103 protein-coding genes (1 of these 103 only partly in view) are annotated in these 102,418 nt (G+C 71.3%); 53 read left to right on the top strand and 50 right to left on the bottom strand.

Annotated elements, in window-relative coordinates; all coding sequences use genetic code 11:
* Both VA596_RS40355 and VA596_RS40360 read left to right on the top strand, forming a co-directional pair.
* Positions 1 to 2,137: the 3' portion of a glycosyltransferase gene (locus tag VA596_RS40355; RefSeq protein WP_323334635.1), read on the top strand. Its footprint begins 383 nt before the window's first position; the window shows 2,137 of its 2,520 coding nt (coding positions 384-2,520); its start codon lies off the left edge, out of view; its stop codon occupies positions 2,135 to 2,137.
* Positions 2,130 to 3,215 carry a glycosyltransferase family 4 protein gene (locus VA596_RS40360; protein WP_323334637.1) on the top strand — a complete coding sequence of 362 codons (1,086 nt, stop codon included), beginning with the start codon at positions 2,130 to 2,132 and terminating at the stop codon, positions 3,213 to 3,215. Before VA596_RS40355 ends, VA596_RS40360 begins: the two co-directional genes overlap by 8 nt.
* A 5-nt stretch (positions 3,216 to 3,220) precedes the next feature.
* Here VA596_RS40360 and rfbD read toward each other — a convergent pair whose 3' ends face one another.
* Together rfbD and rfbB are read right to left on the bottom strand one after the other, a co-directional pair.
* A complete protein-coding gene (gene rfbD, locus VA596_RS40365; RefSeq protein WP_323334639.1) occupies positions 3,221 to 4,114 on the bottom strand; it encodes a dTDP-4-dehydrorhamnose reductase in 894 nt (297 codons plus the stop codon).
* Positions 4,115 to 4,119: 5 nt separating this feature from the next.
* A complete protein-coding gene (gene rfbB, locus VA596_RS40370; RefSeq protein WP_323334640.1) occupies positions 4,120 to 5,109 on the bottom strand; it encodes a dTDP-glucose 4,6-dehydratase in 990 nt (329 codons plus the stop codon).
* 127 nt (positions 5,110 to 5,236) lie between these two features.
* Between rfbB and VA596_RS40375 the strand changes: the two genes are divergently transcribed.
* Positions 5,237 to 6,784: an LCP family protein gene (locus tag VA596_RS40375; RefSeq protein ID WP_323334641.1), complete on the top strand. Its 1,548-nt coding sequence runs from the start codon at positions 5,237 to 5,239 to the stop codon at positions 6,782 to 6,784.
* Between the two features lie 38 nt (positions 6,785 to 6,822).
* On the top strand, positions 6,823 to 8,106 hold the full coding sequence (locus VA596_RS40380) for an LCP family protein (protein ID WP_323334642.1): 1,284 nt from the start codon (positions 6,823 to 6,825) through the stop codon (positions 8,104 to 8,106).
* Between the two features lie 83 nt (positions 8,107 to 8,189).
* Here the strand turns inward: VA596_RS40380 and VA596_RS40385 are convergent, their stop codons facing one another.
* Positions 8,190 to 9,026 (bottom strand): NAD(P)H-binding protein, encoded by an 837-nt coding sequence (locus VA596_RS40385; protein ID WP_323334644.1) that lies wholly within the window; start codon positions 9,024 to 9,026, stop codon positions 8,190 to 8,192.
* Between the two features lie 108 nt (positions 9,027 to 9,134).
* On the opposite strand from VA596_RS40385, the gene VA596_RS40390 reads away from it, so the two are divergent.
* Positions 9,135 to 9,845 carry a TIGR03089 family protein gene (locus tag VA596_RS40390; RefSeq protein ID WP_323334646.1) on the top strand — a complete coding sequence of 237 codons (711 nt, stop codon included), beginning with the start codon at positions 9,135 to 9,137 and terminating at the stop codon, positions 9,843 to 9,845.
* Positions 9,846 to 9,909: 64 nt separating this feature from the next.
* Here the strand turns inward: VA596_RS40390 and VA596_RS40395 are convergent, their stop codons facing one another.
* Positions 9,910 to 10,350 carry a DoxX family protein gene (locus VA596_RS40395; protein WP_323334648.1) on the bottom strand — a complete coding sequence of 147 codons (441 nt, stop codon included), beginning with the start codon at positions 10,348 to 10,350 and terminating at the stop codon, positions 9,910 to 9,912.
* Positions 10,351 to 10,595: 245 nt separating this feature from the next.
* Between VA596_RS40395 and VA596_RS40400 the strand changes: the two genes are divergently transcribed.
* On the top strand, positions 10,596 to 12,416 hold the full coding sequence (locus VA596_RS40400) for a translation factor GTPase family protein (RefSeq protein WP_323334649.1): 1,821 nt from the start codon (positions 10,596 to 10,598) through the stop codon (positions 12,414 to 12,416).
* On the opposite strand, the gene VA596_RS40405 is transcribed toward VA596_RS40400, so the two are convergent.
* Positions 12,380 to 13,195: a DUF1206 domain-containing protein gene (locus VA596_RS40405; protein WP_323334651.1), complete on the bottom strand. Its 816-nt coding sequence runs from the start codon at positions 13,193 to 13,195 to the stop codon at positions 12,380 to 12,382. The two genes, VA596_RS40400 and VA596_RS40405, sit on opposite strands and share 37 nt — an antisense overlap.
* A 79-nt stretch (positions 13,196 to 13,274) precedes the next feature.
* Between VA596_RS40405 and VA596_RS40410 the strand changes: the two genes are divergently transcribed.
* Positions 13,275 to 13,676, top strand: coding sequence for a hypothetical protein (locus tag VA596_RS40410; protein WP_323334653.1), 402 nt, complete (start codon positions 13,275 to 13,277; stop codon positions 13,674 to 13,676).
* Here VA596_RS40410 and VA596_RS40415 read toward each other — a convergent pair.
* From VA596_RS40415 to VA596_RS40425, 3 genes are all read right to left on the bottom strand, one after another.
* Complete coding sequence (locus VA596_RS40415; RefSeq protein WP_323334655.1) at positions 13,673 to 14,098, bottom strand: hypothetical protein; 426 nt, start codon at positions 14,096 to 14,098, stop codon at positions 13,673 to 13,675. The two genes, VA596_RS40410 and VA596_RS40415, sit on opposite strands and share 4 nt — an antisense overlap.
* 68 nt (positions 14,099 to 14,166) lie before the next feature.
* Complete coding sequence (locus tag VA596_RS40420; protein WP_410171963.1) at positions 14,167 to 15,096, bottom strand: esterase/lipase family protein; 930 nt, start codon at positions 15,094 to 15,096, stop codon at positions 14,167 to 14,169.
* A gap of 382 nt (positions 15,097 to 15,478) precedes the next feature.
* Positions 15,479 to 16,630: an acyl-CoA dehydrogenase family protein gene (locus tag VA596_RS40425; RefSeq protein ID WP_323334835.1), complete on the bottom strand. Its 1,152-nt coding sequence runs from the start codon at positions 16,628 to 16,630 to the stop codon at positions 15,479 to 15,481.
* A 120-nt stretch (positions 16,631 to 16,750) separates the two neighbouring features.
* Between VA596_RS40425 and VA596_RS40430 the strand changes: the two genes are divergently transcribed.
* A complete protein-coding gene (locus VA596_RS40430) occupies positions 16,751 to 18,415 on the top strand; it encodes a class I adenylate-forming enzyme family protein (protein ID WP_323334658.1) in 1,665 nt (554 codons plus the stop codon).
* On the opposite strand, the gene VA596_RS40435 is transcribed toward VA596_RS40430, so the two are convergent.
* The gene (locus VA596_RS40435) at positions 18,407 to 19,417 is read right to left on the bottom strand and encodes an Lrp/AsnC family transcriptional regulator (RefSeq protein ID WP_323334660.1); all 1,011 of its coding nucleotides are present in this window, start codon (positions 19,415 to 19,417) and stop codon (positions 18,407 to 18,409) included. The genes VA596_RS40430 and VA596_RS40435 overlap by 9 nt on opposite strands.
* Before the next feature lie 100 nt (positions 19,418 to 19,517).
* On the opposite strand from VA596_RS40435, the gene VA596_RS40440 reads away from it, so the two are divergent.
* A complete protein-coding gene (locus tag VA596_RS40440; RefSeq protein ID WP_323334662.1) occupies positions 19,518 to 20,213 on the top strand; it encodes an SDR family oxidoreductase in 696 nt (231 codons plus the stop codon).
* A gap of 4 nt (positions 20,214 to 20,217) precedes the next feature.
* On the opposite strand, the gene purE is transcribed toward VA596_RS40440, so the two are convergent.
* From purE to VA596_RS40465, 5 genes are all read right to left on the bottom strand, one after another.
* The gene (gene purE, locus VA596_RS40445; protein ID WP_323334664.1) at positions 20,218 to 20,715 is read right to left on the bottom strand and encodes a 5-(carboxyamino)imidazole ribonucleotide mutase; all 498 of its coding nucleotides are present in this window, start codon (positions 20,713 to 20,715) and stop codon (positions 20,218 to 20,220) included.
* 10 nt (positions 20,716 to 20,725) lie between these two features.
* Entirely contained in the window at positions 20,726 to 21,910 is a 1,185-nt protein-coding gene (locus VA596_RS40450; RefSeq protein ID WP_323334666.1) for a 5-(carboxyamino)imidazole ribonucleotide synthase, read from the bottom strand.
* A gap of 194 nt (positions 21,911 to 22,104) precedes the next feature.
* Positions 22,105 to 23,313, bottom strand: a complete 1,209-nt coding sequence (locus VA596_RS40455; RefSeq protein ID WP_323334668.1) for a glycosyltransferase 87 family protein — start codon at positions 23,311 to 23,313, stop codon at positions 22,105 to 22,107.
* Positions 23,288 to 24,637 (bottom strand): glycosyltransferase 87 family protein, encoded by a 1,350-nt coding sequence (locus VA596_RS40460; RefSeq protein WP_323334670.1) that lies wholly within the window; start codon positions 24,635 to 24,637, stop codon positions 23,288 to 23,290. The genes VA596_RS40455 and VA596_RS40460 overlap by 26 nt, the downstream gene beginning before the upstream one ends.
* Positions 24,638 to 24,708: 71 nt before the next feature.
* Positions 24,709 to 25,557 (bottom strand): GGDEF domain-containing protein, encoded by an 849-nt coding sequence (locus tag VA596_RS40465; RefSeq protein WP_323334672.1) that lies wholly within the window; start codon positions 25,555 to 25,557, stop codon positions 24,709 to 24,711.
* A gap of 265 nt (positions 25,558 to 25,822) precedes the next feature.
* Between VA596_RS40465 and VA596_RS40470 the strand changes: the two genes are divergently transcribed.
* The 8 genes from VA596_RS40470 (at position 25,823) to VA596_RS40505 (ending at position 33,312) form a co-directional block, all read left to right on the top strand.
* On the top strand, positions 25,823 to 28,060 hold the full coding sequence (locus tag VA596_RS40470; RefSeq protein WP_323334674.1) for a sigma-70 family RNA polymerase sigma factor: 2,238 nt from the start codon (positions 25,823 to 25,825) through the stop codon (positions 28,058 to 28,060).
* Between the two features lie 10 nt (positions 28,061 to 28,070).
* A complete protein-coding gene (locus tag VA596_RS40475) occupies positions 28,071 to 28,580 on the top strand; it encodes a GtrA family protein (RefSeq protein WP_323334676.1) in 510 nt (169 codons plus the stop codon).
* A gap of 38 nt (positions 28,581 to 28,618) precedes the next feature.
* Positions 28,619 to 29,146, top strand: coding sequence for a GtrA family protein (locus VA596_RS40480; protein WP_323334678.1), 528 nt, complete (start codon positions 28,619 to 28,621; stop codon positions 29,144 to 29,146).
* Positions 29,147 to 29,386: 240 nt separating this feature from the next.
* Entirely contained in the window at positions 29,387 to 30,682 is a 1,296-nt protein-coding gene (locus tag VA596_RS40485; RefSeq protein WP_410171964.1) for an MFS transporter, read from the top strand.
* A 10-nt stretch (positions 30,683 to 30,692) separates the two neighbouring features.
* Complete coding sequence (locus VA596_RS40490) at positions 30,693 to 31,541, top strand: NAD(P)H-binding protein (RefSeq protein WP_323334680.1); 849 nt, start codon at positions 30,693 to 30,695, stop codon at positions 31,539 to 31,541.
* 18 nt (positions 31,542 to 31,559) lie between these two features.
* A complete protein-coding gene (locus VA596_RS40495; protein ID WP_323334682.1) occupies positions 31,560 to 32,210 on the top strand; it encodes a response regulator transcription factor in 651 nt (216 codons plus the stop codon).
* A 91-nt stretch (positions 32,211 to 32,301) separates the two neighbouring features.
* On the top strand, positions 32,302 to 32,934 hold the full coding sequence (locus VA596_RS40500; protein WP_323334838.1) for a helix-turn-helix transcriptional regulator: 633 nt from the start codon (positions 32,302 to 32,304) through the stop codon (positions 32,932 to 32,934).
* Between the two features lie 3 nt (positions 32,935 to 32,937).
* Entirely contained in the window at positions 32,938 to 33,312 is a 375-nt protein-coding gene (locus VA596_RS40505; protein ID WP_323334684.1) for a hypothetical protein, read from the top strand.
* Here the strand turns inward: VA596_RS40505 and VA596_RS40510 are convergent.
* Both VA596_RS40510 and VA596_RS40515 read right to left on the bottom strand, forming a co-directional pair.
* Positions 33,309 to 34,592, bottom strand: coding sequence for an ATP-binding protein (locus VA596_RS40510; RefSeq protein WP_323334686.1), 1,284 nt, complete (start codon positions 34,590 to 34,592; stop codon positions 33,309 to 33,311). The genes VA596_RS40505 and VA596_RS40510 overlap by 4 nt on opposite strands.
* A 3-nt stretch (positions 34,593 to 34,595) precedes the next feature.
* A complete protein-coding gene (locus VA596_RS40515; protein ID WP_323334840.1) occupies positions 34,596 to 35,291 on the bottom strand; it encodes a response regulator transcription factor in 696 nt (231 codons plus the stop codon).
* A gap of 42 nt (positions 35,292 to 35,333) precedes the next feature.
* On the opposite strand from VA596_RS40515, the gene hisN reads away from it, so the two are divergent.
* On the top strand, positions 35,334 to 36,119 hold the full coding sequence (gene hisN / locus VA596_RS40520) for a histidinol-phosphatase (protein WP_323334841.1): 786 nt from the start codon (positions 35,334 to 35,336) through the stop codon (positions 36,117 to 36,119).
* Between the two features lie 135 nt (positions 36,120 to 36,254).
* Positions 36,255 to 39,497 carry a GH92 family glycosyl hydrolase gene (locus VA596_RS40525; protein ID WP_323334688.1) on the top strand — a complete coding sequence of 1,081 codons (3,243 nt, stop codon included), beginning with the start codon at positions 36,255 to 36,257 and terminating at the stop codon, positions 39,495 to 39,497.
* 62 nt (positions 39,498 to 39,559) lie between these two features.
* Here the strand turns inward: VA596_RS40525 and VA596_RS40530 are convergent, their stop codons facing one another.
* The 5 genes from VA596_RS40530 to VA596_RS40550 form a co-directional block, all read right to left on the bottom strand.
* Positions 39,560 to 39,820, bottom strand: a complete 261-nt coding sequence (locus tag VA596_RS40530) for a hypothetical protein (protein WP_103353123.1) — start codon at positions 39,818 to 39,820, stop codon at positions 39,560 to 39,562.
* Positions 39,817 to 40,773 carry a TNT domain-containing protein gene (locus VA596_RS40535; protein ID WP_323334690.1) on the bottom strand — a complete coding sequence of 319 codons (957 nt, stop codon included), beginning with the start codon at positions 40,771 to 40,773 and terminating at the stop codon, positions 39,817 to 39,819. Before VA596_RS40535 ends, VA596_RS40530 begins: the two co-directional genes overlap by 4 nt.
* A gap of 110 nt (positions 40,774 to 40,883) precedes the next feature.
* Positions 40,884 to 41,813, bottom strand: a complete 930-nt coding sequence (locus VA596_RS40540; protein WP_323334692.1) for a hydroxymethylglutaryl-CoA lyase — start codon at positions 41,811 to 41,813, stop codon at positions 40,884 to 40,886.
* Entirely contained in the window at positions 41,813 to 42,379 is a 567-nt protein-coding gene (locus tag VA596_RS40545) for a PH domain-containing protein (RefSeq protein ID WP_323334693.1), read from the bottom strand. The genes VA596_RS40540 and VA596_RS40545 overlap by 1 nt, the downstream gene beginning before the upstream one ends.
* An 85-nt stretch (positions 42,380 to 42,464) precedes the next feature.
* Positions 42,465 to 43,265: a biotin--[acetyl-CoA-carboxylase] ligase gene (locus VA596_RS40550; protein ID WP_323334695.1), complete on the bottom strand. Its 801-nt coding sequence runs from the start codon at positions 43,263 to 43,265 to the stop codon at positions 42,465 to 42,467.
* Positions 43,266 to 43,346: 81 nt separating this feature from the next.
* Between VA596_RS40550 and VA596_RS40555 the strand changes: the two genes are divergently transcribed.
* The gene (locus VA596_RS40555; RefSeq protein WP_323334697.1) at positions 43,347 to 44,384 is read left to right on the top strand and encodes a C40 family peptidase; all 1,038 of its coding nucleotides are present in this window, start codon (positions 43,347 to 43,349) and stop codon (positions 44,382 to 44,384) included.
* Position 44,385: 1 nt separating this feature from the next.
* On the opposite strand, the gene VA596_RS40560 is transcribed toward VA596_RS40555, so the two are convergent.
* On the bottom strand, positions 44,386 to 44,817 hold the full coding sequence (locus tag VA596_RS40560) for a hypothetical protein (RefSeq protein WP_323334698.1): 432 nt from the start codon (positions 44,815 to 44,817) through the stop codon (positions 44,386 to 44,388).
* A 117-nt stretch (positions 44,818 to 44,934) separates the two neighbouring features.
* Here VA596_RS40560 and VA596_RS40565 point away from each other — a divergent pair, with 117 nt between their 5' ends.
* Complete coding sequence (locus VA596_RS40565) at positions 44,935 to 45,273, top strand: VOC family protein (protein WP_323334699.1); 339 nt, start codon at positions 44,935 to 44,937, stop codon at positions 45,271 to 45,273.
* Here the strand turns inward: VA596_RS40565 and VA596_RS40570 are convergent, their stop codons facing one another.
* Positions 45,274 to 46,290, bottom strand: coding sequence for an alkene reductase (locus VA596_RS40570; protein ID WP_323334701.1), 1,017 nt, complete (start codon positions 46,288 to 46,290; stop codon positions 45,274 to 45,276).
* A gap of 64 nt (positions 46,291 to 46,354) precedes the next feature.
* Between VA596_RS40570 and VA596_RS40575 the strand changes: the two genes are divergently transcribed.
* The 3 genes from VA596_RS40575 (at position 46,355) to VA596_RS40585 (ending at position 49,413) form a co-directional block, all read left to right on the top strand.
* Positions 46,355 to 47,209: a sigma-70 family RNA polymerase sigma factor gene (locus VA596_RS40575; RefSeq protein WP_323334703.1), complete on the top strand. Its 855-nt coding sequence runs from the start codon at positions 46,355 to 46,357 to the stop codon at positions 47,207 to 47,209.
* Positions 47,210 to 47,279: 70 nt separating this feature from the next.
* Entirely contained in the window at positions 47,280 to 48,104 is an 825-nt protein-coding gene (locus VA596_RS40580) for a class I SAM-dependent methyltransferase (RefSeq protein ID WP_323334704.1), read from the top strand.
* A 706-nt stretch (positions 48,105 to 48,810) separates the two neighbouring features.
* Entirely contained in the window at positions 48,811 to 49,413 is a 603-nt protein-coding gene (locus VA596_RS40585) for a TetR/AcrR family transcriptional regulator (RefSeq protein ID WP_323334705.1), read from the top strand.
* On the opposite strand, the gene VA596_RS40590 is transcribed toward VA596_RS40585, so the two are convergent.
* Both VA596_RS40590 and VA596_RS40595 read right to left on the bottom strand, forming a co-directional pair.
* Positions 49,414 to 50,298 carry a transglutaminase domain-containing protein gene (locus VA596_RS40590; protein WP_323334707.1) on the bottom strand — a complete coding sequence of 295 codons (885 nt, stop codon included), beginning with the start codon at positions 50,296 to 50,298 and terminating at the stop codon, positions 49,414 to 49,416.
* 20 nt (positions 50,299 to 50,318) lie between these two features.
* Positions 50,319 to 51,317, bottom strand: a complete 999-nt coding sequence (locus VA596_RS40595) for a GlxA family transcriptional regulator (protein ID WP_323334709.1) — start codon at positions 51,315 to 51,317, stop codon at positions 50,319 to 50,321.
* 71 nt (positions 51,318 to 51,388) lie between these two features.
* On the opposite strand from VA596_RS40595, the gene VA596_RS40600 reads away from it, so the two are divergent.
* Entirely contained in the window at positions 51,389 to 52,138 is a 750-nt protein-coding gene (locus VA596_RS40600; protein ID WP_323334711.1) for an NAD(P)H-dependent oxidoreductase, read from the top strand.
* A gap of 133 nt (positions 52,139 to 52,271) precedes the next feature.
* On the opposite strand, the gene VA596_RS40605 is transcribed toward VA596_RS40600, so the two are convergent.
* Together VA596_RS40605 and VA596_RS40610 are read right to left on the bottom strand one after the other, a co-directional pair.
* Positions 52,272 to 53,021 (bottom strand): SDR family oxidoreductase, encoded by a 750-nt coding sequence (locus VA596_RS40605; protein ID WP_323334713.1) that lies wholly within the window; start codon positions 53,019 to 53,021, stop codon positions 52,272 to 52,274.
* On the bottom strand, positions 53,018 to 53,866 hold the full coding sequence (locus tag VA596_RS40610) for an NAD(P)-dependent oxidoreductase (RefSeq protein ID WP_323334715.1): 849 nt from the start codon (positions 53,864 to 53,866) through the stop codon (positions 53,018 to 53,020). Before VA596_RS40610 ends, VA596_RS40605 begins: the two co-directional genes overlap by 4 nt.
* A gap of 82 nt (positions 53,867 to 53,948) precedes the next feature.
* Between VA596_RS40610 and VA596_RS40615 the strand changes: the two genes are divergently transcribed.
* Entirely contained in the window at positions 53,949 to 54,308 is a 360-nt protein-coding gene (locus VA596_RS40615; protein WP_323334717.1) for a winged helix-turn-helix transcriptional regulator, read from the top strand.
* Here VA596_RS40615 and VA596_RS40620 read toward each other — a convergent pair.
* Positions 54,280 to 55,470, bottom strand: a complete 1,191-nt coding sequence (locus VA596_RS40620; protein ID WP_323334719.1) for an FAD-dependent monooxygenase — start codon at positions 55,468 to 55,470, stop codon at positions 54,280 to 54,282. The two genes, VA596_RS40615 and VA596_RS40620, sit on opposite strands and share 29 nt — an antisense overlap.
* Before the next feature lie 86 nt (positions 55,471 to 55,556).
* Between VA596_RS40620 and VA596_RS40625 the strand changes: the two genes are divergently transcribed.
* On the top strand, positions 55,557 to 56,129 hold the full coding sequence (locus tag VA596_RS40625) for a TetR/AcrR family transcriptional regulator (protein ID WP_323334720.1): 573 nt from the start codon (positions 55,557 to 55,559) through the stop codon (positions 56,127 to 56,129).
* Here VA596_RS40625 and VA596_RS40630 read toward each other — a convergent pair.
* Entirely contained in the window at positions 56,126 to 56,689 is a 564-nt protein-coding gene (locus tag VA596_RS40630) for a flavodoxin family protein (protein WP_323334722.1), read from the bottom strand. The genes VA596_RS40625 and VA596_RS40630 overlap by 4 nt on opposite strands.
* Before the next feature lie 80 nt (positions 56,690 to 56,769).
* On the opposite strand from VA596_RS40630, the gene VA596_RS40635 reads away from it, so the two are divergent.
* Genes VA596_RS40635 through VA596_RS40655 form a run of 5 tightly spaced genes read left to right on the top strand, consistent with a single transcriptional unit; the run spans position 56,770 to position 61,051 of the window.
* Entirely contained in the window at positions 56,770 to 57,186 is a 417-nt protein-coding gene (locus VA596_RS40635; protein ID WP_323334724.1) for a MarR family winged helix-turn-helix transcriptional regulator, read from the top strand.
* Between the two features lie 55 nt (positions 57,187 to 57,241).
* Positions 57,242 to 58,039, top strand: a complete 798-nt coding sequence (locus tag VA596_RS40640; RefSeq protein ID WP_323334726.1) for an SRPBCC family protein — start codon at positions 57,242 to 57,244, stop codon at positions 58,037 to 58,039.
* Between the two features lie 34 nt (positions 58,040 to 58,073).
* Positions 58,074 to 59,174, top strand: a complete 1,101-nt coding sequence (locus tag VA596_RS40645; protein ID WP_323334728.1) for a sensor histidine kinase — start codon at positions 58,074 to 58,076, stop codon at positions 59,172 to 59,174.
* Positions 59,174 to 59,815, top strand: coding sequence for a response regulator transcription factor (locus VA596_RS40650; protein WP_323334730.1), 642 nt, complete (start codon positions 59,174 to 59,176; stop codon positions 59,813 to 59,815). Before VA596_RS40645 ends, VA596_RS40650 begins: the two co-directional genes overlap by 1 nt.
* Positions 59,816 to 59,845: 30 nt before the next feature.
* On the top strand, positions 59,846 to 61,051 hold the full coding sequence (locus VA596_RS40655; protein WP_323334732.1) for an FAD-dependent monooxygenase: 1,206 nt from the start codon (positions 59,846 to 59,848) through the stop codon (positions 61,049 to 61,051).
* A 1-nt stretch (position 61,052) separates the two neighbouring features.
* Here the strand turns inward: VA596_RS40655 and VA596_RS40660 are convergent, their stop codons facing one another.
* Positions 61,053 to 61,847 (bottom strand): GNAT family N-acetyltransferase, encoded by a 795-nt coding sequence (locus VA596_RS40660; protein ID WP_323334734.1) that lies wholly within the window; start codon positions 61,845 to 61,847, stop codon positions 61,053 to 61,055.
* 55 nt (positions 61,848 to 61,902) lie between these two features.
* On the opposite strand from VA596_RS40660, the gene VA596_RS40665 reads away from it, so the two are divergent.
* Together VA596_RS40665 and VA596_RS40670 are read left to right on the top strand one after the other, a co-directional pair.
* Positions 61,903 to 63,540, top strand: a complete 1,638-nt coding sequence (locus tag VA596_RS40665; protein ID WP_323334736.1) for an acyl-CoA carboxylase subunit beta — start codon at positions 61,903 to 61,905, stop codon at positions 63,538 to 63,540.
* On the top strand, positions 63,537 to 63,755 hold the full coding sequence (locus VA596_RS40670; protein WP_323334738.1) for an acyl-CoA carboxylase subunit epsilon: 219 nt from the start codon (positions 63,537 to 63,539) through the stop codon (positions 63,753 to 63,755). Before VA596_RS40665 ends, VA596_RS40670 begins: the two co-directional genes overlap by 4 nt.
* On the opposite strand, the gene VA596_RS40675 is transcribed toward VA596_RS40670, so the two are convergent.
* The 4 genes from VA596_RS40675 to VA596_RS40690 form a co-directional block, all read right to left on the bottom strand.
* Complete coding sequence (locus VA596_RS40675) at positions 63,748 to 64,749, bottom strand: hypothetical protein (RefSeq protein ID WP_323334739.1); 1,002 nt, start codon at positions 64,747 to 64,749, stop codon at positions 63,748 to 63,750. The two genes, VA596_RS40670 and VA596_RS40675, sit on opposite strands and share 8 nt — an antisense overlap.
* Positions 64,746 to 65,132 carry a hypothetical protein gene (locus VA596_RS40680; protein WP_323334741.1) on the bottom strand — a complete coding sequence of 129 codons (387 nt, stop codon included), beginning with the start codon at positions 65,130 to 65,132 and terminating at the stop codon, positions 64,746 to 64,748. Before VA596_RS40680 ends, VA596_RS40675 begins: the two co-directional genes overlap by 4 nt.
* 133 nt (positions 65,133 to 65,265) lie before the next feature.
* Positions 65,266 to 65,706 carry a MarR family winged helix-turn-helix transcriptional regulator gene (locus tag VA596_RS40685; RefSeq protein WP_323334742.1) on the bottom strand — a complete coding sequence of 147 codons (441 nt, stop codon included), beginning with the start codon at positions 65,704 to 65,706 and terminating at the stop codon, positions 65,266 to 65,268.
* Positions 65,707 to 65,715: 9 nt separating this feature from the next.
* A complete protein-coding gene (locus VA596_RS40690) occupies positions 65,716 to 66,609 on the bottom strand; it encodes an LLM class flavin-dependent oxidoreductase (RefSeq protein ID WP_323334744.1) in 894 nt (297 codons plus the stop codon).
* A gap of 507 nt (positions 66,610 to 67,116) precedes the next feature.
* Between VA596_RS40690 and VA596_RS40695 the strand changes: the two genes are divergently transcribed.
* From VA596_RS40695 to VA596_RS40705, 3 genes are all read left to right on the top strand, one after another.
* Complete coding sequence (locus VA596_RS40695; protein WP_323334746.1) at positions 67,117 to 68,700, top strand: TROVE domain-containing protein; 1,584 nt, start codon at positions 67,117 to 67,119, stop codon at positions 68,698 to 68,700.
* A 151-nt stretch (positions 68,701 to 68,851) separates the two neighbouring features.
* Positions 68,852 to 69,478, top strand: coding sequence for a PadR family transcriptional regulator (locus VA596_RS40700; RefSeq protein ID WP_323334748.1), 627 nt, complete (start codon positions 68,852 to 68,854; stop codon positions 69,476 to 69,478).
* Positions 69,459 to 71,075 carry a DHA2 family efflux MFS transporter permease subunit gene (locus VA596_RS40705; RefSeq protein WP_323334750.1) on the top strand — a complete coding sequence of 539 codons (1,617 nt, stop codon included), beginning with the start codon at positions 69,459 to 69,461 and terminating at the stop codon, positions 71,073 to 71,075. The genes VA596_RS40700 and VA596_RS40705 overlap by 20 nt, the downstream gene beginning before the upstream one ends.
* Positions 71,076 to 71,148: 73 nt before the next feature.
* On the opposite strand, the gene VA596_RS40710 is transcribed toward VA596_RS40705, so the two are convergent.
* Positions 71,149 to 71,286, bottom strand: a complete 138-nt coding sequence (locus VA596_RS40710; RefSeq protein WP_323334751.1) for a hypothetical protein — start codon at positions 71,284 to 71,286, stop codon at positions 71,149 to 71,151.
* Between the two features lie 108 nt (positions 71,287 to 71,394).
* Here VA596_RS40710 and VA596_RS40715 point away from each other — a divergent pair, with 108 nt between their 5' ends.
* Entirely contained in the window at positions 71,395 to 72,024 is a 630-nt protein-coding gene (locus VA596_RS40715) for a Maf family protein (RefSeq protein WP_323334753.1), read from the top strand.
* Positions 72,025 to 72,123: 99 nt separating this feature from the next.
* The gene (locus tag VA596_RS40720) at positions 72,124 to 73,476 is read left to right on the top strand and encodes a dicarboxylate/amino acid:cation symporter (protein WP_323334755.1); all 1,353 of its coding nucleotides are present in this window, start codon (positions 72,124 to 72,126) and stop codon (positions 73,474 to 73,476) included.
* 3 nt (positions 73,477 to 73,479) lie between these two features.
* On the opposite strand, the gene VA596_RS40725 is transcribed toward VA596_RS40720, so the two are convergent.
* A complete protein-coding gene (locus tag VA596_RS40725; protein WP_323334757.1) occupies positions 73,480 to 74,202 on the bottom strand; it encodes a hypothetical protein in 723 nt (240 codons plus the stop codon).
* A gap of 92 nt (positions 74,203 to 74,294) precedes the next feature.
* Here VA596_RS40725 and VA596_RS40730 point away from each other — a divergent pair, with 92 nt between their 5' ends.
* From VA596_RS40730 to VA596_RS40760, 7 genes are all read left to right on the top strand, one after another.
* Positions 74,295 to 74,600: an SAV_915 family protein gene (locus tag VA596_RS40730; protein WP_323334759.1), complete on the top strand. Its 306-nt coding sequence runs from the start codon at positions 74,295 to 74,297 to the stop codon at positions 74,598 to 74,600.
* A gap of 106 nt (positions 74,601 to 74,706) precedes the next feature.
* Complete coding sequence (locus VA596_RS40735; RefSeq protein ID WP_323334761.1) at positions 74,707 to 76,500, top strand: acetyl/propionyl/methylcrotonyl-CoA carboxylase subunit alpha; 1,794 nt, start codon at positions 74,707 to 74,709, stop codon at positions 76,498 to 76,500.
* Between the two features lie 58 nt (positions 76,501 to 76,558).
* The gene (locus tag VA596_RS40740; RefSeq protein ID WP_323334763.1) at positions 76,559 to 77,101 is read left to right on the top strand and encodes a DUF1707 SHOCT-like domain-containing protein; all 543 of its coding nucleotides are present in this window, start codon (positions 76,559 to 76,561) and stop codon (positions 77,099 to 77,101) included.
* Between the two features lie 7 nt (positions 77,102 to 77,108).
* On the top strand, positions 77,109 to 77,498 hold the full coding sequence (locus tag VA596_RS40745) for a DUF1707 SHOCT-like domain-containing protein (protein ID WP_323334765.1): 390 nt from the start codon (positions 77,109 to 77,111) through the stop codon (positions 77,496 to 77,498).
* Positions 77,499 to 77,516: 18 nt separating this feature from the next.
* A complete protein-coding gene (locus tag VA596_RS40750) occupies positions 77,517 to 78,695 on the top strand; it encodes a sensor histidine kinase (protein WP_323334767.1) in 1,179 nt (392 codons plus the stop codon).
* Positions 78,692 to 79,303, top strand: coding sequence for a response regulator transcription factor (locus VA596_RS40755; protein WP_323334769.1), 612 nt, complete (start codon positions 78,692 to 78,694; stop codon positions 79,301 to 79,303). Before VA596_RS40750 ends, VA596_RS40755 begins: the two co-directional genes overlap by 4 nt.
* Positions 79,304 to 79,400: 97 nt before the next feature.
* Positions 79,401 to 79,931, top strand: coding sequence for a GNAT family N-acetyltransferase (locus tag VA596_RS40760; RefSeq protein WP_323334770.1), 531 nt, complete (start codon positions 79,401 to 79,403; stop codon positions 79,929 to 79,931).
* Between the two features lie 226 nt (positions 79,932 to 80,157).
* On the opposite strand, the gene VA596_RS40765 is transcribed toward VA596_RS40760, so the two are convergent.
* Positions 80,158 to 81,897, bottom strand: a complete 1,740-nt coding sequence (locus VA596_RS40765) for a glycerol-3-phosphate dehydrogenase/oxidase (protein WP_323334771.1) — start codon at positions 81,895 to 81,897, stop codon at positions 80,158 to 80,160.
* 235 nt (positions 81,898 to 82,132) lie between these two features.
* Here VA596_RS40765 and VA596_RS40770 point away from each other — a divergent pair, with 235 nt between their 5' ends.
* Both VA596_RS40770 and glpK read left to right on the top strand, forming a co-directional pair.
* Positions 82,133 to 82,882 carry an MIP/aquaporin family protein gene (locus tag VA596_RS40770; protein WP_323334773.1) on the top strand — a complete coding sequence of 250 codons (750 nt, stop codon included), beginning with the start codon at positions 82,133 to 82,135 and terminating at the stop codon, positions 82,880 to 82,882.
* A gap of 31 nt (positions 82,883 to 82,913) precedes the next feature.
* Positions 82,914 to 84,428 carry a glycerol kinase GlpK gene (gene glpK / locus VA596_RS40775; RefSeq protein WP_323334774.1) on the top strand — a complete coding sequence of 505 codons (1,515 nt, stop codon included), beginning with the start codon at positions 82,914 to 82,916 and terminating at the stop codon, positions 84,426 to 84,428.
* Positions 84,429 to 84,472: 44 nt separating this feature from the next.
* On the opposite strand, the gene VA596_RS40780 is transcribed toward glpK, so the two are convergent.
* The 5 genes from VA596_RS40780 to VA596_RS40800 all read right to left on the bottom strand — a co-directional run bounded on the left by VA596_RS40780 (position 84,473) and on the right by VA596_RS40800 (position 88,808).
* Positions 84,473 to 85,264: a VOC family protein gene (locus VA596_RS40780; protein WP_323334776.1), complete on the bottom strand. Its 792-nt coding sequence runs from the start codon at positions 85,262 to 85,264 to the stop codon at positions 84,473 to 84,475.
* A 79-nt stretch (positions 85,265 to 85,343) separates the two neighbouring features.
* The gene (locus VA596_RS40785; protein WP_323334777.1) at positions 85,344 to 85,991 is read right to left on the bottom strand and encodes a class F sortase; all 648 of its coding nucleotides are present in this window, start codon (positions 85,989 to 85,991) and stop codon (positions 85,344 to 85,346) included.
* Between the two features lie 120 nt (positions 85,992 to 86,111).
* Positions 86,112 to 86,666 (bottom strand): hypothetical protein, encoded by a 555-nt coding sequence (locus VA596_RS40790; protein ID WP_323334779.1) that lies wholly within the window; start codon positions 86,664 to 86,666, stop codon positions 86,112 to 86,114.
* 210 nt (positions 86,667 to 86,876) lie between these two features.
* A complete protein-coding gene (locus VA596_RS40795; protein WP_323334781.1) occupies positions 86,877 to 87,332 on the bottom strand; it encodes a hypothetical protein in 456 nt (151 codons plus the stop codon).
* 72 nt (positions 87,333 to 87,404) lie between these two features.
* The gene (locus VA596_RS40800; protein WP_323334783.1) at positions 87,405 to 88,808 is read right to left on the bottom strand and encodes an NAD(P)H-quinone dehydrogenase; all 1,404 of its coding nucleotides are present in this window, start codon (positions 88,806 to 88,808) and stop codon (positions 87,405 to 87,407) included.
* A 128-nt stretch (positions 88,809 to 88,936) separates the two neighbouring features.
* Here VA596_RS40800 and VA596_RS40805 point away from each other — a divergent pair, with 128 nt between their 5' ends.
* Complete coding sequence (locus VA596_RS40805; protein ID WP_247060826.1) at positions 88,937 to 89,389, top strand: gamma-glutamylcyclotransferase; 453 nt, start codon at positions 88,937 to 88,939, stop codon at positions 89,387 to 89,389.
* 54 nt (positions 89,390 to 89,443) lie between these two features.
* Here the strand turns inward: VA596_RS40805 and VA596_RS40810 are convergent, their stop codons facing one another.
* From VA596_RS40810 to VA596_RS40835, 6 genes are all read right to left on the bottom strand, one after another.
* Complete coding sequence (locus VA596_RS40810; protein ID WP_323334843.1) at positions 89,444 to 90,286, bottom strand: DUF559 domain-containing protein; 843 nt, start codon at positions 90,284 to 90,286, stop codon at positions 89,444 to 89,446.
* A 202-nt stretch (positions 90,287 to 90,488) separates the two neighbouring features.
* Positions 90,489 to 91,790, bottom strand: coding sequence for an amidohydrolase (locus VA596_RS40815; protein ID WP_323334786.1), 1,302 nt, complete (start codon positions 91,788 to 91,790; stop codon positions 90,489 to 90,491).
* A gap of 226 nt (positions 91,791 to 92,016) precedes the next feature.
* A complete protein-coding gene (locus tag VA596_RS40820) occupies positions 92,017 to 92,319 on the bottom strand; it encodes a hypothetical protein (protein ID WP_323334788.1) in 303 nt (100 codons plus the stop codon).
* 59 nt (positions 92,320 to 92,378) lie between these two features.
* The gene (gene meaB / locus VA596_RS40825) at positions 92,379 to 93,362 is read right to left on the bottom strand and encodes a methylmalonyl Co-A mutase-associated GTPase MeaB (protein ID WP_323334790.1); all 984 of its coding nucleotides are present in this window, start codon (positions 93,360 to 93,362) and stop codon (positions 92,379 to 92,381) included.
* A gap of 3 nt (positions 93,363 to 93,365) precedes the next feature.
* Complete coding sequence (scpA, locus tag VA596_RS40830) at positions 93,366 to 95,534, bottom strand: methylmalonyl-CoA mutase (RefSeq protein WP_323334792.1); 2,169 nt, start codon at positions 95,532 to 95,534, stop codon at positions 93,366 to 93,368.
* A complete protein-coding gene (locus tag VA596_RS40835) occupies positions 95,531 to 97,366 on the bottom strand; it encodes a methylmalonyl-CoA mutase family protein (RefSeq protein ID WP_323334794.1) in 1,836 nt (611 codons plus the stop codon). Before VA596_RS40835 ends, scpA begins: the two co-directional genes overlap by 4 nt.
* Before the next feature lie 124 nt (positions 97,367 to 97,490).
* Between VA596_RS40835 and VA596_RS40840 the strand changes: the two genes are divergently transcribed.
* Complete coding sequence (locus VA596_RS40840) at positions 97,491 to 99,200, top strand: serine/threonine-protein kinase (protein ID WP_410171966.1); 1,710 nt, start codon at positions 97,491 to 97,493, stop codon at positions 99,198 to 99,200.
* 8 nt (positions 99,201 to 99,208) lie between these two features.
* Here the strand turns inward: VA596_RS40840 and VA596_RS40845 are convergent, their stop codons facing one another.
* Positions 99,209 to 99,838, bottom strand: coding sequence for a MerR family transcriptional regulator (locus tag VA596_RS40845; RefSeq protein WP_323334798.1), 630 nt, complete (start codon positions 99,836 to 99,838; stop codon positions 99,209 to 99,211).
* A 131-nt stretch (positions 99,839 to 99,969) separates the two neighbouring features.
* Between VA596_RS40845 and VA596_RS40850 the strand changes: the two genes are divergently transcribed.
* From VA596_RS40850 to VA596_RS40860, 3 genes are read left to right on the top strand one after another with little or no spacing between them, the layout of a single operon-like run.
* Positions 99,970 to 100,926 (top strand): hypothetical protein, encoded by a 957-nt coding sequence (locus VA596_RS40850; protein WP_323334800.1) that lies wholly within the window; start codon positions 99,970 to 99,972, stop codon positions 100,924 to 100,926.
* Positions 100,926 to 101,345 (top strand): ABA4-like family protein, encoded by a 420-nt coding sequence (locus VA596_RS40855; RefSeq protein WP_323334802.1) that lies wholly within the window; start codon positions 100,926 to 100,928, stop codon positions 101,343 to 101,345. Before VA596_RS40850 ends, VA596_RS40855 begins: the two co-directional genes overlap by 1 nt.
* Positions 101,342 to 102,121, top strand: a complete 780-nt coding sequence (locus VA596_RS40860) for a purine-nucleoside phosphorylase (RefSeq protein ID WP_323334804.1) — start codon at positions 101,342 to 101,344, stop codon at positions 102,119 to 102,121. Before VA596_RS40855 ends, VA596_RS40860 begins: the two co-directional genes overlap by 4 nt.
* A gap of 63 nt (positions 102,122 to 102,184) precedes the next feature.
* Here VA596_RS40860 and VA596_RS40865 read toward each other — a convergent pair whose 3' ends face one another.
* Positions 102,185 to 102,412, bottom strand: a complete 228-nt coding sequence (locus VA596_RS40865; RefSeq protein ID WP_410171967.1) for a nucleotide disphospho-sugar-binding domain-containing protein — start codon at positions 102,410 to 102,412, stop codon at positions 102,185 to 102,187.
* Between the last annotated feature and the right edge of the window lie 6 nt (positions 102,413 to 102,418).

Genomic DNA, 102,418 nt, shown 5'->3' on the forward strand with positions numbered 1-102,418 from the left:
CACCGGCACCGACTTCGTCGACGGCGGCCTGACCTGGTTCGGCATGGGCTACAAGCGCCACGCGGGCAGCCCGCTGGCCGACGTCCCGGCCGCCGAGCACGAGGTCGCGAAGGACGTCCTGTTCGGCACCGGCTCGGCGCTGTTCGTCCGCGCGGGCGTGTTCGCCGAGCTCGGCGGCTTCGACGAGCGGTTCTTCATGTTCTACGAGGACGTCGACCTCGGCTGGCGGCTCAACCTGCGCGGCTGGCGCGTCCGGTACGTGCCGGAGTCGCTGACCTACCACCGCCACCACGGCACGATGGGCGCGGTCGACGCGCCGGAGACCGGCCGCGAGACCTTCCTGCTGGAGCGCAACGCCCTGGCCTCGCTGTACAAGAACCTCTCCGACGAGACGCTCGCCCGCGCGCTGCCCGCGGCGCTCGCGCTGGCCGTCCGCCGGGCCACCGCCCGCGGTGAGCTGGACGCGACCCAGCTGGACCTGGAACAGGGCGGTGACCCTTCAGGCCCGATCGAATCCGGCGACGTCGCGATCCCGCGGACCACGCTCGCCGGGCTCCTCGCGATCGACCAGTTCGTGGAGCAGCTGCCGTCGCTGGCCGAGTCCCGCGCGGTCGAACAGGCCGCGCGCGTGCGTACCGACGCCGACCTGCTTCCCTTGCTGCGCAAGGCGTTGGAGCCCGCGTACCCGCTGCCGCGCTACCTCGCCGCGCACGACATCCTCGTCGAGGCGTTCGGCATAGAAAAGGCTTTCGGGCAGCGCCGCAAGATCCTGGTGATCACCGGCGACGCGCTCACCGAGCGGATGGCCGGCCCGGCGATCCGCGCCTGGAACATCGCGCTGGCGCTGTCCGCCGAGCACGACGTCCAGCTCGTCACGACGAACCCGCTGGCCACGCCGCCGCCCGCGCCGTTCCGGGTCGGCGCCGGGAAGCGCCACGAGCTGGAAGCGCCGATCGCCTGGGCCGACATCGTCGTCCTGCAGGGACACGTGCTCGAACTGGCGCCGTCGCTCAAGAAGGAGCACAGCGGCAAGATCGTCGTCGCCGACCTGTACGACCCGATGCACCTCGAACTGCTGGAGCAGGGCAAGGGCGTCGCCGACGACAAGCGCGCGGCGGACCTGGCCGGCGTCACGAAGGTCCTCGACGCGCAGCTCGAACGCGGTGACTTCTTCCTCTGCGCGTCCGAGCGGCAGCGGCACTTCTGGCTCGGCCACCTGGCCGCGCTCGGCCGGCTCTCGCCGCGGCTCTACGACGCCGACCCGACCACGCAGTCGCTGCTCGCGGTCGTCCCCTTCGGACTGTCGCCGCAGCCGCCCACCCGGACCGGGCCCGGCCTGCGGTCGTCGCTGGGCATCGGCGGCACCGACCACGTCGTGCTCTGGGCCGGCGGGGTGTACAGCTGGTTCGACCCGCTGACGCTGGTCCGCGCGATCGACGAGCTGCGCCGCCGCCGCGGCGACGTCCGCCTGGTGTTCCTCGGCATGAAGCACCCGAACCCCGAGGTCGCCGAGATGGACATCGGCGCCCGGACGATCCGGCTGGCGGACGCACTGGGCCTGACGGACAAGCACGTCTACTTCAACGAGCAGTGGGTGCCCTACGGCGAGCGGCAGAACTGGCTGCTCGACGCGAACTGCGGGGTCACCACGCACTACGAGCACGTCGAGACGACGTTCGCGTTCCGCACCCGGGTGCTCGACTACCTCTGGGCCGGGCTGCCGATCGTCACGACGGACGGCGACGCGTTCGCCGACCTGGTGCGGACCGAGAAGCTCGGTGTCGTCGTCCCGGCCGAAGACGCCGGCGCGCTGGCCGACGCGCTCGAGAAGTCCTTGTACGACGAGGAGTTCGCCGCGGGCTGCGTCGAGCGGATCGCCGTCGTCGCGCAGCGGTTCGCCTGGCCGGAGGCGCTGAAGCCGCTGGTGGAGTTCTGCCGCGACCCGCGCCCGGCGGCCGACCGCCTGCCGGGTTCGGCGGACCTGGTGACCACGCCCCCGGTGCGCGGCCGGGCGATGCTGCGCCGGGACACCGACCTGATCCGCGAATACCTGGCCGACGGCGGGCCGTCCGAGCTGGCGCGGCGCGTCGGTGGCCGGGTCGTCAAGGTCGCGAAGCAGCGGTTGCGCCGTGGCTAAACCGCTTCGCGTCCTCCTCGACGGCACGCCGTTGCTCGGCGCCCGCACCGGAATCGGCCGGTACACCGCCGCGCTGAGCGAGGAACTGGCGTCGAACCCCGAGGTGGACACCCGCGCGGTGGCGTTCACGCTGCGCGGCTGGCGGAGGCTGCGGCACGTGCTGCCGCACGGTGTGCGGGCCCGCGGGATGCCGGTGGCGGCGCGGCTGCTGCGGATGACGTGGCTGCGTTCGGACTTCCCGCCGGTGGAGCTGTTCGCCGGCTCGACCGACGTCGTGCACGGCACGAACTTCGTGCTGCCGGGCCGGTTCCGCGCGGCCGGTGTCGTCACGATCCACGATCTGGCCTTTTTGGACAATCCCGCGGAGCTCGCCCCGAGCGACCGCGACCTGCCGGAACTGGTCCGCCGCGGCGCCCGCCGGGCGGACGTGATCTGCACCCCGACCGCCGCGGTGGCCGACTCGGTGGCGACCCGGCTGGACGTCGACCGGGCGAAGATCGTCGTGACCCCGCTGGGCGTCAACCCGGCGTGGTTCACCGCGCGTCCGCCGGACGACGAGCGCCGCGCGCGCCTGGACCTGCCTTCGCGCTACCTGCTCTTCGCCGGGGCCGCGGGTCCCCGCAAGGGTCTCGACTGGCTGATTCGCGCGCACGACGCCGCCCCGGACCTGCCGGACCTGGTGTTCGCCGGCCCGGGCCCGTTCCCCCGGACGTCCCGGACGCGCCAGACCGGCTATCTGTCCGATGTGGACCTGCGCACGGTGGTCGCGGGCGCGTCGGCGCTGGTGTTGCCCTCGCGCGACGAGGGTTTCGGCCTGCCGGTGCTGGAGGCGATGGCGTCGGACGTCCCGGTGGTGTGCACGGACATCCCGGCCCTGCGCGAGGTCACGGGCGACTGCGCGAGCCTGGTCCCGTACGGCGACGTGGACGGCCTGGCGGAAGCCCTGCGCACCGCGGTGACCGACCCGCACGCGGTAGCGACGTCCTCGGCGCGGCGCGCCCACGCGGCGAATTTCACGTGGCACACGTGCGCGGAACTGACGGTGGGCGCGTACCGCCTCGCCTCAGGCCGCCACTGACCGCGTCACTCGGCCGCGAAGTAGGCGTCCAGGGCTTCTTCCCACGGACGCAGCGGCGTCAGCCAGGCTTCCTTCCACGAAGCCGGTGACAGCACCGAATAAGCCGGCCGCGGGGCGGGGCGCGGGAACTCCTCCGTCGTGCACGGCTTGACCCGCGCCGGATCCGCGCCCAGGTGGGTGAAGACCGCGCGCGCGAAGCCGCACCAGCTCACCGAACCCGCGTTCGTGCAGTGCAGGATCCGCTGCTCCGGGCCGTCGCCGGTCGCCGCGCGGGAGGCCAGCTCCAGCAGGCCCGCCGCCAGGTCCGCCGTCCACGTGGGACCGCCGACCTGGTCGTCCACAACGGACAGTTCCGGATTCGAGGCTTCCAGGCGCGCCATGGTCTTCACGAAGTTCGTGCCCGACCTGCCGTACAGCCAGCCGGTGCGCACCACCCAGGACGACGCGCCCGAGCCCAGCACCGCGTCCTCGCCCGCCGCCTTCGTGCGGCCGTACGCGCTTCGCGGGCCCAGCTCGTCCGAAGGCTCGTACGGCGCGGACGCGTCACCCGGGAACACGTAGTCCGTGGACACGTGGATCAGCGGCACCCGGCGGGCCGCGCAGGCCGCGGCGAGCACACGCGGGCCGTCGGCGTTGACCGCGAACGCGCGCTCCTCGTCCGTCTCCGCCGCGTCGACCGCGGTGTAGGCGGCCGCGTTGATCACCACCGGTGCCGAGCCCGACTCGCGCGCGCGGTCGGCCAGCGCGCCGACGGCGGCCAGCACCTGGCCCGTCTGCGTCACGTCCAGCTCCGCCGACCCCGGCGCGACGACGTCCACGTCGTCCGAAGCGAGCGCGGCGAGATCCCGGCCGAGCTGTCCGGAACCACCGGGCACGAGCACCGTCAACCGCACGAGCACATCCTCTACTTCTTGAGCGCGGCCCGCTCCGCCAGGGGCTCCCACCACGCGCGATTGTCCGTGTACCAGGCCACTGTCGCGGCCAGACCGTCCTCGAAGGACACGCGCGGAGCGTACCCCAGCTCCTCGCCGATCTTCGTGATGTCCACCGAGTACCGGCGGTCGTGGCCCTTGCGGTCCTCGACCGGCTCGACGCTGTCCCAGCCCGCGCCGAGCGCCGCGAGCAGCCGCTCGGTCAGCTGGCGGTTCGTCAGCTCGATGCCGCCGCCGATGTTGTAGATCTCGCCCGGCCGGCCGCCGTCGGCGACCAGCTGGATGCCGTGGCAGTGGTCGTCCACGTGCAGCCAGTCACGGACGTTGAGCCCGTCGCCGTACAGCGGCACCTTCCGCCCGTCGAGCAGGTTCGTCACGAACAGCGGGACGACCTTCTCGGGGAACTGGTACGGACCGTAGTTGTTGGAACACCGGGTGATGCACACCGGCAGCCCGTGGGTGCGGAAGAACGAGCGCGCCACCAGGTCGGAGGACGCCTTGGACGCCGAGTACGGCGAGTTCGGCTCCAGCAGCCGGTCCTCGGTCCAGGAGCCGGTCTCGATCGAGCCGTACACCTCGTCGGTGGACACGTGGACGAACCTGCCGACCCCGGCCTCCAGCGCCGCCTGCAGCAGGTTCTGCGTGCCCAGCACGTTCGTCAGCACGAAGTCGGCGGCGCCGAGGATCGAGCGGTCCACATGCGACTCCGCGGCGAAGTGCACCACGAGGTCCACACCACTCATGACCTCGGTGACCAGGGCGGTGTCACAGATGTCGCCGCGGACGAACCGCAGCCGCGGGTCGGCGGCGACCGGGGCCAGGTTGGCTTCGTTGCCGGCGTAGGTGAGTTTGTCCAGCACGACAACCTCGGCGTCACGCAGCGCCGGGTACGCGCCGCCCAGCGCCTGCCGGACGTAGTGCGACCCGATGAAGCCCGCACCACCGGTGACCAGGACCCGCATCTTCCCGCCTTTCCTCGGCCCCCGTCCGGGGGCAACCGGCCCCCAGCCTACGGAGGTCCCACAACACCCTCAGTAGAGTCTGGGGTGGAGGCACGGGGGGTGCCCTGGGTTCACAGGAGGAAAGCGCGTGACCGATTGGCCTGCGCCGCCCGTCCCGGGCCGCCGTCGCCACGGTGTCGCCATCTTCGCCCGCCGCGGCGGCAAGGTGGTCGTCTCGTTGCTTTCCGTCGCGATCCTGGCGCTGACCTGGTACGGCTGGCACTTCATCGGCGACCCGAACACCGGCCTGACCACCACGAACGTCTTCGCCGACACCGAGGCGCACGCCAAGCCGCTCGACGGCGCGATCGACATCCTCCTGGTCGGCCAGGACAGCCGCACCGACGCGCAGGGCAACCCGCTGCCCCGCGAGGTGCTGGACATGCTGCACGCCGGCGTCTCCGACGGCGAACTGAACACCGACACGATGATCCTGGTGCACATCCCCCAGAACGGGAAGCACGCCATCGCGATCTCGTTCCCCCGCGACTCCTGGGTGGAGCTGGCCGGCGGGTACGGCAAGCACAAGCTCAACAGCGCGTTCGTCTACGCGTACACGGACACGTACAAAACGTTGCAGCGGCAGGGCATGACCGACCTGAAGCAGGCCGACGCGCAGGCGAAGGTCGCCGGGCGCAAGAACCTCATCGCCACGCTCGAGAAGTTCATCGGCAAGCCGGGCATGATCGACCGCTACGCCGAGGTCAACCTGGCGAGCTTCTACGAGATCACCAAGTCGATCGGCGGCGTCGAGGTCTGCCTCAAGGGCCCGGTCAAGGAGAAGAAGTCCGGGGTGGACCTGCCGGGCGGGCGCCAGACCATCGAAGGCGTGCAGGCGCTCGCCTTCGTCCGCCAGCGGTACGACCTGCCCAACGCCGACCTCGACCGGATCGCCCGCCAGCAGGCGTTCCTCTCCGGGCTCGCCCGCAAGGTCATCTCGACCGACGTGCTGACCAGCCCGTCGAAGATCGCCGACCTGGTGAGCGCGGTGAAGAAGTCCGTCGTCGTCTCGCAGGGCTGGGACCTGACCGAGTTCGCCGAGCAGATGCGCGGCCTGACCGGCGGCAACATCGAGTTCCACACCATCCCGACCCAGGGCAACGCCGTGATCGGCGGCGCCGACGTGCTGCGCGTCGACCCGGCCGCGGTGCAGGCGGAGGTGGCGCGCCTGACCTTCGACGGCGACGCCCCGGCGACCACGGCCCCGGCGCAGGCGCAGCTGCCCGGCGCGAACGCCGTCACGGTGGACCTGTTCGACGGCACGGGCACGCCGGCGCTGGCGACCCAGACCCACACGTTGCTGCAGGGCAAGGGCTTCACGCTGCCCGCGGACCAGAAGCTGAGCACCCGCGCCACCACGGTCGTCCGGTACAACCCGGCCGACGAGACCGCGCTGGGCCTGGTCAAGCAGGTGCTGGGCACCTCGCTCCAGGCCGAACCGGACAAGGACGTCGCCGCCGGGCACGTGCGCGTCCTGCTGGGCAAGGACTTCAAGGCCCCGGCCGACGGGCCGTCGACGCCGCAGTCGACGTCGCTGTCGACGCCGTCGAAGCCGCCGGTCCAGACCTCCACCCCACCGAGCTCCGCCCCCGCCGCGCCGCCGATCACGGCGGGCGACGTCCCCTGCGTCAACTAGACTGAGTACGCAGTGTGGTCGGGGGAGGGGAACAAGGGGTGGATGACGCGCAGGAACAGTCCGGTCCGGCCGCCAAGGCGGTGACGCAGAGCGACACCGCGGAGTGGAAGCCATCGCCGTTCCCGCGGCAGCCGACGCCCGAGTTGTCCGAAGAGCCCGCTCCCCGACCGTCCCGCGCACGCCGTGCCGGGCGGGTGACGCGCCGGGTCGCCGTCGGCCTCGTGTCCCTGATCGCTCTGGGCGCGAGCGGCTACGCCTACGTCACGAAGGACCAGCTGCAGAGCAACGTCCCGACGACCGACGCGCTCACCCCGCGGGCGGGCGAGCCCGCGCCGCCGCCCGCCGACGACGGCGCGGACGACATCCTGCTCGTCGGCAGCGACGCGCGGACGGACGCGCAGGGCAACGTGCTGCCGGCGCGGGTCCTGCGCGAGCTGCGCACCGAGGCCAACAACGGCGCGGTCAACACCGACACCGTGATCCTGCTGCGGGTGCCGAAGAACGGCGCGAAGCCGTCCGCCGTCTCGGTCCCGCGCGACACCTGGACCGAGATCCCGGGCCGGGGCAAGGCCAAGATCAACTCGGCGTACGGCATCGCGAAGGCGCACTACGCCCAGACGTTGCGCGCGCAGGGCGAGCGCGACCAGGCGAAGATCGAGCGCGACTCCGACACCGAAGGCCGCCGCGTCCTGGTGCAGGCCGTGCAGGACCTCACGCAGGTGCGCGTCGACCACTACGCCGAGGTCAACCTGCTGGGCTTCTACCTGCTCACCGAGGCCCTCGGCGGCGTCAAGGTGTGCCTGAACCACGCGACCGAGGACAAGGACTCGGGCGCGGACTTCCGCCGCGGCGAGCAGACCGTCTCGGGCGGCAAAGCGCTTTCCTTCGTCCGGCAGCGCAAGAACCTCCCCCGCGGCGACCTCGACCGGATCGTGCGGCAGCAGGCGTTCCTGTCCTCCGCGCTGCACCAGGTGCTCTCGGCCGGGACGCTGACCAGCCCAGGCACGCTGAACAACCTCGTGGACGTCGTCCACCGGTCCCTCACCCTCGACCCGGGGCTCGACCTGCTGCAGTTCGCGCAGCAGGCGAAGGGCCTCGCGTCCGGCGACCTGGAGTTCGCGACGATCCCGGTGATCACCGCGAACGGCCGCAGCGAGGACGGTCAGAGCATCGTCGAGGTCGACCCGGCCGCGGTCCGGGAGTTCGTGGCCGGCCTGGCCGGGCGCGCGACGACCCCCGCGGGCGGCGGCTCGGGCAGCGGCGCCGCCCCCGTCGCGGCGCCGCTGCTCCAAGCCTCCCCAGGCGTCACCTGCGTCAACTGAGCCCCAAAACCCGCCACTTTCCCTAAGAAAGATGCGTCGCCGGCCCCCTCGGGCGCATCTTTCACGGCGAAAGTGCGGCTTGGTCACGCGAAGTCGGCGCGGTGCTCTTCGGCCCATTGGCGGAAGGTGCGCGGCGCGGCCCCGGTCACGTCGCGGACGACGTTGGTGACCAGCGACGGCTCCCGGGTCGTGCGCGCCCAGGCGCGCAGGATCTCCGGCGGCACCTCGGGCGGGAAGCCCAGCGCGACCATCCGCTCGGCCGCCTGCTCCGGCGTCAGCTCCTCGACGGCGAGCGGCCGGCCGAGGACGTCGGCGAGGATCGCCGCCTGCTCGCGGAACGAGATCGGCTCCGGGCCGGTGAGCGCGAGCGCTTCGCCGACGTGCGAGCCGTCGATCAGGATCCGCGTGGCGACGTCGGCGATGTCGCGCTCGTGGATGGCGCCGATCCGCGAATCCGGGTGGGCCGAGCGCACCACGCCCTCGGCGATGTCCTGGCGCCAGCCCAGGGTGTTCGTCGCGAACGCGCCGGGGTTGAGCACGGTCTCGGCGAACGGCGCCGCGGCAAGCGCTTCCTCGACCGCGCGGTGCAGCCGGGCGATGCGGCTCTGCGCGGACTGCGGTTCCAGCGTGGCCGCTGACGACAGCAGCACGACGTGCCGCACCCCGGCCGCCTCGGCCGCCTTCACGAAACCGTCGATCCCCTGGCGTTGCGTGTAGAGGAACACCGAGCCGACGCCGTCGAGCGCGGCGTCGAGCGTTTCCGGGCTTTCCAGGTCGGCGCTCACCTTCGCGACGCCGTCCGGGACGTCGAGCGCAGTGGCGTCGCGGCTCGACGCGCGTACGTCCTGACCTGCGGCGACGAGCGCGTCGAGGACGGCGCGGCCGACGTTGCCGCGGGCGCCGGTGACGAGGATGGTCATGAGGGTTCCCCAGTTCGTGTATTGCATTTGCTTGCAAAGCAAAGCTACTCAGGACGGCGAAGCGGTGTCAACCGGCGAGGCCCGTGGTCCGCGCTTTAGCCTTGGCGCATGAGCCTCACCGACGAGCTGCTGCGGCCGCTGCAGGCCTCGCCCGCCAAGCCGTTGATCACCCACTACGACGACCAGCTCGGCAGCCGCGTCGAGCTGTCCGTGGCGACGACCGTGAACTGGGCCGCGAAGACGGCCAACTGGCTGACCGAGGAGTTCGACATCGAGCCGGGCGACGCGGTGGCCGTGCAGCTCCCCGCGCACTGGCAGACCGTCGGCGTGCTGCTCGGCGCGTGGTGGTGCGGCGCCCGAGTGGTGACCGAGGGCAGCGGCGCGCGCGTGGCGTTCGTCGGGCCGGACGACCCGGAACCGACCGGGGCGGCCGCGACCGCCGTCGTCACGCTGGACCCGATGGGCCGCGGCCTCGACGAGCCGCCGGGCGGCGGCGCGTTCGACTACCTGACCGAGTCCCGGATGGCGGGCGACCAGTACCGGCCGCTCTTCCCGATCCCCGGCGACACGGCGGCGCTGTTCGATTCCACTGTGGACGAGATCCTCGCGGAAGCCCGCGGCCGGGCGTCGAAACTGGGCCTGAGCGCGGACGACCGCGTACTGTCCACACGCGACTGGAGCGGCCCCGAGGGCATCCTCGACGGCCTGCTCGTCCCCCTCGCGGCCGGCGCCCACCTGGTGCACGTCAGCAACGCGGACCCGGCCAAGCTCTCCGCCCGCCGCGACGCCGAGCGCACGACCGCCGACCTCTCCGCCTGAAGTCCGTGAAGGCCACCTTGAGGGACTCAGAGTCCCTCAAGGTGGCCTTCACGGCTTTGCGGGGTCAGGCGTTCTGGAGTTCCCCGACCTCGGTGTCGCGGCGGGCGCGTTTGCGGCCCCACAGCAGGTGGTCCAGCGTGAGGCGGCCGCCGTTGAAGCCCAGTGCCAAGCCGGCGAGGGCGAGCACCAGAACCAGCTCGTAGCCGCCCTGGCCGGTGAGGCCGTTGTCGATGTGCACCGAAAGCAGCGCACCGACCGAAATCACGACGTAGCCGATCCCGACCAGCGGCATCAGGAACCCGGCGATGAACGCGATCGAGCCGAGGATCTCGACGGTCATGGCGAAGATCGCGGCGGCCGTGGGCAGCGGGATGCCCGTCATCGCGAAGAACTTCGCGGTGCCGTCGACGCCGTTGTTCCACTTCTGGATCCCGTGCGCGAGGAAGACGACCGCGACGCCGATCCTCCCCAGCAACAGGGCCACGTCCTTGAATCGTCCGAACATCCGGTCCCACTCCCGATCGGTGAAATTTCAACTGACCCGACCCAAAGTAGGGCACCCGGCACCCGTGATCGAAGCTCCGGAGGGTGATCGACAGGGAACCGACAGGGACCGAATTCGGTTTCGCGCGGGCCCCGGCGGAGCTATCGTCGCCCTGATCCGCGTCCACGACCGTGAGGAGACCCCGATGCGCCGACAGACCGTCCGACCCGGCCTGTCCACCGCATCCCAAAGGATCTCCCGCACCCGTGAAAACCCTGAACATCGGCATTCTCGCGCACGTCGACGCCGGTAAGACCAGCCTGACCGAGCGCCTGCTCTTCGAGGCGGGCGCCATCGACCACCTCGGCAGCGTCGACGGCGGCGACACCCAGACCGACTCCCTCGACCTCGAACGCCGTCGCGGCATCACCATCCGCTCCGCGGTGGTCTCGTTCGTGACCGGCGACACCCGGATCACGCTGATCGACACCCCGGGCCACTCCGACTTCATCGCCGAGGTCGAGCGCGCGCTGCGGGTGCTCGACGGCGCCGTCCTGGTGGTGTCGGCCGTCGAAGGCGTCCAGGCCCAGACCCGCGTGCTGATGCGGACCTTGCGCCGCCTCGGCATCCCGACGCTGATCTTCGTCAACAAGATCGACCGAATGGGCGCCCGGGACCTGCTCGACGACGTCCGCGCGAAGCTGGCGCCCCGCGCGTTCGCCCTGGGCGCGCCCGAAGGCCTGGCCGAGTTCCTCGCCGACGGCGACGACGCGTTCCTACAGTCCTATGTGGACAACCGGGTCGACGCGGCGGTCTGCCGCGTCGAGCTGGCCCGGCAGGTCGCCCGCGCCGCGGCGCACCCCGTGCTGTCCGGCTCGGCGATCACCGGCGCCAGCGTCGGGGACCTCGTCACGGCGATGGCCGAGCTGCTGCCGGCCACCGAGCGGACCGGCGACGGGCCGCTGTCCGCGACGGTGTTCAAGATCGACCGCGGCCGCGCGGGCGAGAAGATCGCCTACGCGCGGCTGCACTCGGGCTCGCTGGCCGTGCGGCAGCGGATCTTGTTCTACCGCGGCGAAACCGAGCTCACCGGGCGCGTCTCGGCGGTCGAGGTCGCCGGGGACGACGTGGCGCTCGCCGGGGACGTCGCCCGGGTGCGCGGCCTGCGCGACGTCCGGATCGGCGATCGGCTCGGCTCCCCCGGCGGCGCCCGCGACGGCGTGTTCGCGCCGCCGAGCCTGGAGAGCGTGGTGCGGCCGGTCCGGCCCGAGCAGGCGGCGGCGCTGTTCACGGCGCTGACGCGACTGTCCGAAGAGGACCCGTTGATCGACGTCCGGCGCCGCGGCCACGACGTCTCGGTGCGGCTCTACGGCGAAGTGCAGAAGGAGGTACTGCGCTCGATGCTGGCCGAAGGCGCCGGGATCGACGTCGAGTTCGAGCCGACGCGCACGCTGTACGTCGAGAAGCCGGTCGGCCGCGGCGAGGCCGTCAAGGAGCTGGACCCGGAGCAGCGGCTGTACTTCTTCGCGACGGTCGGCCTGCGGGTCGAGCCGGGATCGGGCGTCACGTTCGGCCGGTCGGTCGAGCTGGGCTCATTGCCGTTGGCGTTCCACAAGGCGATCGAGGAGACCGTCCACGGCACCCTCGAGCAGGGCCTGTACGGCTGGGAGGTGCTCGACTGCGCGGTGACGTTGACGCACACGGCGTATTTCAGCCCGATCAGCGCCGCGGGCGACTTCCGCAAGATGACCCCGCTCGTGCTGAGGGCGGCGCTGCGCGAGGCCGGGACGCGGGTGTACGAACCGGTGCACCGCTTCGAGCTGGAGATCCCGGTGAACGCCGTCAGCGCGGTGCTGCTCAAGCTGGCGGAGCTGCGGGCGGTGCCCGGGGAACCCGTGCCGGGCCCGGCGTCGTGCACGTTGCACGGGACCATCCCGGCGGGCCACGTCGACGAGTTCACCCAGGCGCTGCCCGCCCTCTCCCAGGGCGAGGGCGTCTTCCTGAGCGAGTTCGGTGATTACCGGCCGTACCCCGGGAAACCGCCGCGGCGTCAGCGCTTGTGGGCCCAGGCCGCGCCGAAGCAGTAGGCGCCGAACGCGGCGAAGCCAAGGGCCACCACACTCAGCAGCACGGTGCCGAAGGGCTGGGCGGCGAGCGTCTTGAGGGCGGCGTCCAGCCCGCCGGCCTTGTTCGGGTCGGCGTTGAACCCCGCGTAGGCGAGGAGGATCGCGACGATCGCCAGTACGACGCCCTTGGCGATGTACCCGGCCTGGCCGAGCCAGGTGACCCAGCGCTTGGTCTTGCCCGGCAGGTCCGTCATGTCGAGGTCTTCGAGGAACTTCTTCTTGAAGCCCTTGACCCCGGACGCGATCGCGACGCCGAGCACGGCCGCGGCGGCGATGATCACCAGCACCCGCCCGAACGGCAGCTGGAGCAGCTTGGCCGTGAACTCCTGCTGGGTCTGGTTGCTCGAACCCCCGCTGCCGCTGCCGATGGCGATCTTGAAGGCGGAGAAGCCCAGCGCGATCACGACGACGCCGCGCGCGCCGGCGCCGATCCGCTTGCGCGTCCGCTTGCCGCCGCTGACCCACGTGTAGCCGACCGCGGCCATCATGAACTGCCACAGGCCGAAGAGCACCAGCCCGAGGGCGAGCACCCAGAGCAGGACCTGCCCGAACGCCGTCGAGCCGATCTCCTGCAGCGCGCCCTTCTGGTCGGCCTGCTCGCCGCTGCCGAACGCGACCTGCAGGGCGAGGTAGGCGAGGACCAGGTGGACCAGGCCGTAGCAGGCCATCCCGACCCGGCCGAGCAGTTGGGCGGTATCGGTCTTTTCGCCTCGTTGGGCCGTGGCCGCTGTCCGGTTCATGCCTGGTGGGTACCCATTGCGAAGCCCGACCGGCTGCGCCATGCGGCCTAATCGCCCGCTGTGATGGGACGATGCCAGCATGGAAGCACGGCTGGTCGGTTATTGGTCGGAGTCGCCGCTGGATCCCGGCTCGCCCGAGTACACCGAACTGGGTTTCCGCGCGGACGGCACCGGCTGGCAGTACTGGACGAGCTGGAGCAGCGCGTTCGCCGTCCACCGGTTCGACTGGCACTCCCCCGGGCCCGGCCGGCTCACCGCCCGCCTGCGGATGGCGATCGACGGCGCGTGGTCGCTGCACGGCTCCGACGTCCGCCACCGCGTCGAACGCCGGGAGCACGTCGACACCCTCGTCGAGCTCGCGTGGGAGCTCGGGCCGGACCGGCAGCTGACGCTGGACCGCGCCCTGGTCGACGTCCTGGGCGGCACGCAGTTCCTGCCCGTCGCCGCCGGCGGCGACGACCCGACGCTCACCGGGCCTTAGGCGGGACGGCGGCGCACCTCGTCGAGGCGGGTCCAGCCGCCGTGGACGGCGAGCAGCGTCAGCACCTGCTCCGCTTGCTCGGCGAACCGCGCGAGGTCGTCGTGCAGCAACGCGGCGCGTTCGCCGTCGAGCTGGTCGAAGTCGTCCCACCAGAGGCCGATCGCCGAGCCGGCGGTGACGACGAGCCCCTGCACGAGCCGCAGGAACCCGGCCGACGGCACGTCGGTCGTGTCGCGGTAGGACATCTCGATCTCGTCGCAGGCCGCGAGGAGGTCACGCAGCTGGCGGACGGCGCCGGCCGGGGTGCCGTCCCAGGCCGCCGTGGGCCAGGCGCGGTCGGCCAGCTCGAGCCACAGCCGCCAGCCGGCGACCAGCTCGGCGTCGTCACGGGGTGTCCAGGACGCGGGGACCGGCCAGTACATGCTTCGAGCGTGACACCGCCGGGGCGGAAATCCGCCCCGGCGGTGGGTTATGTCTCATGTGGCGAAGCTCAGCTGATCACCGGCGGCACCGGCACGCAGGGCGGCGTCTTGGCGTGCGCCGGGTCGAGCGCGTTGAGCACCAGCCCCTGGGCGACCGGGTCGTAGGTGATGCCGAGGTGGTCGGTGAAGTCGAGCCCGCAGACGTTCTGCAGCAGGATGTTCTTCACGTTGGGTTTCGCCGGCAGGAACGCGCTGGTGTACGGCGTCACGACGTCGTCGTAGCGGGTTTGGATGACGGTGTACTGGATGCCGTCGACGGTTTCCCCGCCGGCGTTGAGGTCGGTCAGGAAGGCCGACCCGACGGCCTGTTCGTTGCACGACTGGCACACGGTGCCGAGCGCGGCGGGCACCCCCGGGATCATTTCGAGCGTGCTCAGCAGGCCGAAGAGGTCGGTGCCGTGGTTGGACGGCGAGAGCCCGACGAGCCGGCTGATCTTGTCGGCGCCGCCGAGGTACTTGATCCAGTACCGGATGTTCATCCCGCCCTGCGAGTGCCCGACGACGTCGAGCTTCGACGCCCCGGTCGCGTTGAGGATCTTGTCCCCGAAGGCAGCAAGCGCTTTCGCGGTGTCGGCGATCGGCCCGACGGTCTGCAGGAAGCTGCCGGGCGCCCCGCCGAAGTTCCCGGCGAAGACGCAGTACCCGGCGTTGGCGAGCTTCTGCGACAGGTTCGCCCAGTTCTCGTAGGCGTTGGCGGTGGTCCCGTTGGAGAGCAGCACGGGATTGGGATGCCTGCTGGACGGCTTGCAGTTCCAGTCGTTCGTCCCCGGCGGCGCGATGGTCGGCGCCCCGAGCGAGTAGACGGCGGCGGTGAGGATGTTGGGCTGCACGGGCCCGGTGGGTTCTCTGACCGCTGCTTGGGCCGAAGTGGCCCCCAGTACGAGCGCGGCTGTCACGGCCATCCCGGCTACCAGCCACCTGCGCGTCCTCAAGCCCATCCAATTCACCTCTCTGTGAATCGACAGTGACCTGCATCACCACCTTCATTAACGCGCGAGTAACTTGTTCGGACACTCCCCCTGGTGAGTGATTTTCCTCCGGCCGTTGACCTGCTATGAGTGACACAAGACGGGGTGAGTGGCACTCACGGATGTGACAAAACCGCGTTGACGACCCGCGCAGCTGTGGCCCCGACGACCTCCTGGCCGAACTCAACGGCGCGAAGAACCCGTCGAAGATGACGGCCCTCATGAAGCGGCACCGAGCCCAGCGCCGATGAAAGCTCCGGCGTGCGCAGTCCCGGCCACCGCGGCGCCCGCCGACGCAAAACGCCCCCGGCACGAGTGCGTGCCGGGGGCGTTCGGGTTCGTCGCTGCGGGGTCAGCCCTTGAGCAGGGCCCGGGCCATGACGACCTTCTGGATCTGGTTCGTGCCTTCGTAGATCTGGGTGATCTTCGCGTCGCGCATCATGCGCTCCACCGGGAAGTCGCGGGTGTAGCCGGCGCCGCCGAAGAGCTGGACCGCGTCCGTCGTGACCTCCATCGCGATGTCCGACGCGTACGTCTTCGCCGCCGAGGCCATGAAGCCCGCCCGCTTGTCGCCTCGCTCGCTCGCTGCCGCCGAGGCGTAGACCAGGTGGCGGGCCGCCTCGATCTTGGTGCCCATGTCCGCCAGCATGAACTGGACGCCCTGGAACTCCGCGATCGCCTTGCCGAACTGCTTGCGCTCCTTGACGTACGCGATCGCCGCGTCGAGCGCGCCCTGGGCGATGCCCAGTGCCTGCGCGCCGATCGTCGGGCGGGTGTGGTCGAGCGTGCGCAGGGCCGTCTTCAGGCCGGTGCCGGGCTCGCCGATGATGCGGTCCGCCGGGATCGTGCAGTTCTCGAAGTAGATCTCGCGCGTCGGGGAGCCCTTGATGCCGAGCTTCTTCTCCTTCGGGCCCACCGAGAAGCCCGGGTCGTCCTTGTGGACGACGAACGCCGAGATGCCGTTGGCCTTCTTCTCCGCGTCCGGGTCGGTCACGACCATCACGGTGTACCAGGTCGATTCACCCGCGTTGGTGATCCAGCACTTGGTGCCGTTGAGGACCCAGTGGTCACCGTCGAGCCGCGCGCGGGCGCGCATCGACGCGGTGTCCGAGCCCGCCTCGCGCTCCGAAAGCGCGTACGAAGCCGAAGCCTCGCCGGACGCGATCGAGGGCAGGACCTGCTTCTTCAGCTCTTCCGACGCCGACAGGATGATCGGCTGGGTGCCCAGCTTGTTGACCGCCGGGATCAGCGACGCCGAGGCATCGACCCGGGCGACCTCTTCGATCACGATGCAGGCGCCGACGGCGTCCGCACCCTGGCCGTCGTACTCCTCGCCGATGTGGACGGCGTTGAAACCCGACTTGACCAGCGCGTTGTACGCCTCGATCGGGTAGCGCTCGTTCTCGTCGACCTCGGCCGCGTACGGCGCGATCTCCTTCTCGGCCAGAGCCCGGACCGCGGCCCGCAGCTCCTCGTGCTCCTCGGCAAGCTGGTACAGGCTCATCGTCACTCCGGTCACCTTCTCTACGACGTCGGGAGGGTTCCGTCGATGTTAGCGCTCGTTCACTGACTGCGTCGGCCGTCGTCCTTGTGTCCTTGACCGCAGAATTCGTATGGTCGAGTGATGCCGCTCACCGCGCCGACGACGCCGCCCGGTTTGCCCACCTCCCTCGACTACCCCGAAGTCCCGGTCGGCTCGATCCTCGCCGCGGGTGCCGCGCGCTGGGGCGACCGGACCGCCTTCGCCCAAGACGGCCGCAGTCTCACCTTCACCGAGACCTACCGGGCCGCCTGCCGGTTCGCGAACGCGCTGATCGAACGCGGCATCGGCCGCGGCGACGTCGTGGCCCTGCACCTGCCCAACTGCCTGGCCTTCCCGATCGCCTACTACGGCACGCTCATGGCCGGGGCGACCTTCAGCCCGACGAACCCGCTGCTCCCGCCGGACGACCTCGCGTTCCAGCTCGCCGACTGCGAGGCCGCGGCCGTCGTGACGTTCGGGCCGGTCGCGGGCGCGCTGGCGAGCGTCGCCGACCGGATCCCGGCGAAGTTCGCCGTCGTCGTCGCCCCGGCGGGCGACCTGCTCGACGACCAGGTCGAGTTCGAGGCGTTCCACGCCGGACAGCCGGAGACGCGGCCCGAGGTCGCCATCGACGTCCACGACGACCTCGCGCACCTCGCCTACACCGGCGGCACCACAGGCCGGTCGAAGGGCGTGCGGCTGACCCACCGGAACGTCCTGGTCAACACCCTCCAGCACTCGTGCTGGGGCTCCGGCTCGGTGCCGGCCCTGGACGCGGACGGCGAGATCACGATCGACCAGATCGGCAGCGAGGAGGAGTGGCCGTCGCGGCTCGGCACCGGCGTCGCGATCAACCTGACCCCGTGGTTCCACGCGATGGGCATCATCGGCGGGATGAACGCGGCGGTGATCGGCGGCACGACGACCGTGCTCCACGCGCGCTTCGACCCGGCCGCCTACATCGCCGACGCCGAACGGCTGCGCGTCACCGGCCTCGGCGGCGCGCCCGCGCTGTTCGCCGCGCTGCTCGCGACGCCGTCGTTCCACACCGCCGACCTGTCTTCGGTGCGGTCGATCGGCTCCGGCGCGGCGCCGATGAACCACGCGATGATCAACGCGCTGCGCGAACGCTTCCCGGGCGTGGTCGTCGCCGAGGGCTACGGCCTGACCGAAGCGACGATGGGCGCGGTCATCTCCCCGACGTACCGCTCGGGCACGCGCAAGGTCGGCTCGGTGGGCGTCCCGATCTTCGACACGGAGGTCAAGGTCGTCCCGGCCGAGGGCGGCGAGGACCCGGTCCCGGCGGGCGAGCGCGGCGAGGTCTGCCTGCGCGGCCCGCAGATCATGCAGGGCTACCGCAACCGCCCCGAGGAGACGGCGGCCGCCCTGGTCGACGGCTGGCTGCACACGGGCGACATCGGCATCCTCGACGAGGACGGTTATCTGTCCATCGTGGACCGCAAGAAGGACATGCTGCTATACAAGGGGTACAACGTTTTTCCCCGCGAGCTGGAGGAACTGCTGATCACGATGCCGGGCGTCGCGGCGGCCGCGGTGGTGGGCCGTCCGGACACCGAGGTCGGCGAGCTGCCGGTGGCGTTCGTGGTGCCGCGCGGCGACCTGGACGCGGACGAGCTGATGGCCGCGATCAACGAGAAGGTCGTGCCCTACAAGCGGTTGCGGGAGATCCACGTCGTCGAGCAGATCCCGGTGTCGGCGGCCGGAAAGGTGCTCAAGCGGCAGTTGCGCGACCAGCTTTCAAGCTAGGCGGTCGCCGGAGAGGAGGGTCCCCGCCTGCTTCACGTGCCGGAGCAGCGGGGAGACCTCCATGCTCTGCAGGCCCGGCAGCGAGCCGACCTGGTCGGAGGTGAACTCGAACAGTTCGTCGAGGTCCCGGAAGGCCGCGACCGCGTGGAGGTTGTGCGGGCCGGACAGCGCCGCGGCGAAGGCGACTTCGGGCAGCTGGGCCAGCGCGCGCCCGACGCTCTTGATCGCCGACGGGTGCACGCGCAGCCACAGGTTCGCCCGGGCGTGGTAGCCCAGCGCCGTCGCGGCGATCTCGACGTCGATGTGCACGACGCGCCGCTCCAGCAACGTCTGCAGGCGCCGCGACGCTCGCCCGGGCGTGAGGTCCGCCGCCGCGGCGAGATCGACCAGGCTCGCGCGGCCGTCCTCGGCGAGCACCGCGAGCAGCTGCTCGTCTTCGGGTGTGAGGTGCACCGGCTCGCGGGCCACCACCGGGGCTTCCGTGAACGGCGCGCCGTCGCTGCCCAGCGCGGCCTCCTGCTCCGGCGTCAGCGTGCCGCGCAGGGCGGCCCAGTAGTGGCCGCGGCCGCCGATGAACTGGCGCAGCATCGCGGCCGCGTTGATGTCCAGCACGGCCGCCGTGCGCGGGAGCTGCCGGCCGAGCAGGTCGTCGCGCTCGTCCTGGGTCCGCGACCGGACCGCGCAGGTGACCTCCGAGCCCGCCGCGCTCAGCGCCACCCAGCTGACGTCTTCCCGCTTCGCCAGCGCGTCGGCGATCGCCGCGCCGCTGCCGGGACGGCAGCGCAGCCGCACCAGCCACTTGCTCTGCCCCAGCGCCCCCGGGTCGACGATGCCGGCGACCCGCACGACGCCGTCGGCCCGCAGCCGCCGGTAGCGCCGCCCGACCGCGGCTTCGGTGACCCCGAGCACGCCCGCGATCGAGGCAAACGACGCCCGCGGCGCGACCTGGAGCGCCCGCAGGAGACGCACGTCGTCGGGTGACGCAGCGACGGATTCGGCCATCAACGCTCCTCAGGTCGAGGCAATCCTACAAATCACCCCGCCGAACGCGCCTCAACGACGTCGTCGCGGTGAGACTGGAAGCCGAACCGAAGGAGACGAAATGACCAACCCCACCGCCCTCATCGTCGGGGCGTCGCGCGGCCTCGGCCACGCGATAGCCGCCGAACTCGCCGACCGGGGGTGGCACGTCATCGGCACCGTCCGGGACACCACCGCCCGCACGCCCCTGCACGACCTGGCGGACCGCTCGGACGGGCGCGTCGAGATCGAGCACCTCGACATCACCGAACCCGATCAACTGCCGCCCCTGCACGAACGGCTCGCGGACCGGCAGCTCGACGTGCTCTTCGTCAACGCCGGGACCACCAACAACCCGCAGACGCCGATCGGCGAGGTCTCGACCGACGACTTCGTCGACGTGATGGTCACCAACGCGCTCAGCCCGATGCGGGTCATCGAGGCGCTCGGGGACCTCGTGCCACCAGACGGGCTCATCGGCGCGATGTCGTCCGGCCAGGGCAGCATCACGAACAACACGGCCGGCTCGCGCGAGGTCTACCGGGCCAGCAAGGCCGCGCTGAACATGCTCATGCGCAGCTTCGCGGCCCGGCCGTCGGAGACCGATCGCGCCCTCGCCGTCGTGGCCCCCGGCTGGATCCGCACGGCCCTCGGCGGGCCGGACGCGCCGTTCACCATGGAGGAGAGCGTCCCGCTGATCGTCGACGTGCTCCTGGCCAAGCGGGGCAAGCCCGGCCTCGAGTACCTGGACCGCAACGGCGAGACCGTGCCGTGGTGACCCGCTAGTGGCCGGTCTTCTCGCGCAGGGCCGCGTCCTTGTCCAGGACCAGCTTCTCCAGATCACGCTGGAACGTCGCCATCTTCGACCGCAGTCCCTCGTCGGACGCGGCGAGGATGCGGACCGCCAGCAGGCCCGCGTTGCGCGCGCCGCCGACCGAGACCGTGGCCACCGGGACGCCCGCCGGCATCTGGACGATCGACAGCAGGGAGTCCAGGCCGTCCAGGTACTTCAGCGGGACCGGGACGCCGATCACCGGCAGGACGGTCGCCGAGGCGACCATGCCCGGGAGGTGGGCCGCGCCGCCCGCGCCCGCGATGATCACCCGGATGCCGCGAGCCACCGCCGACGTCGCGTAGTCCAGCATGCGCTGCGGGGTGCGGTGCGCCGAGTAGACGCCGACCTCGTACTCGACGCCGAACTCGTCCAGCGCCGCGCAGGCCGCCTCCAGGGTCGGCCAGTCCGAGTCGCTGCCCATGATCACGCCCACCTGCGGCGCCATAGCTGATCTCCTAGTGAATCTCGTGGCCGTCGAGCCAGACGGCGTGGGACAGCCAGTGCGCCGACAGCAGGGCCCGGTTGCGCAGGTCCTCCATGCGGTCGCCGGTGAAGTTCACGTGCCCGAGCTTGCGGCCCGGCCGCTCCTGCTTGCCGTACAGGTGCACCCGCGCCTCCGGGTACCGCGCGAACAGGTGGTGCAGCCGCTCGTCCGGCCCCATCTCGGGCAGCTCCGACGCGCCCAGCACGTTCGCCATGACGCACGCGGGCGCGACCATGTCCGTGCGGCCCAGCGGGTAGTCGAGCACCGCGCGCAGGTGCTGCTCGAACTGGGACGTGCGCGAGCCGTCCATCGTCCAGTGGCCGGAGTTGTGCGGCCGCATCGCGAGCTCGTTCACCAGCAGCCCGGTGTCGGTCTCGAACAGCTCCACCGCCAGCAGGCCGGTGACGTCCAGCGTCGACGCCACGCGCAGCGCGAGGTCCTGCGCCTCGTGGACCCGCGCGTCCGAAAGCCCCGGCGCCGGGGCGAGCACCTCGGTGTTGATGCCGCCGGACTGCACGGTCTCGACCACCGGGTACGCCGCGCCCTGGCCGAAGGGCGAGCGGGCGACGAGCGCGGCCAGCTCCCGCCGCATCACCACCTTCTCCTCGACCAGCAGCGGGGTGCCCGCTTCCAGCAACGCCGGCACGGTCTCCCGCGCCTGCTGGGCGGTGTCCAGCATCCAGACGCCGCGGCCGTCGTAACCGCCGCTGGACGCCTTGAGCACCACCGGCCAGCCGTGCTCGCCACCGAACTTCACCACGTCGTCCACAGAGGACACTTCGGCGAAGGCGGGGCCCGGCACGCCCATGCCGGCCATCATCTCGCGCATCACCAGCTTGTTCTGCGCGAAGCCCAGCGCGGACGGCGCCGGGCGGATGGCGTAGCCCTCCATCGCCAGCGTCAGCAGGTGCTCGCCGGGCACGTGCTCGTGGTCGAACGTGAGCACGTCGACCGACGCCGCGAACGCGCGCAGCGCCTCGAGATCGGCGTGGTGGCCCAGCACCACGTCACCCGCGACGAGCCCCGCCGCTTCGTTCTCACCCGCGGCGAGCACGCGCAGGGACTGACCGAGGGAGATCGCCGCCTGGTGGGTCATCCGGGCGAGCTGCCCGCCGCCCACCATGCCCACGACGGGCAGACCGGTGTGTTTGTCCATAGCGCGCTCAGCCTACTGTGTCGACATTTGCCGATCCGGCTGGCAGTCACGGCGGAAAGGGTGCCGGTTCCCCCTGCTTTCAGCCGGCTTGGCAAGCGGCGACGACCTTCACCAACCCGGCCAGCAGCCACAGTGGAAAGCGGGCCCGCGAGCAGGCAGGTGCCGAATCGTGCCCGCCTGCCTTCAGCCGGATGCTAAACGGTGACGACCTGCGGTGACCGCCGGACCAGGCGAACCTCACGCGCCGCGAGGCCCACGATCCCGGCCGCCGCGGCGAGGACGTAGACATTGCCGAGGACCGACCAGCCCAGGCCCCAGCCGAACTCCGTGTCACCGCCGTTGGGCACCAGCATCACCACCTGCGAGGCGAACAGCACCGCGACCGCCGCCGCGGCCCAGCGCTTGCCCTTCACCAGCAGCAGCGTGATCAACGGCACGGCCCAGACCCAGTGGTGCGACCACGACACCGGCGAGAGCAGCAGACCGTAGAACGCCGTCACGAGCAACGCGGCCGCGTCCTCACCGCGCCGGTGCAGCCGCACCACCAGCCACACCGCGGGCACGGCCAGCACCGCCGCCACGCCGACCGCCACCGCCAGCGACCAGGGCGCGAGGTGGGAAGCGCGGTTGACCAGCCCGTTGAGCGACTGGTTGAAGATCCAGTGCACCGACCCGACCCGGCTCGGGTCGGTCGCCGAATCCCGCCAGAACCGCAGCGCGTCGACCGGGATGACCGCGAACATCGCCGCTTCCAGGACGACGAACGTGCCCAGCGCGCGCAGCCCGTCCTTCCACCGGCCCGTGAAGAACAGGTGCGGCACGAAGATCAGCGGGGTGAGCTTGATCGCCGCCGCCACACCGATCAGCACGCCCGCCCAGCGCGACCCGCGCGCGGACAGCACCAGGACGTCCAGCACCACGAACGCCATCAGTATCAAGTTGATCTGGCCCAGGAACAGCGTCTTCCACACCGGTTCCAGCGCCAGAGCGGCGGCCGTTCCCGCCGGCAGCGCCCACCAGCTTCTTCCCAGAAGCGACGAGTGCCCCGGCGACGACGAAACCACCGTGATCACGACCATAAGGGCGACCACCGACAAAAACGCGATCACGCCCCAGACCAGGCCCGACGGCACCAGAGCGAGCGGCAGGAACAGCGGCGCGGCGGCCGGGGTGTAGGTGAACGGCAGCCGCACCCAGTCCGGCAGCGCCGTAAGCACGTCACGCGTGTAGAGGGGGTCGCCGTGGACCAGGGTCAGCGCGCCGGCCCGGTAGACGGCGCTGTCCGCACCCAGGTGCCAGCCCGCCAGCCAGGCAACCACCCCGAAGGCCAGGACGACGAGCGGGAGAACCCCGGCGAGAACCCGGCCGGTGCGGGCCTCAGACGCCGGTGGGGACGTCGACATGCTCGTCAGCCGCCGCCTTCTTCCGGGCCCGCCTCTGCAGCCCCCAGCGCAGCGCCAGGGCGAGGGCGAGGACGACCGGCATCAGGATGTACGCGTCGCCCAGGACGTTCTGCCACACCGTCCAGTGCAGCTCGACGTTGCGCCCGTTGGGCAAGATCAGCAGCACGCAGCTCACGAACACGAACGCCGCGAGGAACGTCCCGACCCAGCGCTTCCACGCCGTCGCCGGGGTCGTCTTCGGCAGGCGCGAGACCAGCAGCACGATCAGCGGGACCACCCACACCCAGTGGTGGGTCCAGGAGATCGGCGAGATCAGCAGCGTCCAGAACGCGGTGACCAGCAGCGCGGCCAGCGCCTGGCCCTTGCGGTGGAACCGCATGAGCAGCCACAGCGCCGGGATGGCGAGCAGGAAGCCGATGCCCATCGCCGCCTTCGACGCCCACGGCGCGAGGTCGGTGGCCCGGTTCATCAGGGCGTTCAGCGACTGGTTGCCCGCCCAGTGCACCGGCCCGATCCGGCCGGTGTCGGGCAGCGTGACGGTCCAGTACTTGGCCGCGTCGTGCGAGTTGATCAGGAACATCAGGCCCTGGAGCAGCACGAACGTCGCCAGCCCGCGCAGCGCGTCCTTGCGGCGGCCGGTGATGAACAGGTGGCCGAGGAACACCAGTGGCGTCAGCTTGATCGCCGCCGCGACACCGACCAGGACCCCGCCCCATCGGCTCCCGCGGGCGCCGATGACCAGCATGTCCAGCAGGATCATGGCCATCAGGATCAGGTTGATCTGGCCGAGGAAGATCGTCCGCCACACCGGTTCGAGACCGAGGAAGACCAGGAAGAACACGATGGTCGAGCGGGCGGGCGAGGCCCACCAGCGCGGGCCGTCGTCGGCCGGGCGCGGCAGGGCGCCGATCGCGATCCGGATCGACAGCGCCATCGCCATCAGCGAGATCGCGGTGATCAGGCCCCAGGAGATCTGCGTCGGGAACGCCGCGAGCGGCACGAAGATCAGCGCCGCCGTCGGCGGGTAGGTGAACGGCAGCAGCGCCCACCACGGCTCGTTGGCCAGGGTGTTCGCGTCGTAGAGGGAATCGCCGTGCAGCAGCGTGAGCGCACCCGCCCGGTAGACCGCGCTGTCGACGCCGAGCACCCAGTCGTGCTGCCAGCCCCAGATGCCGTACCCGATCGCGACCAGCGGGATCACCGACAGGATCAAGATCGACCGCGGGCGCACGGACAGGCGGGCGATCGACTTGCGCAGGGCCAAACGGTGCGTGGATCTGGCCGCTACTTCGCCGTCGACGTCGGTGGATACGGTCCTGGTCACCTCACCAGGAAATCATGGCGGCCCGGGTCCAGGTCAGAAGGGTCCGGGCGGAACCGGACTTTCCGGGCGTTCTACACCCGGGCGAGGCGAGCCAGCAGGTCGCAGGCCAATTCGTGGGTGGCGGGCAACCGCACCGCCGAGACGCGTGGCTGACCGGCGTCGGCGAGCTGCGCGTCGACCGACAACCGCTCGTGCAAGGCCCTTCGCAGCGCGACGCCGTGGGACGCGACCTTGTCGTCCCGCTGGACGAGCGCGGCGACCACGGACGGCCCGAGCGTGGCGACGCTCTGGCCGCTGTCGAACACCGCCCGCAGCGCGTCCGCGACCAGGATCATCCCGGTCAGCCGCAGGAAACCGGCGACCGTGCTGAGGTCCAGCGAGACGACCAGCAGCATGTGTTCCTCGGCCGCCGGCCGCTCGCACGCCGCCGCGGCCTGGTAGACCTCGACCAGCCGCGTCCGCAGGTAGGCGGCCGAGGGCAGGCCGGTCAGCGGGTCGGTGACCTCGGTGTGCACGAGCTGGTCGGTGGCGACGTCCGCCCAGGCCAGCGCCGTCATCCGGAGGAGACGGGACGGCGTCGCGTCGACGTCGGGCGAGACGAACCCGTCACCGCCGTGGTCGAGCACCGCGTGCAGCGCCGCGAGGTCGGCGAGGGTTTCGGCGAGCCCCGCCCCGGCCGCCGCGCGCGCCCGGGCCAGCCCGGCCAACGCGATTTCGGCGGCTTCGACGCGGCCCTTGCTCATCACCGCCGCGCAGACGGCGTCGACCTCGGGCAGCGCCCAGTCGCTCGGGAAGCGCCAGCCGGCGGCGAGACTCGCGGTGCGCCAGCGGCCCCGCAGCGCGCGGAGGGAACGGTCACGCTCGGCGGTGGACGGAACGTCACCGGGGCCGGATCGCACGCCGGTTGCCGGAACATCCACTGGCCATCCGCCCCTTTCGAACTTGTCGATCTTGCTCGGTGCCTCACGGTGAGGACGCAGACCGGAGTACCCCGTGACGGCGTACTCACCAGTTTTGTTAAGAAGCTTTTCCACGGCGCTCGCCGAGGGTGGGTGATTTTGCTGCGCCGTCGGTGGCTTCACCCCCACCACGACGTGACCGTTCCGACCGGGTCAGTCACACTTGCCTCGTGACCCGGACCCGCCTGTAATGGCAGGTCCTGGCCTTAGCCGACCGAGGAGTGCCGTGTCCACCATTCCCGCCGATCTCAGCGGAAAGAGTGACGCCGAGCTGATCGCGGAGGTTCGCGCCGGGAAGATCGCTTCGTACGGCGGTCTGTACGAACGCCACACCGGCGCGGCGCACAACCTCGCTCGTCAGCTGGCCCGCTCGAGCTCCGAGGCCGACGACCTGGTGTCCGAGGCCTTCGCGAAAGTGCTGGACACGCTCCGTGGTGGCAAGGGCCCGGATACGGCCTTCCGGGCGTACCTTCTTACCGCCCTTCGCCACACTGCGTACGACCGGACGCGCAAGGAGCGCCGGGTCGACCTCAACGAGGACATGACCGACGTCTCCGCCGAGGCGCTCACCGTCCCGTTCTCCGACACCGCCGTCGCCGGGCTCGAGCGGACGATGGCCGCGAAGGCGTTCGCACGGCTGCCCGAACGCTGGCAGGCCGTGCTCTGGCACACCGAGATCGAGCAGCAGAGCCCGGCCGAGGTCGCGCCGCTGCTGGGACTGACCGCGAACGGCGTCTCCGCGCTCGCCTACCGCGCCCGCGAAGGGCTGCGGCAGGCGTACCTGCAGGTCCACCTGCAGGAGAACGCCGAGGAACGCTGCCGCGCCTGCGCCGAGCGGCTCGGCGCGTGGACCCGCGACGGGCTGTCCAAGCGGGAACGCGCCCAGGTCGAGAGCCACCTCGACGAGTGCGACAACTGCCGGGCGCTGGCCGCGGAGCTGGCCGACGTCAACGGCGGCCTGCGCGCGATCATCGCCCCGATCGTCCTGGGCGGCGCCGCGCTGGGTTACCTCGCGACCATCGGCGCGGCCAAGGCGAGCGCGGCCACCGCGGCGGCGGCCGGTGCGGCCGCCGCCGGGGCCGCGGCCGCCGGTGGCAAAGCGGGCGCGGCGGCCGGTGCCGCCGCCGCGGGACCCCGCCAGTTCGCCGGGGTCGCCGCCTCCGGGACGGCGGTCGTCGCGGCCGTCGTCATCGCGCTGACGGCCGGCGGCGGGGCGCAGGAGGTCCCCGTCGCGGCCCAGGTGCCGCCTCCGATCGTCCAGCCGGTCCAGCCACCGCCGCCGAAGCCGCCGGCCCCGCAGCCGCCGGCGCCGCCTGCTCCCCCGGCACCGCCCGCTCCGCCGGCCCCGCCGGCCCCGCCCGCCGCGCCGCCGGTCGTGCCCGCGCCGCCGCCGGTGGTCCCGCCCGCGGAGCAGCCGCCCGCGCCCACGCCGACCCCCACGACGGCGCCGCCCGCGCCGTCGGTGTCCGCGACGACCCCGCCCGACGGCGTCGAGCTGCAGCCCGGCGCCGGGCCCGTCAGCCTGCCGATCACCGTGCGCAACGACGGCGGGAGCGTGTCCGAGCCGGTGGCCGCGGCCCTGAAGCTGCCGCCGGGCGTCCGCGCGGTCGAAACAGGCGGTGGCGGCGCGCCGATGGCGTTCGCACAGGACGCGCCCGCCCCGATCTCGGTGAACTGCCCGGGCGGCGAAGGCACGGTGACGTGCAAGACGGGCGTCGGCCTGCAGCCCGGCCAGAGCGCGACGCTGAATTTCCGGCTCGAGGCCGACGAGGACGCGACCGGCGGCACGGTGACGGGCTCGGTCACGGCCGGCGTGCAGATCAGCGTCGAGGTCACCGTCAAGGTCACCGTGAAGCAGCCGCCGGACGCCGTGGTCCTGGAAGCGGAGGGCGACGGGCTCTCGGCGTTCCCCTGGACCCGCAACCCGCTGGTCTACGTGCGCGTCCGCAACACCGGCGAGACGACCCGGCCGGTCACGGTCACCTTCGACCACGCCCTCTGGCAGTGGTGGAGCCTGCGCGGCTTCCCGTGCACGCCGACCGCGGCGGGCGCGAGCTGCACGACGACCGGTGCGGTGGCGCCCGGCCAGCACGTCAACCTGTGGGTGCGGCTGAAGGGCCGTCCCGACGACGGGCAGGTGACGATCGGCGCGCAGCTGGGCAAGGCGTCGGCGGGGCCGGTGACCGTCGACTTCGGCTGCTGGCACCACTGGTGCGGCAAGGACCCGCTGCCCGGACCGTCCACGCCGCCGACCACTCCCTCGACGTCGGCCACGACGACGCCGTCGAAGCACAAGCCGTCGCCGACGAAGCAGACCACTCCGCCGGCGACGAGCGAGCCGGAACCGACAAAAACCCCATCCACGTCGACGACGACTTCAAGTGCCCCGCCGGTTCCCGGCAAACCGGGCGCGAAGCAGCCGACGGTCACCCCCGAAAGGGGTTTCGGCTGGCTGACCGGGTAGCGTCCGCGCGGTGCGCGAGCTGCTGAAAAAGCATCGCGAGCTCCTCCGCTTCGCCGTTGTCGGCGGGATCAGCTTCGTGATCACGATGTCCGTCAACTACGGCCTGAAGTTCACCGTGCTGCGGACCCACCCGGTCACGGCGCTGATGATCGGCGTCCTGGTCGCGACGATCTTTTCCTACGTCGCCAACCGCGAGTGGTCCTTCCGCACCCGCGGCGGCCGCGAGCGCCACCACGAGGCCGCGCTGTTCTTCGTCTTCAGCGGGATCGCGCTGGGCCTGAACGCGCTGCCGCAGTGGTTCTCGCGGTACGTGCTGGACCTGCAGGCCCCGCGGCTGTCACCGTTCGGCGTCGAGGTGGCCGACTTCGTCAGTGGCATCATCATCGGCACCCTGCTCGGCACGGTGTTCCGCTGGTGGGCGTTCAAGAAGTGGGTGTTCCCGGACGAGGACGCCCGATCGCTGGCCGAAACCGCCGAGGTCGCGGACGATCCGGACATTCACGGCAGCAAGGCCGCCTGAACCACAGGTCACGGCGGTGTGCTCCTAGACTGGCCGTTGTGACCGTTGTGGAAACCGTGCTCAAGCGCACGCCGGAGCCACTGCGTTCGGTGCTGATCAAGCACCGGGAGCTGCTGAAGTTCGCGATCGTGGGCGGCACGACGTTCGTGGTCGACAACGGCGTCTGGTACTTCCTGAAGCTGAGCGTGCTGGAGTCCAAACCGACCACGGCGAAGGCGATCGCGATCATCGTCGCGACGATCGTGTCGTACATCCTCAACCGCGAGTGGTCGTTCCGCACCCGCGGCGGGCGGGAACGCCACCACGAAGCCGCACTGTTCTTCGTGATCAGCGGCATCGCGGTCGTGGTGAACCTGATCCCGCTGTACGTCTCGCGGTACGTGCTGGACCTCGAGGTCCCGCACGTGACGCGGCTGGTGCAGGAGGTCGCGGACTTCGCGAGCGGGTCGATCATCGGCATGCTGCTGGCGATGTTCTTCCGCTTCTGGGGCTTCAAGAAGTGGGTCTTCCCGGACGAGCTGGGTGAGCGGCGCCGGGACGGCGACTCGGTGACCCGCCTGCGCTGACCGCGCCCGCAAAAGTACTTGTCTCCTGACATGTAGTTGTCTACAGTCAACTTCGTCAGTGTTCCTTCGTGAAGACGCCGTCCGGGTTCGCACCGGGCGAGCGGGACGATTCGAGGTGGTTTCCGAGCGCGAAGAGGTCGCATCCGTTCGCGGATGACGATGGAGCCTTTTCCCGACTCGACGGGACGCGTTTTCCGCGCGTCCGGACATCTCTCGTCCCTTCCTTCACAAAGACATCTCTTGATCACAACCGCGCCTTCGCGCGCTCAAAAAGCTGCCCTCATCGGGCTGTTCCTGTCCGTTTTCCTCGCGATGCTCGACGCCCAGGTCGTCGCCACCGCGCTCCCCCGGGTCGCCGCCGAGTTCGGCGGGACCGGGGCGTACGCCTGGGTCACCACCGCCTACCTGCTCGCCGGGAGCGTCACCGCGCCGGTCCACGGCAAGCTCGGTGACGTCTTCGGGCGCAAACGTGTGCTCCTGGGCGCGCTCGCCCTCTTCCTGCTCGGTTCGGTCGCTTGCGGCCTGGCGCCGTCGGCCGGGCTGCTCGTCGCCGGGCGCGTCCTGCAGGGCGCCGGTTCCGGCGGCCTCTTCGTCTCCGTCGGCGCTTCGCTCGGCGAAATGTTCACGCCTCGCGAAGGCGCGAAGTACTTCGGGTGGTTCTCGATCTGCTTCGCCGTCGCCTCGCTCGCCGGTCCCGTCGTCGGCGGACTGCTCACCGGGGTGGCCGGGTGGCGGTCGATCTTCCTGGTCAACCTGCCGCTCGGCCTGCTCGCCGTCGTGCTGCTCAAGAGCCTCGACCTGCCGCGGCGGCGCAAGGACGCGCCGTTCGACTTCGCCGGTGTTGTCCTGCTCGGCGCGACGATCACCGGGTTCACGCTGCTGACGCCGTGGTCGATCGCCCTCGGCGCCGCGGCCGCCGTCGCCTTCGTCCTCGTCGAACGACGGGCGAAAGCGCCCGTGCTCCCGCTGCGGCTGTTCCGCGACCGGACGTTCACCGTGTCCGCCGTGCTCAGCGTGCTCGCCGGGTTCGCCTTCCTCGGCTCGATCAACTACATCGCGGTCTTCCTGCAGGCCGACGCCGGCCCGGCGGAAGGCGGCCTCCGGCTCGTGCCGATGACGATCGCCGTGGCGGTCTCGTCGGCCGTCGCGAGCCGGATCATCGCCCGCACCGGCCACTATCGCTGGGCGCCGCAGCTCAGCATGGCGCTCGGGCTCCTGGCGATGCTCGGTCTCACCACGGTGCACGGGCTGCCGCTCGTCCTGTCCTGCCTCGTCGTCTTCGGGCTCGCGGCCGGGCTGAACCTGCAGGTCCTCGCGATGGCCACGCAGAACACGGCGCCGGCCGCGGACCGCGGTGCGGTCGCCGCCGGCGTCAACCTCGCCCGCGCGCTCGGCTCGGCCCTCGGCCCGGTCGCGCTCGGCTTCGCCTACCGCGCCGGGACCCACGGCGTCTTCCTCGCCCTGCTGCCCGTGCTCGCGCTCGCCCTCGTCACGGCGTTCGCGCTCCCGCACGTCCCGCTGCGCAACCACCATTAGGAGAAACCCCATGATCTTCGTCCTCGGCGCCACCGGCAAGGTCGGCCGCGCCCTCGTCCCCGCTCTGCTCGACGCCGGCGCCGCGGTCCGCGCGCTGACGCGTGACCCGGCCAAGGCCCGGATCGACCCGCGGGCCGACGTCGTCGGAGCCGACCTCGAAACCGCCGACCTGCCCGCGCTGTTCGACGGCGCGGACCGCGTTTTCCTGCTCACGCAAGGGTTCCGGCACGAAGGAGCCATCGCACGGGCCGCGGCCCGCGCCGGTGTCACCCACCTCGTCAAGCTGTCCACCTCCGGCGTCCACTTCGGACAGACGGATCCGATCACCCGCGCCCACGCCGAAGCCGAGCAGGCCGTCCGCGAAGCCGGTCCGGCGTGGACGATCCTGCGGCCCGGCGCGTTCATGGACAACCGCTTCGCCTGGCTGCGCACGATTCGCGAGGAGAACACCGTGTACGTGCCCGAAGGCGACCCGGCGTCCGCGCTGGTGCACGTCCGGGACATCGCCGCGGTCGCCACCCTCGCGCTCACGACGTCCGGCCACGAGGGCGCGACCTACGAGCTGACCGGAGGCGAAGCTCTCACCACCGAACAGCAGGTCGCCGTCCTTTCCGACGCGATCGGCCGCCCGATCGAGTACGTAGAAGAGCCCGAAACCGCCGCTCGCGAACGCATGACACGGATGTACGGCTGGCCCGTCGAAGCCGTCGACGGCTTCTTCGCGCTCAAGCGGGAGTCCGCCGCGCACGAGCACGTCGTCTTCGACACCGTCGCGCGGTTGCTCGGCAAGCCGCCGCGAACGTTCCCGGATTGGGCGCGTGAGAATGCGGCCGCGTTCACCTACCATTACCGGGGGTGACGACGGGGAGGTGGGCGGTTGTCCGAGCACCTGCGCGTCCTGGTCGTGGACGACCACCCGCTGTTCCGCTTCGGCGTGTGCACGCTGCTGGACGTCGAACCCGGGATCGAGGTCGTCGGCGAGGCCGCCAGCGGGGCGAACGCGATCAGCGCCGCCGCCGCGCTGCGTCCGGACGTCGTGGTGATGGACCTGCACCTGCCGGACCTGTCCGGGATCCAGGCGACCCGGCACATCGTGGCCGAGTGCCCGGGCGCCGGCGTGCTGATGCTGACGATGGCCGACGAGAGCGAGTCGGTCTTCGCGGCGATGCGCGCCGGCGCCCGCGGCTACCTGCTCAAGGACGCCGAGCCGGACGAGATCATCCGCGCGGTGCGGGCCGTCGCGCGGGGCGAGGCGATCTTCGGTCCCGACGTCGCCAACCGCGTCCTCGGCTTCTTCAACCAGCCGCCGCCGGTGAACGACCCGGTGTTCCCGGAGCTGACCGGGCGGGAGCGCGAGGTGCTTGCGCTGATCGCGGCCGGGCACAGCAACGGCGTCATCGCGAACACCCTGTGCCTGAGCCCGAAAACGGTGCGCAACCACATCTCGAACGTCTTCGCGAAGCTGCACGTCGCGGACCGGGCCGAGGCGATCGTCCGCGCCCGTGAGGCCGGGCTCGGGCGCGGCTGAACCGAGCAACATCGGGACACCGGTCCCATGCGCCCGGGACACCCCGGCGGGCAGGCTGGGAGCTCGCACCGTTCGAGGGGACTGGGTGACGATGTTCGAATCCGACAGGACACCGGTGGTGGTCCGCGCCACCGATCCGATCCTGCACAACGGCGTCTGCATGGCGCTGCGTTCGCGGGACGACGTCCGGGTGGTGGACGGCGGGGCGGCCGACCCCGCCGTGGTCGCGCTGCTGGTCGCCGACCGGCTCGACGAAACGATGAGCAAGGTGCTGTCCGCACTGCGCCACCAGGGCTTCACCCGCATCGTGCTGGTCGCGGGCGAGGTCGACGACAACGAGATCCTGGGCGCCGTCGAGCACGGTGTCTGCGCGGTCGCCCGCCGCGCCGACGCCGGGCCGGAGGTGCTCGTCCGGCTGGTCAAGGCCGCCGCGGCCGGGGAGGGCGCGCTGCCGCCCGACCTGCTCGGCCGGCTGCTGAACCGGGTTTCCCGCCTGCAGCGCCAGGTGCTCGAACCGCGCGGCATGACCATGGGCGGCATGAGCAACCGGGAGACCGAGGTGCTCCGCCTGGTCGCGTCGGGGTTTTCGACGCAGGAGATCGCCGATCAGCTGTGCTATTCGCAGCGCACGGTGAAGAGCATCCTGCACGACGTGACCAACCGGTTCCAGCTGCGCAACCGGTCGCACGCGGTCGCCTACGCCCTCCGCGAAGGGCTGATCTGACCGATGATCGCCCAGGTCGACGAGGCGCTGTGCCGGCTGCTGCGCCCCTGCCTGCCGGCGGGGACGCAGATCCGGCTCGACCCGCCGAAGCCGACCTGGCAGACGGAGTCCCAGGTGCGGAGCGTGGAGCTGTTCCTCTTCGCCCTGCGAGGGGAGCGTGCGGCGCACCGCTGCACGCTCTCCTACCTGGTCACCGCGCGAGCCCGCGAAGTCGCCGAGGAGCACGCGCTGCTCGACGCCACGCTGAACGCCGTCTTCGGCGCCGATCCGTCCCTGCGGCTGAGCCTGGCCGAGACCGATCCGGCCCAGCTGTGGACGAGCCTGGGCATGCCCGCGCGAGCCGGGTTCGTCCTGCTCGTCACGGCCGACGCCGACTAACGCGGGACGCGCTCGGCGGGCCAGCGCACCTCGGGCACGTCGCTGGGCTTGGGGACCTTGAGGAACAGGCTGAACACGGCCGGACGGCGGTTCGACAGCTCCAGCCGCCCGCCGTCGGCCTCGACCAGGGCCCGCGCGAGCGCCAGCCCGACGCCCGTGGAGCCACCGCCGGAGAAGCCGCGTTCGAAGATGTGCGGGGCGAGCTCGTCGGGGACGCCGGAGCCGGTGTCGCTGACCTCGATCACCACCGTGCCCTCGGCGTCGCCGCGGCGGGCGGCCACGCTGACCGTGCCCGAGCCGTGGCGCAGCGCGTTGTCCAGCAGGACGCCGATGACCTCGCGAAGACGGCCGGGCGTGGCCCGCGCCATGAGCCCGTCGGCCACGCGCATCCGCAGGTTGCGGCCTTCCGAGCGGAGCAGCTCGCGCCACTCCTGGGACATCTGGGGCAGCTGGTGGGGCAGGTCGACGGGTTCGGCGCCGACCTCGCGCGCCGCGCGTGCGGCCGCCAGCAGCCCTTCGAGCGCCTCGGCGAGCCTGTCCGCCTGCTCCTGGGCGGCCTTCGACTCGTCGGCCACCTCGCCGTCCGGGTGCATGGTCAGCGGCTCCAACCGCAGCTGCAGCGCGGTCAGCCGGCTGCGCAGCTGGTGCGAGACGTCGCCGACCAGCTGACGCTCCCGCTGGACGAGCTGGGCGAGCGCCGAACCGGACGCGTCCAGGGCCTCGGCGACCATGTCGAGCTCACCGACGCCGTAGCGGCTGGTGTCGGGCCGGAAGTCGCCGCCGCCGAGGCGGGACGCGCGTTCGGCGACGTGCCGCAGCGGTTTCGCCAGCCGCCGCGCCGTCACCAGCGCCACCACCGCGCCGGTGCCGATCGACAGCAGCACCAGCAGGATGACGACGAGGGTCACGGTCGTCTGCCGCTCGTGCATCGGGCCGGCCGGGACGGCGATCTCGACCTTGCCGTCGCGGGCCAGGTCGGCCGTCTCGGTGACGGTGTCCTCGCCCGGGGAGCTGCCGTAGCGCTTCTCGTTCTGGCCGCTGGCGCGGACGGTCAGCAGGCCGTTGGCCGGGACCGCGGCCCGCACCTGGTCGAGGTCGATGTCCTGACCGTTCGCGATCTCCGTGTCGAGGATCGCCGCCGCGGCGCGAGCGTTCTCGGCGAGCGTCTCGCGGTAGCTCGACTCGATCTGCCAGCTCGCGACGATGCCCAGCGGGATGCCGAGCACCGCCGCCGTCACCGCGACGGCGAGCAGGATGGCCAGCAGGATGCGGCGGCGCACGGCTTATTCGGCGTTGAAGCGGAAGCCGACGCCGCGGACCGTGGCGATCCGGCGTTCGCCGTCGTGGGTCTTGCTGCTGCGGCCGGCGGCCTCGTCGGCGGCGATGGAGAGCTTCCGCCGCAGCCACGACATGTGCATGTCGAGCGTCTTGGACGTCTTCGACTCGAGGTCGTTCCAGACCTCGGCGAGGATCTCGTCGCGGCTGACGACCTGCCCGGCGCGGCTCATGAGCACGCGCAGCAGCTCGAACTCCTTGTTCGCCAGCTGCACCTCGTGCAGGTCGACGGTGACGAGCCGAGCCCCGAGGTCCATCCGCACCCCGCCGGCCTCGAGCACCTCGGGCACCCGGCGGCGCAGCAGCGCGCGGATCCGGGCGAGCAGCTCGGCCAGCCGGAACGGCTTGGCGACGTAGTCGTCGGCGCCCGCGTCCAGGCCGACGACGAAGTCGACCTCGTCGGTGCGGGCGGTGAGCATCAGGACGGGCAGCTCGGTGCCGTTGGCCCGGAGGCGGCGGCAGACCTCCAGCCCGTCCATCCCGGGCAACCCCAGATCCAGGACGAGCAGGTCGACGCGCTGGGCGGCGGTGGCGTCGAGCACCGAAGGGCCGTCGGTGACGACGTGGATCTCGTATCCCTCACGTTCGAGGGCGCGGGAGAGCGGTTCGGCGATGGCCGGATCGTCTTCGGCAAGTAGGACCATGCTCACCTGGTCAACTCTACGGCGGTGAGGCGTGAAACCATCGTGACCGTGCCTGGCTACGGAGATGATCTGGCCCTCGCCACCCGGCTGGCTGACGCCGCCGACGCGATCACGACGGCGCGCTTCCGCGCCCTGGACCTGAGGATCGAGCGCAAGCCCGACCGCACGCCGGTGACCGACGCGGACACCGCGGTCGAAGACGCGATCCGCTCGTTGCTGGCCGCCGAGCGCCCGGACGACGCGGTGCTGGGCGAGGAGCGCGGCGGCTCGGCCGCGACCGGCCGGGCGTGGGTGCTCGACCCGATCGACGGGACCAAGAACTTCCTGCGGGGTGTACCCGTTTGGGCGACCCTGATCGCGCTGGTCGTCGACGGCGACCCGGTGGTCGGCTTGATCAGCGCCCCGCTGCTGGGCCGCCGCTGGTGGGCGGCGACGGGCGACGGCGCGTTCTCCTCCGATTCGGCCGGGACGCGTCAGCTGTCGGTTTCCGGTGTTTCGTCGGTTTCGGACGCCTATCTGTCCACAACGGACGTGAACTCGTGGCGCGAGCACCACTCGCGCGAGAAGTACCTGGACCTGGTCGACGCCTGCTGGGAGTCCCGCGCGTTCGGCGACTTCTGGCACCACGTCCTGGTCGCGGAGGGCGCGCTGGACGTCGCGGCCGAGTGCATCGTGAACCCGTGGGACGTCGCGGCGGCGCAGGTGATCGTCACCGAGGCCGGCGGCCGGTTCAGCGACCTGGACGGCAAGCCGCGCTACGACAACGGGAGCGCGTTGTCCACGAACGGCCTCCTGCACGACGACGTCCTGGGGATCCTCAAGCGTTAACCGGATGGGCCGCTTGGCGGGCACTTCTTGACCGGTCTGAACCACCGGTGGTTCACTCCCAGTGCTCGCCGGGTCACCGCGTCTTCTGACAACGTTGTCAGCCCGCGGTGACCCGCTCACCCCGGGAGGAAGAGCATGCGCAGAGTCGTCACCGCGGCTTTGGTCATTCCCCTGTTCACGGCCATCGCGGCCACTCCGGCGGCCGCCGCCCACCAGACCGATCCCGCCGCCTACGTCAACCCGTTCGTCGGCGCGAAGGCCGGCGACACCCCCGAGACCAACACCTACGCCGGCGACACGTTCCCCGGTGCCGACGTCCCCTTCGGCATGGTGCAGTGGAGCCCCGACACGCCCCTGCAACCGAAGCCGCCCGCCGGGCAGGGCCGCTACTACGCCCGCGACCGCGACGGCGGTTACGCCTGGGAGGAGAACCAGCTCCGCGGCTTCAGCCTCACCCACTTCAACGGCGCGGGCTGCGGCGGCGCGGCCGGCGACGTCCCGTTCCTGCCGTTCGCCGGGCAGATCAGCACCTCGCCTGCGGTCGACTCGACCAAGTACTTTCCCACCTTCAGCCACGCCAACGAATCCGCGTCACCCGGCTACTACAAGGTGACCACCGACTCCGGCATCACCACCGAGCTGACCGCGACCCAGCACTCCGGCCTCGGCCGCTTCACCTTCCCGAAGAACTCCCCCGCGACGCTCCTGATCGACGTCGCGCAGTCCGCGATGGGCAGCGACGACGCGGCCGTGACCGTCGACCCGGCCAAGCGGACCGTCGAGGGCTGGGTCTCCAGCGGGCACTTCTGCCGCGGCCCCAACACCTACAAGGTCTACTTCACCGCATCCTTCGACCAGCCGTTCACGGCGTCCGGCACCTGGCAGAACGCCACCGTGACGCCGGGCGCGACCAGCGCCCGCGGCGGCGACCTGAGCAAGACGACCTGGGACAAGCAGGTCGTCACCGCCGACGGCGGCTCGGGCGCCTACCTGAGTTTCGACCCGGCCAAGCCGGTGCAGGTCCGCGTCGGCCTGTCCTATGTGGACGCCGACGGCGCGCGGCTGAACGTCGCCGCGGAGCAACGTCACGACTCCTTCGAGACGGTCAAAACCCAGGCGCGGCAGACGTGGAACGCGCGTCTCGGCCAGATCGCCGTCGAAGGCGGCACGGACGCGGCCACGCGCACCTTCTACACCGCGCTCTACCACACCCTGTTGCAGCCGAACGTCTTCTCCGATGTGGACGGTCGCTATCCGGGCTTCGACAAGGCGATCCACCGCGCGAAGCCGGGCCACGCGCAGTACGCGAACTTCTCCGGCTGGGACACCTACCGCGACGAGGTCCAGCTGCTCTCGATGCTCGCGCCGCACGAGGCCGCCGACATGGCGCAGTCCATGCTCAACCAGGCGAACCAGGCCGGCGGCGTCTGGGACCGCTGGTCGCAGAACAACGACTTCATGGGCGTGATGGGCGGCGACCCGTACCACTCGATCATCGCCAGCACGTACGCCTTCGGCGCCACGGACTTCGACGCGGCGCAGGCGTTGAAGTCCATGGTCACCGGCGCCACGCGCGTCCAGCAGGCGGGTGAACGCGCCCTCGAGCGCCCGGGTCTGTCCGACTACCAGACGCTGGGCTACCACCCCAACAACGTCTCGGACATGCTCGAGGACACCACCGCCGACTTCGGCATCGCCCAGCTGGCCCAGCGGCTCGGTCAGAAGAACACCTACCAGCAGTTCATGACCCGCGCGCAGTACTGGGAGAACGTCTACAACCCGGCCACCGGCTACCTGCAGACGCGGATGCGCGACGGGCAGTTCCTCTCGCCGTTCGATCCCGCGGAGTACCAGGAAATGCGCTACCAGGAAGGGAACGCGGCGCAGTACACGTGGATGGTGCCGTACAACGTCCGCGGCCTCTTCGACGCGATGGGCGGCGACGACGCCGTCAAGAAGCGTCTCGACTTCTTCTTCACGAAGCTCAACAGCGACGCCAGTTCGCCCTACGCGTTCATGTCGAACGAGCCGTCGTTCGAGGTGCCGTGGGAGTACGCCTACGCGGGCGCGCCGTCGAAGACGCAGGACATCGTGCGCCGCTCGGCGGAGCTGCTGTTCAAGCCGACCGAGGACGGCCTGCCCGGCAACGACGACCTCGGTGCGACGTCGGCGTGGTACGTCTTCGCCGCCCTCGGCATGTACCCGGAAGCGCCGGGACGCGCCGAGATGGTGCTGGCCAGCCCGCTGTTCCCGAAGATCACGCTCACCCGGGCGACCGGGCAGCGGATCACGATCACCGCGCCCGGCGCGTCCAGCTCGGCGAAGTACGTCCGCGCGCTGACGGTGAACGGGAAGGCGAGCACCAAGCCGTGGCTGCCGGAGTCGTTCGCGGTGAACGGCGGACGCCTCGACTTCACCCTCGGCACGTCGCCGACGTCGTGGGGCTCCGGCGCTTCGGACGCCCCGCCGTCCTTCCGCGACGGCGAGGTGCCAGTGCGCGGCCGCGTCGGCCCGGGCCGCGTCGTCGTGGCGCCGGGCGGCTCCACGACCGCGACCGTCATCGCCGAAGGCATCACCGGCCAGGGCAAGGTGACCTGGCACGCGAAGCCGACGGCCGGGATCACCGTGACGCCGTCGAGCGGGACGCTCACGGTGGGGCCCAACGGCAAGGCGTCACAGCAGGTGAAGGTGACGGCCGCCGCCGGGACGCCGGACGCGTACACGAGCGTGCCGGTGGAGTTCAGCGGGCAGCTGCCGTCGTACCTGCCGGTGACCGTCGGGACGCCGGGAACGCTGCAGGCGGCGAGCACGAACGTCGGCGTCACGGACGACCGGTTCGTCCAGTACGGCGACTTCGGCGGGACGGACCTCTACCCGGGCCAGTTCGCCTACTCCGCGCAGGGCCTGGCCACGAGCGGCGTCAAGCCGGGCGCGAAGGTGCGGGAGTTCACCTGGCCGTCGAGCCCGGCGGGATCACCGGACAACGTGATCGCCGCGGGGCAAACGCTTGCGGTCGACGCGCCGGCGGGCGCGACGAAGCTGTCGTTCCTCGGCTCGGCGACCGGCGGTGACGCGCAGGGCAACGTGACCGTCACCTACACCGACGGCTCGACGCAGCAGGGCGCGCTGGGCCTGTCGGAGTGGCTGCTGCAGGGCGGCGCGGAGACCCCGCAGTTCGGGAACACCGTCGTCGCGCAGGTGCCGTACGTGAACTCGGCCTTCCCGCGGTACATGTTCCGGCTGTCGCGGCCGTACACGTCCTACCTGTTCGCGACGGCGCCGATCACCCTGAACCCGGCCAAACAGGTGCGCAGCATCACCCTGCCCACCTCCACGGGCTCAGCCGCGGCGCACATCTTCACCTACGCCGTGTCATAGCCCAAGTCCGTGAAGGCCACATCGAGGGACTCTGAGTCCCTCGATGTGGCCTTCACGGAAGATCACTTGCCGGGCAGCAGGCCGACGGCGCCGCGGGCGACCTGCGCCCAGGCCAGCCGGCCGAAGAGGTAGTGGCACGCGACCTGTTCGCTGGTGAACCGCGCCCAGTCGTAGCGGTTGCCCTGCTCGCGCCAGAACACCTCCCACGCCTCGTCCTCGCCCTGCATCAGGCACCAGGCGTTGTCGACCTCGGCGCCGAGCGAGACGACTTCCGGCGGCACTCCCAGTACCCCGAGCCAGCGCTGGATCGACTGCGTGTTCATGCGTCCTCTCCCTTGGCCTCGGCCAGGTAGCCGAGGGTGACGAGCTCGTCCGCCCCCAGCAGGGCACGGTACCGGGTGCCGCCGCCGACCTGGCCGAACCAGTGCGCGGACTCCGAGCGCCACATCGGCACCCGCCGCACCACGACGTAGCGCCGGTATTCGGCGTCGCGCATCGCGGGCGGCAGGGAGCGTTCCGCGAACGGGGTCCCGTCCGCGGCGAAAACGCGCCCGTACGCCGGCCCGAAGCGGTCGAGCACGGTGTTGGCCGGCACCATCACCGGCTCGGCGAAGTACAGCCCGCCCTCGGGGTACTGCTCCCCCGGCGGCCAGGCGTACTCGGGCCCGAGCGGGCCGTCGCCGACGACGAACCGGCGGATCCACACCGCCTGCGTCGCGTGCGCGTACGGGACGTAGTTCGCCGTGACGTACCGCGGCACCGGCAGCGGCGCCGCGGTCGGCGACCGGCGGAAGCCCGCGGTGACGTTGGTGAGGGCCTGGTCGTCGAAGATCAGCCGGGCGTCCGGGTGGTCGTTCGGCGGGAAGCCGTCCGGGTCGTCGGGCAACGGCAGCTGCAGCGCGGGCCGGTCCATCGCGATCGGCAGGTGCCCGATCGGGAACATGTGCACCAGGAACAGCGCGACAACGCTTTCCCGCTCCTTGCGCGGCGAGCCCAGCGGGGGCAACGGCGCGGGCGAACCCGGGTTCGGCGGCGGACCGGCCACCGGCGGCGGCGGTCCGGCCGGCGCCGGCGGAGGCGGCGGGGCCGGGGGCAGCGGGAACGGCGGCAGCAGCGGCGACACCGCGTGCGGCCACGGCGCGGGGTTGCCCGAGGGCGGGGTCGGCGCCTCTTCGAACGCGCCGGAATCCGTCAGGCCGTACCCGGGCAGCTGGATCGGCCCGGTGTCGAGGTCGGCCTCGACCGGCTCTGAGCCCGCCTCGGAAGGCTCGGTCACACCCATCCTCCGGCTCGGTCGGTGCCCGCGGGCACAAAACTCTTCGACGCGGCCGCGGCGCTGCCGGTCACCCTTGATACCGCACCCGCCCCGACCGGGCGGCACCGAGGTCAGCTCAGCGCGGCGACCACGCGGGACGGGCTCGGGCGGCCGAGCTGTCCCGCCATCCACGTGCTGGTCGCCACCAGTGCGTCCAGATCGACGCCGTGGGCGACGCCCAGCCCGTCCAGCATCCACACCAGGTCTTCGGTCGCCAGGTTCCCGGTGGCCGACTCGGCGTACGGGCAGCCACCCAGCCCGCCCGCCGAAGAGTCCACAGTCGACACTCCACATCGGAGCGCCGCCAGCGTGTTGGCGAGAGCCTGACCGTAGGTGTCGTGGAAGTGCACGGCCAAAGTACCGACATCGCCGAACAGCCCGATCAGGTTCTCGACCTGGCCCGCGGTCGCGACGCCGATGGTGTCGCCGAGCGAGAGCTGCGTGCAGCCCAGCTCCAGCAGCCGTCGGCCCGCGTCGGCGACCTGCTTCGCCGGCACGACGCCTTCCCACGGGTCACCGAAGCACATCGAGAGGTAACCACGGACGTCCAAGCCGGCCTGGCGGGCGCGCGTGACCACCGGCTCGAACATCGCGAACTGCTCGTCCAGCGACGAGTTGAGGTTCTTGCGCGCGAAGGTCTCCGTCGCGCTCGCGAAGATCGCGATGTGCTCGACGCCGGCTTCGAGGGCCCGGTCCAGGCCCTTCTCGTTCGGCACCAGCACCGGGTAACGGACGCCGTCACGGCGGTCCAGCCCGGCCAGGACCTCCTCGGCGTCGGCCAGCTGGGGCACCCACTTCGGGTGCACGAAGCTGGTCGCCTCCAGCGTGGTGAGGCCCGCGCCGGCGAGCCGGTCGAGGAACTCCAGCTTGACCCCGGCCGGGACGATCGTCTTCTCGTTCTGCAGCCCGTCCCGCGGGCCGACCTCCCAGATCGTGACCCGCTCCGGCAGCTCACCCGCCGAGGGGACCCGTTCCGGCAGGCCCAGTGCGCGCGTGCCCATCAGCGTCGGCGGTCGCCGCGCGGCTGCGGCGGCAACGGCTCGGTCTGCTGGGGGCCGGGCGCCCGGTAGTCGTCGTGCGGGTTGTCGTTGACCTCGCGGTAGATCACCGTGTGCACCCGCTCGACGTGCGGGATGTCCTCGAACCGCAGCGGCTCGTCGGACGCCGACTCGATGATCAGCGTGCCGCAGCCGAAGACCCGGTCGAGCAGCCCGTGCTCGAACTGGACGCTGTTGATGCGGCTCATCGGGATGTCGATGCCGGTGCGCTTCAGCACACCCTCGCGGGCGATGAGGCGGTCGGTGGTCACGATGAAGTGGGTGGTGCGCCAGCGCACGAACGGCGTCAGGAACAGCCACACCACCAGCACGAGGGCCACGACCCCGATGGCGATCAGCCCGACCGTGTTCCACGGCGAGCCGGCGTCCTTCGCGAGGATCGCGAGCCAGGTGCCCGCGCCCAGGGTGACCAGCAGCGCGAGCGTCGGGAAGATCAGCATCTTGAAGTGCGGGTGACTGTGCACCACGACGTGCTCTTGCTCACTGAGCAAATCGTCCGGATAGGCCACGGCGGACGCTCCCAAGGTCGGTGTGGCGGTGTCGCCTCACCGTACCGGCGAGACGCCCGGCCGGTGAGTGCAACGCCCCAAACTTTCAGGCCGGGCGGACGTGCACCACGTCACCCGCGAAGACGGTGTGCCGCTGGCCGCCCGCCATGTCGACCTGCAGCTGCCCGGCGGCGTCGATGTCGGCCGCCCGGCCGACCAGCGACGTGCCGTCCGGCAGCTGCACCTCGACGTCCTGGCCGAGGGTCGCGCAGTGGGCGCGGTAGTCGCCGAGCAGCCCGGCTTCGGTGAGGTCGCCGGCCGCGAAGCGCCAGCGCCGTTCGAGGTCGTCGAGCTCGGTGAGCAGCGCGATGGCGACGTCGGTGCGGTCGGTGGTGGTGGCGCCGTGCTCGGCGAGCGACGTCGCGGGCAGCCCGCCGGGCCCCGGCTGGACGTCGCCGAGCGGCAGGACGTTGAGCCCGATCCCGAGCACGATCGACGGGTCGGCGCCCGCGACCGCCTCGGCGAGGATCCCGGCGCACTTGGCGCGGCCGATGAGGACGTCGTTCGGCCACTTGAGCACGGCCTCGACGCCGAGACCGGCCGCGGCGGCCCGGACGGCGAGCCCGGCGACGACGGACAGTGACCCGAGCGCCGCGAACGACACGCCGGACGGCCGCAGCGCGACGCTCAGGTACAGCCCCGCGCCCTTCGGCGAACTCCAGGACCGCGCGCGCCTGCCGACCCCCGCGGTCTGCGTCTCGGCGAGCAGAACGGTACGGTCCGCGGCGCCTTCGTCGACGGCTTTCCGCAGGTCGGCGTTGGTGGACCCGGTCGAATCGACGACGTCGACCCGCGCGTAGCGGTCCTTGAGCGCCGCGGTCAGCCGGGCAGCGTCGATCTCAGGCATGTGCCCACCATATGGGAGTCCCCCTAACGTGCAAGCCGCTCGCTCGTTCACACAGAGGTGCGCTCTTCTAAGTTGGACCCCGTGACGACGAAGCCGACTTCCTGGGCTCGTGGGGCGGCCCTGCGCGGCCTCGTCGCGCTGCCGCTCGTCGCCGGGCTGGTCACCGCCGGCTGGCTGCTGGCGGACCGGGCGCCCGAACCTGCGCCGGCCCCCGCGCCCCTGCCGGCGGCCACCGGGGCGGCGTCGGGCCCCTCGGTCCTCGAAGTGAGCGCACCCGTCAAGGCCCAGGAGCCGGGTCAGGGCGCGTCCGGTGCCGGCGGCAAGTCGCCGCTGCAGCAGTGGGCCGACCAGCTGGCCGGGCCCCTCGACATCCCCGCGACCGCGCTCATCGGCTACGCGAACGGCGAGCTGACCCTGCGCAGCGAAGACCCGTCGTGCCACCTCTCGTGGGTCACGCTCGCCGGCGTCGGCTCGGCGGCGTCGAACCACGGCCGTGGCGGCGACAACCCGCTCGGGCTGACGGCGGCGCAGGCCAAGAAGTACGGCGCGACCCCGGATTCGCCGCCGGTCGCGGCCGGCCGGGCCCTCTGCGCGGGCGGCACCGACCTCGGCGCCGGCGCGGGCTGGTGGAAGGCCGTCGCGGCCTACCACCCGGGCAGCGAAAGCGAGCTTTTCCGCCAGCGCGTGCTCGGCATGGCGCAGCTGTACGCGACGCTCTCGCTCGACCCGTCCCGCGCGGGCACGCCGTCTGTCCAGGCGGCTCGCTTCGCCCTCGGCCAGCTCGGCCTCCCGTACGTCTGGGGCGGCAACGGCCCGGACGCGGGCGCGGCCGGCTTCGACTGCTCGGGCCTGACGAAGGCGTCGTACGACAGCGCGGGCGTCGGGCTGCCGCGGACGGCCGACAGCCAGTTCCGCTCGGTCCCGGCGGTCCCGCCGTCGCAGGAGCCGCGGCTGGGCGACCTGGTGTTCTACGGCAGCCCCGCGACCCGCATCCACCACGTCGGGCTGTACCTGGGCAACGGCCTGATGATCAACGCGCCGACCGAGGGACAGGCGATCCAGATCCACACGTACCACTCGAAGGGCGACGACTACGCGGGCGCGGGCCGCCCCGCCTGAGTCACGGCTTCTGCGCGATCGTCTCCGGCTTGTACGCGAACACCGCGCCGTCCGCGGCGAAGACGTGCCAGTCCTGGTCGCAGATCCGGTCGGTCCGGCCCTCCGCGCCGCGCGGCCACCAGTCGGCGGTCAGCGTCGCCGCCGTCTTCGCGGGGGCGCCGAGCACGCAGCTCGGCGGCGGGTTCGCGGTCGTGAACCGCAGGATCCGCTCGGAACCGGTGGTCCGGATGACCTCCGTGACGGCCTGCGCCTGGTCCGGCACCCAACCCGGCAGCTTCGTGTCCCGGTCAGCCTTGCCCGCCGCGCCACTCGCGAAGTCGACGGTCTTGACGTGCCCGTTGGCGTTCTCGTCGATGCCCTCCTTTAGCCCGCACCCGGTCAGGGTGATCACCAAGGCCGCGCCGACGCCGATCATCTTCGTGCTCGTGTTCATGCGACGAGCTTCGCGGGCCGCCCGCCTCGTCACATCGGTCGTCCGGTCGCGGCGGACTGGCCATCCGGCCGATTTCGCCGACCGGTTTTGTCGGTGGTCTCCGCTAGCGTCCGCGGCATGTACGAAGTCGACTTCGTCGAGTTCCCGTCCACGTCGTCCGCGGCGTCGGGCCGGTTCTTCGAGCGCGCGTTCGGCTGGGCGACCACGCCGTACGGACCGGAGTACGCGGACGTCCGCGCCGCCGGGATCACGTTCGGTTTCCAGGCGAACGCGGCCGAACAGGCCCGCGCGCCGCTGGTCACGATCCGCACGGACGACCTGGCGGCAGCCCGCGAAGCGGTGGAAGAGGCCGGTGGGGTGGTGACGGTCGAGCCGTTCGACTTCCCGGGCGGGCGCCGGTTCCACTTCCGCGAGCCGGGAGGGAGTGAGCTGGCCGTTTGGTGCGCTGCGGAGTGATCACAGGTACCCCGTGAGCCCGCCGCCGTAGTACGTCGCCGGGTCACCGGCGGTGAGCTCGCGGCCGAGCGCGAACCGCGTCACCAGATCGGGGTTCGCGACGAAGTGGCGTGCGTACGAAACGGCGTCGGCGATCCCGGCCTCGACCACGGCGTTTCCCGAGGCCAGGTCGAAGCCGTTGTTGACGATCAGCGGCCCGTCGAACAGGCGTCGATAGCGTGCGAAAGCGGCGAAGTCCGGTCCGGTGTCGGGTCCTCGCAGGTGCAGGTACGCGACCTGGTCCAGTGCACGGACCAGGTCGTCGTGATCGCGCCGCAGGGATTCGTCCACAGTGAACAGTCCCCCGGTCCAGTACGGCGAAAGCCGCACGCCCACGGCGATCCCGGTCCCGGCCACGGCGTCGACGACGTCGAGCACCAGCTTCCGCCGCGCCCGCGCCGAACCGCCGTAGGCGTCGCGGCGCCGGTTCAGCCGTGGCTGCAGGAACTGCGCGAGCAGGTAGACGCCGTGCGCGGCGACCTCGACACCGTCGAACCCGGCGCGCCGGGCGTTCACCGCGGCCGTCCGGTAGTCCTCGACGATCCGCCGGATCTCCTCGACGGTCAGCTCCCTCGGGGTTTCGGTCCGCTGCCGTCCACCGGCCAGGTACACCGTCTCCTCCGGGTCGACCGCGGACGGCCCCGCGGGCCGCGCACCGAGGAGCTCCGCGTGCGACACCGCGCCGGTGTGCCACAGCTGCAGCACGATCCGCCCGCCGAGCGCGTGCACGAGGTCGGTGACCCGCCGCCACCCCGCGACCTGCTCGCCGGTGTACACCCCGGGGACGTTCCGGAACCCGACCGCCCGTTCGCTCACCCAGGTCCCTTCGGTGACGACGAGCCCGGCGCCCGCCCGCCGCGCGTAGTACTCGGCCTGCAGATCGGTGGGCACGCTGCCGCGGGCGCGGGTCGTCGGCGCCAGCACGACGCGGTTCGGCAGGCGCCATCCGCCCAGGTCGGCAGGGGTCAGCAAGCTCATCGGTCACCTCGGGTCGCGGAGAATCGTCATGAGGTCGACGGCCCGGGCGAGCGGAAGGTGACCGATGGACGAGCTGGCGGAGCGGTTCGAGGCCGAGCGCGGCAGGCTGCGCGGGCTGGCCTGCCGCATGCTGGGCTCGGCGGCCGAAGCGGACGACGCCGTCCAGGAGGCGTGGCTGCGGCTAAGCCGCACGGACGGCGTCGACAACGTCGCGGCCTGGCTGACCACGGTCGTCGCCCGCGTCTGCCTCGACGCGTTGCGGTCGCGGAAGGCGCGCCGGGAGGACCCGGTCGAGCTGCTGCCGGAGGCGTCCGCGGACGCCGATCCGGCGGGTGAGGTGGAGCTGGCCGACGCGGTGGGCCGCGCGCTGCTCGTCGTGCTGGACGCGCTGGGCCCGGCCGAACGGGTCGCGTTCGTGCTGCACGACCTGTTCGCGGTGCCGTTCGACCGGATCGCGCCGGTGCTGGACCGGACGCCGGTGGCGGCGAAGAAGCTCGCGAGCCGCGCGCGGGCGCGGGTCCGGGGCACCTCCACCCTGCCCGCCGCCGACCTCACGCGGCACCGCCGGGTCGTCGACGCGTTCCTGGCGGCGGCCCGCGGCGGTGATCTGGACGAGCTGCTGGCCGTGCTCGCCCCGGACGTCGTCCGGCGCGCCGACGCGGCCGCGCTGCCGGCGGGAGCACCCCTCGAGGTTCGCGGGGCGCGAGCGGTGGCGCAGGAGACGCAGGTGTTCGGGAAGCGGGCCCACTTCGCGGAAACGGCCCTGGTGGACGGCGCGGTCGGCGTCGTCGTGGCCCCGCGCGGCCGGCTGGTGCTGGCCCTCGCGGTGACGATCGAGGGCGAGCGGGTGACCGGTTACGACGTGATCGCCGACCCCGTCCGGCTGGCTTCGCTGCGGATCACCTGTCCGTGGTCTTGACGTGGTCTCTCCCTCGGCGGGAGTATGAACACGTGTTCATGAACGTGTGTTCATAACGAAGGAGCAGAGGATGACTGGGGTGCGGGTCGTCAACACAGCGCAGGCCGAGGCGTGGAACGGCTACGAGGGAGAGCATTGGGCGTCGCACGCCGACCGCTACGACGGCGTGAACGGCGGGTTCAACCCCTTCGTCCTGGATCTGGTGAGCCCATCGGACCGGGTACTCGACATCGGCTGCGGCAACGGCCAGCTGACCCGGGCGGCAGCCGCACGGGCCGCGTCCGCGACGGGCGTAGACCTGTCCGGCCCGATGCTGACGACGGCGCGTGCGCGCTCGGCGGAAATCCCGAACGTGACGTTCGAACAGGGTGACGCCCAGGTCCACCCGTTCCCGGCAAGTACGTTCGACCTGGCGATCAGCCGCTTCGGCGTGATGTTCTTCGCCGACCCGGTGGCGGCGTTCGCAAACGTCCACCGGGCCCTGAGCCCCGGCGGCCGGCTCGCCTTCCTGTGCATGACGGCCTTGGCGGACACGGACCTGGGCCGGGTCTTCGGCGCGATGGCGCCGTACCTACCCCAGCCGACCGGCCCGGACGGCACCGGCCCAACCTCCTTCGCCGACCCGTCCCGCACCCGCGCGGTACTGATCGAAGCAGGCTTCGAGAGCGTGGAGTGCACCCACGTAGAGGCCGCCCAAACCTGGGGCCGCAACATCCCGGACGCAACAGCATTCATCACGAACTGGGGCCCGGTCCGCCACCACCTGGCCCAGGTGGACACCGAAACCGCAAGCCGGGCAAGGGAAGCGCTCACAGAGGCACTGAAACCGTTCGAGACCCCAGAAGCAGTAAACCTACGCGGCACGGCGTGGCTCGTGACAGGAAGGAGACCCTGACCCGGGCCACCTCCCACCGAGGCCCCCTCCTGCGCTGTCCGCCACCACCGCCCCCTCCCCGCCTCGACGCGACTCGTCACGGAAGGAAGTCCCGCCCACAGCCACCGTCGCACCACAACCAAACCCACCACGGCGACACATCGGAAGCCCGGCGCTCCCTCGCCCTCACCAGACCGCACACCACACATCCCCGCGCGACCCGCCACGAAAGGGAAGCCCGCCCACCACCAAACCCACACCACAAACTCACCAACCGCCACAGTTCCCGCGAAGTCCTCCACCCCGCCGCACCACCAGCGCGGCGCTCTCTCTCGCAGCCTCCCCGAACGCCTCACCACCCGCCTCCCGCGGACCATCACGAAAGGAATCCCACCCACAGCCACTTGCCACCACAGTCAGAACTCACGCCACGGCGACTCACCAAGCACCACGCCTCCCGCGCAGTCCTCGACCACACCGCACCAGCAGTCTGGCGCTCTCCCGACCTAGCCAAACCGCCTCACCGCCAGCCCCGCGCGGCCCGGCACGAAAGGAAGCCCCGCCCCACAGCCACCACCGCCAGAACTCACGCCACCGCGACTCACCTCTCACGCTGCCCACCACACCGGCAGCCCGGCGCTCCTTCGCCCTCACGAATCCGCCCACCCCCTCCCAGCTCGGCTCGCCACGGAAAGGAAACCCTGCCCATGCCCCTACGATGGCGGTGATGTCACCGAGGAAAGCCGCGGCTCAGCGCGACGGGCAGTCGCTTCACGACCTGCTGGTCGAGACCGCCGAGAAGATGATCGCCACGCACGGCACGACCGGCCTCACCGTGCGCGCGATCGCCCGCGCGGCCGGCGTCGCCGACGGAGTGCTCTACAACCACTTCTCCGACAAGGAGGAGCTGCTGGCCCGGGCCCTGCTGGAGTACGTCCGCACGACGGAAGCGGAGCTGGGCGAGCTGCCGGTGGCGGGTGAAGGCACCCTCGACGGGAACCTCCGCCGTCACCTCGAGTTCGGCCTCGCCCTGCACCGGGTGATCGTCCCGGCGTTCGGTGGTCTGGTCGGCCGTCCGGCGGTGCTGGCGCGGTTCGCGGAGATCAGCGAGCGGTCCGGTTACTGGCGTGACCGGCTGGTGGCCTACCTGCGGGAGGAGCGCGCCCTCGGCAGGCTGGCGCCGGAGTCCGAAGTGGACGCCGCGGCGGCCGTCCTGGTCGGCTTCTGCCACGAGTCGGTCATGGGCGCGGTCTTCCCGCACACCGGCCCGCTCGACCCGCCTTCGCCGGAGTCGGTGGTCAGGACCGTCCTGCACGGCATCGCGCCGTAGTCACCGCAGCACGACCTCGACCGGAACCTGCCCCGGCGGAGTGACCGAGCGGATCACCGGCGGCACCCGCACGTCCTCGGCTTCGAAGACCACGCGGAGCTGCTCGATGTCCGGGTCGGGCATCAGCTCGGCCAGCTCGTCCGCGCGGGCCAGGTCGGCCGGGGCCACCTCGGCGTCGTCGCCGAGGCTGCCCCAGAGGTCCCACAGGATCATCTCGTGCTTGTTCAGCGCGGCGAGGTCGAGCACGAGGTTGTGCCACGCGTAGGGCAGGCCGCGCAGGAACGGCACGTCCAGGTCCGGTGAGACGACCAGCCGGGCCGGGTCGAGGTCGCCGGCCCGCGCGGCGGTCCACGCGTCCGCGCCGACCAGGAAGCGGTCGCGGGGGACGTCGAGGAGGTCGAGAGCCGAGCCGTCGACCGGGTCGTGGAAGCCGGCGGGCAGCTGCGGCTCGACCAGCCGCCACGCGCCGTCGAACCAGACCTCGGCGACCACGTGGTCGAGGTACCAGCCGGGCACCAGGTAACTCGCGAACCCGACCCGGGTGCGGGCCGGGATGCCGTGATGGCGGGCCATCGAGACGAACAGGAGGGTGAAGTCACGGCAGCAGCCGACGATCCGATGCAGCGGCTCGCGCGGGCCGCCGGGCGGTGCAGGGTCGAGTTCGCGAAGGCGGGCGAACATGTCCTCGGCGTAGCGGAGGTTGATCTCTTCGCCGCGCGAGGCGGGGAAGCCGTGCTGCGTGATGTCGCCCTGGGCCCAGTAGTGGAAGACCAGTTGAGAGGAGGCTTCACGCAAAGCCGCGACGTCGCCCGGGGTTCCGTCGAGCCAGTCCGCCTGGGCACCCGGGTCGGTGAACCGGCTGTGGCTGACGTGGAAGTCGTCCATGGTGGCGACGCTAGCGGGATTCAGCCGGCCTGGGCAGCCAGTTCGCCGCGGAACGTCGAGCGGTACGCGCTCGGTGACACCCCGAGTGCGGCCTGGAAGTGCTGGCGCAGCGACGCCGACGTGCCGAAGCCGGCCTCGGTGGCGACGCGGTCGACCGGGAGGTCCGACTCCTCCAGGAGCTGCCGGGCGCGCTCGACGCGTTGCTGCGTGAGCCACTGCAGGGCTGAGATGCCGACTTCCTCGCGGAAGCGCCGGGTGAACGTGCGGGTGCTCATGGCTTCGCGGGCGGCTAGTTCGCGCAGCGTCAGCGGGCGGTGGAGGTTCTCCAGCGCCCACGCGCGGGCGGCCTTGGTCGACGACGTCCGGGGCTCCGGCACCGGCCGCCGGACGAACTGGGCCTGGCCGCCTTCGCGGTGCGGGGACACCACCGTGCCGCGGGCGACCTCGTTGGCGACGGCCGCGCCGTGGTCGCGGCGGATCATGTGCAGCACCAGGTCGATCCCGGCCGCGACGCCGGCGGACGTCAGCACGGTGCCGTCGTCGGTGTAGAGCACGCAGGGGTCGACGTCGACCTCGGGGAAGCGCTCTTGGAGCTCCTCGGCGGAGCGCCAGTGGGTGGTGGCCGGGCGGCCGTCGAGCAGGCCCGCCGCGGCGAGCACGAACGCGCCCGTGCAGATCGACGCGATCCGCGCGCCCGCCGGGATCAGCTCCAGCGCGGCCTTGAGCGGCGGGGTCAGCACCCGCGCCATGGGCTCGTACTCGGCGCTGGACGCCGGGACGATCACCGTGTCGGCCTTGGCGATGGCCTCCGGGCCGTGGTCGACGGGGATGGTCAAGTCGGCGTCGGTACGGATCGGTCCCGGCTCGAGTGCGCAGGTCACGACCTCGTACAGCGGCTCGCCCGACGCCGAGCGGGCCTGCCCGAACAGGCGGTGGACGATGCCGAGCTCCATCACGAGCATGCCGTGCCTGACCAGCACGGCGACGTGGTGTCGGTCCGGGTGCACGAATGCGGCCATGGCCCGATTCTTGCACAGGTTGGCTATCAGGCCACTCGATCGCGACGGCGAACGGCGCGACCATCGAGGTCATGAACGTGTTGTGGGTATTCGCGCATCCCGAGCCCCGCTCGCTGGGCGGGGCCCTCCGTGACGACGGGCTCCGGACGCTCCGGGAGCTCGGACACGACGTCCGGGAATCGGACCTGTACGCGATGAAGTGGAACCCGGTGGTCGACGCCGGCGACTTCGGCGCGGAAGCCGGGGACGAGCGGCTGGTCGTCGGGGCGACGTCGGCCCGCGCGTACGCCGGCGGCGAGCTGAGCCCGGACATCGTGGCCGAGCACGAGAAGCTGGCGTGGGCGGACGCGGTCGTCGTCCAGTTCCCGCTGTGGTGGTACGGCATGCCGGCGATCCTCAAAGGCTGGTTCGACCGCGTGTTCGTGAAGGGGTTCGGCTACGGCCGCACCCTCCGCTACGGCGACGGCGTGCTCGCGGGCAAACGCGCGATGGTGGTCCTGAGCGCGGGCGCCCGCAAGCCGGCCCTCGGGCCACGCGGGATCAACGGCCCGCTGAACGACATCCTGTTCCCCCTGCACCACGGAACGCTGTTCTACGCCGGAATGTCGGTCCTGCCACCGGTCGCGATCTACGGCGCCGACCGGGTCTCACCGAAGCAGTTCGCCGAGTCGCGAGACCTGCTGCGCACGCGGCTGCACACGCTGGACACCGCGAAGCCGATCCCGTTCCGCACCCAGAACGGCGGCGACTACGACGACGACCTCGTTCTCCACCCCGCCCATGCACCGGGCGCCACCGGCCTCGCCATCCACCTCGGCTAACGGTCCGTGAAGGCCACCTTGAGGGACTCTATGTCCCTCAAGGTGGCCTTCACGGATTCGAGCGAGCTGCAGCCAAGCGGGCTCGGCGCACCCGGCGAAGCCCGGCGAAGCCCCGCGAAGTCTGGCGGAGCGGCTACGCGGGCAACGTCAGGCGCTGCCCAAGACCACCGTCCACCGGGAGGTCGGCGCCCGTGGTGAAGGTCGCGTCGAAGGCCAGGAACAGGACCGCCGTCGCTACCTCCTCCGGGGCTGCGTGGCGCTTCAGCGGGGTCACCTCGTCGCCGGTTGCCTTGAAGGCCGCCAGAACCGAGGAAGGCACGCCCGTCACGCCCATTGTCGGGGTGTCCGTGTAGCCCGGGCTGACCACGTTCACCCGGATTCCGCGCGGGGCCAGTTCGGCCGCGTACGTCCGGGCGAACGAGCGGACCGCCGCCTTCGCCGCGGAATACGGGCCCATGCCCGCGATTCCCGCTTCGGCCGCGACCGATGTCGTGAACACGAACGAACCTCCGGGGCGCACCAAACCCGCCAAGCGCTGGGCCGTGAAGTACGCGCCCTTCGTGTTGACGTCGAACGTGCGGTCGTAGACCTCCGGTGTCGCCACCTCATACGGTGTGAGCGTTGCGAAACCGACGTTGACGAACACCAGGTCCAGCTCGCCGAGCGTCTCAGCGGCGGCTGCGCCCAGTGCATCTATGTCGGACAGGCTGGCCGCGTCTGACGACAGCAGGTGTGCTTTGCCGGGCAGTTTTCCTTGCAGCGGCGTGACGTCGCGGCCGGTCAGCAGGACTTCCGCGCCACCTTCGAGTAGAGCGCGGACCACTGCCAGGCCCATGCCGTGCGTGCCGCCCGTGACGACGACTTTCTTTCCCACGTACTTCACCGGATCTCCTCGATGACGCTGGCGATCGCGTGCGCGCCGTGGCCCGCCGCTGCCGCTCGGCCGAACAACTCCGCCAGCGGCGCCGGGACCGCCGTGCTGATCCCCCGCTCGCGGCTCGTCTCGACCAGCAATTTCAGGCCCGCCGCGTTGATGTCGAGGGCCGAGACGTCCGTCGTGTACTCGCCGCTCGCCACCTGCGCGCCGATGCCCGGCAGGAACCCGCCGACCGCCGAAAGCCACGACAACGCCATCGGCGTGAACCGTTCCGGCGCCACGCCCTCGGTGCCGACCAGGGCCAGCGCGTGCAGGTAACCGCTCATCGTCGACCACATGATGCCGAGCAACGCCAGGTCGTACAGCGCCGCGAGCCCGGCGTCCTCGCCGAGGAACACCGGCTCTCCCAGCACTTCCAGCACGTCGCGCTGCGCGGCGAACGCCGTGGGCGAGCCGCCGTAGAGGATCCGGGCCCCTGGTGTGCCGATGCCCTGCGGGACGGCCATGATCACGCCGTCCACGTAGTCGATTCCCCTTGAGGACGCCCACTTCGCGACGCCGCGGGCCTGCTCCGGCGTGCCGGACGTGAGGTTCACCAGCACGGACGGCGTCAGCTCGTCCAGTACCGGTTGTTGAGTGTCGTATGTGGACAGACAGCTGAGCACGACATCTGCTTCAGCCGCCTCCGCGGGCATAGCCGCGAGACGCGCGCCGCGGTCGAGCAGCGGGCCGGCCTTGAGCGGCGACCGGTTCCACACCACGACGTCGTGGCCCGCCCCCAGGAGCGCCCCGGCGAGGGCGGCACCCATCCGCCCCAGGCCGAGTACGCCCACCTTCTTGTTGTTTCCCATGGGCGTCATGCTGCTGAACCGCTTTACACTGGACAAGTACCTACTAAATCGTCAGGTACCCACCAAAACGTAAGGATCCTGCATGCTGACCCGAACCTACCGATGCGGGCTGGACGCCGCGATCGACGTCGTCGGCGGCCGCTGGAAGGCGCTGATCCTGTGGGCGCTGCACGCCGAGCCACTGCGGTTCGGCGAACTGCGGCGCAAGGTGACGGGGATCAGCGAGAAGATGCTGATCCAGGCGCTGCGGGAGCTGGAGGCGGACGAAGTCGTGCACCGCGAGGTGTTCCACGAGGTCCCGCCGAAGGTCGAGTACTCGCTGACCGACCTGGGTCAGCGGCTGAACACCGCGCTGCTGCCGCTGGGCGACTGGGGCGAGGCGAACATGGCCGGCATCGCGCAACGCCGGGGCGTCACGCCGGCACCTTCGCATACTCCTTGAGCGTGATCGCGTTGCCGGCCTTGAGCGGCAGCTGCTCGATCACCTTGCGCCACGGCAGGTGTGGCAGCAGCCGCAGGTTGAGGTTGCGCATGCGGATCCACGCGCGGGTCTGCGGCACGAACCACTTCCCGTTGCCCTCCCCCAGTTTCTGGCACACGGCGACGAACTCGCGCATCTCGTCGTGGTAGGTGGTGAACGCCGTCGTGTGGTCGCCGCCGGCCGCCGCGAGCTCGCCCGCCAGCACGTACGCGCCGACGATCGCCAGGCTCGTCCCCATGCCGGAGAGCGGCGCGGCGCAGTACGCGGCGTCGCCGACCAGCGCGACACGGCCGTTCGAGTACGTGTCCATCTTGATCTGGCTGGCCGAGTCGAAGTAGAAGTCCGGCGCCTCGTGCATCCGCCGGAGCAGCGCCGGCGTCTCCCAGCCCGTGTCCGCGAAGGCCTCCTCGACGATCCCGCGCTGCTGTTCGACGTCGCGGTGGTCGTACGCGAGCGGCTCGGAACCGAACCAGAACAAGGCTTTCGCTTCCGCGTTGTCGCGGGCGCTGTAGACGCCGATCGTGCGGTTCGGCTCGTTGTAGAACCGGCCGACGTGGTCGAGGCCGAGGTGGTTCGGCACGGTGAAGATCGAGACGTAGTAACCGAGGTCGCGGCGGTACCAGGACTCGTCGCCGAAGACCAGGGAGCGCACGTTCGAGTGCAGCCCGTCGGCCCCCACGACCAGGTCGAACTCGCGCGGCTCGCCGCGTTCGAAGGTGACCGTGACGCCCGCGCCGTGCTCGGTGACGCCGGTGATCGAGTCGCCGAAGACGTACTCGACGTCGTCCTTCGTGGCGTCGTACAGGATGCGCGAGAGGTCGCCGCGCAGGATCTCGAGCTCGCCGCTCTGGAACGTCGGCGGCGTGACCACCAGCGTCCGGTCGTCGGCGTCCACATAGGACACCTCACCCATGTTGGTCGCCGCGGCCTCGACCTGGCCGAGCAGGCCCATCCGGTCGAGGACGCGCAGGGACGCGCCGCGGAAGTCGACCGCGTAGCCGCCCTCCCGCAGTGAAGGCGCGCGCTCGATCACGGTCGGCGTGAAGCCGTGGCGGCGAAGCCAGAAGGCCAGGGCGGGGCCGGCGACGCTGGCGCCGGAGATGAGGACTCGTCTGTTCTGCATGCCGAGAACGGTAACCCCGATTTGGGCGATCGCGCAAGACGTTCGCCTCAATCGATCGCCTAAGACGTTCGTGCTAATCTCGGGACATGGGCAACAAGGAAGCACTGCTGGCGGGCGCGAAGCGCTGTCTCAACGAAAAGGGCTACGCCCGCACGAGCGTGCGGGACCTGGCCTCGGCGGCGAACGTCAGCATGGCCGCGATCGGCTACCACTTCGGCTCGCGGGAGGCGCTGCTCAACACCGCGCTGATCGAGGCGAACGAGGAGTGGGGCGAGACCCTGGCGAAGACGCTGCAGGTCGAGACGCCGCCGGACGCGACGCCGGCCGAGCGCTTCGCGCTGATCTGGCAGCGGGTGATCGAGTCGATCCCCGAGCACCAGCGGATGTGGGCGATGACGTTCGAGGCCTACACCCAGCCGGACCTCGACCCGGCCGTCCGCGAGCAGCTGGCGAAGGCGCTGGAGCTGGCCCGTTTCGGGCTGGCGAACCTCTTCCAGGGCCTCGACGACGGCAGCGCCGAGGCCCGGGCCGTCGGCACCGTGCACCAGGCCCTGCTTTCGGGCGTGGTGCTGCAGTGGCTCGCCGACCCGGACCACGCGCCGTCGGGCACCGACCTGATCCACGGCCTGCGCCTGCTCGCGAAGGACGTCCTGGCTTAGGCGCGCACCAGGTCCGCGCCGGTGAAGAACGTCGACGCGGCCGCCATGGCCGGGGCGTCGAGCAGGACGTCACCCGGGCGGCTGCCGTTGCCCAGCAGGACGCCACCCCAGTTCATGCTCAGGTACTCCGCGCACAGCTCCAACGTGCCGATCAGCGGCTGGGCTTCGCGCGCCGTCTCGCTCAGAACGCTCACGCCCCACAGCGTCTTGCCCGCCATCCGCGGCTTGAACTCCACCGGCAGGCGCATCCAGCCGGACCAGTAGTCCAGGTACAGCTTCACGCTCGCCGCGACCGAGTACCAGTACACCGGCGACGCGATCACGATGTCCGTCGCGGCGAAGGTCGCGTCCATCAGCAGCTGCTCGTTCTCCCCCGGCGCGGGGTGCTCGCCGGCGCCGTGACGGCGGTCTTCGAACGGCGCCAGCGGCACCTCGGGCAGCCGGATCCAGCGCTGGTCCACGTCCTGCGGCAGCTCCTTCGCGGCCCGCCGGGCCAGCATCTCCGTGTTACCCCCGGCCCGCGCGGCGCCGACCAGGAACAGGAAGCTGCGGTCGCTCATGGTCAATCCCCTCCAGTTACTTGCATGTACATATAAAGACTGCTCCTGCAGGTATCCTGAAGTCAAGAGGAGGTCGCGAGATGACCGTCGACGAACAGGCCTGGGGCCGCGTGCTCGTGCTGCACGCCCGCATCGAGCAGGAGCTGGGCAAGGCGCTGCACCGCCGCCACGGGCTCGGCCTGTCGGAGTACCGCGCGCTCGGCAAGCTGGCCGCGCACCCGAAGGGCGAGCTGCGGATGCAGGAGCTCGCCGAGGCGATCGGGCTCAACCAGAGCTCGGTCAGCCGGATGTGCGCGCGCCTCGAAGACGCCGGGTTGACCGTCCGCGACCTGTGCGAAGACGACCGCCGCGGCGTCTACTCGGTGATCACCGACGCCGGCCGCGAGCGCTACACCGAGACCGAGCCCACCTACCGCGACGTCCTGAGCACCGCGCTCGACAAGGCCGCGAGCGACCCGGAGCTGGCCCCCGCCGTCGCCGTCGTCCGTGGCCCTTGACCCTCATATTCCACGGTGGTTATATACCGGCACAGGCAACCACCAGGAGGACGCCGTGTCCGGACGCGCGAAGCTGCAGACCGCCGACGAACGCCCCGTGCTCAGGCACGAACGCCGCCTGAAGCACGCGCCGGAGAAGGTCTGGCACGCCATCACCGACCCGGCCGAGCTCGCGCACTGGTTCCCGGCCGCGGTCGAGGTCGACCTGCGCGACGGGGGCGAGATCCGCTTCACCTTCCCCGGCGCGGACGACTCCACCACCGGCCGGGTGCTCACCGTCGACCCGCCGCGCGAGTTCACCTTCGTCTGGAACGACGACACGCTGCGCTGGCTGATCTCCCCGGACGGCGACGGCAGCCTGCTGGAGTTCACGCACACCTTCGGCCGCGGCGACCCGGCGATCGCGAAGCTCGCCGCGGGCCGCACCGCGACCGGCTGGGACGTCTGCCTCGACACCCTCGACGCCCGCCTCTCCGGCGAGACGCACGAGCCGCCGGAGAACTGGCACGCCGGGATGGCGTCCTACGTCGAGGAATTCGGCCTCGACGACGGTGAGGTCCTCGAAGACGGCACCGTCCGCTTCCGCCGCGACCTCGTCTGGAAGCCCGTCGACGAGGTCCGCGCGCTGCTGCCCGACGAGCCCGGCTGGCACGTGCTCCAAGACCCGCTCGAAGGCACGCGCGTCGAGTTTACCGAGGCCCCCGAAGACGACGTCGCCGCGCAGCTGACCCGCCGGCACGAGCAACTCGACAAGTTGTTCGCGGCCACCCACGGCGTCGACCTGCCGGACTGGACGGCCGACCGCGTCGAAGCCGTGCGCAAGCACTACGCGCAGCGTCCGACCCAGGTCTGACGCGCGGTGCGGTCGGCCGCATTACGTTCGGGGCATGCGAATCCGCGTGGTGCTCGACGTGCTGGCGGCCGTCGTGCTGGGTTTCGGAGCGGGCGGGAACCTGGCCGCCGGCGCGTGGGCGCTGCCGTCGTGGCTGCCCGGCTGGCTCGGCTGGACGATCCTCCTGGCCAGTGTGCTGCCGATCGTGCTCCGGCGGTGGTGGCCGCTGGGCAGCTACGTGCTCAGCCTGGTGCTCGCCGCGGCCGCCGTCCCGATCGGCGGGCCGGTGTTCGGCGTCGCCGTGGTGGGCGCGGGGTGCGCGCTCTACGTCGTCGTGATCCGGCAGGACAGCCGGATCGTGCGGCTCGGGTTCGCGGCGGGCCTGGTCGAGCTGGGGGTGCTGGCCTTCGCGGTGCCGAACCCGAACGCGTCCACGACGGTGAACTTCAGCGCGACCGCGCTGATCGTCGGGTACGCGCTCGGCCTCACCGTGCGCGCCCGGCGCGAACACGCCGCGAGCGAGCGGGAAAGCCATGCGCAGCAAGCGGTTTCGGCGGAACGGCTGCGGATCGCCCGCGAGATGCACGACGTCGTCGCGCACAGCATGAGCCTGATCGCGGTGAAGGCGGCCGTCGGCAACCACGTCGCCCTCGACCAGCCCGACGAAGCCCGGGAAGCCTTGCGGGTCATCGAAGAGACCAGCCGCGAGAGCCTCGCCGAGCTGCGGCGGATGCTGGGCGTACTGCGGGACGGCACCGGCGTCCCGGCTTTGACGCCCGCCCCGACGCTCGCCGACCTGCGTGCGCTCGCCGAGCGCGCGCAGCAGGCGGGCCCGGCCGTCGACCTGGTCGTCGAGGGCCTCGACGAGCTGCCGAACGGCGTCGGGCAGTCGGTGTACCGGATCGTGCAGGAGGCACTGACCAACGTGGTCAAGCACGCGGGCGCGGCGACGTGCCGGATCCACGTCACCGGCGAGGGCGGCGAGGTCCGCATCGAGGTGCTGGACGACGGCCGCGGCGGCACCGCGGAACCGGGCCATGGCCTGATCGGCATGCGCGAGCGCGTGGCCGTCTACGGCGGCGAGTTCAGCGCGGGACCGGCGCCGGACGGCTTCCGCGTCTTCGCCCGCCTGCCCTACGAAACGGCGGTGGCGTGATGACGCGCGTCCTCATCGCCGACGACCAGGCGTTGCTGCGCGGCAGTTTCCGCGTCCTGGTGGACAGCGCGCCCGGGCTCACGGTCGTCGGCGAGGCGTCCGACGGCGTCGAGGCGGTCGCCCTGACGCGGCGCGAGCAGCCGGACGTCGTGCTGATGGACGTCCGGATGCCCGAGATGGACGGCATCGAGGCGACCCGCCGCATCTGCGCCGAAACCGGCGTGCGCGTGCTGATGCTGACGACGTTCGACCTCGACGAGTACGTCTACGCGGCCCTGCGCGCGGGCGCGAGCGGGTTCCTGCTCAAGGACACCCGCCCGGCGGACCTGCTGGCGGCGATCGAGGTGATCGCGCACGGCGACGCGCTGCTGGCGCCGTCGGTGACCCGGCGGCTGGTGTCGGAGTTCGCGCGCCTGCCGCCGGGCCCGGTGACGCGGCTGGACGGCGTGACCGCCCGCGAGCAGGAGGTCCTGACGCTGATCGCGCGCGGGCTGTCGAACGACGAGATCGCCGAGCGGCTGCACCTGGGCATCGCGACGGTGAAGACCCACATCGGCCGTCTGCTGCACAAACTCGCGGCGCGGGACCGGGCCCAGCTGGTGATCGCGGCCTACGAGTCAGGTCTCGTCCGCGCCGGTTGACGGCTACGGTGGGTTCGAGGGAGGTACACCTTGAGTCGCAGCATCCTGATTTCCGGCGCCAGTATCGCCGGTCCCACCCTGGCTTCGTGGCTGTCCCGGGCGGGCTGGGAGGTGACCGTCGTCGAGCGGTTCGACCACGTGCGTGAACAGGGCCAGAACATCGACGTCCGCGGGGTCGGGCGCCAGGTCATCCGCCGGATGGGCCTGGAGGACGCCGTCCGCGCCGCGCACACCGGGGAGACCGGCACGGAGTTCGTCGACGAGCACGGACGCGCTGTCGCCACCTTCGCGGGCGGGACCGACGACACCTCCGGTGGCACGGCCGAGCTGGAGATCCTGCGCGGCCAGTTCGCCAAGATCCTTTACGAGCACTCGAAAGACGGTGCCGAGTACGTCTTCGGCGACCAGATCACCGCCCTGCACGACGACGGCTCGGGCGTGGACGTCGAGTTCCAGCGGGGTTCGCGCCGCCGGTTCGACGCGGTCGTCCTCGCCGAAGGCCTGCGCTCGCGCAGCCGCGCGCTGATCATGCCCGACGCGCGGATCCACGAACTGGGCCTCTACAACGCTTTCCTCGCGATCCCGCGCACCGGCGACGACACCGACCGGTGGCGTGTCCTGCCCTGCGGGCGCGGGCGGATGCTCTCGCTGCGCCCGGACAACCTCGGCACCACGCAGGCGTCGCTGAGCTTCATCTCCGACGTCCGCGGCCTGGACCGGCTCGGCCACGACGACGTCGCCGCGGTGCTGCGGGCGACGTTCGCCGACGTCGGCTGGGTGGCCCCGCGGGTGCTCGCCGAGCTGGACAACGGCTCCCTGTACTTCGAGGACATCGGGCAGGCGAAGCTCGGCACGTGGAGCCGCGGCCGGATCGCGCTGCTCGGCGACGCCGCGCACTGCGCGTCACCGGTCAGCGGTATGGGCACCACCCTGGCGCTGGCCGGCGCCTACGTCCTGGCCGGCGAACTGGCCGGCCACGACGATCCGCGTGACGCCTTCGCCCGCTACGAGCAGGTGCTGCGCCCACTGGTCACGAAGGCGCAGCAGCTCCCGCCGGGGGCACCGCGGATCGCCCACCCCCGCAGCCGGCTGCAGCTCGCCGCCTTCCGGACCGCGGTGCGCGTGGCCGCGTCGCCGCTGCTCGGCCGCGTCTCGGGCCTGGCGGGCAAGTACATGACGCCGCCGGCCGAGGCGATCACGCTGCCGGAGTACCCGATCCCGGCGGCCGCTGCGTAGCTCAGCCCACCGCCCGGGTGAACGGCGCGAACCGCATCGCAGCGTCGCCAGGGAGCGCGCGGCCGCCCAGGACCAGCCGGGGCGCGGGCGCGGCCGGGACCAGGCCGCGCTCGCGCACCCACGCCGTCAACGCGGGGAAGCGGAAGTCCGGGTCCACCCGCACCTCGCCGGACGCCGTCCGCGCGACCCCGCGGATCAGCGCCTTGGCCTGGTCCCCGGTCGTCGCGACGACCGGGCCGATCACCGTCACGTGGCCGATGTCGACGCCGAACGCGAACCCGCCGTCGACCACGAACGGCGTCCCCAGCCGTTCCAGGAGCCGCCGCCGGTCCACGCCCTGCGCGCGCAGGTCCAGCGCGAAGACGTCGGACAACGAGCCCGGCGAGGCACCCGGGCCGCCGTCGTCGGCGAAGGTGCCGGCGTGGCCCTGGCACCCGCCGTCGACCTCGAAGCCCATCGACTCGTACAGCGGCCTGCCGAACTTCGACGCGTGCAGGTACACGACCTGGTCACCCGCCGCGTTGACGGCGTGCCGGGTGATCGCCCGGCCCAGGCCGCGCCGCTCGAACCGGGGCGCGACCAGCACCATCGAGATCGACGCCACCCGATCGAACGACACCAGGACGGCGGTCGCGGCCAGGCCGTCGCCGTCCGGAGCGTCCACTCCGAACACGTGCCCGATCTCGTGCAGCAGCCGCCACTTGGGCGGCTCGCTCGGCCAGGAGCGGGATTCGCCCAGGTCGGAGCAGGCGGGCAGGTCGGCGGGGCCCAGGAGCCGGATCGGCGGGAAGGTCATGGACGTTGCCTACGCCACACGCGAAGTGACCGGCAAGTAGCTAAGCTCCCGTGGCATGAGCAGTGCGACGGAGCCGCTCGGGACGCCGCCCGAGGATGAACCGGACATCCACACCACGGCCGGCAAGCTGGCCGACCTGTACCGCCGGTACGACGAGGCGGTGCACGCGGGCTCGGCCCGCGCGGTGGAGAAGCAGCACGCGAAGGGCAAGAAAACCGCGCGCGAGCGCATCGAGCTGCTGCTGGACGAGAACTCGTTCGTGGAGCTCGACGAGCTGGCCCGGCACCGCTCGACCAACTTCGGCCAGGAGAAGAACCGGCCGTACGGCGACGGCGTCGTCACCGGCTACGGGACCGTCGACGGCCGTCCGGTGTGCGTGTTCAGCCAGGACGTGACGATCTTCGGCGGCAGCCTCGGCGAGGTGTACGGCGAGAAGATCGTCAAGGTGATGGACCTGGCGATCAAGACCGGCCGCCCGATCGTCGGCATCAACGAGGGCGGTGGCGCGCGCATCCAGGAGGGTGTCGTCTCGCTCGGCCTCTACGGCGAGATCTTCCGCCGCAACGTGCAGGCCTCCGGCGTGATCCCGCAGATCTCGCTGATCATGGGCGCGAACGCGGGCGGGCACGTCTACTCCCCCGCGCTGACCGACTTCGTCGTGATGGTCGACGAGACGTCGCAGATGTTCATCACCGGCCCGGACGTCGTCAAGACGGTCACCGGCGAGGACGTCACCTTCGAGGAGCTCGGCGGCGGCCGCACCCACAACACGAAGTCCGGTGTCGCGCACTACCTCGGCAACGACGACGAAGACGCCATCGCCTACGTCAAGGAACTGCTCTCCTACCTGCCGCAGAACAACCTCTCCGACGCCCCGGTGTTCGAGCCGTCGGACGCTCCGGCCGGGTTCTTCGACGACGTCACCGACGCCGACCGCGAACTCGACACGATCATCCCGGACTCGCCGAACACGCCGTACGACATGCACGAGGTGATCAACCGCGTCGTCGACGACGGCGAGTTCCTCGAGGTCCACGAGCTGTTCGCGCCGAACATCATCGTCGGCTTCGGCCGCGTCGACGGCCAGAGCGTCGGCGTCGTGGCGAACCAGCCGACGCAGTTCGCCGGCTGCCTCGACATCGACGCGTCGGAGAAGGCCGCGCGGTTCGTCCGCACCTGCGACGCGTTCAACATCCCGGTGCTCACCTTCGTCGACGTCCCAGGGTTCCTCCCGGGCACCGAGCAGGAGTGGAACGGCATCATCCGCCGCGGCGCGAAGCTGATCTACGCCTACGCGGAGGCCACGGTCCCGCTGGTCACGATCATCACGCGCAAGGCGTTCGGCGGCGCGTACGACGTCATGGGCTCCAAGCACCTCGGCGCCGACATCAACCTCGCCTGGCCGACCGCGCAGGTCGCGGTGATGGGCGCCCAGGGCGCGGCGAACATCGTGCACCGCAAGACGCTGGCCAACGCGGCGAACGAGGGTCGCGATGTGGATCAGTTGCGAGCGGAGCTGATCGAGCAGTACGAGGACACGCTGCTCAACCCGTATGCGGCGGCCGAGCGTGGTTACGTCGACTCGGTGATCGTGCCGGCGCACACCCGCGGGCACGTCGCGCGGGCGTTGTCGCTGCTGCGCAACAAACGCGAGTCGCTGCCGCCCAAGAAGCACGGGAACATCCCGCTGTGAGCGAGGAAAGCAAGCCCCTGCTGCGGGTGGTTCGCGGAAACCCGAGCGACGCCGAGGTGGCGGCGCTGACGGCGGTCGTCGCCGCGGCGTCGGCCGCTCCGGCCGCGGAGAAGCCGAAGCCACGTACGTCGTGGTGGGGCGACCACGCAGCTTCCCTGCGCAGGCCGCTCCACCCCGGCGACGGTGCTTGGCGCGCGTCGGGTCTGCCTAGCTGACGTTCAACGCCGTGTCGTCGACGACGAACGACGTCTGCAGCTGAGAGCCTTCGACGCCGCTGAAGGCGAGCGTCACGGACTGACCCGCGAAGGCGGACAGCGAGAAGCTGCGCTGCTGGTACCCGCCGGCCGCGTTGAGGTTGCTGTACGTCGCCAGCGTCGTGCTGCCCGCCTTGACGGTCAGCTTGTCGTAGGCCGTTGTGCCCGTTTCCGCGGTACTGATGTTGAGCCAGAACGAAAACGTGTACGACGAGCAGCCGGCCGGCAGCGTGACGGTCTGGCTGAGGGTGTCGGTGTGAGCGGTGCCGTAGCCGTCGAGCCAGGCGCTCCAGGATCCGCTGCGGGCGGGCGCGTCGGTGCTGTGCTGGCCGATCACGCTCGACGACGCCGTCCAGCCGGTGTTGCCCGATTCGAAGCCCGGGTTGGCCAGCAGCTGCCCGGCGGTGCAGCCGGTCGGCGGCGGGGTGGTCGTCCCGCTGCCCGCGAGCCAGGCCGTCGCGTTGAGGCCGAGGGCCGCGTTGTCGGCGGTGGAGTCGGACCAGCCGTTGTAGAGCGTGTTGCCGGACTGGCCGGTGCCGTCGTCGATGGTCGAGCTGTCACCCCAGATCGCGACGCGGCCCGAGCCGAAGGTGCTCGTCACGAAGAAGGCGTTGGTGTTGCCCGGTGACGACGTGCTCAGGTACGCCAGGCCCTTGACGCTGGGGTTGTCGGCGGGCTTGAGGGTGAACGTGGTGCCGTTGGCGATCAGGCTCTTCTTGACCGCGCCGAACGAGCCGTTGAGCACGGGGTTCGAGGAGTCGGTGATGGCCACCGGGTGGTCGCTGGCGACGTTCTTCAGGTCGACCGAAAAGCCGAACGGGTCGGTGTTGTCGACGCCGTTGTTCGTCAGCAGGTCGTTGATGATCTTCGGCGAGTCCCAGCCGTCGTTGTTGCGGTCGCTGCCGGTGTGGTCCGAGATCAGGAACAGGCCACCGCCGTTCTGCACGAACTTCATGATCGCCGTCTTTCGGCGGCACTCAGCACGACGTTCGGCTCCGGCAGCACGAATTCGTCGAAGTTCTTGAGGTCCAGCGCGTTCGACGTGCCGTAGGTGATGGTGTTGCCGGAGGGCAGCGTCTTGAGGCTGTACTGCCCGGTCTTCTGCAGCGCGACACCCCACGCCGAAAGCGCGCCGGTCCAGTCGGTTTCCTTCTGTGGCGCGGAGTTCTGCCCGGTCGGATCGGGCTGCGAGGTGCCGACGATCCAGTCGGCGTTCCCGGCGGTCTCGGCTTTGGTGTTGTCGAAGAGGATCCGGTGGGTGACGGCGGCCTGCGCGGGCACGGCGGTGAGCAGACCGGCGGCGAGCGTGGCGACAGCGAGCGGAATGAGGCGCTTCATGGTGCTCCTCGGTGACGGGGACCTGGGGCGACATCACTGTGACGAGCGAAGAAGTGGTCCTCCCGGCGGCAGACGGGACCAGCCGGTGAACTTCCGGCAACGTACCCCCGCCACCGCCCGACGAAAGTCGGGATCAGAGCGCGTCGAGGAAGACCGTCGGGACCTCGTTGTCCTCGACCACGCGCCCCAGCAACGTTGCCAGCCGGTCGCGGTCCGCCGGCGGCAGGCCGCTCGCGAGTCCTTCGATCCGGCGGCACGTCGCTCCGTAGAAGTCCTCCGCCAGTTCGCGTCCTTCGCCGGTCAGGACCACCTGCACCGCGCGGCGGTCGTCCGGGACGGGCTCGCGACGCACGAGCCCGCGCCGGACCGCGCGGTCGACCAGGCCGGTGAGGCTGGACTTCTCGAGGCCGAGCGTCGCGCCGAGCTCGCCCATGCCGTACGGCTGCGCCATCAGCACGCACAGCAGCTGCCCCTGCTGCACGGTGAGCCCGTACTCGCGGGCCGACTCGGTGTAGACGGCGTTCACGAGGAACGACGACCGCACCAGACCGGCCACCACACCGAGAGCCTCCATAAGGCCACCCTACTTCGCGACGGCCTCGCGCACGGCGGGCGCGATCTCTTCGGCCCAGCGCGCGACTTCGCCGTCGGCGGGCGGGCGGCCGCCGGGGCCGAAGAGCACGAACCCGTGCGCGTCGTGGTCCAGCACCGCGCCGGTCAGCTCCTCGATCCACTGCTCCGGCGAGCCGCCGATCCAGCGTCCGTCGTCGTCGCGGGTCCGCGGCAGCGGCTCGGCCGTGATGCGGCCGGGGAAGTTGTAGACGTCAACGACGTCCCGCGGATCACGCCCGGCTTCGGCCGCCGCCTCGTCGATCACCGGCCTCGACGTCCGGTAGCGCTCGCTGAGCCAGTCCGCGGCGCGGCCGGGCATCCAGCCGTCGGCGATGCGTCCGGTGACGGCGAGCGACTTGGGCCCGACCGAGCCGGTCCACACCGGCGGGATCGGCTCCTCGGCCGGGTGCAGCGCGGTGACCTGGTAGAACTCGCCGTCGAAGGTCACCGGCTCCCCGCCACCGCCGAGCCGTTTGACGAGCCGGATCCCCTCTTCGAACGCGCGCACGGCCGCGCCGGGCGTGAGCTGGGTGAAGCCGAGCCGCGCGATGTCGTCCCACAGCCCGCCGACGCCCATCCCGAGCACGATCCGGCCCCCGCTCAGCGAGGACAGCGAAGTGACGGTGCGCGCGAGCATCGGCGCGGGCCGCGTCGGCAGGTTGGTGACGCTGACCAGCCCGGAGATTCGTTCGGTCCGCCCGAGAACAACCCCGATCTCGGCGTAGGCGTCGAGGCGGTCGGCGTAGTAGGGGTGGTCGGACACGCTGAACAGGTCGAGCCCACCCCGATCGGCGGCGACGGCCTGGCGGAGCGTGTGCGCCGCATCGGATACCGCCGTCGAACCGCCGATGCCGAAGAGCACCATGATTCCTCCCAGTTGTTAGTTCGTTCTACGAACTGACTATACCTAGTTCTTACCACGAACTACAGACCACGGCTGGCGCCCGCCGTAAAACCGGTCGCGCCCGCCGCGGCGGGCCGGTAACTTGGGTGTCGCCCGGTGCGAGGGAGAAGGTTACTTCTGGTATCCCTTGGGTTCGAATCCCGAACCGGCGGTGTCACAGCCGCCGGTCGACACCTTCTCCAGCCGAGACCTCGGGCACCCAACTTCAGACGCACTCCCGGTGCGAGGCCCGCGGTTACTTCGCTCAACCCGAAAACCCGCGAGCCACAACAGATCTCGGGAGCCACCACTTCACCGATGCCCGGTGCGCAGGCGAGGGTTACTTCCTTCTAGTGGGCAGGTTGGGGGTTCGAATCCCTCCCGGACCTTTCACGGTCCGGTAGCTCAATGGCAGAGCAGCAACGTACCTTCACCGACTTCGATCTCGGGCATCGCTGTGGTTGTGGCTCCCATCACCAAGGGGGAGAAATGACCAAGTTCAACACCGCACGCGCGCCCGCCGCGACCTCGCCGGTCCGTGGTGGGGCCACGCCGTCCGGCGTCACCCACCAGGGCGGCGCCGGGTACGCGCGTGACACGCGCTCCGAGCTCTTCCTGCTCGCCGTCACCAACATGGTCGGCGAGCACACCTTCTACGAGTCCGCGGACACGCGCGACACCCGCTACACCGACCTGGTGCAGCGGGCGACGCTCGAGGATCCACAGTGGACGGCTCGGTTCCTGCGCTGGCTGCGCACCGAGGCGAACCTGCGCACCGCGGCGCTCGTCGGCGCGGCCGAGTTCGCCAAGGCGCGCCGCGACGCGGGCCTCGACGGGCTGGGCCGCCAGGTCGTCGACAGCGTGCTGCAGCGGGCCGACGAGCCCGGCGAGCTGCTCGCGTACTGGACTTCCGTGCACGGCAAGAACGTGCCGAAGCCGGTCAAGCGCGGCATCGCCGACGCCGCCACGCGGCTGTTCGACGAGCGCGCCTTCGTCAAGTGGGACTCCGCCACGCGGGCGTTCCGCTTCGCCGACGTCCTCGAGCTGACCCACCCGGGCAAGCGCGACGACGTCCAGGGCGCGCTGTTCCGGCACGTCCTCGACGAGCGGCACGACCGCGGCAACGCCGTCCCCGAGAGCCTCGCCGTGCTGCGCGCGCGGGCCGTACTGCTGTCGTGGGACGCCGATCGCCGCCGGACGCTGTTCGACCGGCCGGACGCGGCGGACGTGCTGCGCGGCGCGGGCATGACCTGGGAGTCGGTCGCCGGCTGGCTGCAGGGTCCGCTCGACGCGCGGGTCTGGGAGGCGCTGATCCCGTCGATGGGCTACATGGCCCTGCTGCGGAACCTGCGCAACTTCGACGAGGCCGGCGTCTCGGACGACGTCGCGCTGCGGGTCGCGCAGCGGCTGGCCGCGCCGGCGCAGGTCGCGAAGTCGCGGCAGCTGCCGATGCGGTTCCTCTCGGCCTACCGGGCGGCGCCGTCGCTGCGCTGGGCGTGGGCGCTGGAGCAGGCGATTTCGCACGCGCTGGCGAACGTGCCGGAGCTGCGGGGCCGCACGCTGGTCCTCGTCGACACGTCGGCGTCGATGAACGCGGGCTTCAGCCGCGACGGCAGCCTGATGCGCTGGGACGCCGCCGCGGTGTTCGGGCTGGCGCTCGCGCGGCGGTGCGCGGACGCCGACGTCGTGTCGTTCTCGAGCCGCTACGGGCTGCGGCCGGGCACGAAGGTGTTCAAGCTGCGCCAGGGCGGTTCGCTGCTGTCCGACGTCGAGAGCTGGAAGTCCGGTGGGTACTTCATCGGCAGCGGCACCGACACCGAGGCCGCGGTGAAGAAGTACTTCGCGGGGCACGACCGCGTCGTCATCCTCACCGACGAGCAGGCCTCCTACGGTGACGTCGGGCGGGCGCTGCCCGCGCGGGTGCCGCTGTACACGTGGAACCTGGCGGGGTACCGGCTCGGCCACGCGCCGTCCGGGACCGCGCACCGGCACACGTTCGGCGGTCTGACCGACCAGGGTTTCCGGATGATCCCGCTGCTGGAAGCGGGCCGGAACGCCGACTGGCCGTTCTGAGAGAAGCCGTGGAGACCCCCATGACGGGATCATGGGGGTCTTCGCGCTGTGTACGCACGGTCACAGAATTCGCCGTGGACCGGCGATTGGTCTGCGCCGTATAGTCCACGTGGAATAACCGACCCGGAGTCACTCGGAGGGACCAACGATCATGGCTTCGGCCAAGCTGACCCCACTCGGCCTCGCCGTGCTGGAGCTGCTCCACGAGAAGGCCATGCACCCCTACGAGATGGCCCAGCTCATGCGCGAGCGGTACGTGAGCACCCGCGTCAACGTGAAGGCGGGCTCGCTCTACCACACCGTGGAACGCCTGCAGCGCGACAACTACATCGAGGTCGTCGACACGCAGCGCGACGGCAGGCGGCCCGAACGGACCGTCTACGGCATGACGCAGACCGGGCTGGACGTGTTCAACCAGCGCGGCCGCGAACTGCTCGGCGACGTCGCCCAGGAGTTCCCGGCCTACCTGTCCGGGCTGGCCGTGATCGACGAGCTGGGGCGCGAGACGTCACTCGTCGAGATCGAGAACCGGCTCATGCGGCTGCGCGCCGCCGTCGCCGCCGACCATGCGGTGCTGCAGCGCCTCGCCGAGGACAAGACGCCGGAGATCTACTGGCTGGACTGGCGCTACAGCTGCGACCACCGCAAGTTCGAGCTCGAGTGGACCGAGCGGCTCCACGAAGACCTGCGCTCCGGGCGGATCCCGTTCCAGGAGTGCGACCCACCGCACCTCACGCTCATCACCAGGGAAGACGACGATGAACGCAAGACAAGCTAACCCGTGGGCGGCGCTCAGCGCGCTGTGCCTCGGCTTCTTCATGATCCTGCTCGACACGACCATCGTGTCGATCGCGATCCCGACCATGCTGCGCGAGCTGAACGCCGGACTGAACTCGGTCGTCTGGGTGATCAGCGTCTACCTGCTCACCTACGCCGTGCCGATGCTGTTCACCAGCCGCCTCGGCGACCGCTTCGGCCCGAAGCGCGTGTTCCTCGCCGGGCTGGTCGTGTTCACCGGCGCGTCCCTGTGGTGCGGCCTCTCCGGCAACGTCGAGATGCTCATCGCCGCGCGTGCCGTGCAGGGCCTCGGCGCCGCGCTGATGACCCCGCAGACGCTGGCGTTCATCACGCACCTGTTCCCGCCGGCCAAGCGCGGCCCGGCGATGGGCATGTGGGGCGGTGTCGCCGGCCTGGCGACGATCGCGGGCCCGCTGCTCGGCGGCGTGCTGGTGGACCACCTCGGCTGGGAGTGGATCTTCTTCGTCAACGTGCCGATCGGCGTGATCGCCATCGTCCTGACGCTGCTGCTCGTGCCGGACTGGCAGCCGAAGCACTCGCACGCGTTCGACGTGATCGGGATCGTGCTGTCGAGCCTGGCCCTGCTGGCCATCGTGTTCGGCGTCCAGAACGGCCAGCAGTACGACTGGGGCACGGTCTGGGGCGGCATCACCGTGTTCGAGATCATCGGCGCCGGCGTGCTGCTGCTGGTGGCTTTCGTGGTGTGGCAACGGTTCAACAAGCGTGAGCCCCTCTTGCCGCTGCAGGTGTTCTCGAACCGGAACTTCTCGGCCGGGACGCTGACCGCGACGACGGTCGGGTTCGCGATGACCGGCATGTTCCTGCCGCTGGTCATCTACATCCAGTCGGTGCTCGAGCTGACCCCGACCATGGCCGGCCTGCTGACCGCGCCGATGTCGCTGCTGTCCGGGATCGTGGCGCCGTTCATCGGGCGCGCGTCGGACAAGGTCAACGGCAAGTACCTGGTGATGTTCGGCCTCGCCGCGCTCGCGGCCGGGCTGGGGGTCATCGCGCTGCAGGCGTCACCGGACAGCAGCCCGTGGAGCTTCATCCCGGCGCTTCTCCTGTGCGGCCTGGGCATCGGCTGCGTCTTCTCGCCGATGAGCAACATGACGATGGGCTCGGTCGAGCCGCGGCTGGCCGGCACGGCGTCGGGCATCTTCAACACCTCCCGCCAGGTCGGCGGCGTGCTCGGCAGCGCCGCGATCGGCGTCCTCCTGCAGGCGCGGGTGACGGCGTCGATCACGGACGAAGCCACGAAGGCGGCTGCGCAGCTGCCGGAGCAGTACCGGGCGCCGTTCGCCGAGGGCATCGCGAAGGCCGCGGCGAGCACGGGTGAATTCGGTTCCGCGGGCGGGCCGTCGCCGATGCCGGGCCTGCCGGCCGACGTCGCCGCCCAGGCCGGGCGGCTGGCCACCGAGGCCGTCCACAGTGGACTCACGGACGCAGCGCGTGTGACGATGCTGCTGCCGATGGTCGTCCTGCTGCTGGGCGTGATCTCGGCGGCGATGCTGCGGAAGGTCAAGCCGCGCTGGGAATCCCCGGCGCCGGCAGCTCCCGAGGCCGCCGCGGCCTGAGACCGTGCAGGCCCCCGTTCCGGAGGTCGGGTTCCGGAGCGGGGGCCTGCACGTACCGCGGGAGCGGTGGTCTTCAGCTCGTCGCGGGAGGCGGGGCCACCGGCGCGGTACCGGGCGACGGGCGGGACGCGGCCCGGGCCTTCGGTGTCCGGCGTTTCGCCCACCACGTCGACCACGACGTCGCGGTCGAGTCCGTCACGCGCACGGTCATGAGAGCCACCTCCGCGCCATATGTTGCGAGCCACAACAAAATAACTCTTCCCGGCATGTGGTGCCGGTCACAATTCGGTCACGACGAGCCTCCCGGTACGTTCCCGGGGTGCACTTCGTCCTCGCCTCCCAGTCCCCCGCCCGGCTCGCCCTCCTGCGCGCCGCCGGCCTCGAACCGAGCGTGTTCGTCTCCGGCGTCGACGAGGACGCCGTCGCCGCTTCGCTGGCCGATCCGTCCCCCGCCGAGCTGGTCATGGCGCTCGCCGCGGCCAAGGCCGAAGCGGTCCTCGACCAGGTCGCCGCGGCCCACCCGGACGCCGTCGTCGTCGCCTGCGACTCGATGCTGCACATCCACGGCGACATGGTCGGGAAACCGGGCGATCCGGACACCGCGCGGCAGCGCTGGGCCGCGATGGCGGGGACAACCGGTGAACTCTTCACCGGGCACACGGTCGTCCGGCTCGACGGCGGCGCACGCGCCAAGGAGACGTCCGGCTCGATGTCGACGACCGTCCGGTTCGGCACGCCGAGCCCCGCGGAGATCGACGCCTACGTCGGCACCGGCGAGCCGCTGCGGGTGGCCGGCGGGTTCACGATCGACGGCCTGGGCGGCTGGTTCATCGAGGGGCTCGACGGCGACCACACCAGCGTCATCGGCCTCAGCCTGCCGCTGACGCGCCGCCTGCTGGCCGAGGTCGGCGTGAGTGTCGTGGATCTCTGGCGGCCTCCCGCATCCTGAGAAGAACGCCACACGATGGGGTGATTTGGAAGAGTTCGGTCCGGCCAGACGTCGTCTTCACCTGGCAAGACCGAAACTTTCGAGCACCGGAGTCGCCCCGTGTCTTTCGTACGGACATACACCAAACCGCGGGTGTTCGCGGCCGCGGTTCTCGGCTCGCTCGTCGTCGGCGCCGCCCTCGGCGTCGTCGCACGGCAGACCGAGGCCGGCTGGCTGACCGATCTCCTCGACCAGATCGGGAGCATCTTCACCACGCTGCTGCAGATCGCGGTGATCCCGCTGGTCTTCACGGCGATCGTGGTCGGCATCAACAGCCTGCGCGGGCTCGGCGGCGGCCGCACGGCCGCGCGCCTGGGCGGCAAGACGGTGCTGTGGTTCGCGATCACGTCGTTCGTCGCGTCGCTGATCGGCATCGCGGTCGGCCGGCTCTTCGACCCCGGCTCCGGCGGGCTCGGCGGCGTCGAGGCGACGGCCAAGAACGCCGACAAGGCGGCGAAGAGCGTCAGCAGCTGGGGCTCGTGGGACGCGTTCGTCAAGGGCCTGCTGCCGGAGAACTTCTTCACCGCCTTCGCCGACGGCGAGACGCTGCAGGTGCTGTTCCTGGCGCTGGTCATCGGCGCCGCCGCCTACAGCCTGGGTGACCGCGCGAAGCCGTTCGTGGACTTCACGACGAGCGTCTTCGAGATCATCCAGCGCTACCTCGGCTGGATCGTCCGGCTCGCCCCGCTCGGCATCATCGGCCTGATCGGCGCGGCGGTGTCCAACTACGGCGACGCGCTGTTCCGCCCGCTGCTCTCGACGACGCTCGCGGTGTACGTCGGCTGCCTGCTCGTGCTGTTCGTCGTCTACCCGATCCTGCTGCAGTTCGTGGCGAAGGTCAGCCCGCTGAAGTTCTTCGCGAAGGCGGGCACGGCGATCCAGTTCGCGTTCGCTTCGCAGTCTTCGGCCGCGACGCTGCCGCTGACCCGCCAGTCCGCGGTGAACCTCGGCGTCCAGCCGGCGTACGCGGCCTTCGCGACGCCGCTGGGCAGCGCCACGAAGATGGACGGCTGCGCGGCGGTCTTCCCGGCGATCGCGGCGATCTTCGTCGCGAACCTGGCCGGGGTTTCGCTCAACTTCTGGCAGTACGCGGGCATCGTCGTGGTCGCGGTGGTCGGCGCGCTGGCGACGGCCGGCACCACCGGCTGGCTGACGGCGTTCACGCTGACGACATCGTTCATCGGCCTCGACGCCAAGCAGGTGGCCCTCGGCCTGGCGCTGATCTACTCGGTCAACCCGATCATGGACATGATGCGCACGGCCACGAACGTCGCCGGCCAGATCACGGTCCCGCTGATCGTGGCGCGCAGCGAAGGCCTCCTCGACGACGACGTCCTCAACGCCCCGACGGACAACCCGGAACACAGCGACGACGGCTCCGAGGCCCGTCACCCCGAACCCGCCAACGCCTGATCGTCAGGGGCAGGCGCGCAGGTCGGCGCGGGTCAGGCGGACGTCCGGCCAGCCGCGCAGGTCCGACGGCGCCGTCACCCGGCGGGTGCAGCCCAGCGAGTTGCCGGCCAGGTCGTAGGCCTCGCCCAGCACCGGCGACGCCTGGCACTTGGCCGTGCCCGACGCCGCGCCTGGGCAGTCGTGGCGGACCACGATGACGTCCGGGCGGCCGTCGGCCGTGACGTCGTAGAGCGAGAGCGTCCCGGCGTCCGCGAAGTACGGCTTGCCCGGGTCACGCCAGACTCCCCCGCCGTTGACCAGCAGTTCGCCGTACGCGCCGGTGCCCTCGTCGCCGAGGTCACCGCGGATCAGGCACGTCGGCGACGTGCCGTCGATGCAGGTCAGCGAGTTCGCGTCGAGGCGGGCGCCCAGCTGCACGATCGACAGGTCGAACACCGTGCCCGGCTCCGGGCCGACGCGCACCTGCCCCGCGCCGCCCGACGCGTCGGTCAGCAGCACCACCGGCGTCCCGCCGACGGTCATCGCCGCGAGCTGGCGGCACGGACCGCCGCCGCAGGTCACGGCCGGGACCGCCGACGCGGCGCCGGGCTCGGTGACCGTGTCCACCGGCACGTCGGGGCGCGGGCGCAGCAGGAACACCGCGCCGATCGCGCCGAGCGTGACCACCGCGGCCAGCACGGCGGTGAGCAGCGCCGACCGAGGCGTCCGCACTGCCGAAGTCCGCATAAGACAGAGCGTAAGCCGCTTCGCGAACGTGCGTGGGCAGCGCCCCGGCAGGTGTGTCCGGTTCAACCGGACGGGGTCGCGGGTAGCGCAGAGTGCTCGTTTATGTTGTCCGGGTGACGAACCCCAGCCTGCCCCCCGCTCTGTACCTCCCGACCGGCCCCGCCAGCCGCGAAGCGCAAGGCGCGTCGATCGAGCTGCGCCGCACGCCGGACGGCCGGACCGCGCTGGTCGCCTTCACCGCGCTCGACCGGTTGATCGACTGCTGCGGCGAGCACCAGCCGTGGGTGCTGGTCAGCACCGAGCACCTGCCGAAGGTGCACGCCGCGAACCCGTACGACGTGATCGTGCTCGACTCGCCGCTGCCGGCCGAGCTGCGGCACGGAGGGACGCTCGTCTGAGCGTGGTTCAGCTCTCACTCAAGGGACTCCCGACGTCATATCCGTAGACTCCCCCGTACCGCGTGAGCGGTCAGCAATGCAGCTGTCGGGACGCAGGAGGTGCGGGGTGGCCGAGCAGGTCGGCGAATCCACCGGTGGTCCGGTGACCAAGATCCTGGTCGCCAACCGGGGCGAGATCGCGGTACGCGTGATCAGAGCCGCCAAGGACGCTGGCCTGGCCAGCGTGGCGGTGTACGCCGACCCGGATCGCGACGCACCGCACGTGCGCCTGGCCGACGAGGCCTTCGCGCTGGGCGGCACCACGGCGGCCGAGAGCTACCTCGACTCCGACAAGCTGCTCGACGCGGCGAAGCGCGCCGGCGCCGACTCCGTGCACCCGGGTTACGGCTTCCTCTCGGAGAACGCCGAGTTCGCCCAGGCCGTCATCGACGCCGGGCTGACCTGGATCGGGCCGAGCCCGCAGGCCATCCGCGACCTCGGTGACAAGGTCACCGCGCGGCACATCGCGACGCGCGCGGGCGCGCCGCTGGTGCCGGGCACCAAGGAGCCGGTCAAGGACGCGAGCGAGATCGTCGCGTTCGCCGACGAGCACGGCCTGCCGGTGGCCATCAAGGCCGCGTTCGGCGGCGGTGGCCGTGGGCTGAAGGTCGCGCGCACCCGCGAAGAGATCCCGGAGCTGTTCGAGTCGGCCACGCGCGAGGCCGTCGCGGCGTTCGGCCGCGGCGAGTGCTTCGTCGAGCGCTACCTGGACAAGCCGCGGCACGTCGAGGCGCAGGTGCTGGCCGACCAGCACGGCACCGCGATCGTCGTCGGCACCCGCGACTGCTCGCTGCAGCGGCGGCACCAGAAGCTCGTCGAGGAGGCGCCCGCGCCGTTCCTGTCCGACGACCAGCGCGCCCGGATCCACGAGTCGGCGAAGGCGATCTGCAAAGAAGCCGGCTACTACGGCGCCGGCACGGTCGAGTACCTCGTCGCCACCGACGGCACGATCTCGTTCCTCGAGGTCAACACCCGCCTGCAGGTCGAGCACCCGGTCTCCGAGGAGACCACCGGCCTCGACCTCGTCCGCGAGATGTTCCGCATCGCGCGCGGCGAGAAGCTGCGGATCACCGAGGACCCCGAACCCCGCGGTCACTCGATCGAGTTCCGCATCAACGGCGAGGACGCCGGTCGCGGCTTCCTGCCCGCGCCGGGCACGGTGACGAAGTTCGTCGCGCCGAGCGGCCCCGGCGTCCGCGTCGACTCCGGCGTCGAGGACGGCAGCGTCATCGGCGGCCAGTTCGACTCGATGCTGGCGAAGCTGATCGTCACCGGCTCGGACCGGAACAACGCCCTCGAACGCAGCCGTCGCGCGCTGGCCGAGATGGTCGTCGAGGGCATGGCCACGGTCCTGCCGTTCGACCGCGTGATCGTCGACGACCCGGCGTTCATCGGCGACGAAAACGGCTTCAGCGTGCACACGCGCTGGATCGAGACCGAGTTCGACAACCAGATCGAGCCGTTCGTCGCGCCGGACCTCGAGACCGCCGAAGAGCAGCCCCGGCAGAACGTCGTCGTCGAGGTCGGCGGGCGCCGCCTCGAGGTGTCGCTGCCCGGCGGGTTCGCGCTCGAAGGCGGCGGCGGGGGCGGCACCGCCGTCAAGGCCAAGCCGCGCAAGCGCGCCGGCGGCGGCAAGGCGGCGGTCAGCGGTGACGCCGTCACCGCGCCGATGCAGGGCACCATCGTCAAGGTGGCCGTCGAAGAGGGCCAGAGCGTCGAGGCCGGCGAGCTGATCGTCGTGCTCGAAGCGATGAAGATGGAGAACCCGGTCACCGCGCACAAAGCGGGCACCGTCACCGGCCTTTCGGTCGAGGTGGGCGCCGCCGTGACGCAGGGCACGCAGCTTCTCGAGATCAAGTAGGACAGTTCGTTACAGATGTCGTGGTGGGCCGCCCCCGAGGCGGCCTACCATCGGCAAGGTGACCGAAGTCCCGTCTCCGCAGCTGCGGATCAGCGACCAGACCCGTGAGTCCGCGTTGACCGCGCTCGGTGAGCACATGACCGCGGGGCGGATCGACATCGACGAATACGGCGAGCGCTCGGCCCGCATCACGGCGGCCAAGACTCGCGGCGAGCTCGGCGAGATCTTCGGTGATCTGCCCTCGCCCCACCCCAGCTACGACGACACGCCCCAGGCGGCCGTCGCCGCGACGGCGGCGGAGAAGCAGCCCGCGCAGCAGCGTCCCGCGACGCCGGACGGCTGGACGGGCCCGCAGCGGTTCATCGCCGCGATCCTCCCGGTGCTCTGGATCGCGGCGATCGCCCTGATCGCCACCGGGGTGGTGAGCGGGGTGTTCATCCTCGTCCCGATCGGGGCGAGCGTGTTCGCCAGGGGCATGTGGGGCCACGGCGGCGGCCACCACGACCACTACGACCGCCGCGATCGGCACCTGCGCGACCGGGAGCGCCGTCGTGAGCTGCGCGACTCCTACCGCGACCGCCGGCGCGAACTGGGCCGCTGACGCCGCCGTGAGCGACCTACGCCTGAGCGACGCCGAGCGTCAGGACGCCCTCGACGTCCTCGAGGAGCACGTCCGCAGCGGACGTCTCGACATCGACGAGTACGGCACCCGGTCCGCGAAGGTCACTGCGGCCAAGCGGGTCAGCGACCTCGTGCCGCTGTTCGACGACCTGCCCTCGCCCCGGCCGAGCGCGCTGGTCAACGGCGCGGCCGTGCCCGGGGTGCCGGTGGTGACCGGGGAAAGCCAGATGCAGCGCTTCCTGAACGCGAGCGCGGTGCCGATCGCCATCGTCGTCGCGATCGCGGTGCTCGTGCTCAGCCGCGGGCGGCTGCTCATCATCTCCGTTGCGCTGCCGCTGGTGATCGCGATGCTCGCGGGGCTCCGCCGTCGGCGCTGAGCCTGCGACAATCGCCCGATGATGGGCGTGTATCCGGGCGCGCTGGACGCCCGGGGCGAGCGGCTGGCGGGGCCGATCTTCACCTTCGTCGGGCTGGCCGCGCTCGCCGCGTGCTCGTTCTGGGCGGCGGGCCGCGACTCGGACTGGCGCGGCACCCTGATCGTCGTCCTGGTCACGGCGGCGTGGCTGACGTTGCTGATCCCGCTGTTCCCGCGCCGGAAGGCGCACCCGTGGCTGACGGCCGGCTACTTCGCCGGTGTCCTGGTGGCCGCGGTCGTGCTGATCACGCGCAACGAGCTGTACACCGGGTTCGCGTCGGTCGGCTACCCGCTCGCGTTCGTGCTGTTCCCGGCCCGCTGGGGGTTCTTCGCGGTGGCCGCGACGGCGGTGCTGCCGATCCTGGCCAAGGGCTCGTCCGGCACCCCGGCGCCGACGTGGGTGCTGGTCGCGTCCCTGGCCGGGCCGCTGCTGTACGCGGCCTGGTTCGTCGGCGCGGAAAGCGAGAAGCGGCGCAAGGCGAACGCCCGGCTGGAAGCCGCGCTGGAGGAGAACGCGGGGCTGCACGCGCAGCTGCTGACCCAGGCGCGCGAGGCCGGCGTGCTCGACGAGCGGCAGCGGATGGCGCGCGAAATCCACGACACGCTGGCCCAGGGCCTGACCGGGATCGTCACGCAGCTGCAGGCCGCCGACCGCGAGGACGGCCCGGACCGCGACCGGCGGCTGGCGCAGGTGCGCGACCTGGCCCGGGACAGCCTGAGCGAAGCGCGCCGCGCGGTGCAGGCGCTGCGGCCCGAACCGCTGGCCGGCTCCCGGCTGCCGGAAGCGCTTTCCGAGCTGGCCGGGCGGATCACGCAGACGTCCGGGGTGAGCGTGCACACCGAAACCACCGGCGAAGTCCGGCCGCTGCTGCCCGAGGTGGAGGTCACGCTCTACCGCGTCGCGCAGGAAGCACTGGCCAACGCGGAGAAGCACGCGAAGGCGTCGAGGATCGGGCTGACACTGTCCTATTCGGACGAGGTGGTGCTGCTGGACGTCGTCGACGACGGCGTCGGGTTCAGTCCCGGCGACCGCGGCGACGGCACCGGCTTCGGGCTGGAGGCGATGCGCCACCGCGTCCAGCGGGTAGCGGGGACGCTGTCGGTCGAGAGCGCGCCGGGCGGCGGCACGGCGGTCAACGCCCAGGTCCCGGCGCTGTGATCCGGGTACTGGTCACCGACGACCACCCGATCGTGCGCGACGGGCTGCGCGGCGCGTTCACGGGCGAGCCGGACATCGAGGTCGTCGGCGAGGCGGCGTCCGGGCTGGAGGCGCTGGCGCTGGTGGCCCGGCACCACCCCGACGTCGTGCTGATGGACCTGCGCATGCCGGAGCTGGACGGCGTCGGCGCGATCCGCAGGCTGGCCGTCTCCCATCCCGCGGTCCGCGTCCTGGTGCTGACGACCTACGACGCGGAGACGGACGTCCTCCCGGCGATCGAGGCGGGCGCGACGGGCTACCTGCTGAAGGACGCCCCGGTCGCGGACCTGCTGGCCGCCGTCCGCGCGGCGGCGCGCGGCGAGGCCGTGCTGGCGCCGAGCGTCGCGGGCCGGGTGCTGGGCGGTTTTCGCCAGGCCGGCCCGCTGACCCGCCGCGAGCTGGAGGTCCTGCGCCTGGTGGCGGCCGGGGCGACGAACCGCGCGGCGGCCGGGAAGCTGTTCATCAGCGAGGCGAGCGTGAAGACCCACCTCGTGAGCGCGTACACGAAGCTCGGGGTGAACGACCGCGCGGCGGCGGTCGGCGAGGCCTACCGCCGCGGCCTGCTCTGAGGCGTTTCACCCGTTTCGGCGGTGCGACCGGGCACGGATCCTGCCTTGACCACCGGACCGGGCGCGGCGTGCGGCCGGCCTGGCTAGGCTGGGTGGAGTGGAACCGGTGGAGATCAACGCGGGCACCTACTACCTGCGCCAGCTGCGCGCCGACCGGCACATCGACGACCGCCCGGCGCTGATGGAGGCGTTCGCCGACCCGACGCACCGCAAGTACGTGCTGAACTACCGCCTGCGCACCCTCGACGAGGCAACGGAGTACGTAACCCTGCGCGCGGCCCAGTGGGCAGGCGACGAGCGCTGCTCCTGGGCGATCGCCGAGCCGACATCGGGCCGGCTGCTGGGCGAAGTGGGCCTCCGCGAGCTGGACCTGGACAAGGCGTACGCGGAGGCGACGGTCTGGGTCCACCCGGCCGAGCGAGGCAAGGGAATAGCAACAACGTCGCTGAACGCGGCCCTGCGCTTCGGTTTCGGCGGCCTGGGGCTGACGGAGGTCAGCTACCGCTACGAGGAGAGCAACGCGGCATCAGCCATCGTGGCGGAACGCTGCGGCTTCACGTTGATCGGCCCGGAGGACGACCGAGCCCCAACAGGCGAGCGCCTGATCCGCTGGCACCGCACGTCCTGACCAGAGGCCTGATACCGGTCCGTCGCCGGTAGACCACACCGCAGCGGCAGCCCCAAAACGCGCGTTTCGAGTTCCCAGCTCCCAGCCCGGGCCGAAACTCCCCCGCCCTTCCCTGGGGGGGCGGCCCCGAGGCCAGTCTATCGGTGACCCCGGACGGGAACGCTCCTGAAACCCCTGGTCAGCGTCGGTTGTCCACAAGTCCGGGGGCCTGTGGACAACCCCGCTGTCAGCTGACCGGCGCCACGATTCCCGAGCGGGCCTCCGGGGCTGCGATCCGCAGGGCGTCCGCCGCTTCGTCGCTTGGCTGGGACTGGGACTCGCGTTCGGCTTCGACTCGCGCTCGGTAGACCTCCACCTCGCGTTTCACCGTTTCGGGGGACCAGCCGAGGACCTCGCCCACCAGGTCCGCGACCTGCTCCGCGCAGTCGACGCCGCGGTGGGCGTACTCGATCGAGATGCGGGTGCGGCGGGCCAGGACGTCCTCCAGGTGCAGCGCACCCTCGTGCGCGGCCGCGTACACCACCTCGACGCCCAGGTAGTCCGGCGCGTGCTCGACCGGCTTGAGCAGCTCCGGGCGTCCCTCGGCGAGCCCGAGCACCTCGTGCACCAGCGAGCCGTAGCGGTCCAGCAGGTGCCTCACCCGGTAGGGGTGCAGGCCGTGCTCCGCGGCCAGGTGGTCGGCCTGGTTGACCAGCGCGTGGTAACCGTCCGCCCCGATCAGGGGAACCTTGTCCGTGATCGACGGCTGAGAGCGGCCCGGCAGATCGACTGCCGCCGCGTCGACGGCGTCCGCCGCCATCACCCGGTACGTCGTGTACTTGCCGCCCGCGATCGCGACCAGGCCCGGCGCCACCCGCGCCACCGCGTGCTCACGCGAAAGCTTCGACGTCTCTTCGCTCTCGCCCGCCAGCAACGGGCGAAGCCCGGCGTACACACCTTCGATGTCGTCGTGCGTCAACGGGGTCGCCAGCACGCTGTTGACGTGCTCCAGCAGGTAGTCGATGTCGTGCTTGGTCGCCGCCGGGTGCGCGAGGTCGAGGTTCCAGTCCGTGTCCGTGGTGCCCACGATCCAGTGATTGCGCCACGGAATGACGAACAGCACCGACTTCTCGGTGCGCAGGATCATCCCCGACTCCGACACGATCCGGTCGCGCGGGACGACGATGTGCACACCCTTGCTCGCCCGCACCCGGAACCGCCCGCGGCCACCGGACAGGCGCTGCAGTTCGTCGGTCCAGACGCCGGTGCAGTTGATCACGACGGCCGCCGAGATCTCCGTCTCGCGCCCGTCTTCGACGTCGCGCACGCGCACGCCGGACACCCGGTCGGCCTCCCGCAGGAAGCCGACGACCTGGGTGGACGTCCGCACGATCGCGCCGTAGTGCGCCGCAGTCCGGGCCACCGTCATGGTGTGGCGGGCGTCGTCGGACTGGGCGTCGTAGTAGCGGATCCCGCCGATCAACGCGGACCGCTTGAGCGCCGGCACCATCCGCAGCGCGCCCGCGCGGGTCAGGTGCTTCTGCCCCGGGACGCTCTTGGCGCCGCCCATCGTGTCGTACATCAGCAGGCCCGCCGCGGTGTACGGCCGCTCCCACACCCGGTGCGTCAGCGGGTAGAGAAAGCTGACCGGCTTCACCAGATGGGGGGCAATCGTCGTCAGCATCAGCTCGCGCTCGCGAAGCGCTTCCCGCACCAGCCCGAACTCGAGCTGCTCCAGGTAGCGCAGGCCGCCGTGGAAGAGCTTGCTCGAACGGCTCGACGTCCCGGACGCCAGATCCCGCGCCTCGACGAGCGCGACCCGCAGCCCGCGGGTGGCGGCGTCCAGCGCCGTGCCGGCCCCGACCACGCCGCCGCCGATCACGACGACGTCGAAGGTCTCCTTGCCCAGCCGCTGCCAGGTCTCCTCCCGCTTGCGCGGGCCCAGCCGAGCCGGGTTCGTCTCCGCTGCGTGCTGTGCGCTTGCCACGTGACAGTCCTCCTCGAGCTGGCGAGGGTTCCAGCATCGCACGACCCGGTGATCCTCCGCCCGTTCGCGGATGACACATGTGGCGTAACCCTCCGCGATCTTGAAAAGATTGCGCTCTCCGGTCCTTGGACCGGGCTTCTACGCCCGGGTAACGTCGCCCGGACGTGGGTCGGCAACGGTGCCGTGGCACGCCGTGATCGACCCTGCGCAGAGTGTCCAGTGTGGAGGTGCAGCGGTGAGTGCTGGGGCAATAATCGTCTGGGAACTACTGGGAACAGCGGCGCTGATCCTGCTCGGCAACGGCGTGGTGGCCAACCACGTGCTGCGCAAGACCAACGGCAACAACGGCGGAATCCTGTTCATCAACTTCGGCTGGGCCTTTGCCGTCTTCACCGGCGCCAGCATCGCCGCGCCCAGTGGCGCGCACCTCAACCCGGCGGTGACCCTCGGGCTCGCCATCGCCGACAAGACCAAGTGGGCCGATGTGCCCTTCTACTTCATCGGGCAGATGGCCGGCGCCATCATCGGCGCCCTGCTGTGCTGGGCGACCTACAAGCTCCAGTTCGACGACCACCCCGAGCCCGAGAACACCCTCGGCATCTTCTCCACCGCGCCACAGATCCCGAACCGGGCGTGGAACCTCGTCACCGAGGTCATCGGCACCTTCGTCCTGGTGGCCTGGATCCTGCTCAGCCCCACGTTCGCGGCGACCGACGGCGGCACCCCGAACTTCGGCAACTCCGCGCTGGGCTACGCGGGCGTCTCGTTCGTCGTCCTGGTGATCGGTACCTCCCTCGGTGGCCCGACGGGCTACGCCATCAACCCGGCGCGTGACCTCGGCCCGCGGATCGCGTACGCGTTCCTGATGCCGATCCGCAACAAGGCGAACGCCAACTGGGGCTACTCCTGGATCCCGGTCGTCGGCCCGCTCGCCGGTGGCGCCCTCGCAGCGCTCCTCTACCTCCTCGTGCACAACCTGACCTGATCGCCCCGCCCGAGAACTTCCTGGAGCACACATGACTTCGTACGTAGCAGCGATCGACCAGGGCACGACCTCGACCCGGTGCATGATCTTCAACCACGAGGGCCGGGTCGTCGCCGTCGACCAGAAGGAACACGAGCAGATCTTCCCGAAGGCGGGCTGGGTCGAGCACAACGCCGAGGAGATCTGGGAGAACACCCGCGCGGTCGCCGCGGGCGCCATCGCCAAGGCCGACCTGCACACCAAGGACATCGTCGCCGTCGGCATCACCAACCAGCGCGAAACCGCGCTGGTCTGGGACAAGACGACCGGCAAGCCGGTGTACAACGCGATCGTCTGGCAGGACACCCGCACCGACCGGATCGTCACCGAGCTCGGCAACCTCGGCGGCGGCCAGGAGCGCTACCGCGACAAGGTCGGCCTCCCGCTCGCGACGTACTTCTCCGGGCCGAAGGTCAAGTGGATCCTCGACAACGTCGAAGGCGCGCGCGAGAAGGCCGAAGCCGGTGACCTGGTCTTCGGCAACATGGACACCTGGGTGCTGTGGAACATGACCGGCGGGCCCGACGGCGGCGTGCACGTCACCGACCCGACCAACGCCTCCCGCACCATGCTGATGGACCTCGACACGCTGCAGTGGGACCCCGAGATCGCCGCCGAAATGACGATCCCGCTGTCCATGCTGCCGGAGATCCGCTCCTCCTCCGAGGAGTACGGCAAGGTCCGCGAGAAGGGCGCGCTGGCCGGCGTGCCGATCGCGGGCATCCTGGGCGACCAGCAGGCCGCGACGTTCGGCCAGGCCTGCCTCTCACCCGGCGAGGCCAAGAACACCTACGGCACCGGCAACTTCATGCTGCTCAACACCGGTACCGAAAAGGTGATGTCGCAGAACGGGCTGCTCACCACGGTCTGCTACAAGATCGGCTCGAACGACACGATCTACGCGCTGGAAGGCTCCATCGCCGTCACCGGTTCGCTGGTTCAGTGGCTGCGCGACAACCTCGGCATGATCGCGACCGCGGCCGAGATCGAAGAGCACGCGCGCAGCGTCGAGGACAACGGCGGCGCGTACTTCGTCCCGGCGTTCTCGGGTCTGTTCGCTCCTTACTGGCGGTCCGACGCTCGCGGCGCGATCGTCGGGCTCACCCGGTTCGTCAACAAGGGACACCTGGCCCGCGCGGTGCTGGAGGCGACCGCCTTCCAGTCGCGCGAGGTGATCGACGCGATGAACGCCGACTCCGGTGTCCCGCTGAAGTCGCTCAAGGTGGACGGCGGCATGGTCGTCAACGAGCTGCTCATGCAGTTCCAGGCCGACATCCTCGGCGTGCCGGTGATCCGCCCGGTGGTCAACGAGACCACCGCGCTGGGCGCCGCGTACGCCGCCGGGCTGGCGGTCGGGTTCTGGAAGTCCGAAGACGACATCCGCACCAACTGGGCCCAGGACAAGCAGTGGGACCCGTCGATGGACGACGCCCGCCGCGAATCCGAGTACCGCAACTGGAAGAAGGCCGTCACCAAGACCTTCGACTGGGTCGACGACGAGGACTGACCGGTCAGGGCCGGGGGCGCCGACGGCGCTCTCGGCCCGCCCCGTCAGTCGTCCCAGCCCCGCGGTTTGCCGGACTTCTCCGTCGGCGCGATGACGAAGAACGGCACGCCCTGGTCGTCGGCGAGCAGCACGTGCCTGCCTTCCGGCGAGTCGACCGGCTCGCCCAGGACCCGGCCGCCGAGTTCGACCGCCTTCGCCGCGCTCGCGTCCGCATCCGTCACCCAGAAGTACACCCGCCAGTGCGACGGCACGTCCGCCGCCGACACGCCGATCCCCCCGACGGGCCGCCCGCTCGCCAGCAGTGCCTTGTACGTCGAGCCGCCGCTGCTCTCGTCTTCGAAGGCGTAGCCGAACACCCGCTCGTAGAACACTTCGGCCGCCGGGTAGTCCTGACTCACGCACTCGTTCCAGGCCAGCGCGCCCGGCCCCGCCATGACCTGCGTGCCCTGGTGCTCACCGGGCTCCCAGAGGCCGAACGCCGCGCCGCCCGGATCGACCGCGACGGCCATCCGGCCCTCCTTCGCGACCTCCATCACCGGTACCACGAGCTGCCCGCCAGCTTCGGTGATCGCCGCCGCCGTCTTGTCCACATCGGACACCGAGAGGTACGTCGTCCAGACCGCCGGCATCTCCTGGTCCGGCGGCGTCTGCCCGATCCCGGCGACGGGACGCCCGCCCAGCGTCGCCATGCCGTAGAAGCCGGTCTCCTCACCGCCCGCCCGCACGTCCCAGCCCAGCAGGCCGCTGTAGAAGGCGATCGCCTTCGCCTGGTCCGGCACCATCAGGTCCACCCAGCTGGGTGTCCCGTCGGGCCACGGCTCGTCGCGGAACAACATGTCGGCTCCCTACCCTCGTCGGCGCCGCCTCGGTGACGGCCGACACAGTGAAGCACCGGGGTCCGACAAAAACGGAAAATCAGCCCTGGACCAGGTGTGCGTAGACGACGATGTTGTCGACGTAGTTGTGCGCGCTCCGGTCGAAGACGCCGCCGCAGGTGATCAGCCGCAGCTCGGGATCCGCCGTGTCGTCGTAGACGCCTTCGGCTTCGAAGTCCTTTTTGGGCACCTGGTGCACTTTCGTCACCTCGAAGAGTGCCGTGGAGCCGTCCTTGCGGGCGACCGTGACCCGGTCACCGGCGGCCAACTCCTTGAGGCGGAAGAAAATCCCCTTCTGGTGGTTGCCGTCGACGTGCCCGAGCACGACGGCCGGGCCGACCTCGCCGGGCGTCGGCGCGTAGGTGTACCAGCCCGCCTGCAGCGGCGTCGTCACCGGCGGCACCTGGACGGTGTTGTCCGGGTTGAGCCCGAGCGGGACCAGCGACGAGTGCGCGCCGATCTTCGGGATGTCGATCGAGACGGGCTCCGACTTGGGCAGCGCCGCGACGGCGTCCTGGGCCTCGCTCGCGGGTGCCGGGCTCACCGCGACCGGCCGAGCCGGCGGCGGCTGGGCGTCGGACGGCCCGGGCCCGCCGCCGAGCGTCAGCGCCAGCACCGCCAGCGCGGCTAGCAGCGCGACGACGAGCGCGATCAGGTAGCCCCGTCTGTTCGTGATCCTCGTGGTCATGGTCTCCCCCGTGCCTGGCTCCTGAAGTTCACACGTCCGGGTGGCCCGTTCGGTTGGGTCCCGACGGTACCGCCGCGGGAGGGCCACTCCGGAACCCCCGTTCCGGAGTGGCCCGGGAGATCAGCGGCGCCGGGCCCGCCGGGCCAGCACGAGGCCGCTGCCTCCGACCGCGAGCACGCCCATGGCGGCCGCGGCCGCCAGCGGTGCGTCGGAACCACCGTCCGGTGCGTCCGTGCCACCGGTCTGCGGGGCGCCCGCGGGCACCTTGGCGACCTGCTTCGGCGCCGGGTTCCCGGCGGCCGGGAGCACCTCGAAGGACGTCGTCGAGGTCTCGATGCCGCAGTGCAGGGTGACGGAGTACTTACCGGGCTTGACGTTCGCGACGGTGCCGGACGCGAAGCCGGGCTTGTCGGGGACGACCGCGGCCGAGCGGATGCTCACCGTCTCGTTCGGCCAGGTCGAGCAGCCGAAGTCGAAGTTCACCCGCGCGCCCGGCCGGGCCTTGCTAGGCGACACGGTCAGCTGCTTCTTGACGCGGGTCATCGGGCCGTCCGGATACTCCGGCTTGGTGGTGGCCGTGGCCGGCGCCGACGGCGTGTCCGCCGCGAGCGCGGCGGTGGGCGCGAGCACCAGGAATGCCGCGGCGACACCGGCGACGACAGCAGTGTTCTTCATTCTTTTCTCCCCTGTGGATTACGCTCGGAAAATGGGAACGGATGCCGTTCGCAGTTCCCCCTGCATCGGCTTCATCCGCTCACCTACGCACCTGAAGACGTCTCCACCTGCGGTTGGTTGCGCCCGAAAGTCACGAAAACGGAAGGTTGGGAACACAAGAAAAAACCACCCGGGAGCGTGGCTCCGAGGTGGTCTTTTCGAGCTGGTGAATCAGCCGGCCATGCTGCCGTCGCCCGCTTTCGCGGCACCGGAAGGCACTTTCGTCACCTGGGCGGCCGGCACCGAGAACTGGGTGCTGTAGGACTTGCCGCCGCAGGTCACGCTCAGCGGGTACGTCCCGGCCGCGGTGCCCGGCTTGAGGGCGGCGTCGGCGCTGATGTTCGCGTCCGCGCCCATGAACGGGCCCGGCGTGTAGTTGGAGAACGTCAGGACCGGCGAGGAGAAGGCCGGCGAGGCGCCGTCGCACTTCGCCAGCGCGACGTTCGGCGCGTCCCGGACGTACTTGTCCACGAGCGACTGGTTGATCGCGGTGTTGACGTTCAGCTGGACACTGCCGGCGCTCGGCGCGGCCGCGGGGGTCGGACTGGTGCTCTGCGCTGACGCCGGCGCTGCCAGCCCCGTCGCCCCGATCACCGCTGCCGCAACGAAAACCAACGTCTTGCGCACCTTCGCACCCTTCGCGTCCTTCAGCCTCACAACCGACAAGACGCGACGGGCGCGGCTGGGTTGCGTCCCGGATCAGTCGAGATCGTCGTGCCGCATGAGCTGGCGCCCGGCCTCGGTGATCGAGCCCGAGAGCGACGGGTACACCGAAAATGTCAGTGCCAGGTGGTCCACTGTGAGCTGGTTCTGGACGGCGAGCGCGATGGGAAGGATGAGCTCGCTCGCCTGCGGCGCCACGACGACCCCACCGACGACCACGCCGGTGGCGGGGCGGCAGAACAGCTTGACGAAGCCTCGGCGGAGGCCCTCCATCTTCGCGCGCGCGTTGGTGGCCAGGGGCAGCATGATGGTGCGCGCGGGCACCTCGCCGGCGTCGATCGCGTGCTGGCTGATGCCGACGGTCGCGATCTCCGGGTGGGTGAAGACGTTCGCGGCGACGGTCTTGAGCTTGATCGGCGCGACGCCCTCGCCCAGCGCGTGCCACATCGCGATGCGGCCCTGCATGCTCGCCACCGAGGCGAGCATGAGCACGCCGGTGCAGTCGCCGGCGGCGTAGATCCCGGGAACGGAGGTGCGCGAAACGCGGTCGACGGTGATGAACCCGCCGGGGCCGGGCGAGATGCCGACCTTGTCGAGGCCGAGGTCGGCGGTGTTCGGGATGGACCCGACCGTCATCAGCGCGTGGCTGGCTTCGATCACGCGGCCGTCGGCGAGGTGGATCTCGACGCCCTTTTCGGTGCGCTCGACGCGGTCGGCGCGCGCCTGCTTCGCCACGGTCGTCCCGCGCTGCGAGAAGACCTCTTCGAGCACGGCGGCGGCGTCGGCGTCCTCGTGCGGCAGCACGCGGTCGCGGCTGGAGACGACGGTGACCTTGACGCCCATCTCGGTGTAGGCGGACGCGAACTCGGCGCCGGTGACGCCGGAGCCGATCACGGCGAGGTGCTCGGGCAGCTCCTGGAGCTCGTAGAGCTGCCGCCAGTCGAGGATGCGCTCGCCGTCGGGCACCGCGCCGGGCAGCACGCGCGGGGTGGCGCCGGTGGCGATCAGGACGACGTCGGCCGGGAACTTCTCGGTTTCGCCGTCCGGCGTGGTGACGGCGACCTTGTGCGTCGCGAGGCCGGGCTCTTCGTCGCAGAAGCGCGCCTGGCCGATGACGACGCGGACGCCCTCGCGCTGGACGCGCGCGCGGATGTCGGCGGACTGGGCCAGCGCGAGGCCCTTGACGCGGCCGTGGACGGTCGGCAGGTCGATGCTCGTGTCGGCCATGTCGGTGTTGATGCCGAGCTCGCCGAGGTCGTGCATCTTCGCCAGCGCGCCCGAGCTCGCGATGAACGTCTTCGAAGGGACGCAGTCGTAGAGGACGCAGGCGCCGCCGAGGCCGTCCCGCTCGACGATCGTGACGTCGGCCCCGTGCTGGGCTGCGACCAGCGCGGCTTCGTAGCCGGCCGGGCCCCCGCCCATGATCACGATCCTGGTCACCTGGGTCCTCCTCGAAGTGCGTGAATGCGGTGGTCTCACCGTACGCGGCGAAGGTGACCGGACACTGAAGTGGGCGAACACGCCGAGCGCGTCCACTCGGGTGAGCGGGGGGTCGCTACGCTGTCGGCGTGCCGTTGTATGCCGCTTACGGATCGAACATGGAGCCCGCCCAGATGCTGGAGCGCGCGCCGCACTCTCCGATGGCCGGCTCCGGCTGGCTGGAGGGGTGGCGCCTGACCTTCGGTGGCGAGGACCTCGGCTGGGAAGGTGCCCTGGCCACGATCGTCGAGGACGCCGGCTCCCGCGTCTTCGTCGTGCTCTACGACGTCACGTCCCTGGACGAGACGGGCCTCGACCGCTGGGAAGGCGGCGAGCTGGGGATGCACAGCAAGATCCGCCTCAGAGTCCAGACGATGGACGGCTCGGTCCTGGCCTGGCTCTACGTCCTGGACGCCTACGAAGGCGGCCTCCCCTCGGCGCGCTACCTGGGCGTCCTGGCGGACGCGGCCGAGGCGGCCGGAGCCCCCGCCGACTACGTCGACGACCTCCGCACCCGCCCCTGCTCCGGCATCACCGGCTGATGCCTCTCTAGATCACGCGTGATGCCCGCCCAGTCACGCGTGATGCCCCGGCAATCACGTGTGATGCCCCGAACGTAACTTGAACGCGTCTCGCAGCTCAGCAAGTACCCGGTCTGGATCACGCAGGTCGACGGCGGTGGCGCGGATCGTGATCCAGCCACGACCGGACATCCGCCGATCCCGCTCGGCGTCGAGTTGCTGTCGTTCCTCGTGCGCGGCGAACCCGTCGTATTCGAGGGCTATCCGCACCTCAGGCCACGCGATGTCGAGCACGTAGAGCTTGCGCCCGTCGATGTCCGCGATCTCGTACTGGGCCTCCGGGACCGGGAACCCGGCCTCGACCACGATCAGCCGCAGGATGCTTTCAGGTGGCGATTCGGCCTTCCCCGTGGCGAGCGCCAGCAGCATCTGCGCCCTGTGGATACCTCGTCGGTCTCGGCGGTCCATGACGCGGTCGCGCACGTTCTTCCGCAGGGCCTGGCAGTGGTCCGTGGAGAGCCCGGCCATCGCCTGATCCACGGCCGCGAACGCCGTTCGTTCATCGCCGTCGCACAGGTAATCGGCCAAGGCGAGATCGATCGAGAACACCGGGAGACCGTCGATTTCGACCACGTCCGACGGCTGGAATTCGGCGCGGTGCACAACCAAGCCCGGCTTCGACCTGGCCCGCTTGACGGCCGGAACGGACAGGTGCACGACAGGGTCGTCGATCACCGATATCCCATGCAGGGCAAGGGAAGTAGCGCCGGACAACGCCGCCGGCGGTCCTACGTGGAGCAACGCCGCCTGAGCCAGCGTCGCCAGATTCAGCGAGTCGGCAGCGTGAATGAGCACGCCGCGCCAAGGTTGGGCGAGAACGCCCGTCGCCAGCCCTTCGAGCACCGCCCGGCGGCCCAGTATTCGATCAGCCTCGGACCGCGAGACAGCTCCATGCCGCCCTCCCCAATTGATCACACACTCGAGAATCGGCCCTTCCCTCAACGAAGGGAAGGGCCGATCTCACGACCTGTGGACAACTCGGGATACCTGTGGACAACTCTGTGCGGAAAGAGGCATCACGCGTGACTGGAGAGGCATCACGCGTGATTGGCGGGGCATCTCACGCGAGGGTGGCTAGGGCGGTGTGGACCAGGGTGCGGACTCCGCAGGCCAGGGCTCGCTCGTCCAGGATGAAGGTCGGGCGGTGGATGTCCGATTGCGGAGACGGGTCGCCGGGCCAGACGCCCAGCCGGGCGAACGCTCCCTGGACGTGCTCCAGGTACCAGCCGAAGTCTTCGCCGCCCGAGGACTGCTCGGTGCCGGCCACCGCGTTCTCGCCCAGGGCCGCTTCAACGCCTGCGCGCATCAGGGCCGTGGAGTCCGGGTCGGAGACCACCGGGGGGACGCCGCGGCGGTAGTCCAGGTGGAAGCCGACGCCCGTGGGGGCCAGCAGGGACTCCACCGAGGAGGCGACCAGCGGCTCCAGGGCCGTCCAGACCTCGTGGTCCGCCGTGCGCAGGGTGCCGCGCAGGACGCCGTCCTGGGGGACGGCGTTGGCCGCCTGGCCCGCGTGGACCGCGCCCCAGACCAGGACCGTGCCGGAGCGGGGGTCGACGCGCCGGGACAGCACCGACGGCAGCGACGTGATCACCGTGCCGAGCGCGTGGACCAGGTCGGCGGTCAGGTGCGGGCGGGACGTGTGCCCGCCCGGCGACGTCAGGCGCAGCTCGATCAGGTCCGCGGCCGACGTCAGGGCGCCGACGCGCATGCCGACCTGGCCGACCTCGAGCCGCGGGTCGACGTGCAGGCCGTAGATCCGGTCGACGCCCTCCAGGGCGCCCGCGGCGATCATGTCCAGCGCGCCGCCGGGCATGACCTCCTCGGCGGCCTGGAAGATCAGCCGCACCTTGCCGGGCAGCTCCGGCGCGCCGGCCAGGGCACGGGCCGCGCCGAGCAGGATCGCCGTGTGGGCGTCGTGGCCGCACATGTGCGCCGCGCCTTCGACGGTCGACGCGTAGGGCAGGCCGGTCGCCTCGGTGAGCGGCAGCGCGTCCATGTCCGCGCGCAGCGCCACGCACTTCTCGCCACTGCCGATGTCGCAGACGACGCCGGTGCCGCCGGGCAGCACCCACGGCTTGAGGCCGACGGCGCGCAGCAGCGTGACGACCAGTTCGGTCGTCGCGAACTCGTGCCGCGACAGCTCCGGGTGCGCGTGGATGTGCCTGCGCCAGGCAAGCACGTCCGTCGCGTTGGCCCGGAGCCAGTCGTCGAGCCAGAACGGGCCGCGGCCCGCGCCAAGGTCCTCCACGGGAGCCATGGTTACGCCGGCCTCGGAAATGAGCGCCTCCGGCCCCTCGATAGGGGTGATGATGCGCCCGTGGGGGTCGCCTGGAACGTCCGGTCGTGAGTCGAGCACCGTCACGCCGCACCTCCTCCCGCAACACGGGTAACCCGCGCAGCGGCTGGGGTCACGCAACGTGCCGATCGTTCTGTCGTACGCATTTGCAGACGATCGTGCACCATGCAGGCGGCAAGCCGCGCCTCGAAACGAGGCGTCCTAGACGGCCGGTAGCTGATCTGCGTTGAACGGTGTGCAGTAATTCGGCCAAGGCGAACGCCGACCGCTGTTCGCCCGGTTGGACGCCGCCCTACGCCTTTTTGGCCTTCTTCGACCGGATCCGCCGCCCCCAGATCACGATGCCGAGCAGCACGACCGCGACCAGCCCGGCGACCAGCTTGTTCTTGGTCTTTTCGGTGTTGGCCTTGTCGGTCTGGGCCGGGTCGAGCACCGGCCCGGGCGCCTGGGTCTGCGCGAGCACGGGCGCCGCACCGGCGTGCGCCACGGTCACGGTGACGGCCACCGGCCGCACCGGCTCGGCCTGCGCCGGCGACGCGGTGAACAGCACCGCCCCCAGCAGCCCGACCAGGACCAGACCCCGCAACTTCGCCATGTCATCCCTTCGCCACGACCGGCGGTCAACCGGCATTGTGCCCGCGCGGCGCCCCTCGGTCAGCCACCGAACGCGTCGAGGATCCGCTGTGCACCGAGGGTAGCCGTCAGTTCACCGTCGCGCACCGCCCGCTCGACGTCGGGAACGACCGTTCGCACGTCCGGATGCGCCGCCAGCCGACTGAGCAGTTGTTCACGAACCATCGACCACGTCCAGTCGACCTGCTGCTGCCGCCGCCGGGCGGCCAGCTCGCCGGACGCCGTGAGCGTTTCGCGGTGCTGCTCGATCGCGCCCCACACCTCGTCGAGCCGCAGGTTGTGCAGTCCGCTGCAGGTCAGCACGGGTGGCGTCCACGACGCGTCGGGACCGTAAATCATCCGCAGGGCGCCCGAAAGCTCCCGCGCCGCCCGCTTGGCGTCGCGCTCGTGGTCGCCGTCGGCCTTGTTGACGGCGATGACGTCGGCCAGCTCCAGCACGCCCTTCTTGATGCCCTGGAGCTGGTCGCCGGTGCGAGCGAGGGTCAGGAACATGAAGCAGTCCACCATGTTCGCGACGGCCACTTCGGACTGTCCCACCCCGACGGTCTCGACCAGCACGGTGTCGTAGCCGGCCGCCTCCATCAGCACGATCGTCTCGCGGGTCGCCCGCGCGACGCCGCCCAGCGTCCCGGACGTCGGCGACGGGCGGATGAACGCCCGGTCGTCGACGGCCAGGCGCGCCATCCGGGTCTTGTCGCCGAGGATCGACCCGCCGGTGCGCGTCGACGACGGGTCGACCGCCAGCACGGCCACGCGGTGCCCGGCCGCCGTCAGGTCGGTGCCCAGCTGGTCGATGAATGTCGACTTGCCGACACCGGGGACGCCGGTGATCCCGATCCGCCGCGCGCTGCCCGACGACGGCAGCAGCTCGACGAGCAGCTCCTGCGCCTGCGCCCGGTGGTCTTCGCGCTGGGATTCGACCAGCGTGATCGCCTTCGACAGCGTGCCGCGGTCACCCGCCAGGACGCCCTTGGCGTAGGCCGTGACGTCGATCTTGCGCGGCAACGCTCAGGACTCCTGCGCCGAGAGCTGGCCGAGCAGGTCGATGGCCGCGTCCGCGAGCACCGTGCCGGGGCCGAAGATCGCCGCCGCCCCGGCCTCGCGCAGCGCCGGGTAGTCCTGCGGCGGGATGACGCCGCCGACCACGACCATGATGTCCTCGCGGCCCAGCTCGGCGAGCTCGTGCCGCAGCGCCGGCACCAGCGAGAGGTGCCCGGCGGCCAGCGAGGACACCCCGACGACGTGGACGTCCGCCTCGATCGCCTGGCGGGCGACCTCGGCCGGCGTCGAGAACAGCGGGCCGACGTCGACGTCGAAGCCGATGTCGGCGAAGCCGGTGGCGATCACCTTCTGGCCGCGGTCGTGGCCGTCCTGGCCCATCTTCGCGACGAGGATCCGCGGCCGGCGGCCCTCTTCCGCGGCGAACTCCTCGACCAGCGAGCGGGCCTTTTCGACGTTCTGCGACTTCCCCACCTCTTCGCGGTAGACGCCCGAGATCGTCCGGATCTGGCCGGAGTGACGGCCCCAGAGCTTCTCCAGCGCGTCGGAGATCTCGCCGACCGTGGCCTTCGCGCGGGCCGCGTTGATGCCCAGCTCCAGCAGGTTGCCGCCGTTCCCGGCGCCCTCGGTGAGCCGCCGCAGCGCGTCCTCGGTGGCGTCGGAATCACGCTCTTCCCGAAGGCGCCGCAGCTTCTCCAGCTGCTGCGTCCGGACGCCGGCGTTGTCGACCTTCAGGACTTCGATGTCTTCATCGCTCGTGACCTGGTACTTGTTGACGCCGATCACCGGCTGCCGTCCCGAGTCGATCCGGGCCTGCGTGCGGGCCGCGGCCTCCTCGATGCGCAGCTTCGGGATGCCCGCGTCGATCGCCTTGGCCATACCGCCGGCCTGCTCGACCTCGCTGATGTGGCCCCACGCCTTGCGCGCGAGGTCGTAGGTCAGCTTCTCGACGAAGGCGCTGCCGCCCCACGGGTCGATCACCCGCGTGGTGCCGGATTCCTGCTGCAGCAGGAGCTGCGTGTTGCGGGCGATGCGCGCGGAGAAGTCGGTCGGCAGCGCGAGCGCCTCGTCCAACGCGTTGGTGTGCAACGACTGCGTGTGCCCCTGGGTCGCGGCCATCGCCTCGACGCAGGTGCGCACGACGTTGTTGTAGACGTCCTGGGCGGTCAGCGACCAGCCCGACGTCTGGGAGTGCGTCCGCAGCGAAAGCGATTTCTGCGACTTCGGGTCGAAGCCCTTCACGAGCTTCGCCCAGATCAGCCGGGCCGCGCGCAGTTTCGCGACCTCCATGAAGAAGTTCATCCCGATCGCCCAGAAGAACGACAGCCGCGGCGCGAACTTGTCGACGTCCAGCCCGGCCTCGGTGCCCGCGCGGATGTACTCGACGCCGTCGGCGAGGGTGTAGGCCAGCTCGAGGTCGGCGGTCGCCCCGGCCTCCTGCATGTGGTAGCCGGAGATGGAGATCGAGTTGTACTTCGGCATGTGCTGCGAGGTGTAGGAGAAGATGTCGGAGATGACCCGCATCGACGGCTGCGGCGGGTAGATGTAGGTGTTGCGGACCATGAACTCCTTGAGGATGTCGTTCTGGATGGTCCCCGCGAGCTGCTCCGGCTTCACCCCCTGCTCCTCGGCCGCGACGACGTACAGCGCGAGCACCGGCAGCACCGCGCCGTTCATCGTCATCGACACGGACATCTTGTCCAGCGGGATGCCGTCGAAGAGCTGCCGCATGTCGTAGATGGAGTCGATCGCGACGCCCGCCATGCCGACGTCACCGGAGACGCGCGGGTGGTCGGAGTCGTAACCGCGGTGGGTGGCCAGGTCGAAGGCGACCGACAGGCCCTTCTGCCCGGCCGCGAGGTTGCGGCGGTAGAAGGCGTTGGACTCCTCGGCGGTGGAGAACCCGGCGTACTGGCGGATGGTCCAGGGCTGGTTGACGTACATCGTCGGGTACGGCCCGCGCAGGTAGGGCGCGATGCCAGGGTACGTGTTCAGGAAGTCCACATCGGACAGATCCGCGGCGGTGTAGACCGGCTTGACGCCGATGCCTTCGGGCGTCTCCCAGTCCAGCGCGTCCGGGCCCTTGCCGGTGGCTTCCTGCACCGCGCGCGCCCAGGTCTCCCGGTCGGCGGGCGGCGGCGTGCCGAGGTCGACGTCGGCGAAGTTGGGGATGGTCATCGCGAGACTCCCAGCTCGGTGTGCAGGCCGTTGAGGACTTCGAGGGCGTCACAACCGGCGAAGACGTTGCCGTCGACGCCGTCGTAGGACCCCTTGCCCGCCAAGAGAACGTGGTCGGCGCCCAGCGAGGCGGCCACCTCGGCGGCCTGCTCGGCGTAGGCGTCGTCGGTGCCGCAGAGGCAGGCGATCCTGGCGCCGGACGCCCGGAACGCGCCGGGCAGGTCGTCGGTCGCGCCCGGGTTGACCGCTTCGATCCCGCCCGCCTGGAACAGGTTGGCGGCGAACCCGGCCCGCGCGGTGTGCGCGGCGACCGGGCCGAGCGTGGCCAGGAAGACTTTCGGCCGCGCGCCGTGCGCGGCCAGGTACGCGTCCGACGCGTCCCGCAGGGCCTCGAAACCCTCGGCGTAGCGGTGCCGCGGCAACCCGCCTTCCGCCGGAGGATCCAGCGGCTCGCGCTTCACCGGCTTCTCGGTCAGGTTCGGGAACTCGCTGACGCCGGTGAGCGGGTCGCGCCGGGTGGCGAGCCGCTTCGCGCGCTTCTCCCACGTCTCGGCGAGGCGGCCGGCGAGCGCGCCGGACGCCAGCTCGGCGACCAGGCCGCCCGCGCCTTCGATCGCGGTGAACTCGGCCCACGCGACGCGGGCGAAGTCGTCGGTGAGCTTCTCGACGTACCAGGAGCCGCCCGCCGGGTCGACCACCCCGGCCAGCTTGGACTCCTCCAGCAGCACGGCGTGGGTGTTGCGGGCGATCCGCGCGGAGAACGCGTCGGCCCGGCCGATCGCGGCGTCGAACGGCAGCACCGTGACGGCGTCCGCGCCGCCGACCCCCGCGCCGAAGCAGGCGACGGTCGTGCGCAGCATGTTCACCCACGGGTCGCGCTGGGTCAGCATCGACGGCGACGTCACGGCGTGCTGGCGCATCGGCGAGGAGAAGCCGCACACCTCGGCGACGCGCGCCCAGAGGCGGCGGGCCGCGCGCAGCTTGGCGATGGTCGAGAACTGGTCGGCGGTCGCGGCGATCCGGAACTCCAGCTGCCCAGCGGCCGTTTCGGCGTCCAGGCCCGCGTCTGTCAGGGCCCGCAGGTAGGTGACGCCGGCGGCGACCAGCGCGCCCAGCTCCTGCGCGTCCGAGCCGCCCGCCTCGTGGAACGGGAGGCCGTCGGCGACGATCGTGCGCACCTTCGGGTACTTCGCGGCGACACGCGCGGCCAGCGCGGCGGCCGGCTCCAGCGCGACCTCGGCCCCGGTCCGGGCCGCGAGGCCGATCGGGTCGGCGCCGAGCACGGCGGTGGCTTCGCTCGCCGGGATCTCCCGCTCGGCGAACAGTTCGAACAGCGCGTCGGCGGCGGCTTCGTAGTCGGCGCCGGCGTCCAGGACGACCGGTGCCAGGTCGAGGTAGACCTCGTTCAGCGCGTCGGCCACCGCGCCGGGCGCCACGGTCAGCCAGATCGACGTCACGCCGCCTTCGAGGTCGGCGAGGACGGCCTTGTTGACGGCCTTCGCGTCGGTGCCGGTGAAGCGGGCGCGCACGTCCCAGCCGGTGGTCACCTGCCCCTGCGGCCGCGCGCCGCGCACGAACGGCGGCAGCCCGGGGAAGCCGCTTTCCGCGGGTACGTCGTCCGCCGTGTACAACGGCTGGATCTCGATCCCGTCGTAGGTCCGCGTGACGAGCTTGCTCTCCGGGGCGCCCGTGAAGTCCTCCGGCAGCCTGCCGCTCTTGCGCAGGACGCCGGCGACGAGCTCCTGCCACTGCACCCGTGTCGCCTGGGGAAACTCGGCCGCCAGGTCGAGTTCGGAGATCGGCGCTGACTCCGGACCGGCCAGTTCAGTCATACCCAGTGATGGTAGAGGCACTCGACACGGAGAACCTGTGAGTCTGGTCGCCCCTGGGGGTGGTAGGGGTCGGATCCGGGTACGACACAATTGGCGGGTGCCCCCCTCCAGCGAAGAGACACGACTGGTCGCCGGTCGCTACCGGCTGCGCTCGGTGCTGGGTTCCGGGTCGATGGGCACCGTCTGGTCGGCGTACGACGAGTTCCTGCACCGCCAGGTGGCCGTCAAGGAGATGAAGGTGCCGCCGGGCATCCCCTCTTCGCAGGCCGACGAGCTGCGGGAACGCACTCTGCGCGAGGCCCGCGCGATCGCCGTGCTGTCTCACCCGAACGTGATCATCCTGCACGACGTCGCCCGCGAGAACGATCAGCCGTTCGTGGTGATGGAGCTGCTGCCCTCGCGCAGCCTGGCGCACATCCTGCGCGACCACGGGCCGCTGACCGTCGAGCAGGCCGCCGCGATGGGCATCGCCGTCGCGTCCGCGCTGGAGGCCGCGCACGCCGCCGGCATCACCCACCGCGACGTCAAGCCGGGCAACGTCCTCGTGGCCAGCGACGGCCGGATCAAGCTGACCGACTTCGGCATCGCCCGCAACGTCTCCGAAGCGACCATGACCCGCACCGGGATCATGCTCGGCTCCCCCGCCTACATCGCGCCGGAGGTCGCCTCGGGCGGTCCGGTCACGCCCGCCGCGGACCTGTGGGGCCTGGGCGCGACGCTGTTCGCCGCGGTCGAGGGCGCCCCGCCGTACGACGCCGACGGCGACCCGCTGGAGACCGTCGGCAAGGTCGTCAACGGGAAGGTGCCCAAGCCGAAGGCCGGGCCGCTCGCCGACGTCATCTCCGCGCTGATGAAGAAGGAGCCGGACCAGCGGATCACGCTGCGCGACGTCCGGCACCGGCTGTACCCGCGGCAGACGAAGACCGCGCTCGACCTGTTCGGCCCCGAGCTGTTCCGCACGCCGGACGGCAAGAAGACGTCCGCGCAGCCGGACGCGAGCGACACGCAGGTGATCAAGACCGTCCTGCCGGAGAAGGTCGAGAAGAAGGCCGAGGCCAGCTCCGAGCTGGCGACCGACCCGGGTCCGCTGCCGTTCCTGAAGCCGCCCACCGCGGCGCCGCAGCCGCCGGCGGCCACCGTCTACGTCCCGCCACCGCCACCACCCGCGCCGCGGCCGGGCCGGCGCAGCACCGCGGCCACCGCCGCACTCATCGGCGTCGCGATCCTGCTCTTCCTGGTCGCCGCCGGCGGCGGGTTCGCGCTGGCCAGGACGGTCGGCGGGGAGCCGCTGCTGCCGCCGGCCGCCGAGCCGCGGCCGACGTCGAACGGGACCACCGAGCTGCCGCCACCCGAGCTGGTGCGCCAGTCCGGCGACGCGGGCGTGGCGACCGGGGCGAGGGGCGGCGAGTTCGGCCTCGGCGTGCCGAAGGGCTGGCAGAAGTTCGTCGCCCCGCACGACTCGCGCTTCGGGGCGAGCACGGTCGTCCAGTACGTCTCGGAGGACGGCCGCCGCGCGATCCGGCTGGAGCGGCTGGCGAACTACTTCGGCGACTACCCCAGCGACCAGGCGTACATCGACCAGCTGAAGCTGCTCTACCCGTCCGACGGGTTCTTCCTCCTCCCGCCGGAGCCGGTGGCGAACGGGACCACGCTGACCTTCCGCACGACCGACCGGGGCGCCGAGACCAGCGTCACCCGCGTGACGTTCATGAACCTGCTCAAGGCGGGTACGAGCCTGTGGGTCTTCTCGGTCACCGCCCCGACCGAGCAGGAGGACGCGACCCGCAAGGACGTCTTCGAGCCGGTCGCCCAGTCGCTGACCATCGCCGGCTGACGACCCGGTCAGTCGGGAACGTCGCCGAGGACCTCGCGGGACAGCAGCTCCTGGCCGAGGTGGCGCAGGCCCGCGAAGATGCGGTCGCCCAGGACCGTCACGACCAGGCCGGCCTCGATGATCTTGTCGAACGACGTCAGGCCCGTCACCGTGTCGACGTCCAGCTCCGCGACCCGCAGCGCCAGGTGCGCGTACTCCTCGAGGCGCTCCGCCAGCTTCTCGTGGCCCAGCTCCTTCGCCGTGGCCAGCGCCGCGACGAGGTTCACGACCCCGACGTGCTTGCGCTTCAGCTCGCCCCAGCCGTTGCGGCGGACGATCCCGTCGAGCAGCTCCCACGCCCACTGCGCGGCCTCTTCGGAGACCTGCGGCGGGGTACCGGCCAGCTCCTCCTGGACGACGCCCATCGTGCGGTGCGGGGTCTTGTCGCCGTCGATCGCTTCGAGCACCGCGCCGACCGAGGCCAGCGACATCCCGCCGACCTCGGTGAGGGCCTTGATCAGCCGCAGCCGCTGGACGTGCGCCGCCGAGTACCGGGCCTGGTTGGGGCTGGTGCGCTCGCCCGGCGGCAGCAGGCCTTCGCGCAGGTAGTACTTGACGGTCGCGACCGGCACCCCCGACTCGGCGCTCAGTTCGGCCATCCGCATGCGTGTCCGCTCCGATTCTGCATTCGATTCCGGGGTCGGCTTCAGAGGCAACCCTGAAGACTTCTCAGCATGGATAGCTTAGCTTCCCATAACGGAGAGCTTGACTATCCGTTCTGGGAGGAACCATGACCATCCTTGCCGATCTCCGGACGAGAACCCGCGGGTGGCACCCGCCGTCGCGCTACGCCGGCGCCGTCTACGGCGTGGTGGCCGTGCTCTGCGTCGCCGCGCTGCTCGTCGACCACCGGACCCTCGAAGGCGCGCCGATCTGGGCCAAGCCGCTCAAGTTCGCGATCTCCGGCAGCCTCTACTTCCTCACTTGGAGCTGGCTGGTCTCGCTGCTGCCGCGGTTCCGCCGCACCGCGAGCGGGCTGACGAACGCGCTCGTGGTGATCTTCACCGGCGAGTACGTCCTGCTGGTGTTCCAGGCCGCCCGCGGCCGGGCGAGCCACTTCAACAACTCGACCCCGCTGGACGCCACGATCTACGACGTCATGGGCAAGATGATCATCGGCCTCTGGTCCGCGACGTTCGCGCTGACCGTCCTGGTCATGTTCACCAAGGTCGCCGACCGCGCGAGCTTCTGGGCCGTGCGCGCCGGCGCCGTCCTGTCGCTCGCCGGGATCTCGCTCGGCATGCTCATGACGAGCCCGACCGCGCAGCAGCTGGCGCAGTGGAAGTCCGGCGGCACGCCGGACATGGTCGGCGCGCACACGGTCGGCCTCGGCGACGGCGGCCCCGGCCTGCCGATCCTCGGCTGGAGCACGGTCGGCGGCGACCTGCGGATCCCGCACTTCGTCGGGATGCACGCCCTGCAGGCCCTGCCGCTGCTCGCGATCGCGCTGCTGGCCCTGACCTCGCGGTTCCCGCGCCTGCGCGACGACGTCGTCCGCGCGCGGCTCGTCCTGATCGGCGCCGCCGGCTACGCGGGCCTGATCGCGCTGGTCACCTGGCAGGCGCTGCGGGCGCAGTCGATCGTCCACCCGGACGGCCTGACGCTGAGCGCGGCCGCCGCGCTGGCCGCCGCCGTCGGGCTGAGCGCGTGGGCCGTCGTGCGGGCCCCGGCCCGGGTGGCCGCGTGATGGCCCTGTTCACCTGGGCGTTCCCGCTGGCGACGCCGTTCTGGGCGCTCATGATCCTGCTGCCGAAGTGGCAGTGGACGGCCCGGATCATGCGGTCGCCGTGGGTGCCGCTGCTGCCGCTGGTCTGCTACTTCGGGCTCGTCCTGCCGCACTTCGCGGAGTGGGGGCGGGCGATGCTCCGGCCCGACCTCGGCGTGCTGCAGTCGATCCTCGCCACGCCGTGGGGCGCCGGGCTCGTCTGGGCGCACCTCATCGCGTTCGACCTGTTCATCGCGCGGTGGATGTACTTCGAGGCCCGCTCGCTGGAGATCTCGCCGTGGATCGTCAGCCCGATCCTGCTGCTGACGATCTTCCTTTCGCCGTTCGGGCTGGTGGTGTTCCTGGCTGTCCGGAGCGTCCGGATACGCTCGCGGGCATGAGCGCACAGGAAGCCGCGGCCGTCATCGCCGACCGCACTGGGGTGGACAAGCACGACATCGCCGTCGTGCTCGGTTCGGGCTGGCGCCCGGCCGCGGACGTCATCGGGGAGCCCGAAGCGGAGATCCCGCTGGGCGACCTGCCCGGGTTCGAAGCGCCGAGCGCGGTCGGCCACGGCGGGACGGTGCGCTCGGTGCGCGTCGGCGACCGCCGGGCGCTGATCCTGCTCGGCCGCACGCACTTCTACGAGGGCAAGGGCATCGACCCGGTGGTGCACAACGTGCGCACCGCCGCGGCCGCCGGCGCCCGGACGGTGCTGCTGACCAACGCGGCCGGCGGGCTGCGCCACGGCTTCCAGGTCGGGCAGCCGGTGCTGATCTCCGACCACCTCAACCTGACGGCGCGGTCGCCGATCGTCGGCGCGAACTTCGTCGACCTGACGGACCTCTACTCGGCGCGGCTGCGTTCTCTCGCGAAGGAGATCGACCCGTCGCTCGAGGAAGGCGTCTACGCGGGCCTGACCGGGCCGCACTTCGAGACGCCCGCCGAGATCCACATGCTGCGCACGCTGGGCGCGGATCTCGTCGGCATGTCGACGGTCCTGGAGGCCATCGCGGCCCGCGCCGCCGGCGTCGAGGTCTTCGGCCTCTCGCTGGTGACGAACCTGGCCGCGGGTATGACGGGCGAGCCGCTCAACCACGAAGAGGTGCTGGAAGCCGGCCGCGCGGCCGCGACCCGCATGGGCTCCCTGCTGCGCGACCTGGTCGCCCGCGCCTGACCGCAACAGCCGCGAAGGCCTCATTACCAGCTCTTATGGCCGGGAAGGAGGCCTTCACGGCTTTCAGGCGAACGACGGGAGCTGCGCGGCGACTTCGGCCGGGGACGGCATCGCCGCGACCTCCGCGGCCAGCGCGCGGGCCGCGTCGCGGACGGACGAGTCCGTCAGCAGGTGGCGGGCCTTCTCCGCGACGGCGTCCGGGGTGACCTCGGCGGCGAGCAGGCGGGCGCCCCCCCCCCCCCCGCGCACCCCCCCCGCCCCCCCGGCGCCGTCCCCCCCCGAGCCGACCACCCCCCC

Source organism: Amycolatopsis heterodermiae, assembly GCF_034929455.1.
GTDB classification, from domain to species: Bacteria; Actinomycetota; Actinomycetes; order Mycobacteriales; family Pseudonocardiaceae; genus Amycolatopsis; species Amycolatopsis heterodermiae.

Excerpts from the sequence above, each read along its gene's own strand:
- VA596_RS40410 (WP_323334653.1), top strand. The coding sequence starts at position 13,275 with ATGGAAGCACGGCTGGTCGGTTATTGGTCGGAGTCGCCGCTGGATCCC.
- VA596_RS40505 (WP_323334684.1), top strand. The coding sequence starts at position 32,938 with ATGATCGCCCAGGTCGACGAGGCGCTGTGCCGGCTGCTGCGCCCCTGC.
- VA596_RS40575 (WP_323334703.1), top strand. The coding sequence starts at position 46,355 with ATGGACGAGCTGGCGGAGCGGTTCGAGGCCGAGCGCGGCAGGCTGCGC.
- VA596_RS40405 (WP_323334651.1), bottom strand. The coding sequence starts at position 13,195 with ATGAACCGGACAGCGGCCACGGCCCAACGAGGCGAAAAGACCGATACC.
- VA596_RS40695 (WP_323334746.1), top strand. The coding sequence starts at position 67,117 with ATGACCAAGTTCAACACCGCACGCGCGCCCGCCGCGACCTCGCCGGTC.
- VA596_RS40835 (WP_323334794.1), bottom strand. The coding sequence starts at position 97,366 with ATGACTGAACTGGCCGGTCCGGAGTCAGCGCCGATCTCCGAACTCGAC.
- VA596_RS40725 (WP_323334757.1), bottom strand. The coding sequence starts at position 74,202 with ATGCGGACTTCGGCAGTGCGGACGCCTCGGTCGGCGCTGCTCACCGCC.
- VA596_RS40710 (WP_323334751.1), bottom strand. The coding sequence starts at position 71,286 with ATGACCGTGCGCGTGACGGACTCGACCGCGACGTCGTGGTCGACGTGG.
- VA596_RS40665 (WP_323334736.1), top strand. The coding sequence starts at position 61,903 with ATGAGCAGTGCGACGGAGCCGCTCGGGACGCCGCCCGAGGATGAACCG.
- VA596_RS40565 (WP_323334699.1), top strand. The coding sequence starts at position 44,935 with ATGTACGAAGTCGACTTCGTCGAGTTCCCGTCCACGTCGTCCGCGGCG.
- VA596_RS40550 (WP_323334695.1), bottom strand. The coding sequence starts at position 43,265 with ATGCCTGAGATCGACGCTGCCCGGCTGACCGCGGCGCTCAAGGACCGC.
- VA596_RS40620 (WP_323334719.1), bottom strand. The coding sequence starts at position 55,470 with ATGCAGAACAGACGAGTCCTCATCTCCGGCGCCAGCGTCGCCGGCCCC.
- VA596_RS40610 (WP_323334715.1), bottom strand. The coding sequence starts at position 53,866 with ATGGGAAACAACAAGAAGGTGGGCGTACTCGGCCTGGGGCGGATGGGT.
- VA596_RS40630 (WP_323334722.1), bottom strand. The coding sequence starts at position 56,689 with ATGAGCGACCGCAGCTTCCTGTTCCTGGTCGGCGCCGCGCGGGCCGGG.
- purE (WP_323334664.1), bottom strand. The coding sequence starts at position 20,715 with ATGGCGCCGCAGGTGGGCGTGATCATGGGCAGCGACTCGGACTGGCCG.
- VA596_RS40570 (WP_323334701.1), bottom strand. The coding sequence starts at position 46,290 with ATGAGCTTGCTGACCCCTGCCGACCTGGGCGGATGGCGCCTGCCGAAC.
- VA596_RS40490 (WP_323334680.1), top strand. The coding sequence starts at position 30,693 with ATGATCTTCGTCCTCGGCGCCACCGGCAAGGTCGGCCGCGCCCTCGTC.
- VA596_RS40585 (WP_323334705.1), top strand. The coding sequence starts at position 48,811 with ATGTCACCGAGGAAAGCCGCGGCTCAGCGCGACGGGCAGTCGCTTCAC.
- VA596_RS40435 (WP_323334660.1), bottom strand. The coding sequence starts at position 19,417 with ATGGCCGAATCCGTCGCTGCGTCACCCGACGACGTGCGTCTCCTGCGG.
- VA596_RS40385 (WP_323334644.1), bottom strand. The coding sequence starts at position 9,026 with ATGACCATCCTCGTCACCGGCGCCCGCGGCAACGTCGGCCGCGCCGTC.
- VA596_RS40700 (WP_323334748.1), top strand. The coding sequence starts at position 68,852 with ATGGCTTCGGCCAAGCTGACCCCACTCGGCCTCGCCGTGCTGGAGCTG.
- VA596_RS40595 (WP_323334709.1), bottom strand. The coding sequence starts at position 51,317 with ATGGCCGCATTCGTGCACCCGGACCGACACCACGTCGCCGTGCTGGTC.
- VA596_RS40680 (WP_323334741.1), bottom strand. The coding sequence starts at position 65,132 with ATGAAGCGCCTCATTCCGCTCGCTGTCGCCACGCTCGCCGCCGGTCTG.
- VA596_RS40580 (WP_323334704.1), top strand. The coding sequence starts at position 47,280 with ATGACTGGGGTGCGGGTCGTCAACACAGCGCAGGCCGAGGCGTGGAAC.
- VA596_RS40430 (WP_323334658.1), top strand. The coding sequence starts at position 16,751 with ATGCCGCTCACCGCGCCGACGACGCCGCCCGGTTTGCCCACCTCCCTC.
- VA596_RS40590 (WP_323334707.1), bottom strand. The coding sequence starts at position 50,298 with ATGGACGACTTCCACGTCAGCCACAGCCGGTTCACCGACCCGGGTGCC.
- VA596_RS40455 (WP_323334668.1), bottom strand. The coding sequence starts at position 23,313 with ATGTCGACGTCCCCACCGGCGTCTGAGGCCCGCACCGGCCGGGTTCTC.
- VA596_RS40395 (WP_323334648.1), bottom strand. The coding sequence starts at position 10,350 with ATGTTCGGACGATTCAAGGACGTGGCCCTGTTGCTGGGGAGGATCGGC.
- VA596_RS40860 (WP_323334804.1), top strand. The coding sequence starts at position 101,342 with ATGAGCGCACAGGAAGCCGCGGCCGTCATCGCCGACCGCACTGGGGTG.
- VA596_RS40625 (WP_323334720.1), top strand. The coding sequence starts at position 55,557 with ATGGGCAACAAGGAAGCACTGCTGGCGGGCGCGAAGCGCTGTCTCAAC.
- VA596_RS40790 (WP_323334779.1), bottom strand. The coding sequence starts at position 86,666 with ATGAAGAACACTGCTGTCGTCGCCGGTGTCGCCGCGGCATTCCTGGTG.
- VA596_RS40415 (WP_323334655.1), bottom strand. The coding sequence starts at position 14,098 with ATGTACTGGCCGGTCCCCGCGTCCTGGACACCCCGTGACGACGCCGAG.
- VA596_RS40425 (WP_323334835.1), bottom strand. The coding sequence starts at position 16,630 with ATGAGCCTGTACCAGCTTGCCGAGGAGCACGAGGAGCTGCGGGCCGCG.
- VA596_RS40685 (WP_323334742.1), bottom strand. The coding sequence starts at position 65,706 with ATGGAGGCTCTCGGTGTGGTGGCCGGTCTGGTGCGGTCGTCGTTCCTC.
- VA596_RS40780 (WP_323334776.1), bottom strand. The coding sequence starts at position 85,264 with ATGTTGTTCCGCGACGAGCCGTGGCCCGACGGGACACCCAGCTGGGTG.
- VA596_RS40690 (WP_323334744.1), bottom strand. The coding sequence starts at position 66,609 with ATGGTGCTCTTCGGCATCGGCGGTTCGACGGCGGTATCCGATGCGGCG.
- scpA (WP_323334792.1), bottom strand. The coding sequence starts at position 95,534 with ATGACCATCCCCAACTTCGCCGACGTCGACCTCGGCACGCCGCCGCCC.
- VA596_RS40600 (WP_323334711.1), top strand. The coding sequence starts at position 51,389 with ATGAACGTGTTGTGGGTATTCGCGCATCCCGAGCCCCGCTCGCTGGGC.
- VA596_RS40855 (WP_323334802.1), top strand. The coding sequence starts at position 100,926 with ATGGCCCTGTTCACCTGGGCGTTCCCGCTGGCGACGCCGTTCTGGGCG.
- rfbB (WP_323334640.1), bottom strand. The coding sequence starts at position 5,109 with ATGCGGGTCCTGGTCACCGGTGGTGCGGGCTTCATCGGGTCGCACTAC.
- VA596_RS40645 (WP_323334728.1), top strand. The coding sequence starts at position 58,074 with ATGCGAATCCGCGTGGTGCTCGACGTGCTGGCGGCCGTCGTGCTGGGT.
- VA596_RS40500 (WP_323334838.1), top strand. The coding sequence starts at position 32,302 with ATGTTCGAATCCGACAGGACACCGGTGGTGGTCCGCGCCACCGATCCG.
- VA596_RS40540 (WP_323334692.1), bottom strand. The coding sequence starts at position 41,813 with ATGGGCACGCGCGCACTGGGCCTGCCGGAACGGGTCCCCTCGGCGGGT.
- VA596_RS40515 (WP_323334840.1), bottom strand. The coding sequence starts at position 35,291 with ATGGTCCTACTTGCCGAAGACGATCCGGCCATCGCCGAACCGCTCTCC.
- VA596_RS40420 (WP_410171963.1), bottom strand. The coding sequence starts at position 15,096 with ATGGGCTTGAGGACGCGCAGGTGGCTGGTAGCCGGGATGGCCGTGACA.
- VA596_RS40650 (WP_323334730.1), top strand. The coding sequence starts at position 59,174 with ATGACGCGCGTCCTCATCGCCGACGACCAGGCGTTGCTGCGCGGCAGT.
- VA596_RS40530 (WP_103353123.1), bottom strand. The coding sequence starts at position 39,820 with ATGAACACGCAGTCGATCCAGCGCTGGCTCGGGGTACTGGGAGTGCCG.
- VA596_RS40675 (WP_323334739.1), bottom strand. The coding sequence starts at position 64,749 with ATGAAGTTCGTGCAGAACGGCGGTGGCCTGTTCCTGATCTCGGACCAC.
- VA596_RS40820 (WP_323334788.1), bottom strand. The coding sequence starts at position 92,319 with ATGGCGAAGTTGCGGGGTCTGGTCCTGGTCGGGCTGCTGGGGGCGGTG.
- VA596_RS40615 (WP_323334717.1), top strand. The coding sequence starts at position 53,949 with ATGCTGACCCGAACCTACCGATGCGGGCTGGACGCCGCGATCGACGTC.
- VA596_RS40785 (WP_323334777.1), bottom strand. The coding sequence starts at position 85,991 with ATGACCACGAGGATCACGAACAGACGGGGCTACCTGATCGCGCTCGTC.
- VA596_RS40660 (WP_323334734.1), bottom strand. The coding sequence starts at position 61,847 with ATGACCTTCCCGCCGATCCGGCTCCTGGGCCCCGCCGACCTGCCCGCC.
- VA596_RS40635 (WP_323334724.1), top strand. The coding sequence starts at position 56,770 with ATGACCGTCGACGAACAGGCCTGGGGCCGCGTGCTCGTGCTGCACGCC.
- glpK (WP_323334774.1), top strand. The coding sequence starts at position 82,914 with ATGACTTCGTACGTAGCAGCGATCGACCAGGGCACGACCTCGACCCGG.
- VA596_RS40845 (WP_323334798.1), bottom strand. The coding sequence starts at position 99,838 with ATGGCCGAACTGAGCGCCGAGTCGGGGGTGCCGGTCGCGACCGTCAAG.
- VA596_RS40525 (WP_323334688.1), top strand. The coding sequence starts at position 36,255 with ATGCGCAGAGTCGTCACCGCGGCTTTGGTCATTCCCCTGTTCACGGCC.
- VA596_RS40560 (WP_323334698.1), bottom strand. The coding sequence starts at position 44,817 with ATGAACACGAGCACGAAGATGATCGGCGTCGGCGCGGCCTTGGTGATC.
- VA596_RS40440 (WP_323334662.1), top strand. The coding sequence starts at position 19,518 with ATGACCAACCCCACCGCCCTCATCGTCGGGGCGTCGCGCGGCCTCGGC.
- VA596_RS40450 (WP_323334666.1), bottom strand. The coding sequence starts at position 21,910 with ATGGACAAACACACCGGTCTGCCCGTCGTGGGCATGGTGGGCGGCGGG.
- VA596_RS40750 (WP_323334767.1), top strand. The coding sequence starts at position 77,517 with ATGATGGGCGTGTATCCGGGCGCGCTGGACGCCCGGGGCGAGCGGCTG.
- VA596_RS40850 (WP_323334800.1), top strand. The coding sequence starts at position 99,970 with ATGACCATCCTTGCCGATCTCCGGACGAGAACCCGCGGGTGGCACCCG.
- VA596_RS40390 (WP_323334646.1), top strand. The coding sequence starts at position 9,135 with ATGAGCCTCACCGACGAGCTGCTGCGGCCGCTGCAGGCCTCGCCCGCC.
- VA596_RS40705 (WP_323334750.1), top strand. The coding sequence starts at position 69,459 with ATGAACGCAAGACAAGCTAACCCGTGGGCGGCGCTCAGCGCGCTGTGC.